The organism is Caballeronia sp. GAWG2-1, from assembly GCF_023631405.1.
Classification (GTDB): domain Bacteria; phylum Pseudomonadota; class Gammaproteobacteria; order Burkholderiales; family Burkholderiaceae; genus Caballeronia.
The window spans coordinates 169592-251642 of the sequence record NZ_JALQDD010000045.1; the positions used below are offsets into that span (position 1 = coordinate 169592).

At 58.0% G+C, this 82051-nt stretch carries 73 protein-coding genes and 5 pseudogenes (1 of these 78 only partly in view); 49 read left to right on the plus strand and 29 right to left on the minus strand.

Features of this window, described 5'->3' with window-relative positions; all coding sequences use genetic code 11:
• The 6 genes in view from NCR98_RS32185 to NCR98_RS32210 are tightly spaced (at most 58 nt apart) and all read right to left on the minus strand, a layout consistent with a single transcriptional unit that may run on beyond the window.
• Positions 1-529, minus strand: partial view of an ABC transporter permease gene (locus tag NCR98_RS32185; protein WP_250528438.1) — the 5' portion only. The gene continues 311 nt to the left of window position 1, outside the view; only the first 529 of its 840 coding nucleotides appear in the window; the start codon lies at positions 527-529; its stop codon lies beyond the left edge, outside the window.
• A 1-nt stretch (position 530) separates the two neighbouring features.
• A complete protein-coding gene (locus NCR98_RS32190; RefSeq protein ID WP_250528439.1) occupies positions 531-1787 on the minus strand; it encodes an ABC transporter permease in 1257 nt (418 codons plus the stop codon).
• Positions 1784-2878: an ABC transporter ATP-binding protein gene (locus tag NCR98_RS32195; protein ID WP_250528440.1), complete on the minus strand. Its 1095-nt coding sequence runs from the start codon at positions 2876-2878 to the stop codon at positions 1784-1786. The genes NCR98_RS32190 and NCR98_RS32195 overlap by 4 nt, the downstream gene beginning before the upstream one ends.
• A 58-nt stretch (positions 2879-2936) precedes the next feature.
• Positions 2937-3881: an electron transfer flavoprotein subunit alpha/FixB family protein gene (locus NCR98_RS32200; RefSeq protein ID WP_250528441.1), complete on the minus strand. Its 945-nt coding sequence runs from the start codon at positions 3879-3881 to the stop codon at positions 2937-2939.
• 1 nt (position 3882) lies between these two features.
• Positions 3883-4635, minus strand: coding sequence for an electron transfer flavoprotein subunit beta/FixA family protein (locus tag NCR98_RS32205; protein WP_250528442.1), 753 nt, complete (start codon positions 4633-4635; stop codon positions 3883-3885).
• A gap of 46 nt (positions 4636-4681) precedes the next feature.
• Entirely contained in the window at positions 4682-7129 is a 2448-nt protein-coding gene (locus NCR98_RS32210) for a GcvT family protein (RefSeq protein WP_250528443.1), read from the minus strand.
• A gap of 237 nt (positions 7130-7366) precedes the next feature.
• Between NCR98_RS32210 and purU the strand changes: the two genes are divergently transcribed.
• The 3 genes from purU (at position 7367) to NCR98_RS33595 (ending at position 9774) form a co-directional block, all read left to right on the plus strand.
• Positions 7367-8248, plus strand: a complete 882-nt coding sequence (gene purU / locus NCR98_RS32215) for a formyltetrahydrofolate deformylase (protein ID WP_250528444.1) — start codon at positions 7367-7369, stop codon at positions 8246-8248.
• Positions 8249-8272: 24 nt separating this feature from the next.
• Positions 8273-9121 carry a bifunctional 5,10-methylenetetrahydrofolate dehydrogenase/5,10-methenyltetrahydrofolate cyclohydrolase gene (locus tag NCR98_RS32220; RefSeq protein ID WP_250528445.1) on the plus strand — a complete coding sequence of 283 codons (849 nt, stop codon included), beginning with the start codon at positions 8273-8275 and terminating at the stop codon, positions 9119-9121.
• 227 nt (positions 9122-9348) lie between these two features.
• Entirely contained in the window at positions 9349-9774 is a 426-nt protein-coding gene (locus NCR98_RS33595) for a dimethylsulfonioproprionate lyase family protein (RefSeq protein ID WP_350029550.1), read from the plus strand.
• Positions 9775-10090: 316 nt separating this feature from the next.
• Here NCR98_RS33595 and NCR98_RS32225 read toward each other — a convergent pair whose 3' ends face one another.
• The 3 genes and pseudogenes from NCR98_RS32225 to NCR98_RS32235 form a co-directional block, all read right to left on the minus strand.
• Positions 10091-11044, minus strand: a complete 954-nt coding sequence (locus tag NCR98_RS32225; protein ID WP_250528446.1) for an IS5 family transposase — start codon at positions 11042-11044, stop codon at positions 10091-10093.
• Between the two features lie 293 nt (positions 11045-11337).
• Positions 11338-11634: pseudogene (locus NCR98_RS32230) on the minus strand (M20/M25/M40 family metallo-hydrolase); the annotation flags it as partial.
• Positions 11635-11742: 108 nt separating this feature from the next.
• The gene (locus tag NCR98_RS32235) at positions 11743-12642 is read right to left on the minus strand and encodes an amidohydrolase (protein ID WP_250528447.1); all 900 of its coding nucleotides are present in this window, start codon (positions 12640-12642) and stop codon (positions 11743-11745) included.
• Between the two features lie 261 nt (positions 12643-12903).
• Here NCR98_RS32235 and NCR98_RS32240 point away from each other — a divergent pair.
• A pseudogene (locus tag NCR98_RS32240) lies at positions 12904-13435 on the plus strand (AAA family ATPase); the annotation flags it as partial.
• A gap of 395 nt (positions 13436-13830) precedes the next feature.
• Here the strand turns inward: NCR98_RS32240 and NCR98_RS32245 are convergent.
• The 7 genes from NCR98_RS32245 to metC form a co-directional block, all read right to left on the minus strand.
• Positions 13831-15510, minus strand: coding sequence for a site-specific integrase (locus NCR98_RS32245; protein WP_250528448.1), 1680 nt, complete (start codon positions 15508-15510; stop codon positions 13831-13833).
• A 585-nt stretch (positions 15511-16095) separates the two neighbouring features.
• The gene (dmeF, locus tag NCR98_RS32250; RefSeq protein WP_250528449.1) at positions 16096-17025 is read right to left on the minus strand and encodes a CDF family Co(II)/Ni(II) efflux transporter DmeF; all 930 of its coding nucleotides are present in this window, start codon (positions 17023-17025) and stop codon (positions 16096-16098) included.
• Positions 17022-17408, minus strand: coding sequence for a metal/formaldehyde-sensitive transcriptional repressor (locus NCR98_RS32255; protein ID WP_502799829.1), 387 nt, complete (start codon positions 17406-17408; stop codon positions 17022-17024). Before NCR98_RS32255 ends, dmeF begins: the two co-directional genes overlap by 4 nt.
• A gap of 27 nt (positions 17409-17435) precedes the next feature.
• Positions 17436-18203 (minus strand): amino acid ABC transporter ATP-binding protein, encoded by a 768-nt coding sequence (locus NCR98_RS32260; protein WP_250528450.1) that lies wholly within the window; start codon positions 18201-18203, stop codon positions 17436-17438.
• A complete protein-coding gene (locus NCR98_RS32265) occupies positions 18200-18850 on the minus strand; it encodes an amino acid ABC transporter permease (protein ID WP_250528451.1) in 651 nt (216 codons plus the stop codon). Before NCR98_RS32265 ends, NCR98_RS32260 begins: the two co-directional genes overlap by 4 nt.
• Positions 18851-18853: 3 nt before the next feature.
• The gene (locus NCR98_RS32270) at positions 18854-19690 is read right to left on the minus strand and encodes an ABC transporter substrate-binding protein (protein WP_250528452.1); all 837 of its coding nucleotides are present in this window, start codon (positions 19688-19690) and stop codon (positions 18854-18856) included.
• Positions 19691-19735: 45 nt separating this feature from the next.
• A complete protein-coding gene (metC, locus tag NCR98_RS32275; RefSeq protein ID WP_250528453.1) occupies positions 19736-20899 on the minus strand; it encodes a cystathionine beta-lyase in 1164 nt (387 codons plus the stop codon).
• A gap of 102 nt (positions 20900-21001) precedes the next feature.
• On the opposite strand from metC, the gene NCR98_RS32280 reads away from it, so the two are divergent.
• The 5 genes from NCR98_RS32280 to NCR98_RS32300 all read left to right on the plus strand — a co-directional run bounded on the left by NCR98_RS32280 (position 21002) and on the right by NCR98_RS32300 (position 26235).
• Positions 21002-21982, plus strand: a complete 981-nt coding sequence (locus tag NCR98_RS32280) for a LysR substrate-binding domain-containing protein (protein ID WP_250528454.1) — start codon at positions 21002-21004, stop codon at positions 21980-21982.
• 332 nt (positions 21983-22314) lie between these two features.
• The gene (locus NCR98_RS32285) at positions 22315-22872 is read left to right on the plus strand and encodes a cytochrome b (RefSeq protein ID WP_250528455.1); all 558 of its coding nucleotides are present in this window, start codon (positions 22315-22317) and stop codon (positions 22870-22872) included.
• Between the two features lie 24 nt (positions 22873-22896).
• Positions 22897-23397: a hypothetical protein gene (locus NCR98_RS32290; RefSeq protein WP_250528456.1), complete on the plus strand. Its 501-nt coding sequence runs from the start codon at positions 22897-22899 to the stop codon at positions 23395-23397.
• Between the two features lie 75 nt (positions 23398-23472).
• On the plus strand, positions 23473-24630 hold the full coding sequence (locus NCR98_RS32295; protein ID WP_250528457.1) for a porin: 1158 nt from the start codon (positions 23473-23475) through the stop codon (positions 24628-24630).
• Positions 24631-25024: 394 nt separating this feature from the next.
• Positions 25025-26235 (plus strand): IS3 family transposase gene (locus NCR98_RS32300; RefSeq protein ID WP_250528514.1). Its coding sequence is split into 2 segments (ribosomal slippage): positions 25025-25343 and positions 25343-26235, totalling 1212 coding nucleotides; the frame shifts between segments, so codons are not numbered across the junction.
• A 40-nt stretch (positions 26236-26275) separates the two neighbouring features.
• On the opposite strand, the gene NCR98_RS33600 is transcribed toward NCR98_RS32300, so the two are convergent.
• The 4 genes from NCR98_RS33600 to NCR98_RS32315 form a co-directional block, all read right to left on the minus strand.
• Positions 26276-26470, minus strand: a complete 195-nt coding sequence (locus NCR98_RS33600) for an integrase core domain-containing protein (RefSeq protein WP_350029551.1) — start codon at positions 26468-26470, stop codon at positions 26276-26278.
• Between the two features lie 383 nt (positions 26471-26853).
• Positions 26854-28035 carry a porin gene (locus NCR98_RS32305; RefSeq protein WP_250528458.1) on the minus strand — a complete coding sequence of 394 codons (1182 nt, stop codon included), beginning with the start codon at positions 28033-28035 and terminating at the stop codon, positions 26854-26856.
• Positions 28036-28184: 149 nt separating this feature from the next.
• On the minus strand, positions 28185-29501 hold the full coding sequence (locus NCR98_RS32310) for an MFS transporter (RefSeq protein ID WP_250528459.1): 1317 nt from the start codon (positions 29499-29501) through the stop codon (positions 28185-28187).
• Between the two features lie 647 nt (positions 29502-30148).
• The gene (locus NCR98_RS32315; protein WP_250528460.1) at positions 30149-31630 is read right to left on the minus strand and encodes an NAD-dependent succinate-semialdehyde dehydrogenase; all 1482 of its coding nucleotides are present in this window, start codon (positions 31628-31630) and stop codon (positions 30149-30151) included.
• 349 nt (positions 31631-31979) lie between these two features.
• On the opposite strand from NCR98_RS32315, the gene NCR98_RS32320 reads away from it, so the two are divergent.
• The 3 genes from NCR98_RS32320 to NCR98_RS32330 all read left to right on the plus strand — a co-directional run bounded on the left by NCR98_RS32320 (position 31980) and on the right by NCR98_RS32330 (position 35038).
• On the plus strand, positions 31980-33017 hold the full coding sequence (locus NCR98_RS32320) for a zinc-binding dehydrogenase (protein WP_250528461.1): 1038 nt from the start codon (positions 31980-31982) through the stop codon (positions 33015-33017).
• A 63-nt stretch (positions 33018-33080) separates the two neighbouring features.
• Positions 33081-33695 carry a DUF2889 domain-containing protein gene (locus NCR98_RS32325; protein WP_250528462.1) on the plus strand — a complete coding sequence of 205 codons (615 nt, stop codon included), beginning with the start codon at positions 33081-33083 and terminating at the stop codon, positions 33693-33695.
• 95 nt (positions 33696-33790) lie between these two features.
• Positions 33791-35038, plus strand: coding sequence for a CaiB/BaiF CoA transferase family protein (locus NCR98_RS32330; protein ID WP_250528463.1), 1248 nt, complete (start codon positions 33791-33793; stop codon positions 35036-35038).
• 4 nt (positions 35039-35042) lie between these two features.
• Here NCR98_RS32330 and NCR98_RS32335 read toward each other — a convergent pair whose 3' ends face one another.
• From NCR98_RS32335 to NCR98_RS32360, 6 genes are read right to left on the minus strand one after another with little or no spacing between them, the layout of a single operon-like run.
• Positions 35043-36014: an electron transfer flavoprotein subunit alpha/FixB family protein gene (locus NCR98_RS32335; RefSeq protein ID WP_250528464.1), complete on the minus strand. Its 972-nt coding sequence runs from the start codon at positions 36012-36014 to the stop codon at positions 35043-35045.
• Between the two features lie 13 nt (positions 36015-36027).
• Positions 36028-36777 (minus strand): electron transfer flavoprotein subunit beta/FixA family protein, encoded by a 750-nt coding sequence (locus NCR98_RS32340; protein WP_250528465.1) that lies wholly within the window; start codon positions 36775-36777, stop codon positions 36028-36030.
• Positions 36778-36796: 19 nt separating this feature from the next.
• Entirely contained in the window at positions 36797-37708 is a 912-nt protein-coding gene (locus NCR98_RS32345; RefSeq protein ID WP_250528466.1) for an HpcH/HpaI aldolase/citrate lyase family protein, read from the minus strand.
• Between the two features lie 39 nt (positions 37709-37747).
• Positions 37748-38935: a CaiB/BaiF CoA transferase family protein gene (locus NCR98_RS32350; protein WP_250528467.1), complete on the minus strand. Its 1188-nt coding sequence runs from the start codon at positions 38933-38935 to the stop codon at positions 37748-37750.
• Positions 38932-39396, minus strand: a complete 465-nt coding sequence (locus NCR98_RS32355; protein ID WP_250528468.1) for a MaoC family dehydratase — start codon at positions 39394-39396, stop codon at positions 38932-38934. Before NCR98_RS32355 ends, NCR98_RS32350 begins: the two co-directional genes overlap by 4 nt.
• Positions 39397-39417: 21 nt before the next feature.
• Complete coding sequence (locus NCR98_RS32360; RefSeq protein WP_250528469.1) at positions 39418-40587, minus strand: acyl-CoA dehydrogenase family protein; 1170 nt, start codon at positions 40585-40587, stop codon at positions 39418-39420.
• Between the two features lie 216 nt (positions 40588-40803).
• Here NCR98_RS32360 and NCR98_RS32365 point away from each other — a divergent pair, with 216 nt between their 5' ends.
• The 5 genes from NCR98_RS32365 to NCR98_RS32385 all read left to right on the plus strand — a co-directional run bounded on the left by NCR98_RS32365 (position 40804) and on the right by NCR98_RS32385 (position 45882).
• Positions 40804-41808 (plus strand): NADP-dependent oxidoreductase, encoded by a 1005-nt coding sequence (locus NCR98_RS32365; protein WP_250528470.1) that lies wholly within the window; start codon positions 40804-40806, stop codon positions 41806-41808.
• 96 nt (positions 41809-41904) lie between these two features.
• Positions 41905-42771, plus strand: a complete 867-nt coding sequence (locus tag NCR98_RS32370) for an MBL fold metallo-hydrolase (RefSeq protein ID WP_250528471.1) — start codon at positions 41905-41907, stop codon at positions 42769-42771.
• 23 nt (positions 42772-42794) lie between these two features.
• On the plus strand, positions 42795-43847 hold the full coding sequence (locus NCR98_RS32375; RefSeq protein WP_250528472.1) for a zinc-binding dehydrogenase: 1053 nt from the start codon (positions 42795-42797) through the stop codon (positions 43845-43847).
• Positions 43848-43867: 20 nt separating this feature from the next.
• Positions 43868-44398, plus strand: a complete 531-nt coding sequence (locus NCR98_RS32380; RefSeq protein WP_250528473.1) for a carboxymuconolactone decarboxylase family protein — start codon at positions 43868-43870, stop codon at positions 44396-44398.
• A gap of 44 nt (positions 44399-44442) precedes the next feature.
• Positions 44443-45882 carry an NAD-dependent succinate-semialdehyde dehydrogenase gene (locus tag NCR98_RS32385; RefSeq protein ID WP_250528474.1) on the plus strand — a complete coding sequence of 480 codons (1440 nt, stop codon included), beginning with the start codon at positions 44443-44445 and terminating at the stop codon, positions 45880-45882.
• Positions 45883-46216: 334 nt separating this feature from the next.
• Here NCR98_RS32385 and NCR98_RS32390 read toward each other — a convergent pair whose 3' ends face one another.
• Complete coding sequence (locus NCR98_RS32390; protein ID WP_250528475.1) at positions 46217-47113, minus strand: FadR/GntR family transcriptional regulator; 897 nt, start codon at positions 47111-47113, stop codon at positions 46217-46219.
• Between the two features lie 199 nt (positions 47114-47312).
• On the minus strand, positions 47313-48233 hold the full coding sequence (locus NCR98_RS32395; protein ID WP_250528476.1) for a LysR family transcriptional regulator: 921 nt from the start codon (positions 48231-48233) through the stop codon (positions 47313-47315).
• A gap of 99 nt (positions 48234-48332) precedes the next feature.
• Here NCR98_RS32395 and NCR98_RS32400 point away from each other — a divergent pair, with 99 nt between their 5' ends.
• The 8 genes and pseudogenes from NCR98_RS32400 (at position 48333) to NCR98_RS32435 (ending at position 56185) form a co-directional block, all read left to right on the plus strand.
• Complete coding sequence (locus NCR98_RS32400; RefSeq protein WP_250528515.1) at positions 48333-48749, plus strand: (R)-mandelonitrile lyase; 417 nt, start codon at positions 48333-48335, stop codon at positions 48747-48749.
• Positions 48750-48761: 12 nt separating this feature from the next.
• Complete coding sequence (locus tag NCR98_RS32405) at positions 48762-49754, plus strand: aldo/keto reductase (protein ID WP_250528477.1); 993 nt, start codon at positions 48762-48764, stop codon at positions 49752-49754.
• A 16-nt stretch (positions 49755-49770) separates the two neighbouring features.
• Complete coding sequence (locus NCR98_RS32410; RefSeq protein WP_250528478.1) at positions 49771-50754, plus strand: aldo/keto reductase; 984 nt, start codon at positions 49771-49773, stop codon at positions 50752-50754.
• Between the two features lie 31 nt (positions 50755-50785).
• Entirely contained in the window at positions 50786-51769 is a 984-nt protein-coding gene (locus NCR98_RS32415) for an aldo/keto reductase (RefSeq protein ID WP_250528479.1), read from the plus strand.
• A 17-nt stretch (positions 51770-51786) separates the two neighbouring features.
• Entirely contained in the window at positions 51787-52860 is a 1074-nt protein-coding gene (locus NCR98_RS32420; protein WP_250528480.1) for an NAD(P)-dependent alcohol dehydrogenase, read from the plus strand.
• Complete coding sequence (locus NCR98_RS32425) at positions 52857-53438, plus strand: NAD(P)H-binding protein (protein ID WP_250528481.1); 582 nt, start codon at positions 52857-52859, stop codon at positions 53436-53438. The genes NCR98_RS32420 and NCR98_RS32425 overlap by 4 nt, the downstream gene beginning before the upstream one ends.
• A 22-nt stretch (positions 53439-53460) precedes the next feature.
• Positions 53461-54288, plus strand: coding sequence for an SDR family oxidoreductase (locus tag NCR98_RS32430; RefSeq protein ID WP_250528482.1), 828 nt, complete (start codon positions 53461-53463; stop codon positions 54286-54288).
• Between the two features lie 854 nt (positions 54289-55142).
• Positions 55143-56185 (plus strand): annotated as a pseudogene (locus NCR98_RS32435) (PDDEXK nuclease domain-containing protein).
• Between the two features lie 549 nt (positions 56186-56734).
• Here the strand turns inward: NCR98_RS32435 and NCR98_RS32440 are convergent.
• Positions 56735-56959: pseudogene (locus NCR98_RS32440) on the minus strand (transposase domain-containing protein); the annotation flags it as partial.
• A 692-nt stretch (positions 56960-57651) separates the two neighbouring features.
• Here NCR98_RS32440 and NCR98_RS32445 point away from each other — a divergent pair.
• From NCR98_RS32445 to NCR98_RS32555, 24 genes and pseudogenes are all read left to right on the plus strand, one after another.
• A complete protein-coding gene (locus tag NCR98_RS32445) occupies positions 57652-59007 on the plus strand; it encodes an MFS transporter (RefSeq protein WP_250528483.1) in 1356 nt (451 codons plus the stop codon).
• 346 nt (positions 59008-59353) lie between these two features.
• Positions 59354-59500: pseudogene (locus NCR98_RS33605) on the plus strand (Gfo/Idh/MocA family protein); the annotation flags it as partial.
• Between the two features lie 47 nt (positions 59501-59547).
• Positions 59548-59922 (plus strand): Gfo/Idh/MocA family oxidoreductase, encoded by a 375-nt coding sequence (locus NCR98_RS32450; protein WP_250528484.1) that lies wholly within the window; start codon positions 59548-59550, stop codon positions 59920-59922.
• Between the two features lie 582 nt (positions 59923-60504).
• Positions 60505-61407: a LysR family transcriptional regulator gene (locus tag NCR98_RS32455; protein ID WP_250528485.1), complete on the plus strand. Its 903-nt coding sequence runs from the start codon at positions 60505-60507 to the stop codon at positions 61405-61407.
• A gap of 190 nt (positions 61408-61597) precedes the next feature.
• Complete coding sequence (locus NCR98_RS32460) at positions 61598-62365, plus strand: enoyl-CoA hydratase/isomerase family protein (RefSeq protein ID WP_250528486.1); 768 nt, start codon at positions 61598-61600, stop codon at positions 62363-62365.
• A gap of 2 nt (positions 62366-62367) precedes the next feature.
• Positions 62368-63870, plus strand: a complete 1503-nt coding sequence (locus NCR98_RS32465) for a 3-hydroxyacyl-CoA dehydrogenase (RefSeq protein WP_250528487.1) — start codon at positions 62368-62370, stop codon at positions 63868-63870.
• A 17-nt stretch (positions 63871-63887) separates the two neighbouring features.
• Positions 63888-64739 carry an SDR family oxidoreductase gene (locus NCR98_RS32470; RefSeq protein ID WP_250528488.1) on the plus strand — a complete coding sequence of 284 codons (852 nt, stop codon included), beginning with the start codon at positions 63888-63890 and terminating at the stop codon, positions 64737-64739.
• Entirely contained in the window at positions 64714-65613 is a 900-nt protein-coding gene (locus NCR98_RS32475; protein WP_284504013.1) for a 3-hydroxyacyl-CoA dehydrogenase family protein, read from the plus strand. Before NCR98_RS32470 ends, NCR98_RS32475 begins: the two co-directional genes overlap by 26 nt.
• A gap of 4 nt (positions 65614-65617) precedes the next feature.
• Positions 65618-66277 (plus strand): 3-hydroxyacyl-CoA dehydrogenase family protein, encoded by a 660-nt coding sequence (locus NCR98_RS32480; protein WP_250528490.1) that lies wholly within the window; start codon positions 65618-65620, stop codon positions 66275-66277.
• Positions 66278-66288: 11 nt separating this feature from the next.
• Entirely contained in the window at positions 66289-67926 is a 1638-nt protein-coding gene (locus NCR98_RS32485) for an AMP-binding protein (RefSeq protein WP_250528491.1), read from the plus strand.
• Complete coding sequence (locus tag NCR98_RS32490; RefSeq protein ID WP_284504014.1) at positions 67923-69167, plus strand: CaiB/BaiF CoA transferase family protein; 1245 nt, start codon at positions 67923-67925, stop codon at positions 69165-69167. Before NCR98_RS32485 ends, NCR98_RS32490 begins: the two co-directional genes overlap by 4 nt.
• Entirely contained in the window at positions 69167-69958 is a 792-nt protein-coding gene (locus NCR98_RS32495) for an enoyl-CoA hydratase-related protein (protein WP_250528493.1), read from the plus strand. Before NCR98_RS32490 ends, NCR98_RS32495 begins: the two co-directional genes overlap by 1 nt.
• A 2-nt stretch (positions 69959-69960) precedes the next feature.
• Positions 69961-70704: an SDR family NAD(P)-dependent oxidoreductase gene (locus NCR98_RS32500; RefSeq protein WP_250528494.1), complete on the plus strand. Its 744-nt coding sequence runs from the start codon at positions 69961-69963 to the stop codon at positions 70702-70704.
• A 9-nt stretch (positions 70705-70713) separates the two neighbouring features.
• Positions 70714-71895 (plus strand): acyl-CoA dehydrogenase family protein, encoded by a 1182-nt coding sequence (locus tag NCR98_RS32505; protein WP_250528495.1) that lies wholly within the window; start codon positions 70714-70716, stop codon positions 71893-71895.
• A gap of 54 nt (positions 71896-71949) precedes the next feature.
• On the plus strand, positions 71950-72687 hold the full coding sequence (locus NCR98_RS32510) for a maleate cis-trans isomerase family protein (protein WP_250528496.1): 738 nt from the start codon (positions 71950-71952) through the stop codon (positions 72685-72687).
• A 76-nt stretch (positions 72688-72763) separates the two neighbouring features.
• Positions 72764-72988, plus strand: a complete 225-nt coding sequence (locus tag NCR98_RS32515) for a hypothetical protein (RefSeq protein ID WP_250528497.1) — start codon at positions 72764-72766, stop codon at positions 72986-72988.
• Between the two features lie 4 nt (positions 72989-72992).
• Positions 72993-74411 carry an FAD-dependent oxidoreductase gene (locus tag NCR98_RS32520; protein ID WP_250528498.1) on the plus strand — a complete coding sequence of 473 codons (1419 nt, stop codon included), beginning with the start codon at positions 72993-72995 and terminating at the stop codon, positions 74409-74411.
• Positions 74412-74431: 20 nt separating this feature from the next.
• On the plus strand, positions 74432-75820 hold the full coding sequence (locus tag NCR98_RS32525) for an MmgE/PrpD family protein (RefSeq protein ID WP_250528499.1): 1389 nt from the start codon (positions 74432-74434) through the stop codon (positions 75818-75820).
• A 169-nt stretch (positions 75821-75989) separates the two neighbouring features.
• On the plus strand, positions 75990-76673 hold the full coding sequence (locus NCR98_RS32530) for a hypothetical protein (protein WP_250528500.1): 684 nt from the start codon (positions 75990-75992) through the stop codon (positions 76671-76673).
• Between the two features lie 57 nt (positions 76674-76730).
• Positions 76731-77549 (plus strand): SDR family NAD(P)-dependent oxidoreductase, encoded by an 819-nt coding sequence (locus tag NCR98_RS32535; protein WP_250528501.1) that lies wholly within the window; start codon positions 76731-76733, stop codon positions 77547-77549.
• Positions 77550-77606: 57 nt separating this feature from the next.
• On the plus strand, positions 77607-78818 hold the full coding sequence (locus NCR98_RS32540) for an acetyl-CoA C-acetyltransferase (protein WP_250528502.1): 1212 nt from the start codon (positions 77607-77609) through the stop codon (positions 78816-78818).
• 16 nt (positions 78819-78834) lie between these two features.
• Entirely contained in the window at positions 78835-80046 is a 1212-nt protein-coding gene (locus NCR98_RS32545; protein WP_250528503.1) for a CoA transferase, read from the plus strand.
• 53 nt (positions 80047-80099) lie between these two features.
• Complete coding sequence (locus NCR98_RS32550) at positions 80100-81743, plus strand: acyl-CoA dehydrogenase family protein (RefSeq protein WP_250528504.1); 1644 nt, start codon at positions 80100-80102, stop codon at positions 81741-81743.
• A gap of 15 nt (positions 81744-81758) precedes the next feature.
• Positions 81759-82051: electron transfer flavoprotein subunit beta/FixA family protein (locus tag NCR98_RS32555; RefSeq protein ID WP_502799830.1), on the plus strand; the 293-nt coding region annotated here is incomplete at its 3' end.

The following is an 82051-nucleotide window of genomic DNA, read 5'->3' on the forward strand; positions in this document are numbered from 1 at the left end:
GAACGTAGTTGTAGTCAAAACCCGAGAGTGTCGCCGAGACGGTCACCACTACGAACGGCGCAGCAAGGGCCGTGTGTGACATTACAAGGCCGACGTACGTCCCCGATATACCCCACCGGGCGAACAACAAATACATTCCGACCGCCGTCACGATGACTGGCACAATCATCGGCGACACGAGCATACCCGTGAGAATGCCCTTGCCCTTGAAAGTTGCACGGTTTAGCCCCAAGGCCGCGAGCGTGCCGAGCAGCGTTGCAAAGAAAGTCGCAAATGGGGAAACAATGAAGCTGTTTTTTGCCGCACGAAGCCATTCGCTGGCCGTGAACAGATTGTGATACCAGCGCAGCGAAAACTCATGAATCGGATAGATTAGAAAAGTGTTCGCGTTAAACGAGAGCGGAATAATGACCACAATCGGGAGCACGAGAAACAGTAGTACCCCCACCCCGATGGCTCGATGAAGGTAGTGCCAGATAATTTCTGGTAATGACGTATGCGGAGCAAAGCGCGGCATCGAGGTCTTCATGTCAGTTCAACCTGAAGTTGGTGCCGACGATACGCCGATAAACGCCGAAGAGGATGAGCGTCACCAGAAGGAGCACCGCGCCGAGGGCGCACGCCATTCCCCAGTTCAACGCTACGTTGGTGAAGTACGCGATGTAGTAGCTCACCATTTGGTCGCCCGCACCGCCGAGAAGAGCTGGTGTTATGTAATACCCGAGGGCGGAAATGAAAACGAGCAACGCTCCCGCACCGACTCCAGGCAGCGTTTGGGGAAAATAGACCTTCCAGAAAGCGCCGAACGGGTGACTTCCCAGTGAGATTGCAGCTTTCACGTAGGTAGGCGATACGGCACGCATGACGCTGTAGAGCGGCAAGATTGCGAACGGCAACAGTATGTGCGTCATGGAAATCAGCACCCCGGGTCGATTGAACAGCAGCGCCAGCGGGTGGTTCGTCACTCCAAGCGCCATCAGCATTTGATTGACAAGGCCCGACCCTTGAAGTAGCACGACCCAAGACGAAATGCGTACCAAAATTGACGTCCAGAACGGCAAAAGCACAAGGACCATAACCAAATTGGCTCGGCTTGTGGGCATCTTCGAAATCCAATAAGCCAGCGGATAGCCGAGTACCAGAGTCGCGAGTGTTACGCACATAGCAATCAAGAAAGTCCGGCCGAACACATCTTGATACGCAGACGCTCTCCCGCTCACCGAGGCGATTGAGCCATCTGGTTGCCGTCGAAGGTCTGCCGTTGCGAGCAAGTATTGGCTTGTGTATCTGGAAGAATTGCGTGCAATGGCCGCCCAGTAAGTCGGGTCATCCCAACGAGCATCAATCTCGACGAATCTCGAACGGATGTCCTTCGGCAAAAGCTTGTCATCGTGCTCGTCGAAGGGAAGCTTGTCCGCAGTCTTTGATACCAGCGAACGGAATCCTTCAACCTGTGTATTGAGTCGACCAGCAGCCTTTCCCGAATCGTTGTCAGCGCCGTTGCGTTCGATATCGAGCATCATCGCTTTATATGCGTCATCCGGCACGGGTTCCTTCGGGCTCCAGTGGCGTAGCACTGCAGTCGTTGAAGGCAATGAATCTACGATTTCCGGACTTTCTACCGCACGCATGAGCATGGAGACGACGGGAAGAACAAAAATCGCAATATTAAACAGCGCGAGCGGTGCAACCAGCAGAAGCGCCATAAAGTGCCGACGAAGGTTGACACGCTTGAGTGAGCGTGCAATCTCCGTGCTCGATGGGGAAGTCTGAATCAATGTGCTCATTGCCCGAAAACCTGAAGGTGGTCTGCGTTAAGGTTCAACGTCACAGGTGAACCCGAGGGCAAACGACTCACACTGTCTTGCTCAAGCGGGAGCTTCACTACGCATTCCGAGCCACCGGCCATGCGACATCGAAGTCGAACGTGGTCCCCGAAGTAAATCGCTCCGAGCGTCGTGCCTTGGAGCGCGTTGGCTCCGACTGATGTCCCCGCGGAAATCGACACTCTTTCAGGCCGAATGATGGCGGTTCCGGCAGCGCCTGTGCGCAAGCCATCGATGTTCCGAGCACGAATAGCGGAGCCGTCGGCCACTTGCAACGTGCAGTAACCGTGCTCCACCTCGGTCACCGTGCCTCGCAACTGATTGCTATCGCCAACGAATCCCGCTACGAAAAGGTTGCGTGGCGTCTCGTAGAGCGCATCGACGCGGTCCAGCTGCTGGATAACCCCCTTGTCAAAAACCGCGACCCGGTCAGACATGGTCAGAGCTTCACTCTGGTCGTGCGTCACGTAGACGAAGGTAAGGCCAAGAGACTCATGAAGGGACTTAAGCTCGACCTGCATATGCTCGCGCAGTTGCTTATCAAGTGCGCCAAGCGGCTCGTCCATGAGCACAAGCTTCGGGTTGAACACCAGCGCTCGGGCGAGCGCGACTCGTTGTTGCTGGCCCCCGGATAACTGCGCAGGCATGCGCTTGGCGAAAGTCGACATGTTCACCATAGCCAGCGCGCGGTCGATTCGCTTTGTTCGCTCGGCCGGCTGCATCCTGCGAACCTTCAATGGATACTCCAGATTCTGTTCGACGCTCAGATGAGGAAACAGTGCATAGTTCTGGAACACCATCCCGATGTCGCGCTTATGCGGCGGAATTCGATTCAGCATCTGTCCGTCCAACCAGATTTCGCCGTCAGTCGGATACTCGAACCCCGCCAACATCATCAAGCAAGTTGTCTTTCCTGACCCTGACGGCCCCAAGAGGGTAAGGAACTCGCCTCGACGGATTTGCAAATCGAGTTGGTCCACGACCAGCGTCTGTCCGTCGTACGTCTTACTTACTCGGCGGAAGTCGACAAAAGCCGGATTTTGGCTTTCCATGGGTTGTCTCCTGAAGCGGTCGTCGATTCGGTTGATAACAAGCTATGCTGCGAGCACTCTAGGCGGGGCGGTCAGAAAATGTTTTCGTGAGAAAAGGAACGGCCTCGAAGAGGTCTCCAACGTAGCCAACGTCCGCGATTTGGAAGATAGGTGCGTCCGGGTCGCTATTGATTGCCACAATAGTACGAGAGTCTTTCATGCCGGCAAGATGCTGAATTGCTCCTGAGATGCCCGCGGCAATGTAGACGTCCGGCGCGACAACCTTCCCCGTCTGCCCGACCTGCGCATCGCCAGAAGCGTAGCCCGCGTCGACAGCGGCACGAGACGCGCCCACAGCGGCATGCAGTTCGCCAGCCAACGCCTCCACTAGCCGGAAGCTCTCCGCGGAACCTACCCCTCGTCCCCCAGAGACGACAATCTTTGCACTTGCGAGGTCGACTCTGTCTTGTGATACGGCGCTCACGCTCTTGCACTTTGTGAGCGCCTCCGAAAAGGGGCCTTCGAGTTGTCGAATTTCTCCTGTTGACCCACTGACCTGGACCGGGTCAAAACTCGTCGCACGTACCGTCACCACCACGCGTTCATCCGTGGACTGAACAGCCATCGTCGCCGCACCTGCGTAAATAGGGCGCTCGAAGGTCTTGGAATCCAATACTCCTGTAATCTCAGACACCTGACTCACGTCCAAAAGCGCCGAAGCACGAGGAAAAATACCTTTGCCATTACTGGTGGCAGCCGCCACCAAATGCGAGTAGTTCGTCATCAAGTCTTTTAGGAGCGGAGCCACGCTCTCGGGCGCTTGATGCTCAAAGACGGGCGAATCGGCAACGACCACCGAATCTACACCAGCAAGTCGCGCAGCTTGCTGTGCGGGCACCGCGCAATTGGAACCACAGATAACGATATCGACCGTCTTACTCATTTTCAACGCTGCTGCGACAGCGCTTGCCGTCGCAGCATTGAGACTCACGTTGTCATGTTCGGCGTAAACCAGCGCTTTCATCTCAGTTGGACTCCTGCAAAGCGGTTTCGATGGCAGAAGCAAGCTCAGGCAGCGAGGTGACTCGAGTGCCCGCCGAGCGTTGATGAGGGGCGAAAAAACTCACTTCAACAAGTCTGGCACGCGTGTCGATGCCAAGCTCCTCGGGTGTGCTCACGTGGATTGGCTTTTTCTTCGCCTTGATGATGTCTGGAAGGGAGGCATGACGCGGGTCATTCAGTCTCAGGTCAACCGTAACGACCGCTGGCAATCCTGATTCAAGCGTCTGAACTCCGGCATCGGTTTCCCTCTGCACCGAAAGGTTGCTCGCCTGTAGCTGCATGGCGGACACCGCACAAAGCTGCGGCCATCCAAGGAGCCCTGCAAGCATTTGTCCGGTCTGATGGCAGTCGCTATCAATAGCCTGCTTTCCGAGCAAGACCAGATGTGGCTGTTCCTGCTCCGCAATGGCCTTTAGGAGCTTCGCCACCGCGAGAGGTTCGAGCCGTGCATCTGTTTTAAGATGAATGCCCCGGTCTGCGCCCATTGCAAGCGCAACACGCACAGTCTCAGCAGCTTTGTCCGGCCCTATCGTAACGGCAACCACCTCAGTTGCTCGCCCTTGCTCTCTCATCCTAACCGCTTGCTCAACGGCAACTTCGTCGAACGGATTGATTGCCATCTTTGCGTTGGCAATATCGACGCCGCTGCCGTCGCTCTTGACGCGCACATGGACATTTGCGTCGACGACTCGCTTCACTGCAACCAAGACCTTCATATGTCGCTCCTTTTCATCTTTCGACTTACCCGACAGCCGTGCTATGTCAGCATTTGATTCGTTGATTGGTCGGGTCATAGAAAGACGTCAGGCTTGCGGTGGCTGGCACGCGCTCCCAAGCGACTTCAATCTCGAACTTCTGAGAATCAAGCCACTCTTTTGTAACGCCATCCGCAAAAGTAATGTAGCCCATGCCTAGTGATGCGTTGAGGCGGTGTCCATACATGCCGGAGGAAATCGAACCGACTATTTGATTGCCACTCCAGATGGGTTCTTCGTGATATAGAAGTTTGGACTTGTCCGCCATTCGGAACTGGACCATGCGCCGCTTGAGCGGAGAGACTGGCTTACCTTCAAGCGCCTCCTGGCCGATGAAGCCGCCAGCCTTGTTCCATGCGATGCAAAACCCTAGTCCGGCATCGAGCGGGTTGTCGTCGATGGTAAGGTCATGTCCCCAGTGACGATATCCCTTCTCCATTCGACAGCTATTGAGCGCATGGTATCCCGCGTGTGTAAGGTCGTATTTCGCGCCAGCTGCCAGCAGTCGGTCGTACACGTGTGCTGCAAACTCCGTTGGTATGTAAAGTTCCCAGCCTAGTTCGCCAACGAAGGTAATACGACTAGCGCGGACGCGAGCGTAGCCAAGTTGAATGTCCCGTGAGGTGGCGAACGGAAATGACGCGTTCGACAAATCTTCACCACTAACTTCCTGAAGCAGCGCTCGTGCGTTCGGTCCCATGACGCTCAGCACAACCATGCTCGAAGTTACATCGGTGGCGATGCATCGAGCAGTCTCAGGGATGTGCTCGACGAGCCAGGAGAAGTCCCTGATTTGAGTGGCGCCCGCGGTTACCACGAAAAAAGAGGTATCACCGGTGCGCGTGATAGTAAGGTCGGCCTCGATGCCCCCACGCTCGTTCAGCCATTGGGTATAGACCATCTTCCCAACAGGCACATCCACGTCCGACACCGAAATGCGGTTGAGCACAGAGCACGCGTCCGGACCTAGCACCAAAAATTTGGCAAACGACGTCTGGTCAAAGAGGCCTACGGAGTCCCGCACAGCCCTGCATTCCGACGCCGAATTTTCGAACCAGTTTTGAGTCCCCCAGGAGTATTCGTACTTTGCGTTCGTAGCGGGCGAAGCAAACCAGTTCGCGCGCTCCCAACCACTGACTTCACCCATCACCGCGCCTGCTGCAAGCAGGCGCTCATGCAACGGCGACCGACGCACACCGCGCGCAGTTTCGAACTGGCGAAAGGGCCAGTGCATGGCGTAGAGCAACCCAAGCGTTTCAGTTGTCCGGTCGTGCAAGTACTGACGGGTACCTTGGAACGGATGCATTCGGCGAACATCGACGTCCGACAGGTCCATTGGCGGTTTGCGGTCGTAAATCCACTGCGCAAGCGCCTTGCCCGCGCCGCCAGAGCTCTGGATGCCGATGGAGTTGAAGCCGCAGGCGACAAACAGGTCCTTCACTTCTGCTGTTTCGCCAAGCAAGTACCGGTCATCTGGCGTAAAGCTCTCTGGGCCGTTAAAGAAGGTCTGTATGCCGGTCGTCTCCAGCACCGGGACTCGATTCATGGCGCTGGACAGAATGGGCTCAAAGTGGTCAAAGTCGTCCGGTAGTGCATCAAAGCAAAAGTCCTCCGGAATACCTTGCATGCCCCACGGCTTCGCGACGGGCTCAAAGGCACCGAGAAGAATTTTTCCCGCGTCTTCCTTGTAGTAAGAGCATTCATCTGGGACGCGGAGCACTGGCAACTTGGAAGGCAGCCCGCTCACCGCTTCCGTGACGATGTAAAAATGTTCGGCGGCATGCAGAGGAATCGAGACGCCAATTTCCGCCGCAAGTTCGCGCGACCACATGCCCGCAGCTAGCACGACTGTATTCGCTTTGATGACGCCCTGCTCGGTCTGAACACCAACAGCTCTGCCGTTCTCAACAAGCAGTCGTTCAACTTTGAGATTCTCAACAATTTTGGCGCCGCGGCTGCGTGCTCCTTTCGCGAACGCTTGGGTAATGTCGGTTGGGTTGGCCTGCCCGTCTTTTGGCAGGAATACACCACCTTCAACACCATCCAGACTGAGCATGGGCCACATTGCCCGAATTTCGGCGGGGGTGATGACCTCAACCTCTAACCCAAAATTCTTAGCCATCGAGGCACCTCGCTTCAACTCCTCGAAGCGACCTGCGTTCAATGCCACACTAATCGACCCGTTCTGCTTGAATCCCGTCGCTTGACCCGTTTCTCGCTCGAGCTGATAGAGCAATTCGGAGGTGTATTTGGCCAGCTCCGTCATTTGCCGTGAGCTGCGAAGTTGACCAATGAGTCCCGCAGCGTGCCACGTGGTCCCGCACGTAAGTTGACGGCGTTCAAGCAACACTACGTCCGAAATGCCAAGTTTGGTGAGGTGGTAGGCAATCGAACATCCAACAATACCGCCACCAACGATAACAACCTCCGCTCTCGCAGGAATGCTGTCGGACATGTCGTGCATCCTCTCGTATTCACGTATAGATGGCCTGTCCGCGAAGTCGCAAAGCGCTCGAAGGCACTTCAGCGGCAGGTGATGGGCGCGACCCACGCGGTTTCCACGGGGTTTCGACTCGTTCAATCCAATATACGGAGCAGAAAAAATTTTCGCAAGAAAATTTTTGCGGGGAGAATATTTATATGGAAGAATGCATCGTCAGCAACAAACGCACCGAAAATCTCAGAGGAAACCATGAGTCCGACCGCATGTGAGGCACAGTCGTCAACGTATGTTTTGAAGGTGTCGTGTGCTGGGACGCGTGGCATCGTCGCCGCCATTGGAAACTTTTTGGCAGACCGCGGTTGTTACATCGTGGAGATGGCTCAGTACGATGACGAGGAGCAGGGACGTTACTTCTCACGGGTGCTTTTTCGAGCCGACACTCGACCGGCTCCGTCCTTAACCGACATGCGCGAGGCTTTTCGTGCCACGGCGACGCGCTTCGACATGGAATGGGAGATGCGCTCGACGCAGGAAAAGCTTCGCGTGCTCATCATGGTGTCGAAGTACGACCATTGCCTAGACGACCTTCTCTATAGGGTCCGGACTGGCGAGTTGCCTATGACTGTGGCCGCAATCGTTTCGAATCACGACGCGTTGCAATCGGTGGCGCAGCGACACGACATCCCTTACCACGTCCTCCCTGTGCGGCCGGAGACCAAGGCAGAACAGGAGGGAAAACTCCTCGAAATTGTCGAATCGACGCGCAGCGAACTTGTGGTTCTTGCTCGGTATATGCAGGTTCTGTCAGATGAGGTCTGTCGGAAACTCTCCGGACGAGCCATCAATATCCACCACTCGTTCTTACCCGGCTTTAAAGGAGCGAAACCGTACCACCAGGCTTTCGACCGAGGGGTGAAGCTCATTGGAGCAACCGCGCACTACGTGACAGGCGACCTCGATGAAGGGCCAATTATCGAGCAATCGGTGCAGCAAGTTGATCATACATATGGTCCGGAGAGACTGGTCGCAGCAGGCCGTGATTCCGAAAAGCTGGCGTTGGCTAATGCTGTGCGGTTCCACATCGAGAGTCGCGTGTTCCTGAATGGCAACAAGACCGTCGTGTTTCGGTGATTCTACGTCTCCAAGGAACCGGAAATGAAATGCATCGTGCTCGACGGCAAAGCTCTTGCCGCTCAGATTGCTTCAGACCTCGCTTCGCAAGTAGCGTCTTTGACAAACATGAGCAACGGGCGAGTTCCCACGCTCGCGACGATATTGGTCGGGAACGACCCGGCTTCGGCGACATATGTTCGAATGAAGCTTAACGCCTGCGCTGCAATCGGTATGGACTCACGGGCGATAGTGCTATCGTCCGATACCACAACGGTAGAACTCCTCGAGGCAATCGACGCACTCAATGGAGATGAGACGGTCGACGGGATTTTGCTGCAGCATCCGGTGCCAGACCCAATTGACGAAAGAGCTTGCTTTGACCGCATCGACATCCGAAAAGATGTCGACGGCGTCACATCCGCGGGCTTTGGAAAGATGGCATTGGGTATGAATGCCTTCGGGGCAGCAACGCCTGCCGGAATCATGCGGCTACTGGGCCACTACGGCATAAGCCTGCGAGGGAAACATGCCGTCGTACTCGGTAGAAGCCCCATCCTCGGCAAACCCATGGCGGCGATGCTGACGAACGCAGATGCGACGGTCACCTTGTGCCACTCGCATACACCAGATTTGGGACATGAAGTGCGTCGGGCCGACATCATCGTTGCGGCTGTTGGACGTCCGCATTTCGTCAAAGCGAATTGGATAAAGGATGGTGCTGTTGTGGTTGATGCCGGCTATCACCCAGGAGGCATTGGTGATGTTGAGCCAGATGGGCTTTTGTCCCGCTGCGCGGCAGTTACGCCGGTTCCAGGCGGTGTCGGCCCCATGACAATTTCTACTCTCATCTCTCAGACACTGGAAGCGGCAACCAGAGCGAACTCGAAGTAATCTCGGTATGAGCCGCAGCGTAAGGAGAAGTCTTGCAAAACTCCGAGAGCAAGGATGGCCAGAGGCTCGCCGTAGTGCGGTTCGTAGACGCAATCGCCGTACGGCTTGAAGGCTATGCGGAGGGCGCAGTTGATGGTTGGCACACTGCTGAGGAAATGGTGAACCAGCTTCGGTGCGAAGATTTATGTTACTCGCAGCCGACAATAACCTCAGGTCTTCATCCGCCCATGAAGGACCATTTTGCGGAAGCGATGTATGCATCTACATTGAATGTGGCAACTAGTTTGATTGGCTTGGCCGTACTGCCGCTCTGCGAAAGATTAAGCTGGTGGCGCCGAAGCGGCATCGCTCCATGCTCAAGATTATTCAACGCGCACGCCAATGCGCTTGTGATTGGCCCTGGCGGTCTAGCGACACTTCCGCAGCTACGCGTCGGGATGACTATCTTGGCTCCGCACGCGCGCTATCCAAGCCATCGTCATCCTTCGAGAGAATTGTACATCGTCATGTCAGAAGGAGAATGGCGGTGCGGTGACTCGGCGTGGTGGTCCCCAGGTATGGGTGGCGTGAGCTATACGCCATCGAACGCAATGCATTCCATGCGAGCGCTCCATGGTCCGCTCTTAGCGATATGGTGCGCTCTCGATAGCTAGGAGGCGCCTTTTGCAACAAGGATGTACCGTGGCTACGGCCAACGCTCGATGAGCAGAGCGCGACTTGTATTTTTTCAACACTCGTTCGACAAGGTCGCTTCAAAGGCCACCGAGCAACAGCTGCTGAGTTAGGGACCGTCTGCATAATTCGTTTCAGAAGCTTGCGACAGGCGTGACATGGACTCGACGGAAACATTCTGCATTGAGCCTGATCCCCTCATCACCGCGCACGAGCTGTCGATCCAGGCCGGTCGAGAAGTCGATGGGATGACTCGCGGCGAGTGAACAAAGGTCAAGTTGATTGTGTGTGGCCTCGCTACGATTTGTGCAGCGTTTTTCGCATCATCCAGAGATTGCCCAACGCAAATAACGTAGTGATTTGAGCGGTGTTCTTCGCCAGCCCGCGGTATCTCGTCTTCACGTAGCCAAATTGTCGCTTAAGGATGCGGAAAGGGTGCTCGACCTTCGCCCGAATGCCGGCCTTCAGTCGTTCAATCTCGGCGTATATCGCATCGACAGGGTCATTCAGGTTCAGCTTCCTTCGCTTGCTGGGCCGCATCGCGACGTGCCATCGAGTCGAGCCCGCTTGCTCACGTTTTTCGATGCCTTGGTAACCGGCGTCGGCATAAACATTTGTCTCCTCTCCGTGCAACAATGCATGTGCCATGTTGATGTCGTGCACGTTGGCTGCGGTGCCGATGACCGTATGAACCAAGCCTGACTCTGCGTCCACGCCCACGTGCGCTTTCATGCCGAAATACCAGTTGCGGCCTTTCTGGGTCGACTGCATCTCGGGATCGCGTGTGCCCGAGCCGTTCTTGGTCGAACTGGGCGCCGCAATCAACGTGGCGTTAACAGCCGATCCCGCCTTGAGCATTAATCCCTTGTCGCTCAATATCTCATTGACCACCACCAGGATTTGCGCAGCGATTCCATGAGCTTCAAGCAGGTGCCTAAACCGCAGGATGGTCGTTTCATCCGGGAGACGGGTCATTGCACCGTCGAGACCCGCGAATTCACGATACAGCGGCACGTCATAGAGGGCCTCTTCCATCGCTGGATCCGACAGACTGAACCATTGCTGGATGAAGTGAATGTGCAACATCGTCGCAACCGGAAATGGCGGACGGCCAGTCTTCCCTTTTGGATAATGCGGCTCGATCAACTCAATCAGCCGCGTCCACGGCACCACTCGTTTCATCTCCTCCAAAAACTCCCGCTTGCGCGTGCGCCTGGTTGACAGGTTCAAGCCGAGATGAAGTTGCGTCATTGATGTCCCCAGGTTGCCGTCAATATAGTAGCATTCCTAATGGACATTAGACGCGGGAGTTACGCAGAGTTTCCTTAGGAGATGCGGGCATAGCGCAAGCGCGAGAAGCTGATGTCACAGCGAATAGCAATCTCTCTGCGCATCATTGCAGGCGCTTATGAGGCCGGTGGGGCTTGGGCTGCGGTCTGTCTTTTCCGCCTTGTATGATTCCCGCTAACCGAGGAGGAGGCTTTGGTATGCTCCAACTCCGCGCGGAGCGCAGAGCTGGTCAAAGCAGATGATGTTGACGCGCGTTAGGCGAGATAAGTCTCGACCAAGCGGCTCCAGAACGCCGCGCCGACGCTTAGGTTTTCGTCGTTGAAGTCGTAGTTCGGGTTATGAAGCCCGCGGCCGCCGGACGCAGGTCCGTTGCCAATGCGAATGAGTGCGCCTGGCACTCTGCCCAACATGTACGCAAAGTCCTCACTGCCCATCAACTGAGGCATGTTGTTCACTACGTTCTCATCTCCGACAAGTTCGCGTGCAACCGACATGGCCAGTTGGGTTGGGCCCGGTGCATTCTTGACCACGGGGTAGCCGGGCACGTAGTCAATTTTGATATGGATCAGCGGAGATCAGCGTAGCATGGTGCGCCTCGTGACGAACTCCTGCCGAGCCGATCAATCGCCTTACTCTGACGGGCGTCGCTGGTGGACCGCTTACGAGTCAATTTCAACCGTAGCGTCGTAGGCGTCTGCCGTGGACCGACATATCTTCTCAATGCGCTGCTGTAGCAGGGCGCGCACGCCCGGGTCGAAGGAACGAACGGAGATGCCAATCTCGCCTTCGGCCGGAATCACGTTCAACGCATCCACGACTCGCAGACGCCCAACGGTGACGACAGCCGTGTCATTCGCCGCTACGTTCCGGGAGACGATGCTTTGCAGGGCCATCACTATTGCGGCGGACACAACCACTGTGTCGACTGTTTGATGTGGTCGTGCAGCGTGACCTCCCACTCCGAGCACTTTGAGAAGGACGCGGTCACCTGCCGCCATGAAGGCACCCTCTCGGCTCAGGAGCTGTCCTTGCGGCGCTCCTGGATGATTGTGGAAGGCAAAGACCATGTCGCAAGGGAACTGGTCGAACAGTCCCTCTTCGACCATGGCTTTCGCCCCGCTGTCGTATCCCGTTTCCTCGGCGGGCTGGAAAACCAGCGTGAGCTTGCCTGAGAACGACTTCGTTATGCTCAAGTGCTTCGCCGCACCGAGCAACATCGTCATGTGGCCGTCGTGACCACACGCGTGCATGCATCCTTCGTGCTTGCTCGCCCATGGTAAGCCCGAGGTTTCATGAATGGGAAGCGCGTCCATATCTGCCCGAAGGCCCAGCCGCTTTGCGCCGGTACCCACCTGCATTGTCGCCACGACTCCAGTGCCACCGAGCCCACGATGTACTTCATAGCCCCACTCGGTGAGTCGTTCAGCAACGAAGTCCGATGTAGCGTGCTCCTTGAAAGAAAGCTCGGGATTCGAATGCAGATGACGGCGGATTTCTCGCAGCTCATCATCCAGTGGTTGCAGTGAGTCGACGGTAGTCCGCTCTGTAACGTGTGTCATTAGATTGCCATCCCTTCAGATTTGGAGAAGTGGTATGAACCGGAGGCGCACTGATTTCCAGGCTCTCGACGTCGCGGCGTGGCCCGGCGTCGCCTATACCGAATTTGGCGACGAAGAGCGTCGCGCTTTCCAGCGTCGCGTGAGCTGGCGACAGGCGTGAACAGAAGACAGCTCTATCGCTTGCTTGACAGGGGATTGGCGCAGCAATGCCGTCGAGCGTTATGCGCGAGGAGAGTCCATCGGGGAGATCGGAGGCGCATCATGTCAGTTGACGTTCCGAGACCGATCGATCCATCGCTGCATCCGCTTGCTACCGGCAACTACCGCATCGCGACTCCGGCGATCCAGGCCTTCTATGATCTGGTGATCCGGTGTCTGCACTACAGGATCATGGGCGCGCTGATTTACGGACCGTCCCGCATCGGCAAGACGCGGGCGATCGAGTACGTAAGGCTGCTGCTGGCGCGCAACTATCCGAAGATGACCAGCTGCCACGCACAGTGTGAGCATAAACCCCGGCACGCCGAAGGCCCCTTCTTTGCGAACCTGCTTGAGGCCGTCGGAGACCCGGACCCCAACGCGGGTTCGAACCCATCGAAACGAATGCGACTCTCGTTAAGAATACGCGAGGCGGCCGCCCGCGCGGGCAGCGGAACCGTACTGCTTTTTTGCGACGAGGCGCAACGCTACAACGAGAACGAATATGAGTGGCTGCGCGACGTCCACGATGCACTGGATCGTCAGCAAGATCAAGCTTTTCACGTTACTGGTTGGTCAGCAGGAGCTTCTCGCACATCTTTTGGAAGTTCGCCAGGGCGAATTCGGCGGCGGCTCACATCACGGCGCGCTTGCTCGGCCCTGAGATCGATCCGTATGAGGGCGTCGCGCCGCGGGCCGACTGTCGATGTCCGCCGGCTTCGCCCTGCATTCGATCTTCCACGCAAGACGTTTCATGGATCACTGATACAGATTTCGGAGCGAAGCCGTTGCAGCGATCGCCTTCGCCGGTGCCGCCGGTGTATGGGGCGCGGTTACCACAGCGTCATCCACCACCACCGGCCCATGACGCGTAAGGAGCGCATTGCAATTTGCGGGAAGTTCTACAGGCTGCACTTTGGGTAGAGCATGCTTCGTGTGCAGTGCGGATCGCCTCGCCGGTGCTTTCCAGCGAGCCGCCCGGTTGCTTGCCTACCGCTTGATATTGCGTGCGGCAAACGCCTGATCGAACTGCCGGGCGCGCTGCACTTCATCGCTGTGCAGATAGGTCGACGTCGTCGAGATCGACGCATGGCGCAGATTGTCGCGCACCATGATCAGCTCGGCACCCTGGGCCAGCGCGTGTGACGCGTGCGTGTGCTGCATCCAGTGCGGGCTCGCGCGGCGCAGCTTCTCAGCCGTCGCGGGCCACTCGTCCTGGATCGCATCGGAGGCCAACACAAAGAACCGTCTCAGTACGCGCCAGAGTCGCGTGCTTTCGATGCCTGTGCCGTTCCCCTCGAGACTCGCAACAAGCGGCGTAGCTGGGTTCCAGCGAGTGGGCGTGACCGGCAGGCCGCGCTGCACAAGGTGCTGGTCGAGTGCCGTTCGCGCGAGTGGCGGCAACGCCACCTTACCGCGCTTGCCGCCCTTGCCGAGCACGTAAAGCCAGTGATCGCCGTGTTCGTCCCGGCGGACGTTGGCGAGCGTCGCGTCCACCAGCTCGCTGGCGCGTAAGCCGGTTGCGTAGGCGCAGTCTAAGAGGAACCGCAGCCGCTGAGCGGCTGGCACGCTCCAGCCATAGGACCATTCCAGGCCGTCGGCAAGGGTGCGGATCAACAGCCACTCGCCCTCGGAGAAGCCGCGCGACACGTCCAGTCCTGCGCGTGGCGCGTGGCTCTTAACCTTCACGCCGGCGAACGGATTCGCGAGCACGTAGCGCTGCTCGACCAGCCAGCGGAACAGCGCCGACAGGACATTTAGCGCGTACGCCGCCGATCGAGGCGAGAGCGCACCTATGAAGGGTCGCCACTCCACACTGTGCCGTGGCCGCGACGGTCCGACCCAACGCTCGCGCGGCGTGGGCCGGCGCAGGAATGCGCGATACGCGATCGCGTCATCTGTGGTGAGGGACGACAGCGCGCGGCCGCGCTCGATGATGGCCCACAGGATCAGACGTTCCGTTTCCTTGTGGTAAGCGCGCTGCGTGGCGGCCGATTCATGAAGCGACAGCCAGGATTGAATCGCCTCGTAATCGTTGGACGCATTCAGCAGGCAGGCGGCCTGCGGGGCGCGGAACTGTCCATGCGAGCCGTCGACTTCGTGCGGCACGCGCAACTGCTCCCACGGCACGACGTCCCCGGCCGGCGCCGCATCGATCAGCGCTCGGGCCCGTTCGGTCAGTGCCGGATGGGCGGCAAAAAACGCCTCCACGCGACGCGCGCCAGCGACGCCGAGTCCGTCGATCGAGATCCACCAGCGGCGCCGGCGCGGAATCCGCACGGTCAGATCGGCCAGCGTCCGAATGCCATGCGCCTGCAGGGCGGCCACCACCCGTGGCGGCAGCCACTGATCGATGGCGTCGGCGATGTGCAGCTCCGGTGCCGGCAGGTTGCGCAACGTCTCGATCGCGCGCGCAACCGTGTCGGCCGACGCGGCGCACCGCTCAACGAATGCCTCGACCAGGTCGACCCGATGGCGGCTTGCCGCGTATGTGGCCAGCGCACGCCGGATGCGCCCGAGCACGCCACGCGCAGACGTTCCCGGCACCTTGCGGTCGCCCAGATAGCGCGCGACGGCCGCGCGAGCGTCGAGCCCGGCGTACCAGGCGCGCAGCGCGGCCAGTTCGGCGTCGTCAGGAAAGGTGACGGGTCCGGTCTCACGCGTTTTCATGCACGCCAGTTTAGAGCGAAATCGGTGGCGGACTGATAAGGTTATTTATCAGGCTAGCCGCAATTCGCAAGACGGGTGGTTGCCACTTAACGGAGCCGGCGTCTTATCCAGGCGACCGCGTGGAGCGCTTAGCGGGCGGCGGCAGACGATCGTCCCCACTTCGGCCAAACTACTTGCTCCAAACCGGTTAGCGAATTTCATTCGCGGACTCCAATGCCAGTAAGCGGCCGTTGGTCACCACACCCAACCGGCCACAAACGGTCGTCGAAGCGAGCTGTCGAAATGACATTCGAACGTCTGCTGTGTTCCGTCAACGGTCCTAGCGCAGCGCTCATATCTTGGGTCGAGGTTTATGCCGTAAGTTTCTGGCCGAATGTGGCGATCGCCGCGATCCGACTGACGCGTATTACGAATGCGGTTTCGCTGAGAAGAAACAAGAAGGCCGCTTAGCGAAGTCGAGCACGGGAGCTAGCATGTTGAAGGTTGGTCCCTTTCGTACACCGGCGGCATTGGCAGCATGCCAATTCCTGCGCGAAGTTTTCTCGGTAACTCTGGTCGCGTGCGTCCGATGCGTGACACTCAGCCTCAATGCGCTGCTTCGACCGTCAGATGCAAGACCTCATGAACCGGGCGGAGACGATCTCGAATGGTCTGAACCGAAACATCACTGCGGGTGCGGACGCTCACGATTGCGGCCCGGGCCTCAGGTCCGATTTGCCAAACGTGTAGATCGGCAATCTCTGTATCGCGATAGGAGGACAAGATTTCTCGGATCTCGTCGGCTACATGTTCATCCGTCTTGTCAAGCAGCACAGCAGCCGTATCACGCATGAGCGTCCACGCCCATCGCGCGATGACGATGGACCCGACGATGCCCATCACGGGATCAAGCCAGACCCATCCGAGATAGCGTCCCGCGAGTAGCGCCGCGATTGCAAGTATCGACGTCAGGGCATCTGCGAGCACATGCACATATGCCGACCTGAGATTGTTGTCAGCACTATGGCCGTGTCCGTGATGGTCATGACCACGATGAGGGTGGTCGTGATGATGATGGCCGCCGCCATTGGAGAGCATGAACGCGCTGACGATATTAACCAGCAGCCCCACAGCAGCAATGACCGTTGCTTGGCCAAACTCAACGTTCGTAGGGCGGATGAGTCGCAATGCCGACTCGATTGCGATTCCCAGCGACACAAGCGCGAGAATCAGGGCAGAGGCGAAACCAGCGAGCTCACCGACCTTGCCCGTCCCAAAGCTATAGGCTCGATTGGCTGTGTTCCGTTTGGCGTAGCCGTAAGCGAGAACCGCGATGCCCAGTGCGCCCGCGTGGGTGGCCATATGAAAGCCGTCGGCGAGCAACGCCATTGAGCCGGTCACATATCCAGCGACAATCTCGCCGACCATCATGATGAAAGTCAGAGCGACCACCGACCTTGTGCGACGCGCATTCTCGTCGTGTGAGCTTCCAAGGAAGGAGTGCTCGTGCGTCAAACTGCTTTTCGAATCGTTCATTTTGTGTATCGCCGAATGGCCTCAAGAAGCGCATCCACGCCTTTTTCACGCTCCTTTGCGCTCAAATCTGGATGTGCGACGTGCTCGCGAGCGTGAGCCTCAATAATTTCGTCGAGCAATCCGTTCATCGCACCGCGCGTCGCGGCGACCAAATGTAGGACCTTTTCGCAGTCGGCTTCGGCCTCGAGCGAGCGCTCTATGGCTTGCACCTGACCCCCGATACGACGGACCCGCTTGAGGAGTTCGTCTTTACTTTGTGATAGATGAGACATACCCATACCCCCTATGGGTATACATGATATCACGCGTCTTTCTTTTCGGCCGATGGCCGCTTCTGTTATCGACCAAAAGAACATGGCGACGAGACTAACTTTCGTCGCCATGTTCTGGGCCAATTCCTGTTACGGCGCTCAGGTTTCAATCAGATTTAGAAACTGGCGCACCCGGGAGCTTGTTCCACTGAAGAACTCTTGGGGCGGAGCGTTTTCGACGACAACTCCGCCGTCCATAAAGACCACCCGGTCGGCTACATCTCGCGCGAATCGCACCTCGTGCGTGACAATCAACATGGTCATTCCACGCTTCGCCAAATCCCGCATGACTACGAGGACGTCTTCCCGAAGGGCGGGGTCCAGCGCCGAAGTTGGCTCGTCAAAGAGAATGACCTCAGGCTCCATCGCCAGTGCACGGGCTATCGCGACGCGCTGCTTTTGCCCGCCGGATAGGCGCCCCGGGTACTCATTTGATTTTGCCGCGAGGCCAACTTGGTCCAGCAACCGCGTGGCTCGTTCGGTGGCCTCCGCTCGCGCCACACCTTTCACGCTGATAGGGCCTTCCATGACGTTCTGCAACGCTGTCATGTGGGGGAAAAGGTTGAACGATTGAAACACCATGGCGGAGCGTTGGCGAATTTCTCGAATCCTCTTCTGCGTTTCTCGACTCGGCCGTTGCAAACCAGAACACTCGACTTCGATGCCGCAGACAGAGACCGTGCCGTCGTCCGGTGTTTCGAGGAAATTTAGCGACCGCAGCAAGGTCGTCTTCCCTGAGCCTGACGGACCCATGATGACCACAACCTCACCCTTGGACACGTCGAAGTCGACACCGCGCAATACCTGGTTTTGGCCGAATTGCTTCGACAGGCCCTTTACCCCGATGGTTTTGATGTTCAGATTCATACGAACCGCCTTGATACCCGACTTTCGAGAATCGTTTGAGCGATAGTCAGCAGTTGATTGATGACCCAGTAGATGAGCCCGACCATCAAGAACATCTCCATATATCGAAATGTCGACGCACCCACTTGGTCCGCAACGCGGGTCAGTTCGACGACCGTGATGGTGGAGGCCAAGGACGTATCTTTAATCAGCGCAATCATCCGGCTCCCCACAGGTGGAATCGCGATGCGCAGCCCCTGCGGCAAAATGATTCGCGACATCGCCTTCCAATACCCCATTCCCATAGACATCGCTGCTTCCCATTGGCCTTTATCAACTGCGTTGATACCAGACCGGAAGTTCTCGCTGAGGTACGCTGCGGAGAATAGCGTCAATGCGAGAAGGGCCGCAGGGACGGGGTCCAAGGTAATGCCGTACCGCGGTAGACCGAAGTAGATGAGAAGAATCTGCACAAGCAACGGCGTGCCGCGAAATATCGACACATAGGCGAACGCGAAACCACGTAGAGATTTGACGCTCGAGACCCGGCACAACGCAACCAGTAACCCGAGCGTTGAGCCCAGTACGAAGGACGACAATCCAAGGAAGATTGTCATCAGAACCGCACTTTTCAGTAACGGCAGCGAGCGCATGAATAGCTCGAGCATCGCTTACTCCTTCTGCGCCTTGGCCGTGGCGATGGTGCTAACCATGTTGAAGTCAGGACCGACCCACTTTTTCGAGAGCGCTTCGAGCGTACCGTCCGCGACCATGTCAGCAATTGCCTTGTTCACAGCGGCTCGCAATGCTGGCTGTCCTTTCACCATAGCGGGTGCCGAGAGTTGGTAGACGAGCGGCTCACCGACCTCCTTGACGGGCAGGTGGTTCACCTTCGCGTATTTCATCCCACCAAAATGCGAGATGATGACGGCATCGATTCGGCCGCTTCCGAGGTCATTGAAAACCAGACCACCGTTGTCATACGTGCGGATTTCCGAGTCCTTGAGGTGTGCCCGCGCCCAACTTTCGTTGCTTGAGCCTGTGGTCACGCCCACGCGCTTGCCCTTCAAATTCGCTCGCGCTTTGATATCGCTGTTGTCGGAGCGAACGAAGATGCGGAACTCTTCGACGCCGTAAGGGTCGCCGAAATCGACTTGCTTCTCGCGCTCGGGTGTCGGTGTGAGGTCGTTCATGACCAAGTCGTACTTATCCGACTTAAGCCCCTCTACGAAATTCTTGAAGGAGTCCGCCACGAACGTGACGTTAGGAACGCCGATGCGTTTGGCTATTTCTTTTGCAACTGCAACGTCGTAACCAGCCGGCTTGTTGCTCTCATCCAGCATGCTCCAAGGCGGGCTGCTTTGCGTGTTAGCGACGCGCAAAGTCTTTTTGGCCTTCGCTTGGGCGAGCAAGTCCTCTGCGTGCACCGAGGTAGCCGTACCGCATAAAAGGCCGACCGCTGCCACGACCGTCCCAAGTGCGTGTTTCCAAGTTGACTTCGTGTACATATTATTTTCACCGAAGGAAATGCAGGTTCGATAGACAGCGATCGTTCACGCCCTAGCGTTTCTCACCCGGCGAAACGCGTCGAGGGCGCCTTTGAGGTCGTCAAGCAGCAGATTCGTGTCTTCCAAACCAATGGACAGCCTGATGATAGGACGGTCAGTGAGCGGGAATGGGCGATTGGCCTGAAGGGGCGCCGGGTAGTAGGCAGCGAGACTGTGCACGCCGCCCCAGCTTGCGCCGATGGCGAAGTGCTTCAGGGAATCGAAGAACGCGGTGAAGGCATCCTCGCCGGCCTCTTGCAGAATCAATGAGAAAAGGCATCCGCTACCTGAGAAGTCGCGCTTCCAGATGGCATATCCAGCATCTGACGGCAGCGCGGGGAAGAGCACCTGTGCCACGTCCGGGGACTGTTCGAGCGCCTGAGCTATCTTCAACGTGGATGTGCTCTGCGCCTCGAACCTGACCTTCAACGTTTCAAGGCCACGCATGACCAGGAAGCAGTCGTCGGGGCTGGTCTGTTGTCCGAGGATGCTTTGAGTCTCACGCAGAACAGCGTAGTACTCGGCGTTATTCATGCTGATGCAGCCTGCGAGCAGGTCGGAATGGCCGCCGAAAAATTTGGTCGCCGCTTCGATGCAGAAATCGACACCGTGTTCGAGCGGCTTGAACGCAAGAGGGCTGGCCCACGTGTTGTCCATCATGGTCATGACGCCGTGTCGCTTGGCGACCTCGACGACAGCGGGAATGTCTGGCACTTCCATCGTCACCGTTCCCGGAGACTCCATGCAAATCATGCGGGTGTTGGGTTTCGCGTATTTTTCGATATCGGCGCCGATCGACGGTGGATACAGCTCGACTTCGACGTTGAAGTGAGCCAACCATTTCTGTGCGAAAGTTTTCAGCGCGCCATAGCAGGCTGCGGAGACGAGCAAATGGTCGCCGCCACGCACGAAGCCCATCACCGTGGTCATCAAAGCGGATTGACCGGACGGGGTCACGATGCAGTGTGCCCCGCCTTCAAGTTCGGCGATTCGATGTTCCAGCTCGCGTGCAGTCGGAGTGCCAGTGATGCCGTAGCTGTAGCCATCCGGCTGACGCTCCTTGCGGCGCGCAAAATCAGCAAGCGAATCAAATACGACTGTCGACGCTCGCATAACGGCTGGGGAAAGGCTGCGGAACGGCTGGGAGGCGTTGCTGGTAGTGCTTTTCATCGTTCTCTCAATCGATTATCAAGGTGGTGTTGTTGACGTTCAGTTTACTTTTGCACCGAATTCGAGCAACATCGGAAATAATTAGGTTAATAAGTTTTTGTTATGGGTATTCGAGATATCGAGGTGTTCCGTGCGGTGATGAACGCGGGAGCGACGAGCAAAGCATCTGCGCTTCTCGGTATCTCGCAACCGGCCGTGAGTCAGGCAATCCGCCGTTTGGAGGAGATGGCCAACTTCAAGTTGTTCGAGCGGGTGCGGAGCAGGCTTGTCCCGACTCAGGAGGCAATCGCGCTGATGAGGGACGTCGACCGCTACTTCGTCGGCTATGAAGTCATCGAGCACCGCATCCGAAGTCTGCGGTCCTACGGCTTGGGCCGGATGGCCATCGCTTGCTTTCCCGCACTCGGAACAGGGTTTTTGCCCCGAGTCATCGCGGCTTTCGACGCGCCATCAAAAGACCTCCAAATTTCGCTGCAAGTGATGAGCTCGCGCGAAGTCCACGAAAAGGTGTCAGCAGGTCAGGTTGACTTCGGGTTGATGTCAGATGAGATGTCGATGGCAGGCCTTGAGCATTCTGAGTTCGTCAGACTGCCAGGTGTTGCGGTCATGAACGCCTCTCATCCGCTGGCACGGCGCAGTTCCATCAACGTAAATGAGCTGCCGGAGCTCCCGTTTCTCGCCTTGAACCCCGAGGACAGCACCCGCCTTCGACTCGAGGCGCAACTCACCGCGCGCGCTATTCAGTTGAAGCCTGTCGTTGAAACTCCGTATTCCCATACTGTGTGCGAGCTGGCATTGGCGGGCGTCGGGATTGGCATTGCGCATCCCATCGTGGCGCTCGACTTTGTGAAGCGTGGTCTCGTGGTGAAGCCTATCGACGTAGAGGTGATGTTCACTGGCTTGCTTGTGTTTCGCGCCGGCACCCCGCTCGCCGAGAACGCAAAAAAGTTTCTGCGTCAGATGAGGATGCAGTTGCGCAGCGACCAGGACGAGCTCGACCGCGCGCTTGGTAACGATGGCCAGGATAAACACGCAGCGCAGCAAGCAGCAGCAAGAACAGTTCGACGCTCACACACAAAATAGTCCGGTGACTTAAGCACGGGCGCGCTGTGCCGGTGGTGCGGTGTGCCTGACGCGCCGCGAGTCGGGCGGTTAAGTCCGGTCAACCCCGGATATGTCTTTCGCTGAAGTCACTCTGGTGAGCTTACCTTTCGAAGTCTTCTGACGACTTCCCTACTGCGCTACCAGTGGCTCAGTCGCGTCGGTACCATCTTGCGTCCGTTCGCTGACGCTGCGAGTCTATAACAAAGACTTATAGACTTAATTTTGTCGGTCGCTTACAGCCAAATTCATCCTTCGTAATATTCCTTCCGTCGCGGTCCCCATCCACAAAGGCTTCTCCCGGCGGAGTCAGCATGTACACCACCTCGCATGAGCGCACGCAGGAGACTGCACGTGCGTCCTATGACCGGCTTTCCATCGCGATTCACTGGTTTTTGTTTGTTTGTGTAGTCGCGCTGTGCATCATCGGTTTCTTGTTCTACAAGCTCGACTTCAACTCCGAGAGCTACAACAACTATTACTACTGGCACCGGTCCGTCGGCGAAGTGGTCTTCGCAGTAATGGTCTTCAGTGTTTTTTGGCGCTCGCGTCGCCCGCGGCCGCCAGAACTGCGGGATGTCCAGTGGCGCGCCCGAGCAGCAAAGCTAACTCAGCGGACGCTGATTGGTTTCCTGATTGCAGTCCCAGCTATCAAGATTTGGCGCGGTGCATACGGAATCGGCTGGGAATTCTTCGGCATCAAAATTCCGGCTCCACTGCCTAAAAACGTCCCGATGGGTCACTTTCTTACGGACGCGCACTACTACACGGCGATTGCGCTGATTGCCCTCAGCTCGTTACATGCGCTTGCTGCGCTCTACCACCACTACTTCCTGAAAGATAAGCTCATCAACCGGATGAATCCGTTCTGACATTCTTCAAAAAAAGGTCTACTAATGAAAAGTCTCAAATTCTATAAGAGTACGATTGTTGGCACGGCGATCCTCGCGCTCAGCGCTGCCTCATTCGCAGCTGGGGCACCCACCCTTGCTTACGTCAACAAGCCGGACTCGCACACAGCTGCGTTCATCAAGGGCAAAGAGCCGGTGAAAATCGCCTCAGTCGACGTGGACCTCAAGACATCCTCGAAGGTGCTTTTCCAGTTCACCAGTGGTATCGCGGATGAAAACTCCAAGGGCTGCCCATGCTCCGTTCGCGCTTTCGTCACGATGGATGGCCAGGCGCCGCGTCCGGTAAAGCGAGTGAACGTTGCATCGCCCGCGGTGCAAGAGGTCGACAAGTACGAACACGACCGGCAAAACCTCGACGGCTCTACCGTGTTCGAAACGCCGAAGGGGAAGCACACCTTCACGCTGACTTTCCAAAAGATGGATGGCGACACGGATGAAATCGAAGTCTTCTATCCGAACGTCCAAGCCATCGCTTTTCCGAATTGAACTGCTGATTTCTAGCCCACCTGCATAACCTGACCGGACGTTTCGGCGCGCCGGCACTCGAAACCAAAACTTGAAATGAACAAACGCGGCTTACTCTTGGCCTTGTCGGGATGCGCCTTGTCCGGTCAGGTACTGGCACAATCGAGCGTCACGCTTTACGGCATTATCGATACGGGCGTTGGATATGTTTACAATTCACAATCCGCTGCAGGAAACCAAAATACTCAAATCAAATTCGGAGGGGCGCTAACGGGTTCACGCTGGGGGCTGAAAGGCGTTGAAGACCTGGGTGGTGGACTGAAAGCCATCATGCAGTTGGAAAATGGCTATAACCCTGGAACCGGAGCGCTGGGGCAGGGCGGCCGGATGTTCGGTCGACAAGCCGTAGTCGGGCTCAGTAATCAATACGGTACCGTCAAGCTTGGTCGCCAGCTTGACCCGGTCACCGATTTGGTACAGCCGCTGACCGAGGACAACTACTTCAGCGGACTTTTTGCGACGCCCGGGGACATCGACAACTACGACAACGATTTACGCGTGAGCAACGCGGTGAAGTACATCAGCCCGATGATGTCAGGCGTCCAAGTCGAGGGGTTGTACGGGGTGGGAGGCGTAGCAGGTAGCACGGGCGCCGGTCAGTCGTACTCGGCGGCAGTCAGCTACACCAGTGGTCCTCTTGGGGCTGCAGTCGGGTATTTTCATGCTGACGGTGGCAACACTTTCGCCAACGGCGTACGAACTTGGACGAGTAGCTCGGACTCGCTGTTCTTTAGTGCCGTAAGTCAAGGCTTCGCCTCGGCCAAATCAATTGACATCATTCACGCGGGCGTCCAGTATGTGACACGAGAGTTCACCCTCGGCGTGGGCTATAGCCATAGCCAATACAACCAGGATGCGAGTTCGCGCTTCAGTCGAGACGCAAAATTCGACAACGGGGCGGTGTACGTGAACTATGCTCCGCGGCCGGATTGGCTGATTGGTGCCGGATATAACTTCACGAGGCTCAATGGCCCGGCAAACGCTTCTTATCATCAGGCGGACTTTGGCGCGCAGTACTTGCTTTCGAAGCGCACAACGCTTTATTGGGTGGCTGGGTATCAGAAGGCGAACGGTACCAATCTGTCAACCAACGGAGCAGTCATCCCAGCACAAGCTTCGGTAGGATCGTACGGCGTAAATTCTGGAACGAGCAGCCAGTTGGTAACGGTGGCGGGTGTTAGGCACAAGTTCTAAGTCTCTTCACGCATTTTTGACTTCCATCCTCACGCGCGGCTAAGCGCCGGACGAGGCAGTTAATAATGGCCCTCGGCAGCCCAATCAACCGCGTCTGATTTTGGACGTTGAACAGAGCCATTCGGACGCGATGCCAGTAAAGCGCTGTTCCGACGTCACCGGACGGTTCGAATGACAGTTCATCTTGGGATAAGAGACATTGCGTGGTACGAGAAGCGAACGACTAATATGGCGATATCGGCCCATGGTGTTGCTTCCGACTATGGACCAGCTCATCATTTGTGGGCATGACCTGCCGCCTGGAACAGCCCCTTGAAAGACCGGACACAGTCTCCCACTTACAATAGCTGGTAGGCATAAGACTGTGTATATGACTAACAACAAGAACGAAGTAATGGAAGTGTTGACGGGACCTGAGCGCCGACGGCGCCGGTCGGCTGATGAGAAGCTGGCGATGGTTCGGGAGACGTTCGAGCCCGGCAAGACAGTTTCGATGGTGGCTCGGCTGCACGGCATCAATCCGAATCAGCTGTTTCAGTGGCGCAAGCTGCATCAGGACGGCAGCCTGTCGGCAGTGAGCGCTGGAGAAGAAGTTGTGCCGGCGTCCGAGTTGAGCGACGCGCTGAAGCAGATCAAGGAGCTCCAGCGCCTGCTGGGCAAGAAGACCATGGAGAACGAGATTCTCCGGGAAGCCGTGGAGGTGATGAAGTCGCGAAAATGGATTGCGCGCTCACCCTCATTACCGGGGGACGGCCAGTGAAGCAGGTCTGTGACGTTCTCGGTGTAGCGCGCGCAAATGTGTCGGTAAAGCTCGCCCGGACTGCTGACTGGCAGGATGGCCGGCGCGCACGCAAAACGGATGATGCTGGCATTGTCGACGAAATCCGTTTGCTCGTTGCTGACTTGCCCAGCTACGGCTATCGACGCGTCTGGGGCCTGCTGCGAAGCGAGCGGGAATTGCGGTGTGAGGTTCCAGTGAATGCGAAACGTGTTTATCGCGTGATGCGCCAGCACGATTTGTTGCTTCACAGGAGGCCTGCGAGGCCGAGCATCGAGCGTCGGCATGAAGGTACGGTGGCGGTGCCCAGAAGCAATCAGCGATGGTGCTCTGACGGCTTCGAGTTTCGTTGCGACAACGGCGCGCCGCTGCGCGTGACGTTCGCACTCGATTGCTGTGACCGCGAAGCGATCAGCTGGGCAGCGACGACAGGCGGTCATAGCGGCGACGTTGTGCGCGATGTCATGCTGGCGGCTGTCGAACATCGTTTCGGGAACGTTCGCAAAACGCCCGCGCAAATCGAATGGCTCAGCGACAACGGTTCGGGTTACATTGCCGAAAAGACCCGCGCGTTCGCTTCAGATATTGGTCTCAAGCCGTTGACCACGCCCGTATGCAGCCCGCAGAGCAATGGCATGGCAGAAAGCTTCGTCAAGACGATGAAGCGCGATTACGTTGCGTTCATGCCGAAGCCGGACGCGGCGACCGCCGTGCGCAATCTGGCCGTCGCATTCGAACACTACAACGACAAACACCCGCATAGCGCGCTGAAATACCGCTCGCCGCGCGAGTTCCGACGTAAAGCCGATTCATCAACCTTGGTGTGAGATGGTGTCCGGAACTACGGGGGCAAATCCACCGCCGGTTTTAGTACGAAGTGGAGTTAGAGTCCGAGGTTAATAATTCCTTCGCTTCGTGCGCCTGCGCGAATTGCATCGGCGCCAGATAACCGAGCGAGCTGTGGGGCCGCTCGGTGTTGTACTCGATACGCCATTTGCCGGCTTCGACAGGCGCATCGATCTGATATTCAAGGCCAGTGAGACCTGTCAGCGCATCGCGCAGATTGAAGGAGTCGGTCCCAAAACAGCGACACGTCTCCGAAGTTCCCGGTGCGCTTCACCTCTATCGATTTCTGCACTCCAGTTGAATACAAGGCTAGGATCATCGCTGCATGATTTGCTGTACGTGGGAACGAGGCATGGTAATCGTGAAGGTGGGGAGGTTATGACGCGCTTACTGGCCGTTTCCCGCGATGAAACATGACGTTTCAAAATCGGTCGTCGCGCGTTGTTTGAGTGCATGGTTGATCGAGTGAAGTGTTCGCCACCGGGGCAGTGGCAGCGAGCGCCTCAAATCGAAAACACAACCGGTCATGAGCGCGGTCGTGTACGCGCCTCTTTCCGCGGCGAGCGCAGCGGTTACGCAGATGCCGCCCGCATCCCGGACTAGAACTTGTGACGAATACCAACGACAGCGACGGTTTGCTTGCTCGTGCTCGACGGCGTCGTGCCCACAAGCGCGGCGACTGCGGGTTTGCCGGTTGAATCGAACCCGGCTACCTGCTCATAGGCGACCACCGCGTAGAGATCGGTACGCTTCGATACGAAGTAGTCGGCGCCGACATTGACCTGATGATAGTTCGCTCCCTCGATCCCGCCGGCGCCGCCACCACGGGTATAGATGTAAGCCAGGCCCAGCAGCAACGAGGGCGAAACCATATAGCGGCCATTCGCCTCGTAGCTGTTGAAGGAGGCTGTGCCGCGCAACGCGGCTTGTTGCGCGGTCAGGCCGCTGACTGCGACACTGCCCATATCGCGGAAGCGCGTATTCGAATAGATGAAGCCGAGGGTCGCAGGGCCGAGAGCGTAAGACAATCCGGCGCCGAGAATGTCTTGCTGTCCCGCTGCGGAATAGCCGACGAATACCGGGCTTCGCATGTTGCTCGCGGTCGAACTGTCGTTCGCCTTGTTGCCCCAGAAAGAATAGTTCGGATTATGAGTGGACTGATAGCCGGCGGCGACCGTGATCGGCCCCTGACTATACGATCCCGCCAACCCCCAGATGGCATTTCTCGACATGGTTCCCGCCACGTTCCCGAATGAATACATCGTGCCCATGGAAAAGCCATGGTAGACAGCAGTCTGATATTTGACGGTATTGTTGACACGGTTCGAACTGTCCAGATTGTCCAGGTCTGCCGGATGGGAGCCGTAGCCAGTGCCGACGGCAGCCCATGTATTGCCGGAGGTGAGTCCCGCGAAGAAATCGTAGAGCGTCGAATATTGCCGCCCGAGCGTCACCTGTCCGTACGATTTCGATATGATGCCGACATACGCCTGCCGGCCGAAGAGCGTCCCGTTCTGTCCCATCGCGCCTGTCGTCGTGCTGTATCCGGCTTCGATATTGAAAACGGTCGACAAACCGCCTCCCAGATCCTCTAGCCCTCTGAAACCGAGCCGGCTGCCTGACTGGTTTCCGCTCGTCATGGCGTACTGGCGCTCGCCATTCGCGTTCGAATTGAAGGTGAGGCCCGCGTCGATAATTCCGTACAGTGTCACGCTGCTCTGTGCCCAGGTAGGCGAAGCGAGAATGCCGAGCGTGGCACATATCATGAATTTGACTTTCACGTAGGTATCCTAATTTTATAAGAAATAATAGAAGGCATCCGACGAGTTGGTGGACTCGTCGAAACGAAAAGCGGACTTCAGGAGCTTGAATACGAACATGCGAGATGTCCGTATCGAAGAGAAATGGCGGGGCGGCGCCTTCTTGAAGACTACAAAGGCAACTCTCGGCCGGCACGCTCGGGCGCGAGCAGCGCGCCGATGATCGTCAGCGCCCCCGTGAAAACGACGATCAGCGGTACCGCATACACATTGGGCGCGCCGCCGGCGCTCGCGAGGATGGTGGACGCGATGAGCGGGCCCAGTCCGGAGATGGCGCCGGCGCCGATCTGATAGGCGATCGAGACACCGGTATATCGGGTACGCGTGTCGAAGAGCTCAGAGAGGAAGGCGCCCATCGGTCCATAGACCATCGAGTGGCCGATTTCGAGTAGAACGAGCGACACCAGCACGAGCGGGAGGTAAGCGTTGTTGAGGGACCAGAAGAGCAGGTACATGGCCGGCACGACAAGCACGCTTCCGACGATCGCGAGCACACGTCGTCCGGTCTTGTCGGAGAGCCAGCCGAAGAAAACGGTCAGTCCCATCGCAACGAAGCCGTTTACGAATTGAAAAAGCAAGATGGTGCTGATCGGAAGTTGCAGTGCTCTCGAATAGGCCGTGGCGAAGGTGCCGTATATCTGATACGAACACGCGCCGGTCGCAATGAAGATCGCGATGATTGTGGCCTTCTTGTGTTTTCCGAACAGTTCGGCGATAGGAAGCCGTTCACGCTTGACTTCGGCTGCTTTCTCCTCGGCCTTCAGGAAGATGGGCGTCTCCGACACGCCCATGCGCACCCACAAGCCGACGAACACCAGTGCCGCCGATGCGAGAAACGGCAGACGCCAGATCCAGTTCTGGGTCTCGTCCGGCAGGCGCGTGATGCCCGCAAAAATCAACGTGCCGATTGCGATGCCGAGCCAGATGCCGAAATTGGCGAAACTGCCCCAGTAACCTCGGCGATTCTTGCTCATGTGCTCGACGAGCATCAGCACTCCGCCGCCCCATTCGGCACCGGCGCCCAGTCCTTGAGCAAGCCGTGCAAGGATCAGCAGGACCGGCGCCCAGATGCCAATCACCGAGTACGTGGGGAGGACGCCGACCAGGAAAGTCGCCACGCCCATCGTGATCATGCTCGCGACGAGCACCTTCTTTCGCCCGTAGCGGTCGCCAAAATGTCCGCCGATGATGCCGCCGATCGGACGGATGAGAAAGCCGCTGGCCAGCGTACCGAACGACGCGATCACACCGATGGTGGGGCTCACGCTCGGGAAGAACTGATGAGCGAAGTAGAGTCCCGCAGCAAGGCCGTAAATATACACATCGAAAAACTCGATGGTCGTGCCGAGGATGGTGGAGAGTATCAAGCGTCGGTGAATACCCGGCCGGACAGCCGGTGTGTCGAGTACGGCGTTGGTCGAATACATGGTGTCTCCTCTGCGCTTCTGGCCAGTGTGCCAGGGAGCATGTTGAACATCTGAAGCGGAAATGGCCGGCGGTTGGTCACCCGTCGAATGGCGTCTTTGTGAAAGGTTAACCTTTGACGAATCATTGCGCGTAGCGAATTCCTAGACTATCCGGGAAAACACGCATCGGAGGTAATATCGTCGCTATTGGCAACGCTTTGGACGGGTTGATGGATCTTGAAGATCGTCGTAACGAGATTTTTATCATTGGTTAGCCAATGAGTTCGAACGGTGTGCGGCATTGTGCAAGTTTGGCGTGCAGCGCCCGGCCCGTCACCGACGAACGATCGGAAAACAACAGATTTCTGGAGGGTGATGGCGTACGCCGCTGGAATTCCAGTGCTGCGTGCGCGAAGCGAATGCGGGACGGAAGCCAACGCGCTCGACCGAGCGGGGCGGTCAGAGAGGTCTGGAAGTGATCTTGCACCCTAGCAATACGAGCTTGCGGAAGCGTGATTCCTGAATCTTTCTCCCAAGGGCGTGCGCGGAACGAGCCGTAGTCGTATTGCCCGCGGATCGTTTAGAGTCGCGGAAAGACCAGAGCGCTGTGGAAACAGCGTGACGATCCCGCGTCACGCCGACTGCATCTCCGGTGCGTTCGCGAAGGATCAGGTCACGTGATGCACGTAGCGCGGGTGCATGAAGGCTTCGATGCCTTCGTGTCCTCCCTCGACGCCATAACCGCTATCCTTTACTCCGCCGAACGGCGCTTCGATTTGCGAAACCGCGAACGTGTTGATGCCCACGCCGCCAACCTGCAATTCATCCGCCACGGTCACGGCAGTTGCCGCAGAACGCGTGAACGCGTAGCCGGCCAGTCCGTAGGAAAGGCGGTTGGCTTCGGCAAGACCGTCGTCGATAGTGGAGAACCGGGTGGCCAGCGCGAGAGGACCGAACGGTTCGACATTCATCGCTTGTGCGCTGTGGGATACACCCGCGATCAGAGTCGGCCGCCAGAACGTACCGCGTGAGCCGACGCGATCGCCGCCGGCGACGAGCCGGCCGCCCTGGTCGATGGCATCCGATACCATCGCTTCGACGGCGTCACGTCTGCGATGATTGGCCAGCGCCCCCATCTGGCTTGCGGAATCGAGGCCCGGACCCACGATCACGCGGTCCAGCGCTTCGCCGTATCGCTGAACGAAGGCGTCGTATATGCCGTCCTGCACAATGAATCTCGTCGGACACGTGCATACCTGACCTGCGTTGCGGGTCTTGCCTTGCACGCAGGTGACAACGGCCGTGTCGAGATCTGCGTCGTCGAATACGAGGACGGGCGCGTGGCCGCCCAATTCCAGCGTGCAGGGCTTGAGTCCTTCCGCGGCCAGCTTCGCGAGGTGCCGTCCGACTCCCGTCGATCCTGTGAAATGGACCTTGCGGATGATGTCGGAGCGCATCAGATGACTCGACACATCGGCCGGTACACCGAATACGACATTCAACGCACCGGCAGGCAACCCGGCGTCCTGAAGCGCCTGCGCGATGCCGATCGTCGAGGCAGGGGTTTCTTCGGCGGGCTTGATGACAACCGTGCAACCAGCGGCAAGCGCGGTCGCGATCTTCCGCGCAGGCAGCACACCCGGAAAGTTCCACGGAGTGAACGCGGCGACGGGCCCGAGCGGTTGCATGACCACCATCTGACGTGCGCCACGGGCGCGCGCCGGGATGATCCTGCCGTTGGCCCGCAACGCTTCCGCGGCATTCCAGTCGAGCGTCTCCGCGACGATTGAAAATTCGAGTGTCGACTCCGCCAACGTCTTGCCCTGTTCGAGCGTCATCAGGCGGGCCAGGTGAGCGCTGCGGTCGCGGATCAGATCAGCGGCGCGCCTAAGTATGGCCGCTCGTTCGATCGCGGATGTCTTTCGCCAGATTTCGAACGACGAGGAACTGGATGCCAGGGCGTCGTCGAGATCTTGTCTGCTTGCGCGTGGCACTTCGGCCAGTGTTTCGTCCGTCGCAGGGTTTCGAACAACCCCGCAATGACCGTCGCCTCCACGGCGCCATTCTCCGCCGATGAACTGTTTCGGAAGCGGGTAATCGCTGCTTTGCATGTCCATTGCTATCGCCTCGAGAGGTGCGGCGTCCTGCATGCGGAGCGCCGTCAGTGAATCGACGACCAGACATTAGACTTCGGCTTCCAAATAGTCAATGACTAACCAATGAAGTCGGATTTTTTCTGAAAAGCTTATTTTTGCCACTCAGTTAGCAAGAGGTGACTAGAATTAAGTCTTATGCGCTAAGACGAGAGAGGCATAACGAAATGCATAGGGAACTTCCCTGACTCAAATAATCAATGGTTGACATATGAAGTCGCTCCGTTACCATCGACCATTAGTGCTGGGAACGGCATCGCTCCAAAACATTCAAGCGACAGACGAGCCTTTCGGCTCGCGTCGCTATACGACGCAGCGGACATCGATCTCGATAAGGAACGGTTTTATGAAGGCACTTGTTCTGGAAGGAATTCAGCAGCTGGCAGTTCGCAGTGTGCCGGACCCCGAACCAGCCCCTCTGGGAGCGTTCATTCGCGTGCAGGCGAACGGCGTTTGCCGTAGCGACTGGCACGGTTGGATCGGCGACAGCAAGCGGGACTTTCCGACCATCATGGGGCACGAAATGACCGGGATCATCGAAGACGTGATGCCCGGCGTTACGCGGTTCAAAAAAGGCGACCGGGTCGTCGTGCCGTTCTCCGGCAGCGAAGGAACTTGCGAGTATTGCCAGAGCGGGCAGTCGCATCTCTGCGACGGCGGGATCATTCCCGGCCGAACCTACCCGGGCGGCTATGCCGAATACGTGAGCGTGCCGCACGCCGACCGGAATCTTATGGTGCTGCCCGAGGACATCAGCTTCACCGACGGCGCCGCGCTCGGTTGCCGGTTCATGACGTCCTTTCACGGACTCGTCGATCGCGCCGAGCTTCGGGCCGGCGAATGGGTGGTGGTCTACGGATGCGGAGGCGTCGGCCTGTCGGCGATCAATATCGCGGCTTCGCTGGGCGCCACCGTGATCGGCGTCGACATCAACGACGCCAACCTCGATCTCGCCAAGCGGATGGGCGCGCACTTCACGATCAACAGCCGCGAGTTGAAGGCAGTCGAGGCGGTGATGCAGATGACGCGAGGCGGAGCGCATGTGGCCGTCGACGCGCTCGGCATCGCGCAGACGTGCGTCGACGCGATCATGAGCCTGCGCAAGGGCGGCCGGCAACTGCAAATCGGGCTGACGACGAAGAAGGAAGCGGGCTACATCAGCGTGCCGATCGACACCATCGTGCTCAGGGAACTGAAGATCATTGGCTCGCTCGGCATGGCGCCGCACCGCTTCGCTTCGATGATTCCGATGGTCGCGAGCGGGCGCCTGACTCCGGGCATGATGGTGACGAAGGAGATTACCTTGTCCGATGTGGGCGAAGTGTTCGACAGCATGACCAGGTCGGCGAACACGGGTACTTTCATCGTCACCCGCTTCGAGTGACCCTTGCGTACGTCCGATTCGTTCGGCGAACTGTCGGGCGTCAGGACCGATCCGGAGCCAACCATGCCCCTCAGTGAAGCCAAGGCACGCACCCCGCTGCATGAGCGAGTCATCACGATCGGCGCTTTTCTTCGCGACGACGATCTGATCGACATCGAGGCGACCCTGGTCGACACCAAACCCGTTGAATTCGAGCTTGGCGTCGATCGTCCGCACGTGGCGCCTGGCGAGGCCATACACAGAATCTCGGTCCGTCTCTCGGTGGATGAAAACGCGAGGATTCGCGAGACCGAGGTCGCCATGGATGCGACTCCGTACCACTGCTGCAAGGAAGTGGAGAGCTCGTTTGCGCTAAATGGAATCCAGCTTGGCGCCGGCTTAATGAAAGCGGTGCGCGAGCGCATCGGCACGGCGGGCAATTGCTGGCACGCATCGCAGTTACTGCCGCAGATGGCGACCGTGCTCGTCCAGGCAAACTACCTCGCCATGCGCGCAAGAATCGATCGTTTGCCTCCGAAAGAACGCCCCGCGCCGAAAATGCTCAACACGTGTGTCGGCTGGCAGGATCATCGGTTGCATGTCCAGCAGGATTTTCCAAACTTCTATCGTGAGAAAAATCCGCCAGTCGACCGCTCGGACAATCGCTATATGGATCCCGAGGATGATATGCCGCCATGACGATGTCCCGTTTCTTGTAGCATAGGGGACAGGTCGGACTGATCTCGCACGCTCACGGCGCTGCGCGTCCGCGAATTCCACGTGACGAGAAAGACATGGAGACGACTGCCGGAGCAATGTCGGGGGTAAGGGTGGTGGACCTCACGTCGGTTTTCATGGGGCCATGGGCCACGCAGATGCTCGGAGACCTCGGGGCGGACGTCATCAAGGTGGAAGCGCCGGATGGTGATTGCACACGTAGCATCGGGCCTTGCGGGGAAGCGAACCTTGGGCCGCTCTTTCTCGGGCTGAACCGCAACAAGCGCAGTATTGTGCTGGACCTGAAGCGTCCGGCGGGGCGCGAGGCGCTGCTCCGTCTCGTCGAAGACGCCGACGTGCTCGCATACAATATCCGTCCCCAGTCGATGGAGCGTCTCGGCCTGGACTACGACACGCTTGCCCGCATCAATCCTAGACTGGTCTACGTCGGCATGTTCGGCTTTTCGCAGCGCGGGCGTTACGCGCCTCAAGGTGCCTACGACGACCTCATCCAGGCGGCCACCGCAGTACCCGAGGTCGTCGGAATGGCCGGTGAGGGCGCCCCGCGCTACGTACCGCTCACCATCGCGGACCGTTCGGTCGGAACGTATGCATTCGGTGTGATCTGCGCGGCCCTCTTTGCGCGGGAACGTTCAGGAGTCGGCCAACGTGTCGACGTTCCGATGTTCGAGACGATGGTGTCGCACGTGCTCGGCGATCATCTCTATGGAGAGACCTTCGTTCCGGCCAAGGGAAGTTTCGGCTACCCGCGGCTGCTGTCGGCGCAGCGTCGTCCGTATCGAACGAGCGACGGTTACGCGTGTTGTGTGATCTACACCGACCATCAGTGGCACGCCTTTCTCAGGGTCGTCGGCAAGGAGGACCTTTATCATTCGGACCCGCGTCTGAAGAGCATTGCGACGCGTACGGCTTACGTGAACGAACTCTACAGCATGGTCAGCGATGAAATCGCTTCGCGCACGACCCACGAATGGCGCGTCGTGCTGGGCGAAGCCGACATCCCGTTCTTCAAGTTGCACACGCTCGAATCCTTGCTCGACGATCCGCATCTGAAGGAGATCGGATTTTTCCGGGAGACGGATCATCCGGCTGTCGGCCGGATACGCGAAATAGCGATGCCGAGCGAGTGGCGTGGTGGCACGGAACGCAAGCATCGTCATGCGCCCGGCCTCGGGGAGAACAGCCGGGAAATACTTCGCGAGACGGGCTACGCGGAAGCCGAGATCGACTCGCTGATGTCGTCGGGCGCGTCTTGTGAACCGGCTTCCGTCCCGCCCGCAACGGCGGAGCACAACGTTTCATAGCACGTCATAGCGCGTCGATAAGGGCCGGCACGGCTTCGAACAGATCGCTGACCAGGCCGTAATCCGCGACGCCGAAGATGGGCGCTTCCGAGTCCTTGTTGATGGCGACGATGACCTTCGAGTCTTTCATTCCCGCCAGATGCTGAATCGCGCCGGAGATGCCCACCGCCAGATACAACTGCGGCGCGACGATCTTCCCCGTTTGCCCCACCTGGTAGTCGTTCGGCACGAAGCCCGCGTCCACTGCAGCCCGCGATGCGCCGAGCGCCGCACCGAGGCGATCCGCCAACGGCTCCAGCACTTTCGCATAGTTTTCGCCGTTTCCCAGCCCGCGCCCGCCCGATACGATGACATGCGCCGATGTCAGCTCCGGCCGTTCAAGCTTCGTGATCTCGCGACTCTGGAAGTTCGACAGTCCGTTGCTCGCGGGCACGGCGACAGGCTCGATCGCGGCGCAGCCGCCTTCCGTCGCAATCGCATCGAAAGCGGTGGGGCGCACGGTGATCACTTGAATCGGATCGACCGACTGGACGGTTGCGATCGCGTTGCCGGCGTAGATCGGACGCTCGAACGTATCTGCGCTATTCACAGCAACGATGTCGCTGATCTGCGCAACATCGAGTTTAGCCGCCACCCGAGGGGCGATGTTCTTGCCGTAGGCCGTAGCGGGAAAAAGGATGTGAGAGTAATTCCTTGCGACTGTCAGCACCGTCGCCTCGATATTCTCGGCGAGACCGGCTTCCAGATGCGGCGCGTCGGCCGACAGCACTTTCGACACGCCCGCTATTTTCGCCGCCGCAACCGCCACTTCCTCGACGTGATATCCGGCGACCAGCACGTGGATCTGGCGGTCGGTGTGGGTGGCGAGCAGGGCCGCCGCAGTGAGCGTGTTGAACGTCGCCGGCTTGAGCGATGCGCTTTCTTCCGAGCCGGATCGGCCCGCCGCGTCATGTTCCGCAACTACCAAAATCGTCATTTCGAGCCTCTCCTCACAGAACCTTGGCTTCGTTTCTCAGCTTTTCGACAAGCGATTTCACATCGGGCACGAGCACGCCGGCGGAGCGCTTCGCAGGCTCGGCGACGCTCAGCGTTTTTAGCCGCGGTGTCACGTCCACGCCAAGCTCCGCGGGGGTAGTCGTCGCGAGCGGCTTTTTCTTCGCCTTCATGATGTTGGGCAGCGTGACATAGCGCGGCTCGTTCAGCCGCAGATCGGTTGTCACGACAGCAGGCAGCGCAAGCGACAGCGTTTCCGCACCGCCATCGATTTCGCGCGAAACAATCGCCTTGCCGTCGGCGATGACGAGCTTCGATGCAAAGGTGGCTTGCGGAAGCCCCGACAAGGCGGCGACCATCTGGCCAGTCTGGTTCGAATCGTCGTCGATGGCCTGCTTGCCGAGTATCATCAACTGCGGCTCTTCCTTGTCCATCAAAACTTTCAGCATCTTCGCCACGGCGAGCGGCTGCAAGTCCTCGTTCGATTCGATCAGGATCGCGCGGTCCGCACCGATCGCGAGTGCGGTGCGCAGTGTTTCCTGACATTGCGCGCAGCCCGCCGATACGGCGATGACCTCCGTGGCCACGCCCGCTTCTTTCAGACGGACTGCTTCTTCGATCGCGATTTCATCGAAGGGATTCATCGACATCTTGACGTTCGAGAGATCCACACCCGTACCGTCCGTTTTCACGCGAACCTTCACGTTGTAGTCCACGACTCGCTTGACCGGCACCATGACTTTCATCGGGATTCCTTGGTACTTTTCAGATCGAGCTGCTTTGGCTTGACGCCCTTCGCTGATACTTCTCGTGCAGATCGAGCAGATTGCGAGCGCGCTTGAGGTGCGGAATATCGAACATCTTTCCGTCGATTCCCACCGTTCCGACTCCGCGCTCGTCCGCGAATGCGGCTGCGATCTTTCGCGCCAGCGCAACGTCGGCGGGAGACGGCGCGAACGCTTCGTTGATCGGTGCAACCTGATCGGGATGAATGGCCACGCGTCCGGTGAAGCCTTCCTGAGCCGCCGCCCGGCAGGATGCGCGCAGTCCGTCGAGATCGCGATAATCGACGTAGACCGTTTCGATGGCCTGCACGCCCGCGGATTTGGCGGCGAGCAAGACCGCCGAACGAACCCAGCGATAAGTCAGGGTCCAATGGCCGCTTTCATCGACGTTCGTGGATGCGCCGATTGCCGCGCTCAAATCCTCCGCACCCCAGTTGAGCCCCACGAGCCGTTCGAGCCTTGCCGACGAAAACTCGCCGAGGCGAAGCGGCGCCGTGGGTGTTTCCGTCGCCACCGGCGCAATCTTGATGTGCCCATGCGGAACGCCTTCGCGCGCCTCCAGCGCATCGAGGTAGTGACTCAGGCGCAATACATCGTCGGGCCCGTCGATTTTCGGCAGCATGATGCCGTCCGGCGCGCCTCCGGCGACCGCCGCGAGGTCGGTGAGCGCGGTGTCGTCGAGCGGATTCACGCGCACCCATAACTGGTAAGTACGCCGGGACGGTGGCCGCGCGTCGAGGAATGCGCGAATCTTCTGCCGCGCTATGTCACGGTTGGCGGCTGCCACCGAATCTTCGAGGTCGAGCACCACGGCATCGGCTCCCGCGCCATCCGCTTTCGCGAGCTTTCTGTCGTTGTCGCCCGGCACGAAGAGCCAGGATCGCAGATACATGAGTTGAACTCCGTCGAAATGGTTAATGGGTGCCGCTGTTCACGCGATGACTTTGCCGACCTTGAGCCTGTCGATGTCCGCGCGAGAGAAGCCGATCTCGTGAAGGATGGTCTCGGTATGTTCGCCGTGGACCGGCGGCGGCGAACCGGCGAACCGGCGCTCGCCGCCAAGCGTGAACGGCTGGCCGACCGACTGGATCGGGCCGCCGTGCGGATGGACATAGTCGACGATGGCGTCGCCGCCCCGCGTGTGAGGATGCTGCAGCATTTGCGCCAGCGTGTTGATCGGCGCACACGGCACGCCGACGTCGGTCAGCTTGTCGTTCCAGTAGGCGACCGGATGCCGCGCGAGCGCCGCCTGCACCACATCGAGCGTTTCCGTGCGATTGATCACGCGGTCGCTGTTGGTGCGGAACTTTGGATCGTCGGCGATGGATTGCAGTCCCGCGACAGCACACAGCTTGCGCCATTGGCTGTCGTTGGCGACGCCCAGCATGAGCGGTCCGTCAGCGGCTTCGAAGGCCTGATAAGGGCACAGGGACTCGTGACTCGAACCGCATTTGGGCGGCTGCGTGCCGCGCTCCCAGAAACTTTGCAGGTTGTAGCGCAGCAATCCGAGCGCCGTCTCGAACAGCGACACGCTGACGGTCGTTCCCGTACCGGTCTTGCCGCGTTCGAGCAGCGCGGCGAGGATGCCCGTCAGCGCGTGGGTGCCGGTCATCTGGTCGATCGGGGAGATGGGGCTGCGCACATAGCCGCCGCCCTCGTCGCCGGTGAGGGACATCATGCCGCTGAAGGCCTGCAGAATCACGTCGTATCCCGGCGACCGGGCGAGCGGACCTTCGCGGCCGAACCCGGAAATGCTGCAATGGACGAGCCGCTTGTTGAGCGGTTGAAGCGTGGCCGCATCGATGCCGAGCCGCTCGGCAACGCCGGTTCCGAAACTCTCGATTGCAACGTCGGCCTGCGCGGCCAGCTGATGGGCGACGGCGCGTCCTTCCGCCGTCTTCAGGTCCAGGGCGATGCTGCGCTTGTTGCGGTTCACGCTTAGGAACACGGCGCCCAGCCCTTCACTCCGAAACGGCGGCCAGCCGCGGGTTTCGTCGCCGAGTCCGAGCGGCTCGACCTTGATCACTTCGGCGCCCAGATCGCCGAGCGCCTGCGTGCACAAGGGGCCTGCCAGGACTTTGGAGAAATCGAGGACCTTGATCCCGTCGAGAGGTTTCATTGCGCGACCTTGTCCTTTTTCTTCATCAGGGCGGCACGCGTGCAGGTGGCCACCAATTCGTTGCGCTGGTTGAAGGCTTCATGCACGAAGGTCACGATGCCGGTCGCGGGCCGCGACTTGCTCTCGCGCATTTCCAGCACGATCGAACGGGCGTGGACCGTGTCGCCATGAAAGAGCGGCTGCGGAAAGCGGACCTCGTTCCAGCCGAGGTTCGCGACGGTGGTGCCGAGCGTCGTGTCCTGCACGGAAAGGCCGACCATCAGCCCGAGCGTGAATGCGCTGTTGACGATCCGCTGGCCGAACTCGGTCTCGGTCCGGCAGTATTCCTCGTCCAGATGCAGGGCCGCGGGGTTATGGGTGAGTGCCGAGAACAGGACGTTGTCCATCTCGGTGACGGTGCGGCGGACGGCGTGGTCGAACACTTGTCCGATCGCGAACTCTTCGTAGTACAGGCCGGGCATGCTTTTTCTCGCAACGAATGGTCAGTAGGACTTGGGAAGATCGAGCACTTTCTCGCCGATGAAGCAGAGGATCATCTGGTCGGTGATCGGGCCGATCCGCGTCACGAGCACCTCGCGCAACAGGCGTTCGACGTGATATTCCTTTGCGTAGCCCATGCCGCCGTGCGTCAGTACGGCCGTCTGACACGCCTGATAGCCGGCGCGCGAACCGAGCAGCTTGGCTCCGTTGGCTTCTGCGCCGCAGGGGAGCCCGGCGTCGTAGAGATCCGCAGCTCGCTCTGCCATCAGCAAGGCGGATTCGAGGTTCAGCCACGCTTCGGCCAGCGGATGCTGGATGCCCTGGTTCTGCCCGATCGGCCGCCCGAACACCACGCGCTCCCGGGCGTAACGCGCCGCACGCTGCAACGCGTCCTGACCGATGCCGATCGCCTCCACCGCGATGAGAACGCGCTCGGGATTGAGCCCATCAAGCAAATAGTGGAATCCGCGTCCTTCCTCGCCGATCCGGTCCGACTCGGGGATGAACAAGTCGTCGATGAATACCGCGTTGGAATCGACCGCAGCGCGTCCGTGTTTCGGAATCCGCTTCACTTCGATCTTCGTGCGGTCGAGATCCGTATAGAACAGCGTCATGCCGTCGGTCGCCTTGCCTTTTCCCTTCTCGTGTTTCGGCGCCGTGCGGGCCAGCAGGAGGATCTTGTGCGCCACTTGAGCGGTGGAAATCCACATCTTGCGCCCCGACACGATGTAGCCGCCGTCGACCTTCCTTGCGAAGGTCTTGATGCTGGTGGTGTCGAGGCCCGCGTCCGGTTCGGTGACGCCGAAGCAGACCTGGTCCTCGCCCGATACGAGCCGTGGTATCCAGCGATCCTTTTGTCCGGCGGTGCCGTGAACCAGCATCGGGTGAGGCCCGAACATGTTCATGTGGATCGAGGAAGTGGCGGCCATCCCGCCGCCGTGCAATGCAACGGTGTGCATCACGAGCGCCGCGTCCTTAATGCCGAGCCCCGCGCCGCCGTATTCCTCGGGCATGGTGACGCCGAGCCATCCCGCATCGGCCATGGCGCGATGAAATTCCCGCGGAAATCGCTCGTCCTTTTCGCACGCCGCCCAGTATTCGTCATCGAATTTTCGGCAAACGGCAGACACGCCGTCGACGATCGCCGACTGCTCACCGATGAGATTGAACATTCGTTCCTCTGCTAAGTTGAAGGTCTTAGCGGCAACTACTTACCGCCGTCATTCGTTTCAATGGTTAACCAAATGACTATTCAACGTCAAGTGCATTGCTAGATATCAGTAATAGGGGATTTCACTAGGACATTTACCGATACATTCATTGGTTGACAATTAAAAGAAGTGCTTTATCCTTGCTAGCTAATGTGGCAATAAAAGGAAGGGCGCGAGATGAGAAATCGTCGTTGGGCACTGGCCTCGCATGCGCAAGGCGCAGTGAGCGAATCGCTTTGGAAGCTGGAGGAGACCGACGCTTCACGACCGGCCGAAAGGCAAATTCTGGTCAAGACGCTTTGGCTCTCGGTGGACCCGTATATGCGTGGCAAGTTGAATGAGGGCGCCGGCATGCAAGCGGGCAGCCTGATGCAGGGTGGCGGCGTCGGTGAAGTGGTGGAATCGAATCATCCGGAATGGCGGGTTGGCGATATTGCCGAAAGCCCGGACGTTGGTTGGCAGGACTATGCGGTCCTCACGCCCGATCTTCCCGGCGCGTCCAAGGTCAACAAGGTCGATACGCGTTTTGCGCCGCCGCAAGCGGCTCTTTCATGGCTCGGAATGCCTGGCCTGACGGCCTACTTCGCCATGCTCGACGTCGGCCGACCGAAGCCCGGTGACACGGTCGTCGTGTCGGCGGCGGCAGGAGCCGTCGGACAGATCGCCGGCCAACTCGCACGGCTGGCCGGTTGCCGCGTGATCGGCATCGCCGGTTCGGATCGAAAGCTCGACTGGTGCAAGACGATCGGCTTTAACGAGACCATCAACTACAAGTCGGCGTCCGATCTCGCGGCAGAAGTCGCGCGATGCTGCCCGAACGGGGTGAATGTGTTCTTCGACGGCACCGGCGGTCCGATCCACGACGCGGTCCTCAAAAACCTCGCGATCGGCGCGCGCGTTGCCATTGTGGGCCGCGTGGCCGTCGCCAACAATTCGGGCGGCGAGGACACCGGACTGCGCGCGAGTTCCAGATTGATCGCAACGCGCGCCGTGGTGCAGGGTTTCGTCGTCTACGACTGGTGGCATCGTCGCGACGAAGCGTTGCAGCGGCTGGCGGCCTGGCACAAGTCGGGCGAACTCCAGTTTCGTGAAGATGTCCTGAGCGGACTCGAAAACGTGCCGCGCGCCTTCATGCGGATGATGGCGGGAGAGAACTTCGGCAAGCAACTCGTTCAGGTGTGACCTCGCGATACGGGGTCCATCCGAATCACGCGCGCGAACGATCGCGGACGATGTGATCGGTCTCCATTGGCAAACATCAAGCGTTCTGGATTCTTTATGAGCCTGACATTTCGGGTAGGTGACCTGACCGTGCACCGGATCGTCGAACTCGATGCGCCGTTTCTGCCCGCTCTTGAAATGCTGCCCGGCCTGACACCTGAACGACTCGCTGAGAATCGTGTGTGGCTGCAGCCCGATTCGCTGGATGCCAACGACACGTTCATCCTGTGTTACCAGTCGTACGTGATTCAGACGCCGCATCACACGATCCTCGTGGACAGTTGCCTGGGTAACGACAAGCCTCGTCCGCGCCCCGAGTGGGACATGAAGTCCGATGGCCGGTATTTGCGCGCGTTGTCTCACGCCGGCTTTTCCGTCGACGACATCGACTTCGTCATGTGCACGCATCTGCATGGCGACCATGTCGGCTGGAATACGCGGCTCGTCGGCGGCGAATGGATCCCCACGTTCCCGAACGCTCGCTATGTATTCGGCGAAAAGGAGCAGGCGACGGCTGCGGCGGCGCATCGCATCGAGCCGAACGCCGCTTATGTGGACAGCGTTCTGCCGGTTATGTCGGCGGGTCGCGCGGATATCGTGAAGCACGATCATCAGATCGGCGATCACCTGCGTATTCTGCCGACTCCCGGGCATACCGAAGGGCACTTGTCGTTTTGCTTCGGCAGGAAGGCGGACGATGTGGTCCTCACGGGTGACCTGATCCACGTGCCGCTTCAGACCCGCTATCCCGAACTCTCGTTTGCGAGAGACAAGGACCCGGTGCAGGCGGCCGTCACGCGGCGCGCGTTTCTCGAACGCTATTGCGATACACCCACGTTGTGTTGCACCGCGCATTTTCCGTCGCCGTCTGTTGGACGCGTCACGCGCTGGGGCGACGGTTACCGGCTGCAAGACATCGATTAAACGAAGTTTAAACGGAGGAAAACATGCGAGCGTACGCGGTCCAGTGTTTCTGCGAACCGGTCGTGCAAGTCGAGCGAGCCGAGCATCGGCCTGTGGATACGGAGGTGGTCGTCGAAGTCATGCGTTGCGGCGTGTGCCATACCGACCTTCACCTGCAGGATGGTTACTACGATCTCGGCGGCGGCAAGCGGCTGAATCTGGTGGATCGCGGCATCCATCCGCCGGTGATCTTGGGGCACGAGGTGTTGGGACGGCTCGTTTCGAAAGGCCCCGACGCCGCGCTCGAAGATGGCGCGATCGGTAAAGCGTTTCTGATCTACCCGTGGCTCGGCTGCGGGACGTGCGACATGTGTCTGCGCGGCGAGGAAAACTTGTGCGGCAAACCGCAATCGATCGGCGTGTTCCGTCCCGGCGGGTATGCCGAGCAATGCGTGGTGCAGCACCCAAAGTATTTGGTCGACGTGACGGGAATCGAGCCTACGCTGGCAGCTACGTACGCATGCTCGGGACTCACCGCGTATAGCGCACTGCGTAAGGCCGGCATCGACAAGGATCGTGATCTGCTGCTTTTAATGGGCCTGGGCGGCGTCGGTCTCAGCGGGCTGCAGATCGCAGTGGGACTCGGATTTCGCCGCGTCGCGGTGGCCGATATCGATTCGGACAAGCGCGAGCTCGCGCTGCGTCATGGAGCGGAGATGGCGCTAGACCCGCGCGATCCGGATGCGTCCGCCGCACTGGCGGCAGCGGGCGGTGTCGGAGCGGCTGTCGACTTCGTCGGCAACAAGGCGACGGCGGATTTCGCCGTGGCATCGCTGAGAAAGGGCGGCATCTGCATCGTCGTGGGTCTGTTCGGAGGAGATATCACAATCTCGCTGCCTCCGCTCGTTCAGCGCGCGATCACGGTTCGCGGTTCGTTCGTCGGCAGCCTCGACGAACTCAAAGAACTGATCGCGCTGGTCAAGGCGGGCAGCATTCAGCCTCTGCCGGTGGAAGAGGTGGCTTTTGATGAGGTGAACGATGCCCTCGCGCGCCTGCGTGCCGGCCACGTCAAGGGTCGCCTCGTGCTCGCAAGATGAACCAGACCAAGGAGATTGTGATGAGTGGAACCATTCGCGTGCCGCTGATCGAGCCCGGCTCGCATCCCGAACTCGCGGAAGTTGAGGCGACTATTCGCGCGGAGCGGGGCGGGGAAATCGCCGTGCTGTATCAGGCGCTGCTCAATAGCGCACCCATCGCCTCGGGATGGGAACGCATGCTGAGCGCGGTGCGCAATCGCACGCAGATCCCGGCTGACCTGCGCGAGCTGATCATCTTGCGCGTGGCGGTGCTCAACCGCGCGACGTTCGAGTTCGCGGCGCACGAACCGCACGCAAGGAAGGCCGGTGTATCGGTTGACAAGATCGCCGCGGTCAGGACCGTTCCCGCCAAAACCGCCGACTTCACCGATGTTGAACGACTGGTGCTTGAACTCACCGATCACATGACGCGTGAAATAGAAGTCCCGGATGCCGTGATGCAGCGCGTATGCGCGAGGTTCGACCCGCGCGGCGTCGTCGAGATCGTGGCGACCGTGGCGGCTTACAACATGGTGTCGCGATTTCTCGTGGCGCTGAACATTACCCACTAAGCACTGCGATGCTGATTGCATGCCATTTTACGGAGTCGCGACAAATGGGCTATCCCGATACCCAGCTCTTTATCCACGGCGAGTGGCAGGACGCCGCCGACGGCCGCACCCTGCCGGTCAAAAATCCGGCCAACGACCGGGAGATTGGCGGCGTCGCGCATGCCGGTCTCCCGGATCTGGATCGTGCGCTCGAATCATCGCAGCGGGGCTTCACGGTATGGCGCGATTTCACGCCCGCGCAGCGCGGCAAGATCATGCGCAAGGCCGCCGAACTCCTGCGGGCAAACGCGGATTCGATCGCTACGCGGCTCACGCTGGAACAAGGCAAGCCGCTCGGTGAAGCAAGGGGCGAGACGTTGGCCGCCGCCGAGATCGTCGAATGGTTCGCCGAGGAAGGATTTCGCGTGTACGGCCGCATCGTGCCGCACAGAAGCAGTGTGTCGACGCGGCAGATGGTGATCAAGGACCCGGTCGGCCCGGTTGCAGCTTTCACGCCGTGGAATTTCCCGATCAATCAGGTCGTGCGCAAGGTTGCCGCGGCGCTGACCGCGGGATGTTCGATCATCGTGAAGGCGCCGGAGGAAACGCCCGCCAGCCCGGCGGCGCTCGTCCGCGCCTTCCAGGAAGCCGGATTGCCTCCGGGTGTGCTGAATCTCGTCTATGGAGATCCGGGTGAAATATCCAGCTATCTGATCGCGCATCCGGTCATCCGGAAGGTGACGTTCACCGGTTCGACACCGGTCGGCAAGCAGCTTGCCGCGCTGGCCGGAGCGCATATGAAGCGGGTCTCCATGGAGCTCGGCGGTCATGCGCCGGTCATCGTGTGCGACGACGCCGACCTCGGGCTGGCAGTGAAATGCATGGGCGCGGCCAAGTTCCGCAATGCGGGGCAGGTCTGCATCTCGCCTACGCGATTCCTCGTTCATGAGAGCGTCCGGCAAGACTTCGCTCGCGCCATCGCGGAGTTCGCGCAAGATCTCGAGACCGGCGATGGTCTGGCCGAAGCAACGCAGATGGGTCCGCTTGCCAATTCGCGACGGCTCAAAGCCATGACCGAACTGTGCGACGACGCCGTGAGCAAAGGCGCACGAGTGATGGCGGGCGGGCACCGCATCGGCGATGTCGGAAACTTCTGGGCTCCGACGGTGCTGGACGATGTATCGCTAGACACGAAGATTTTCAACGAAGAGCCATTCGGTCCGATCGCGGCGATTCGCGGCTTCGAACGGCTGGAAGACGCGATCGCCGAGGCGAATCGACTTTCGTATGGTCTCGCCGGCTATGCATTCACGAGATCGCTCGTCAACGCGGACATTCTGACTCGCCGGGTCGATGTCGGCATGCTCTGGATGAACATGCCAGCCATGCCTTCGGCCGAATTGCCCTTCGGAGGCGTCAGGGACTCCGGCTACGGAACGGAGGGCGGTCCGGAGGCGCTGGATTCGTTTTTGAATGTCCGGGCTATCGCCATTGCGCATGCTTGAGACTGGACGTGCCGCTGACTCGACAAGGTCAACGATTCTTGGGAAGGCAAATATGGACACAATGCAACGAATGCGTTTCGAGGCTGCCGCAGCCGCAAATTTCGATGATGCTTCGCTATGGCGATGGTTCTCGGCGCTCCTCGAGGAACGCAGAATTCGCTGGCGCTTTTGCTTCAATCAATGGCTAATAAACGTCGATCGAAGGCATGTTGCGACGGACATCAGCTTCGACCGCGCGATCCGTGCCGCAAAGGAGCATGCGGAGAAGAAGGGGCTCGGACTACTGAATGCGAACCCGAGAAAAGCGGCGTGCGCGCCAGACGTCGTCGGTGGCTCAGTCGTGGGAGAGCGGTACGTGTAAAGTGTCCGGTGCGGTGGCTCGAACATGTGTCGCGCCGATGTGTTGACGCATGCGTTTCTCGGCTAGCTCCGGGTTACGCGCTTCGATGGCCGCGTTGATTTGCGAATGTATGCGAATGACCTGGTTACGGGTGTCCGTGGTGTCGTACTCCTCCGTCGTCGTAGACAACGCCACACCATAGGAAATCGCATACAGCACGCCCGCGAGCAGCTCGTTACCGCTCGCACGCGCGACGGCGTTGTGCCACCTGATATTGGCCTGCGAGAACTGCTGGAAATTATTCACGGAGCTGATTAGCTCTTCGTGCAGCGCCGCTAACATCTGCACGTCTTCGTTAGTACGATGAACCGCCGCCAGCCGCGCCAGCGCGGGCTCGAGTGTCTCGCGCGTCTCATGCAAGGTTCGCAAGGGAAGCTGCCGTCCACGGACGAATTGGGAAATGCTGTTAGCCATGGACTCTGTTCCGGGCAGCGTCACCACGTTGCCGCCGAAGCGCCCGGGTCTTGTCTGCACGAGCCCCTCGACTGCCAGAACTCGGAGTGCTTCGCGCACGGCGCCACGGCTCAGCCCGGTCTGCTCGACCAGCGCCCGCTCCGGCGGAAGGGTGTCCCCCTCCGCGATTTCTCCACGCAAGATTGCCTCACGCAGTTGACTGGCAAGCAAATCGTGCGGTTTCGGCGCTTGGATGCGATTAACGAGCAAAGCGCTCGGCTTACGGACGGGCCCCGCAGTCTCCTTGTCTTTTGGTGCGCCTCGCGATTTGCCAGTTTTCGCTTGCGTTTTGCCCTCCGAGACACCGCGCCCAGCCGGTACAAGCAACTCCTCTCCTGACAATTTGATTCGGGGCATATTGAATGTAAGTGGCAGCACGATAAATCCGTCGTGGTCTAAAATACATTGTTTCACGGTTAAATGTCAACCATTGACGACGATTGTGGACTCGCTCACGTCAACCTGCCTCGCCGCAAAGTGAAAATGCCCTAACCCGTTGCCAGGGCGGGGCGAAAGTAAGTGCGTCGCTAGGCGCAACTGCACACGATCGGCACGACACAGGAAGACCGAGGACCACCTATCCGGTCTGTTTGGTGCCGGAGACCTTCGCGCCTTGACGAAGCGCATTCGCAACCACGACGAAAGCAGGAGTGGGTTGCCGGCGGCTGGGATAGTACAGGTGGAAGCCGGAAAATGACGGGCACCAATCAGACAGCACTCGCAGGAGTTCTCCGCTTTCGAGCTGCGACAACACGCGCTGCTCCGGGACGAAGGCAAGACCGACGCCTGCAAGCGCGGCTTTCACTGCCATTGTCGCGGTGTTAAACACGAGTTGTCCTTCGACGCGCACGTTCAGTTCACGCCCGCCCTTTTCGAACTCCCAGGCATATATTCCGCCGGCCGTCGGCAACCGGATGTTGATGCAGTTGTGCGCCGTCAGGTCCTGCGGCGTCTTCGGCTTAGCGTGCCGCGCAAAATACGCCGGCGTGCCGACTACCGCCATGCGCACGTCTGGACTGATGCGAATGGCGACCATATCTTTGGCGACCTGCTCGCCAAGGCGAACGCCCGCGTCGAGCCTCTGTTCCACAATGTCCGTCAGTCCATTGTCAATGACGATTTCGATCGTGATATCCGGGTAGTCGGGCAGCAGCCGCTCGATCACCGGCCACAACAGCAGTTCTGCCGCGTGCTCTCCGGCGGCGATGCGCACAACACCCGCCGGCGTGTCGCGCAACGCGCTCAGCGCGCTCAGCTCGGCTTCGATCTCGTCCAGACGGGGACCGACCGATCGAACCAGCCGCTCGCCGGCCTCGGTCGGCGAGATCTTGCGTGTCGTCCTGGTCAGAAGTCGCAGCCCAAGCCGAGCCTCCAGGTTGCGCACCGTCTGACTGAGGGCCGACTGAGAGACGCCGAGCTTTGCGGCGGCCTTCGTGAAGCTGCCCTCCCGCACGACAGCCAAGAAAGCGGTGATATCGGATAAGTCAGAGCGCGCCATTAATAAGTCTGTCTTCTAGCATCATGCGGATTTTAGCTCTTAATCGCATGAACCCGTGCTGCTACATTGGAAGGCAAGCTAAATGGCAAAGGAACCCTCATGCAAATCAAGAGATGCGGATCGCAGCCGTCCGCAAAAGGCGCGGCTGAATATTTCACGGGAACGGTCAGGATCGACGCGCCATTCGCGGGCGACGAGCCGGCGCGGATCGGCGGGGCAACCGTCACGTTCGAACCGGGCGCGCGGACTGCATGGCATACACACCCATTCGGGCAGACGCTGATCGTGACTGCCGGCCTTGGATTGGTCCAGCGCGACGGCGGTGCGGTTGAAGCAATCCGGCCGGGCGATGTCGTCTGCATTGCGCCCGGTGAGAAGCACTGGCATGGCGCGACGATGAGCACGGCCATGACGCATATCGCCATTGCTGAGTCTCAAGACGGCAGCCCCGTTGCCTGGATGGAAAAGGTTTCTGACGAGCAGTACGAGGCTGGTGCGGCCGCCTCGGAAAGTTGAGGAGTTGAAGTCATGAAGACGCGTACTCTTGGAAAAAGCGGGCTGGAAGTGTCCGCCATTGGCCTCGGCTGCATGGGTCTGAGCTTCGGCTTGGGACCGGCGACCGAGCGCAAAGAAGCTCTGCAGGTCATCCGATCAGCCGTGGATCGAGGTGTGACGCTGTTTGACACCGCAGAAGGCTACGGTCCCTTCGTGAATGAAGAACTGGTGGGCGAGGCACTGGAAGGCGTTCGCGATCAGGCGCTGATTTGCACTAAATTCGGTTTCGCGATCAACGAAAAGAACGAGCTAGTCGGTCTCGACAGCCGCCCCGCGCATATCCGTGAGGTGGTCGAGGCGTCGCTGAAGCGGCTGCGCACGGATCGCATCGACCTTCTTTATCAGCACCGCGTTGATCCGGCCATTCCGATGGAAGACGTCGCCGGCGCTGTCAAAGACCTAATCGCCGAAGGCAAAGTTTTACATTTCGGCCTGTCCGAAGCAAGCGCCTCCAGCATCCGCAAGGCGCATGCAGTGCAGCCCGTCACGGCGATTCAGGACCACTATTCCCTGTGGATGCGCGAGCCGGAACAAACGAAGTTTGCACTGTGCGAAGAATTGGGCATCGGCCTGGTGGCGTGGGGGCCGCTCGGACAGGGGTTCCTGACGGGCAAGATCAAACGCGGTATGACGTTCGACGACGCGAACGATCTGCGCCGGGATTTTCCGCGCTTCGCGCCCGAAGCGATGGAAGCGAATTTCAAGGTGGTCGATTTCCTGAATGGTCTGGCCGCTCGCAAGAACAGCACGCCAGCGCAAATCGCACTGGCGTGGCTCCTCGCGCAGAAGCCGTGGGTCGCACCCATTCCAGGCGGCACGAAGATCGAGCACCTGGATGACAACCTGCCGGCCGCGGATCTCGTCCTAACGTCGGACGATCTGCGTGGGATCGACAACGCATTCGCCACGATCGATATCAAGGGTGCGCCGCTTTCTGCAGCCCTCGACGCCGCGATTGACCGCTGAAAGGAAGAATCGAACGATGCAAAGGCGCATTCTCGGAAAGAATGGACTGGAAGTTTCGGCGCTCGGACTCGGCTGCATGGGCATGAGCGCCAACTACGGCCTCGCGCCCGACAAGCAGGAGATGATTTCGTTGCTGCACGCTGCCGTCGATCGCGGCGTGACGTTCTTCGACACTGCGGAAGTGTATGGTCCTTTCGTCAACGAAGATTTGGTCGGGGAAGGCCTTGCGCCGCTGCGTGACAAAGTTGTGATCGCGACGAAATTCGGTTTCAACATCGATCCCCAGACGCGCGAACGCAAGGGCTTCAACAGTCGGCCGGAGCATATTCGCGAGGTGGTCGAGGCCTCGCTCAAGCGCCTGCGCACGGACCGCATTGATCTTTTGTATCAGCACCGCGTCGATTCGAACGTGCCGGCCGAAGACGTCGCCGGCACGGTGAAGGATTTGATCGGTGAAGGCAAAGTCCAGCATTTCGGACTTTCTGAAGTCGGCGCGGCTACGATCAGGCGGGCTCATGCGGTACAGCCTGTAGTCGCTGTTCAGAACGAGTATTCCCTGTGGGCGCGCGATGTCGAGGCTGAGGTGCTGCCGGCATGCGAGGAGCTGGGCATCGGCTTCGTACCCTGGAGCCCTTTAGGCCAGGGCTTTCTGACGGGCAAAGTCGATCCGAAGGCGGGCTTCGACAAGTCCGACGTCAGGTCATGGTTCCCGCGTTTCACCCCTGAAGCGATGCAGGCAAATCAGGCACTGGTTGATCTGTTGAATCAGATTGCCGGTAAAAAACAGGCGACCGCCGCCCAGATTGCGCTCGCATGGCTCCTTGCCAAGAAACCGTGGATTGTGCCGATTCCGGGAACGCGAAGGCTGCACCGCCTTGAGGAAAACTTAGCCTCGGCGAGCGTCGTGCTCACGGCAGACGACGTTCATGAAATCGAAGCGGCTGCGGCCGGGATCGAGGTGCAGGGCGCGCGGGGAACCGGCCATGAACAGCACGCCTAAGCTAGCGGCCATTACATGCAAGGAGATGATTATGCAAAAACGATTTCTCGGGCAAAGCGGGCTTGAAGTGTCCGCTCTCGGCCTCGGCTGCATGGGGTTGAGCTATGGCTATGGTCCGGCCGCCGACAAGACCGCGGCCATCAAACTGATCCGCACTGCATTCGAACGCGGCGTAACGTTCTTCGATACGGCTGAAGCCTATGCTCAGGGCGCGAATGAGGAATTGCTCGGCGAAGCGCTGGAGCCGTTTCGCGACCAGGTAGTGATAGCGACAAAGTTCGGCTTTCAGGATGGCGACGCCAGCAAAGGTCAGGACAGCCGGCCGGAGCGCATTCGCGAAGTGGCGGATGCGGCCCTGAAGCGGCTGCGGACCGATCGCATCGATCTCTTTTACCAGCACCGCGTGGACGCAAATGTGCCGCTGGAAGACGTTGCCGGCGCGGTCAAGGAGCTGATCCAGCAGGGCAAGGTGAAGCATTTCGGCATGTCCGAAGCGGGCGCGCAATCGATCCGCCGCGCCCATGCCGTGCAACCGGTCTCCGTGCTGCAAAGTGAATATTCGCTATGGTGGCGGGAGCCAGAAAAGGAGATCCTGCCGCTGCTCGAACAACTCGGCATTGGCTTTGTGCCGTTCAGCCCGCTCGGCAAGGGGTTCCTGACAGGCGCGATCGACGCGACTACCAGCTTCGATAAATCGGACTTCCGCAACGTCGTCCCGCGTTTCTCGGAAGAGAACCGCCAAGCCAATCAGGGTTTGATTGATGTGCTTAAACAGATTGCGGGCGGGCTGAATGCTACGCCGGCGCAAGTCGCGCTTGCCTGGTTGCTCGCCCAGAAGCCCTGGATTGCCCCGATCCCCGGCACGACGAAGCTGCACCGTCTGGAAGAAAACGTCGGCGCGGCCGATCTTGAACTAACCGCCGAGAACCTGCGCGACATCGACTCTGCGCTTTCGGCTATCGCCGTGCAGGGCGACCGTTATCCGGCTCACCTGCAGGCACGCGTTGGCAAATAACCAATAAGGAACATGTCATGAAAGCATTTGGGTTCGCCGCAGGGTCCGCCAAAGCCCAGCTCGCGCCTTTCAGCTTCGAACGCCGCACGCCTCGGCCGGAAGATGTCTCGATCGACATCCTCTATTGCGGCATCTGCCATTCCGATATCCACTCCGCCCGTAACGAATGGGGCGGGACGCGCTACCCCTATGTGCCAGGCCATGAGATTGTCGGCCGCGTGTCGACCGTCGGCGACAAGGTAACGAAATACAAGGCGGGCGACCTGGTCGGCGTTGGTTGCTTGGTCGACAGCTGCCGTCATTGCGCCTCGTGCTATGACGGGCTTGAACAATATTGCGAGAACGGCTTCACGGCGACCTATAACAGCGAAGACAAGATCGGCGGCACCCCGCACAAGTTCACCTTCGGCGGTTATGCCGACAAGGTCGTGGTCGATGAGCGTTTCGTGCTGTGCATTCCCGATAATCTGGATCCGGCCGCTGCGGCTCCGCTGCTCTGCGCCGGCGTGACGACCTATTCGCCGCTGAAGCACTGGAAAGTCGGGGAAGGGCAAAAGGTCGGCATTATCGGTCTGGGTGGCCTCGGCCACATGGGCGTCAAATTTGCCCATGCGATGGGCGCGCACGTCGTGATGATTACAACGTCGCCGGCTAAAGGTGAAGATGCGAAAAAGCTGGGCGCGGACGAAGTGTTGATCTCGAAAGACGCGGCCTCTATGGCCAAGGCGGCCGGCTCGTTCGATTTCCTGCTTAACACGATCCCGGTCGGCCACGACACCGATCCGTATATGAACCTGTTGAAACGCGACGGCACGATGGTCATCGTCGGCGCGGTCGAGACGCTGACCCATGCAAGCGGCGTCCCCTTCATCTTCAAACGCCGCTCGATGGCGGGTTCGCTGATTGGCGGCCTGCCTGAGACGCAGGAAATGCTCGATTTCTGCGGCCAACACAATATCGTCTGCGACATCGAGACGATCGCGATGAAGGACGTCAACACGGCTTATGACCGTACGGTCGCGGGCGACGTCAAATATCGCTTTGTGATCGACATGGCGACGCTCGGCGAAGCGGCGGAAAGCGCGCAATGAAAATCCTGATCTTGGGAGCCAATGGCGGGCTGGCGCGGAACACGACGCGCGTTCTGCTCAAACGCGCCGATGTCGAACTGACTTTGTATCTACGTCAGGCGAAACGGCTCAAAAATCCTGTTCCTGACCGCGTGACCATCATCGAGGGCGACGTTATCGATACGGCTGCGCTGCAAGACGCCATGCAGCGCCAGGATGTCGTATATGCAAACCTGTCGGGCGACATGGCCCGACAGGTGGAAAGCATCATCGACGCGATGCACGCGGTTGGTCTCAAGCGGCTGATCTTCATTAGCTCGATGGGGATTTACAGCGAGGTACCTGGCGAGAGATATCGCAGCATTCTCCACCCTTACCGGGATTCGGCCGCGCTGATTGAGGCCTCCGATCTCGACTATACGATCCTGCGGCCGGGCTGGTTCACGCGTGAGCCGGCAGGGCCGTACAAGCTCACGCAGAAGGGCGAGCCGTTCGCGGGCCACGACATTTCACTCGACAGCCTGTCAGGGTTGATTGCGAAGATTGCAACCACGCCAGGCCTTTACGTTCGCAACAGCATCGGCGTGAGCGACCGCTGACGCCAGAAGAAAGAAGGACATCATGCAGAAAGTCATCGTTGTAATCGGCCCTGGTTCGATCGGCCAGGCAATCGCGCGCCGGGTCGGCGCCGGCAAGCATCTTCTGCTCGCTGACCTGCGGCAGGAAAACGCCGATGCGGCGGCAAAGACATTGAGCGAAGCCGGGTTCGAGGTGACGACGACGGCCGTCGATATCTCGTCGCGCGCGTCGATCGAAGCCCTTGTCGCAAAGGCAACGTCGATCGGCGAAATCCACGGCCTTATCCATGCGGCGGGCGTCTCGCCGTCGCAGGCCTCGCCGGAGACGATCTTAAAAGTCGATCTCTACGGCACGGCGGTCATCCTCGAAGAATTCGGTAAGGTAGTCGCGGAAGGCGGTTCGGGGGTTGTCATCGCATCGCAGTCGGGACACCGCCTGCCGCCGCTATCGACCGACGACGATAAGGCGCTCGCGACGACACCCGTCGAGGACTTGTTGAAGCTGCCCCTGCTGCAGCTCGACCATGTGAAGGATTCCCTGCACGCCTATCAGCTGTCGAAGCGCGGCAATGCGCTTCGGGTGATGTTTGAAGCCGTTCGTTGGGGTAAGCGCGGCGCGCGCGTCAACACGATCAGTCCCGGCATCATCATCACGCCGCTGGCAAAGGACGAGCTTTCCGGCCCGCGTGGCGAAGGCTATCGCCGCATGATCGACGGCAGCCCGGCAAGGCGCGCCGGCACGCCCGACGAGGTTGGCAATGTCGCGGCGCTTCTCATGGGGCCGGATGGCGGCTTCATCACCGGTAGCGACTTCTTAATGGACGGAGGCGTTACATCGTCTTACTGGTTCGGACCACTGACTCCGGCGTAAGTTGCAAAGAGCTTGTTGCCGGCGGATTCCATCTTCTCGATATCGGCAATTGCTTGGGCACGGTACAAAGTCAAATCCCTCACGACTCGGCTGGGGCACGGAGCGACGGGTGCCGCTAGACCCGAGTCTGTAGGTTCAAAGCGGATGCGCAAACATTAACCGGATCTGTCACCGACGGGCGCCAGTCACAAACGGACCCGCATGGCAAATCTCAGCAGGATCCGTTCATGTTTGCAGGACGCCGCTTATTCGCTTGAATAGCAGGCGGCTGGCCGAATGCCTGAACTCTCGCGATTGCTTTCCGGCGCGATCACGCTCGATACGCTGTTTCGTCGGAGAGCGCTTATCCTGACTTCCAGGACGCTGCGCTTTGTCTTGCACTGTTACTAAGAGACGGCTCGGTTAAATTTGATATGCCGAGTTCGGCGCGCGCGGCCGCACTGGCAGACAAAGTGCGCTTCTTGGCCACTCATATGCTGAAAAGCTGCCTAAGACTGACGAGTCGGCGATTGTGCACGGTGGCAGCGGGTGATTGGCTTGAGTCAATCTCTCAGGGGCCTCCGACTTGCAGCTCTTTTGCCGACGCGGGATGTGTCGACTTTTTTCGTTGCGGTTCGCCAGTGCGAGCCGCTGCCGGCGATAGCAGTGAGAGACGGTCGAAAGGCCGTCGAAGCATCAAGCGATTGACTTCAAGCGAATTGTTCCTTTTAAAGCTACCGAAGCAGAGTGTGGTGTCGTACTTGGGCAGGACCGATGTCGCACCCATTGGATCTGTATGCCTCTCGAAGCCTGCGATTGCTTGAAGTTGACGATGCTTGGATAATGAAGCCCCATCAAGCAACCGCAAAGACTGCATGAGCGATAACCTGGCCAACGATTCGTGGGGCGACGACTACAGACGCTGGCTCGCTGAAATTAAAGAGAGGGTCGAGGAACCCGACTTCGCGCAGTCACCAGCGTGAACCGCGAACTCGTGATGCTGTACTGGCAGATCGGCCGGGAAATCTTAGATCGTCAACAGCGCCAAGGGTGGGGCGCCGCAGTAGTTGACCGGCTTGCCCGGAACCTGAAAGCAGTGTTTCCAGACATGCGCAGTTTTTCCCCGCAAAACCTGAAATATATGCGCTCGCTGGCGCAGGCGTGGCCCGACGCGGAATTTGTGCAGCAGCCTGCTGCACAATTGCCTTGGTTCCATCTTTGTACCTTGCTGGACAAGGTCAAGGATCCAGAGCGACGAAACTGGTATGCCGGCAAGACGCTTGAGCATGGCTGGTCGCGACAGGTGCTGACGATGCAGATCAAGGCAGCGGCTTATACGCGAGCCGGCAGCGCCGTGATCAATTTCGGGAAAACCTTACCCCCGCCACGGTCCGATCTTGCCCAAGACGCTCTAAAGGATCCATACATCTTCGACTTTCTTGTCTGACAGAGGATGCGCAAGAACGTGACATTGAGCAGGCGCTTACCTGGCATATTACCCGGTTTCTTAATTGAGTTAGGCGCAGGATTCGCGTTTGTCGGGCGGCAATACCGGCTGGAGGTCGGAGGTGATGAATTTTTAATTGATCTACTGTTCTACCATCTGAAACTGCGCTGCTATGTGGTCGTTGAACTGAAACCACCTCATTCCGTCCGGAGTATGCGGGCCAGCTCAACTTCTACCTTTCTACGATCGATGCGCAGGTGAAAGCGGGGGTGGTTCAACCCACGATCGGTTTGCTCCTGTGCAAGGAAAAGGACCGGCTCGTCCCGGAATATGCCCTGCGGGGGGGCGCCAAGCCAATGGGCGTGGCCGAGTATCAGTTGCTTCGGCAAGTGCCTGAATCACTGGGAGCAACGCTGCCGTCGAATCGACCAGATTGAAGCAGAGCTTCGGCCGAATTCGCCCAACCATTAACATGGGCGCACCAGCAGGTGTGCGGATACGTGAGCATTACAGACTGATCTGAAATCCATATTTTGCTAACTAACATGATCACTCGTCAATAAGGAATCCTTAGCGAATAAGTGCACATGCCGCCGCTTGGCAACTGATGTCGAGCAATGTACTGTGTTCCAGACATGGCCACGGATTTCTTGTTGGCGAGGGTGTTGTCAGCGATTGCTGCAGCTTGAGTGAATTGCAGATGCGACTAATGGTCAATGTTTTCGAAACTCTCTATTTGCTGCGCTATGGCGGCTCCTTGCTAGCCGCGCTCGTGGGTTGCGGGAGGAGGGCGATGGCGCCGGCGAGAGACAGCCTTCCGCGCGTCGTGGGCGCTACTGGCCTAGGAGGGCCGTGCCCCCGGCTACGGCGGCTCATTCATGGTAAGGGACGCAGTCGTCGGGCAACGCTGCGCGCTGTCGTTGCGTGGCCGGATCAGCGAAACGCAGGCTCGTGTTGATCGAATCCATTAAAAAGTCGTAAGCGCTAATTTGAGTGCACCGGCGCGCGCATGACTTTCGCCTAGCGCCGCAAATCTGTTGGCATGGAAGCGTGACGTTTGCGTGTGATTTTTTTACTGCCGGCGTCGATCGAAACCCGAGACTGCATGAACCGAAATGGCAATAGGTCGCTTATGTCAGCGTCTTGCGCTCGTTGAGGCAGTTGAGTCAGTACGTGAAGCAGGTACGCATATGGCTCGACGTCGCACGCGCGGCACGTAAGCACGAGACTGTAGATGCAAGCGGTCCTCGCACAAGACTAACAGCGACCTCTTCTCCATTTCCTGGCGCTGCGGATATGTTTTTAATGCAGTTCGGTGCCCGTCTCCGCGAACGGCTGAAGAGCTCCAGTGTGGTCATTGCGGTCGGCTCCCAGCATTACAGAAAGAGGCGATATCAGCGCCTCACCGCGATGGCTCCCAGCCTGTATTCCGGGGATCAGCTGCGCGAGCGAGGGAGTCGGCGACCCGAATACCAGCTGCGCCGACGCCAAAGTGCTGAAGTTTGTGCTGCTACGCAGCACGGGCCTTCACCAACAAACGACTCGCCGATGACAATTAGCCGGAAGTAGGGTTATCACGCGAGGCGACCGACTGACCGGCCGGCCGTGCCGCTTGACGCTGTGTAGCTTGCATTCAGACACCCGTGCAGGATCGTCGCAGATCGAGTCAGTCGACCGCGAGGCCGCCAACGGATCACCCGCGTACCTTGGAATCCGTACATTCGCCGGACCTGAAGCCACAGTTTGCCAAAACTTGATTGTGGAGGCTGACGCGCTTCAATAGATTCGAGCTTGCGCCGACGCGTGGCAGACATGTAAGGATGCAGCCTCAGATCTGTCAAAACATTCCAAAACTAGGAGACGCCTCTATGGCCGCCTGCATGATCGTCATTCGTGATCCGCTGCTATCCAACCTGATCATCGGGAGGAACTGATCCGTGGCCAACTTTCCTATGTACGGTGAAGTTGATCCGGACCACGTCGTCCGGAAATGTGGTTGGCGCATCCTACCAATTATTATGTTCGGCTTTTTGCTTTGCTTCTTAGATCGTATCAACGTCGGAATGGCGGCGCTGACCATGAACGCCGACCTCGGGCTCAGCCCTGCAGCATTCGGCTTCGGCGTCGGGTTGTTCTTCTGGGGTTACTGCTCCTCAGAGATCTTGAGTTCAATGGCACTGGGAAAATTTGGTGCGCGAAAGTGGCTCGCGCGCATCATGGTGGTTTGGGGCGCCGCGTCGCTGGCAATGGCCTGGGTGTCCACGCCGACTCAGTTTTACGTACTGCGCTTCCTACTCGGTATGGCAGAGGCAGGGTTCGTTCCTGGCACCTTGTATTTCTTCCGAGGCTGGTTTCCTAGACGTTACTACAATGGAATGGTTGGCCTGTTCCTCGTGTCAAATCCGCTCGCGAGCTTGATCGGCAACCCGCTTTCCGGCCTAATAATGGAACATCTCAATGGTGCACTTGCACTTAAGGGATGGCAATGGTTGTTCATCGTCGAGAGCATTCCAACCATCCTCCTAGGCATTGTCGTGTTTTTTGTTCTTCCGGACCGCCCAAGCGAAGTGTCTTGGCTCGAACCCGCGGAAAAGCAATGGCTGGTTACTACCATAGCGGAAGAGCGGACAGGTCTTAAGATCAGTGATAGTTCTGTTTTCCGGATCTTGACAAATTGGCGAATCTGGTTGGTCTCGCTCGTCAATCACGTGTTTGTTGTTGGCATCTACGGCGTTACCTTCTTCCTTCCTCAGATCGTCAAGGATTTTGGCCTTTCCACGACTCAGGTCGGCTTCGTTAGCGCGATCCCGTCACTTTTCGGCGCTGCCGCGATCGTGGTGCTGTCACGAAACTCAGATCGTACGGGTGAGCGCGCCTGGCACAACGTTTTTTGCGCTGTACTTGCGATAGTCGGTCTGTTGCTCACTGCCTACGCTCCAACTCCTTTGCTGAAGATGGTGGGACTGACGGTTGCCGCGATGGGCGTTCTTGCGGGCAATGTCGTGTTTTGGGGCATGCCGAACGCGTTGATCGGTGGCGCGCAGGCTGCCGCCGCATTCGGCCTAATCAATACCATTGGGTCATTCGGTGGTGTAGTTGGCCCGAACATTATGGGGCTGCTGCGCGAGGCAACGGGAAGTTTCCGCTCAGGCCTGATCGGGTTGGCGGTATGCCAGATTCTCGCGATAGTCATCGCCCTATATTTCCGCAAGGAAGTAAATGTTCGAGACGATTCGAGCCACTCGGAAGACACTCCCTCGACGAGAGCAAGGCGCATGACGGCGACACGATAGGCCAACGATGCCCATAGCCCCGCGTCGGTGAGTGTGCGCATTCGGAGCGAGATCGATTGGACATTGCCCGGTTGTTCCTGGCTTGCGGCGGTGGCTCGTCGATTTCAAGGAGGACCGGACGGGCCAATAGCTTTAGCTCCTGAGAGTGCCCCTCGTTTCGATGGGGTGCGAATGAGGAGTGCTAGGTCACAAACAGTGGCTTATACGTCGTCATGGCGATGGGAGTGTTGCTGGGGGAACCAAATGGCGGTGTCAAGGTTTCGCGTTGGAATTGTTGGCTTACAGGGCTGCCCGCGCACATGTACCGGCGTTACGCACTTTATCGGACGATTTTAAGATTGCGGGCATGGAGAACACAAGTTTCGCCAGTGCGCGAGGGGCGGCCGGCGCTTGCGCATTGGCGCGTGCGTACACGGATGTTGAGCAGTTGGTGAGCGACGCGGATATCGATATCGTCGCTGTTACCGTTAGGGTCCCTCACCACTTCTCAATCGTCGAAGCAGCGTTCGCACACGGCAAGCATGTCTATTGCGAGTGGCCTTGGGCAACGGCGTGCAAGAGGCCGAGATACTGGGCAAGCTGGTCGAAGGGAAGGGCGTGCTGGGCGTTGTCGGAATGCAGGCTCGTCTGGCGCCAGAGGTTGCCTATCTGCGCCAATTGATCTCGGACGGTTTCGTTGGCAACGTCTTATCAACGACGGTCATTGCAAGAGGTAGTGGCTGGGGTGGAATGGTCGAGAACAAATCGACGAGCAGCTACCTCTTGGATAGTCGTAATGGTGCCACTATGTTGACCATTCCTACAGGGCACATGCTCGCCTCACTCGGCTATGTATTTGGCGACATCGAGCAGGTATCGGCGATTGTCTGTAATCGCAGAAGCGAAGCGGTAGTAGGGAATACTGGGGAATCATAGCCGACTGACGCGCCTGAGCAAGTCCTTGTGCGCGGGACGCTTGAGGGGGCATCCCGCTGTCGCTCCACTACCGTGGCGGGCTATCGCGCGGGGTGCCGGGGCTGACCTGGGAGATTAATGGGACCGACGGCGATATCCGAATCACCGCGGCGACCGGGCACATCCAGATGGAGCCGCTCATCTTAGAGAGCGCCACAGGCGGCGAGTCTTCAATGAGGACATTGACGGTCCCGCCGTCGTATCTTAAGGGAGGCCCGGTCGCAGCCGTGCCCGGCAATGTTGCAAGGGTTTACGCGAGTATGGGTGCAGATCTGCGTCATGGCACACGCTGCGCACCGAGGTTCTTGGACGCCATCAAGGTTCTCCACTGGATTGCGGGACGAGCAGGCCGCAGTCGAGGGTCGACGCGTTCACATCTCAGGATCATCGCTAGACTAGGTCGACAGGAAGCGGTCGCACGAACTGCCACCAATCTCAAGTACGTGCTTTGGTGGTGGCTGCTTGAGCCGGGCCTTGGGCTCTGCGATACTAGTCGCGGAGCCCGCATGCATGAAGCGGATCGCACTGACCTAGGGCTAACCGATGAGCACAAATATAGCTCGCTTCGACCTGATTGACCTTCGCGTTTTCGCACGAGTTGCCGAAGAAGAAAGTCTAACGCGCGGTGCGGAGCGAGCGTTTTTGTCCTTGGCCGCTGCCAGCCTGCGCATCAAAAACCTAGAAGAGTCTTTGGGCACCCAACTTTTCTACAGAAACAAGCGCGGCATCTCGCTGACTCAGGCGGGCGAAGTCTTTCTCCTGCACGCGCACAAGGTTCTCGCAGAAGTTGATTTGATTCAGGAGCGAATGCAGCCTTTTTCTGCAGGCGTCAGAGGACATGTTCGGCTGTTTGCGAATGCAACGGCGATCTCAGAAATCCTACCGAACGTCCTGGCGAAATTTTTCGAGAACCACACCTCGATAACTATCGATCTTCATGAGCGGCTGAGCGCTGAGATCGTCCGGGCTGTACATGAAAAAATTGCAGACATCGGCGTTATCTCGGGGCATGTAAGGGCGGAGGGCTTGGAGACCTTACCCTACAAGAGAGATCGACTTGTTCTGGCGGTACCAGAGAACCATGAATTCGCCGATCAGCCATTCTTGCATTTTGCGGACGCACTTCAGCATTCATTTATCGGACTAGAGGCCCATAGTGCAACGACAGCTTTTCTTCAAAACGAGGTTGCTCAATCTACGGGAAGCATGCAGCAACGAGTACAGGTGTGCAGCTTCGATGCAATGTGCCAGATGATTGAAGCTGGCGTTGGTGTCGGCGTGCTGCCAGAAATGGTTGCACGTCGTCTCAAAAAGACGGCTCGCATAAAGACGATTCAGTTGCTGGATGAATGGGCGATGCGCGAGCTTAGAATATGCGTGCGTAGCCAAGATGAGCTACCCGTCTTTGCGCGTGAACTCATTGACTTCATCTTGAAAAGTGGCTAACAGGGCGCTGTGATTTGCGCTCGCTAGCAAAATAGTATTTCACCAAGCTAAAACCCACCCTTCGCAATTCCAAAATTGCCGTACACGGCGACGCAGCGCAGACTCTCTCTAAAGGGCCGAACGAACCTGATGGTCGACCTTCCAACGTGGAAGGCCCTGTCAGGGGCGTGGATGGCTGTCGGGAGAATGCATGTCGCTGGAGCTTTCAAGGCTTGATGAGTTTGCGATCGTAACCCTTGATCGACCGCAGGCGCTAAACGCACTTAACTACGAAATGCTGCGCAGGCTGGGAAACATCCTCGATGAAATCGAGCAATCCGATGCACGAGTCGTAATCTTCACTGGGGCGGGAGACAAGGCGTTTTGCGCCGGCGCGGACGTTCGCGAGCTTACCGATCGGAGTATTCCAGAGGACTACTCCGGTACTCGACTCGGGCAAGGTACCTTCTCGCGAATTGAAAACTTTCGGCTCCCATCTATTGCTGCAGTAAACGGCTACGCTCTCGGCGGTGGGTGTGAGCTTGCCATGGCGTGTACGTTTCGGGTCGGCACTGCAAACGCCAAGTTTGGGCTGCCGGAAGTAAAACTTGGCTTGGTGCCGGGCTACGGCGGTACTCAGCGACTGCCTCGCCTAGTGGGTTTCGGTATCGCTTTAGAGATCCTCATGACGGGCCGCACGGCGGACGCAAAGGAAGCAATTAGGATTGGCCTTCTTAATCGCATTGTCGAAGGAAACGTCGTCAACGGTGCAAAGGACTTCGCCCGTGGCTTTTCACGCCATGGTCTACTCGCGCTACGGCTTATCAGGGATGCCGCGCTTCGTGGGACAGATACCACGCTGCAGGACGGACTTCGTATCGAAGCGGATCTCTCGACTGTCTCGATGAGAAGTGAAGATGGCCGCGAAGGTCCTCGTGCTTTCCTAGAGAAGCGGGCACCACAAATTAAGGACATTTGAAGATGTCAGAGTTCATTGCAGTCGTCGGTGCCGGCGTCATGGGGCAAGGCATTGCACAGGTTTCAGCCGCAGCCGGAAATCGCGTGGTTATATTCGATGTAGACCAGACTCGCAGCCGAGATGCTATTGATTTCGTGCGCAGGATGTTACGGCGATCCGCAGAGAAAGGTCAGATACGCGAGGAAGAGGCTGAGCGCGCATGCAGCAATCTCAGCTCCTGTGAATCCATCGAGGAGATCAAAGAGGCGACTCTAATTATAGAAGCTGCGGCGGAGAATCTCGACATCAAACAAAAGATTTTCGCTGATTTGGAAGCTGTAGTTGCCGATGACACGATTATCGCAACCAACACCTCTTCACTGATCGTCACGCAGATTGCTTCTGCATGCGCTCGCCCGCAACGCGTCGCCGGACTGCATTTTTTCAATCCCGTTCCGCTAATGAAGCTGGTCGAGATCATTCCCGGTCAGCTTACGGACACCAGGACCATCGAGCGGTTAAGCACGTACGTGAACGGCGTCGGACACGCCTCGGTCCTCGCTACTGACACGCCAGGCTTCCTTGTGAATCATGCCGGGCGAGCGTTTTATACCGAGGGAGTTCGCATCGTAGGGGAGGGAGTTTGTCAAGTCATTGACGTCGATCGAGTTGCGCGAGACGCGTTGGGTTTCAGAATGGGTCCTTTCGAACTCTTCGATCATACGGGTCTTGACGTTTCATACCCTGTATTGAAGCAGATCTATCACCAGTATTTCGAGGAACCGAGGTTCCGTCCGCACCCGCTACTCGCCAGGCAACACGCCGCGGGGTTATTTGGAAAAAAGACAGGGCGCGGATTTTACCGGTACGAAGGCGCGCAAAGGATCGAACCGATCGAAGAAGTCGGACCCGATGAGCCGGCGAAGCCCGTCTGGGTCGCGCCGACCCATGCGGGCGCAAATACTTTGTACAAGTGGTTCCAAGAACTAGGAGTTCCGCTGGACGACAGAGTGTCGCCCAGTTCCGACAGCATCATTGTTACGTCCCCTGAAGGCGAGGACGCAACTACAAGTGCTCACCGGCTCGGCCTTGACATGACCAGATGCATCGCCATCGACACCATGATATGGCCGGTGAAGCGATTGACGCTCATGCCCACGGTGGTTACAAGGCGTGAGGTGCGCGACAGTCTCGCACATATGCTTCGCTCGCGAAGCGTCCAAGCGACGGTCATCCATGATAGTCCAGGCTTTATTGGACAGCGCGTGGTCGCGAGCATTGTAAACCTCGCATGCGACATAGCACAGCAACGCATTGGAAGTCCACGCGACATCGATCGAGCGGTGAAGCTGGGATTGGGATACCCGCTCGGACCGCTGGAGTGGGGCGATAAGCTTGGTTCCCAACGCATTCTCAACATCTTGCAGCAGCTCTTCGACTTCTACGGAGACCCTCGTTATCGACCGTCCCAATGGTTAAAACGGAGGGCTATGGCACAAGTCTCACTCCTTACCAACGAATCTTGATCAGAAGAGAACGAACGATGCAAACGGAAACGAAGTCGCAAAGCGTATTTCGAGACGGTATTTTCAAGGACAAGGTGATTCTAGTGTCGGGGGGCGGAACCGGGCTGGGTAAGGCTGCTGCTGAGCAGTTCGCCCGATTGGGGGCATCCTTAGTCATCTGTGGTCGCGACCCAGAGCGGATGGAGGTTGCCAAGTCTGAGCTTGAAGGACTGGGCGCTAAAGTGCTTACGCGATCGATGACCATTCGGGATCCAGACGCTGTCGCGTCTCTGATGGATGAAGCCTGGAACGAGTTCGGCCGCATCGACATCCTCGTGAACAATGCGGGCGGACAGTTCGCAAGTCCAGCGATTGACATTAAGCCTAAGGGCTGGCTTGCAGTCGTCGATACCAATCTGAACGGTACTTGGTACATGATGCAAGCGGCCGCGCAACGTTGGAAACAGCACAGCCAACCGGGCAACATTATCAACGTTGTCGCAGTAATTTGGCGAGGCTTGCCGCAGGTCTCGCACACGTGCGCCGCGCGAGCAGGGGTGGTGTATCTCTCGAAGTCGGTAGCGGTGGAATGGGCGGAATACGGCATCCGAGTTAATTGTCTCGCGCCCGGAACCATCGAAACTGACGCGTTCAACTACTACAACGAGCAGGGGCGGGCAAGCTTTTGGCAGGCAAACCCGATGAAACATGCCGGTGAAATCCCGGACATCAGTGAGGGGATCACCTATCTCGCTTCGGACGCCAGCAAGTTCATCACAGGCGAAGTCCTCACCATCGACGGAGGCCAGCAACTTTGGGGGGACCCATGGTTCGCCGGGCGCCCCAAGTATTACGAGCTCGACTATGAGGTGTCGCGCCGTGTCGAATAAGCCGTCGGAAAAGACTGTCGCAGTCGTAGGCACCGGGACGATGGGGACTGGAATTGCGATCGTCGCAGCGCGAGGCGGTGCCAAGACGATCGTCTTCGACGTAGACGGGTCGAGAGCTCATGCGGCTATCGAACAGATGGGTCGCTTTTTGCGGCGATCGGTGGAACTTGGACGGACCACTAACGAAGCGGGCGTTGAAACTTTGCGCCGCACCGCGGCGACCAGTTCGATACAAGATCTCGCAGAAGCGGATCTGATCATTGAGGCGGTCTTCGAGGACATACAAACAAAGGCAGACCTCTTTAAGAGTTTAGACGAAGTGATTCGACCGGATGCCATCATCGCGTCGAATACGTCGACCTTGTCAATCACACAATTGGCTAGCGCGAGTCGACACCCGAATCGAGTTGTTGGACTTCATTTTTGCCTGCCCGCTCAGCTGATGAAGCTGGTTGAGGTGACCCCTGGTCTACTGACCGACGATTCGGTTGTGCAACGGGCAGAGGATATTTGTACTGCTCTGGGTCAAATTCCGGTGAGAACGAAGGATACGCCCGGCTTCATTCTCAACCGGTTCGTTATACCTATCAACAATCACGCGATTCGGCTCGTTGAGAAAGGCGTCGCATTGCCTGACGACATTGACCGGGCGATTCGAGGAGCCCTTCGGTTTCCCATGGGACCGCTTCAGCTCGTTGATCTGGTCGGTCTGGATACACAGTTGCGACTCTGCGAAGCATTCTATAGCGTCACACATGATCCCCGTCACGACTGTCCGCCATTGCTCAGGCAAATGGTCGCAGCCGGTCACCTAGGAAAAAAGAGTGGACAGGGGTTCTACCGGTACACGTCCACGGGTACTTTTGGAGCCTGATCGTATGACTCTTCGTTTAATCGAATGCGGCGCAAGTCGGTCGTTGCCAGAGGGCGACCGGCTCCGCCAGCCAGCCGAACTTGACTGCAAGGTCTTGCTTATTGTAGGTGGAACTTCGGTTGATCGCGCTAAAGCGCTAGCTGAGGTCAATGCTGCGACAGAGTCAGTGGTGGCGGTCGAACTCGAGACGGAGTGCCTCGAGTTTCATCACGGGAAGCGAGATGGTCAAGTCGACAACATCGTCGGGTTTGCAAGGTTTCGGCTGGGAGTAGCGGAACCGTCGGACTTGATTGAGGTCGTTCGTACTAACGCCACCAGTGCTGCCGCAATTGATGCCATCAGAAATTGCTTCGAATCAGTAGGCCTGTCGGTCTCAATTTGCCGAGATTTTCACGGGCGCATCGTTGATACCCTTTTTAGGCCCTTCATCAATTCGGCTCTCGCCGCCGTTGATGAAGGACTGGCCGAGCCGGGCGAGATGGACAAGGCGCTTCGGCTCGGTCTCGGTTATCCAGAGGGGCCAATTGAAATAATGGACCGTACTGGCTATACCGAACATTTCGAGGTTAGTAACTCGCTATACGAATCAACAGGTAGCGAAGAATTCAAACCCGCGCGTAAATCGCGCGTCCTTGCCATGCGAAAGAAGGCCGGACTGGCCTAAGGGTGAACGGGATGAAAATCGAGACTGAAGTCGCCGATAACTTCGCTAGCCATTACAAGGCAGTTGGCCTGTGGGAAGGGCGCACATTGCTGGATGACTTCAATCAGGCCGTGGAACTCAGGCCCGACGCCCTTGCGGTAGTGTCTCCAAACGGCAGGCGCATGACCTATCGGGAACTGGACGCGGAATCGCGTGCGGTAGCGGCGTATTTCGCGTCCGTAGGCGTGGGAAAAGGTGACGTCATTTCGGTGCAGCTGCCGAACTGGGCGGAATTCGTAGCGGTGCACTTGGCGGCAACGAGACTCGGCGCCGTCACGAACCCGCTCTTGCCCATCTACCGGGAGAACGAACTCGGATACATTCTTGGATTCGCGCACTCCCGCATCGCCGTAATTCCGGGAAATTACCGAAATTGTGATTACCCCGCGATGTACGGCGAGATGTTGCCTTCCCTCCCAGACCTCAAAGAAATTGTCGTTGTTGGAGGTGAGGCACCCTCAGGGATGCGGAACTATGGGGATATTGCAGAGGCTGGATATGAAGCCGTACCTGAAGCGAAGGTGAGCGGCGATGACCTTACCGCACTCGTTTTCACATCGGGAACAGAGTCAAAGCCCAAGGGCGTCATGCATACCCATAACACGATGATGTATGCGACGCGGACTATGCCGAAGCTCTTAGGGCTGACGCATGAAGACGTAGTGTGGGCACCGTCACCGATTGGACACGGTACAGGCTTCACTTGGGGAATGCGGCAGGCCCTAACGCTCGGTTGCAAGCTTGTCTTGCAGGACATCTGGGACCCGGAAGAGGCGTTGCGACTCATTGAAGCAGAACGTTGCACTTTCACTCTCTCGGCTACGCCCTTCGTCAAAATGCTTTTGGACAGCCCAAACGCCGTGGAGCGAGATACTTCTTCGTTCCGGTATTTCGGATGCGCTGGTGCTCCCATTCCGCGTCATTTAGGCCTCGACGCCCGAGAGAAGCTTGGATGTTTGCTGGTCGGCATGTGGGGCATGTCCGAGTGCTTCGTCGGGAGCACGTCGTGGCCGGGTGATCCTGAGGACAAGATTTGGGGAACGGATGGAAAGGCAATGCCCGGCGGAGAGTTGGCCATCTTCGATGAGAGTCACACCCGGATCATGTCTCCTGGCGAGGTCGGCGAACTTGCAACGCGTGGCCCTCACGTCGCGCTTGGATACTTCAACGATCCACAACGTACTGCTCAAGCTTTCTCACCGGATGGATGGCTATTTACGAACGATCTCGCGACGCTCGATACTGAAGGCTATATGCGCATCGTCGGGCGAAAGAAGGACGTAATTAATCGAGGCGGCCTGAAGATCAGTGCGAGCGAGATTGAGGAATTTCTAATCCGTCATCCTCTTGTCCGGGAAGTAGCAGTCGTTGCCGTTCCCGACCCGCGTCTTGGCGAGAAGAGTTGCGTTTTCGTGGTGCCTCGGACTGATCATGAGCCAAAACTCACCGAGCTCCTTGACTATCTTGAGGAGAAAGGTGTTGCGAAGTACAAGTTGCCCGAGTTCATGGTGTTGTTGCCCAACTTTCCTATGACGCCAACGGGGAAGGTTCAGAAGTTTGCTTTGCGTGACGGGGTAACAGGGGGGCAGTTCGAGGTGCGGACGGTATGAGCGAAACGACAGTCTCTCCCAGTCAGTCTCTGCCCCGTGTCGCACCGGGGGGCCGTCTCGAGCTTCTCAAAGGAATTCGTGTTCTTGACCTTACGACTTCGATAGCGGGACCCTACGGGACGATGTTACTCGGTGACTTCGGAGCCGAGATTATTAAAGTCGAGCGGCCAAAGTACGGAGATGATTCGCGGCAATGGTCGCCGCCGTCACTTGCCGGACAGGCGCTCTGGTTTCTCAGTGTCAATCGAAACAAAAAGAGTGTGACGATCGATTTTTCGACGGCTAAAGGTCTAGATATTTTGCATAGTATCGTCAAGGAATGCGACGTAATCGTTACAAACCAGCTTCCTTCGGTTTTGACAAAGCTGAAAATCCGCTATGAGGACATTCGTGCGGTTAGGCCCGACATCGTCTACGTCTCACTCACTGGTTTCGGCATTGGGGGGGGGCGCCAGAACGATCCATGCTATGACCTAATAGCAGAAGGGTTCAGCGGAGTAATGGATTTGACCGGTGAGCTTGACAGCGATCCACAAAAAGTTGGAACGCCCGCCGCCGATCTGCTAAGCGGAACCGACGCTGCGATGGCATGTCTTGCGGCATTGATGGATCGAACACGCACGGGAAATGGGCATTTCGTCGAAGTCTCTCTCGTAGAGAGTATGACTCGATTTCTCACCCCAAGGGTTGTGAGTTATCTCGGTAGCGGGGAGGTTCCTAGACGCTCTGGTGCGAAAGATAGCGTTATCGCAATCTATCAGGTGTTCGCGACCGCTGACGAACCGATCACACTGGCACTGCCCAACGATGCTATTTGGTTGAGGTTCTGTTCCTTAATCGGGCGAGGCGACCTCGCTCAGGATCAGACGCTAGCAACCAACGCTGGTCGAGTCCTCCGACGGCGAGAGCTGGTCGAACAAATTCAACATCATCTCGTTCAGCATCCGCGATCGTACTGGTTAGCGATGTGCCGTGAGCATAAGGTACCTGCTGGTCCGATAAATCGTGTTGACCAGGTTGTGCAAGACGAGGAGCTGCTGGCTCGTCAATTGTTTTACACCATGGAACACCAAGAGTCACCGATCCCGCAGGTCGGACTTGGGATCCGTTTCAATAAGAAAGTCGCTGGTTACGACAGGGCACCGCCGAAACTCGGCGAAGACACGATTTCCGTTCTAAAAGGGATCGTTGGCGCGAGCCAGCAGGAAATTGATGCTTACAAAAACGCAGGAGTGATCTGATGTCTGATACCGGGAAATACGAAACTATCCTGTACCGCGAAGAGGGACCAGTTGGAATCTTGACGCTCAATCGACCGCACGACGGAAACATGTTCACGCCGACGACCTGCATCGAGGTTCGTGATTGCATCGAGGCTGTTAGGCGAGAAACGCGGACTCGTGTGTTGGTCATTACTGGAGCGGGGGATCGCTTCTTCTGCATCGGTGGACGCAAGGAGGAAATGGAGGACACCCGCCTCTACGCGGGTGCGATGCCGACACTCGAAATGTATGAAGCGATTGAGCGCCTGCAAAAGCCCGTAATAGCGTCGGTAAATGGCTATGCGGTGGGTGGCGGCCATGTTTTGCATGTGGTTTGTGACCTGACTATCGCTAAAGAAAGCGCCATATTTAGGCAAGTTGGCCCGATGATGGGGAGTTTTGATGGGGGCTACGGGACTTGGTACCTTGAAGACTTGATTGGAAAGAAGCGTGCTAAGGAGATGTGGTTTCGAAATCCGAAGATTCCCGCGCTGGAAGCATTTGATATGGGGCTCGTGAACAAGGTGGTTCCTGACGCGGACCTGGAACGCGAAACGATGGCCATGGCGATCGAGATTTCCGAGCGGGGATCTTTCGCGCTTGCAGGAATCAAGGCTGCGTTCGGTGCTCGACATCAAGGTGTAGGTGGGCTTTCGCGACTCTCACACGACCTGATGCTGCCAGCGTACTACGCATCGGAAGAAGCCCATGAACTTAGCCAGGCGTTCGAACAACGGCGCAAGCCGGACCCTTTGAAATTCGGACACTAATCATGTCAGACGAGAAAGCCATCATTGTCACAGGTGCGAGCCGCGGTATTGGCGCGGAAGTCGCGGCCGAGTTGGCGCGACGCGGTAGAAATGTTGCATGTCTTTCACGCTCGGGCGCTGAACCGGCAGTGCATGACATTGAAGTCCTTCGTGACAAGTTTTTTTGCATTCCATGTGATATTGGAGACGATGAAGCACTCCGCGGCGCCTTCCAGCAGGTAGCGGAGCGCTTTGGGGGCATCAATGGCCTGGTGAATAACGCTGGCATCCATAACGATGGTCCGTCGCGATCGTTCGCGACTGCCGACTTCGAAGAAATGATGCGGGTCAATGCCGTTGCCGTTTTCGCAGCATCGCGCGAAGCGTATCCGTATCTTGTTGATGCTGGAGACAGCCTTATCATCAATATCGGATCGTTCTTCGAACGTATGGGTGCAAAAGGTAATACCGCGTATTGTGCAGCCAAAGCGGCCGTTGCTGCAATCACGCGTTGCCTGGCTGCTGAATGGGGAAGGAAAGGGATCGCGGTACTGAACGTCGCCCCGGGCTACATCGAAACCGATATTAACAGAGCCTACCTGGAAGACCCGGTTCACGGCGCGAAGGTCCGTTCCCGTGTGTTCACGGAACGCCCGGGCCGTCCGGAAGAAGTCGCCCGCCTAATCGCTGCGCTTTTCGCAGAGCGTATTGCCTTCCTGACCGGAGAGAGCATCTACCTTGATGGCGGCCACTCAATCTCTATCTAAGCAATCAAGATGAATATTTTGGAAAGACTCGACCTCTCCGCAAAATTTGCAGATCATGAAATGCAACTGATTGAGAGTGTGCGACGTTTGGCAGAAGGGCGTATTGCACCGCGAGCGGCTGCATACGACGAATCTGGGGCTTTTCCTTGGGAGAATGTGAGAGATATCAATAACCTCGGGCTTAACTCTATGTTTGTCCCCGAGGAATATGGTGGTTCAGGGCTTTCCTATTCTGCGTATCTCGCATGCTTGAAGGAGATTTCAAAGGCCTGTGCTTCGACCGGAATCGTCTGGGCGACGAACTTCCATGGATCGAGCCCGATCGTGGACTTCGCCAGCGAAGAACAGAAGAAGCGCTGGTTGCCGAAGGTCGCTGATGGAGCGATGGTGGCCCTCGGCCTTACTGAGCCGTCTGCAGGCTCTGATGCGACCGGGATGCGGACCACGTTTCGACCGGATGGCGATGAGATCGTGGTTAATGGGGGGAAAGTATTCATCACAAACGGAGATGTTTGCGACTTCCTTGTCTTATTCGGTAAGTGGCAGCCGATCGGAAGCGGGAAGGACGCTATCTCAATTGTGGTGGTGGAAAAGGGTACGCCAGGTTTCAGCGTAATACGCACTGAGAACAAGATGGGAACGCGTGCGTCAAGCACGGCTGCACTAGCTTTCGACAACTGTCGCATTCCTCGAGCGAACCTCATGGGCGAACCGGGGCAGGGCCTCGCAATGTTGTTTCATTTTCTCAATAAGTCCCGACCAAGCGTGGCTGCTCACGCGCTCGGTATCGCGCGTGCCGCGTTTGATGATGCGGTGGCCTACACAAACGAGCGAGTGCAGTCTGGACGACGCATCCTTGAAAACCAGGGCGTTCAATTCATGATTGCCGATATGGCAACGGATCTCGCCATGTGTGAACGCTGGCTTTGGCATGTGGCGCAGTCCATTGAGGCAGGGCAGACGGAGATCGGGCAAGAGTCTTCAATGCTCAAACTGCGTGCATCCGACCTTGCGATGCGTATCACTACAGACGCCGTGCAGTTGCACGGAGGATATGGATATACAAAAGACTATCGTGTTGAGCGACTCATGCGTGATGCGAAGATCACTCAAATATGGGAAGGGGCGAACCAGGTTCATCGGCAGCTAATCGGCCGTAGTTTCTTGATAAAGAATCGAGCAAAAGCCTGACGCGCAACATCAATGATTATGAACCCCGCTTGAGCGGCGGTGAATGGAGATGCGATGAAATCGAACGAACGCAAACAGCGATTGGGCCTCTTGCTCCCATCGTCGAACTCGACGCAAGAGCCGGAATTCTCAGAGGTACTTCCGCCATCGATCTCGCTGCACACAGCACGACTGACTTTAACGTCCATCGATGCTGATTCGACTGTGAAAATTGTCGAAGAACTAGAGCACGAAGCGGGCAAACTTGCTCACGCAGATGTAGATGCAGTTTTGTTGGCTGCTACCGCCCCTACTTCGCGCAAAGGGTTGGGCTATGACCGTGAACTGATGGGACGGATCGCCTCCGCGAGCGGCAAGCCGGCGACGACGGCCTCGACTGCAATGCTGGAGGCTTTCAGCGTCGTTGGCGCAAAGCGGATCGCACTCGCGGCTCCATGGAGCGCTGAAGTTAACCAGACCGTCGCGAATTTTATTGAGGCGAACGGTTATCAAGTAGCGAATCAGAAGGCAATGGGCGTCGTCAAGAATAACGACGTTGGTCGACTGGACTCGTACTCTGCTTATGATTTGGCGCTCGAGGCCGATACGGCGGATGCGGACGTACTTTTCCTTGCGTGCGGAAACTGGTGGGTAATGGAGCAAGTTGAGCGTATCGAGCAACGGCTCGGTAAGCCGGTCCTGACGACGAATCAGGTGAGCATCTGGGCTGCACTCCGCCTTCTTGAGTTCCGCGAACCGCTTCGGGGTTGGGGTCGTCTTCTTGAAGAATTCCTGACGGCCGAAAAGGCGTAAAGCATCAAACTGAAGCTACGGAGAGCGGCTGCTAGCGGCCGCATATGAGCATTCTAACGAGCGATAACTGCATTTCATGGACGAGTTCCCTACTATAAGACTGATTGTTAATCATGGAGGTGCAATCGCCTGGATTGTGGCGATACTTCCATTCCTCGGATGTCTCGCGGCTTTTGCGCTGCTGCAGACTAGTTGGCTTATCCTTCTCGTCGGTCTCGTTGCCACCATGGTTCTTCTGTTCATCATGAAGAGCTATGTGGAGCTGGTGAAGGTTGTTGCCGACATGCTCCTACCACAGTAGCGCCATGGATAGCTTCTCCTTTGATGTGGTTGTAGTCGGTGGCGGCATCGCCGGACTGACAGCGGGCAACCGTGCGGCGGAGCTTGGCCTTCGCGTGGCTTTGTTCGAGCGAGGCAGTGCCGAGCGCTATTTATGCAACAGCAGAATGGCCGGCGGAGTGCTTCATATAGCGTTCAAGAATATCAAGGATCGTCCAGAAGCAATTGTCGAAGCTGTACAGGCAGCGACCAAAGGGCACGCTGACCCAGAACTTGTGAGCGTGTTGGCGAATACCAGTGCGAGAGCTGGCGACTGGATAAAGAAGGAGGGCGCAAAATTTGTGCGCATGAGCTTCGCGGTCGACTGGCAAAGCTGGGTGATGGCGCCGCCTCGGCGGATTCGGCCCGGTATGGATTGGGAATGGCGAGGCCCCGACTACACGCTGCGAACCTTGACAAAAAATCTGCTCGGCCGAAAAGGCACCATTTTTCGCGGCGCAGAAGCTCGGGGCCTCTTGGAAAGTCAAGGGCGGTGTGTCGGCGTTGAAATCGTGCACCATGGTCTCGTCAGGGAAGTTACCGCCAGGTCAGTGATCATTGCTGACGGCGGGTTCCAAGGCAATCTGGAGCTGCTTCGCAAGCATGTCTGCTCCAGTCCGGAAAAGCTGAAACAACGAGGCGCGTCGACGGGAATCGGCGACGGCCTGATGATGGCCGAAGCTTTCGGTGCAGAGATCTGCGACCTTAGCTACTTCTACGGTCACATGCTTTCCCGGGATGCTTTTACAAACGACCAGACGTGGCCGTACCCGCAGTTAGATGAATTAGGTGTAGCCGGTGTGGTTGTCGGGGGTGACGGTCGGCGATTCGCCGACGAAGGGCGCGGTGGCGTTGCACTAGCCAACGCGATAGCCAAGCTAGACGATCCGCAGTCGGCGTGGGTCATTTTCGACTCAGCGGTCTGGGAAGGACCAGGCCGGAACGCGCGAATTCCGGCAAACCCGCATCTGATCAAGGCCGGAGGCACCGTGCTCTCTGCACCAACGCTTAGTGAACTGGCCATGAAGGCAGGGCTACCACGAGGGCCGCTGGAACAAACGATCCTGGAACACCGAGAGGCTGTTTTATCGCGAAACTTAGATGGGCTGATGCCCGCTCGGAGTTCTGGCGCTGGCCAACTGTGGGCGCTGAATCAGCCGCCATACTACGCAGCGCCCCTTTGTGCGGGGGTCACCTATACCCTTGGCGGGATCGGCATTGACAGCCACGCCCGTGTGCGGAGCAAAGCCGGGAGTCCGATTCCAGGTCTATACGCCGCGGGGGCTACGACCGCCGGTTTAGAGGGAAGAGAAGGTCCCACGTACATCGGTGGCCTGATGAAGGGCATTGTTTTTGGTATGCGAGCGGCCGAACATGCGGCGTCAGCACTCGGACAACGAGGATAGAGTTAAAAATAGGGAATGTTATGAAAGATCAAGATAATCGGACATCCGAATTGTGCAAGTTCCTAATGGGATTAAAGTTCGATGATATTCCCGAGTCCACGTTAGAGCGAACGAAAGACCTGCTGCTCGATCACCTGGGCGTTGCTTTGCTTAGCTCACAGCTGCCGTGGACGCGCATTGTCCGGGAACAAATGCGGTTGAGCTCGGGGCGCGCCGAAAGTACGGTGTATGGTTGTAACCAGAAAATGGACCGACGAGCGGCTGCTCTTATTAATGGGACTGCGGCCCATGGCATCGAGCTTGACGATACCCACAACGCGTCCTTCTCTCATCCCGGGGCGGTGGTGATCGCTACTGCAATGTCGGTGGCCGAAGCCGAGGGTCGGAGCGGGAGGGAACTGCTCGCCTCAATCGTCGCGGGTTATGAAGCGCAGGGAAGAGCCGGAGCCGCAGCGTCGGGGGCATTGGGAAGAGGATTCCATCCTACTGCGGCTGCAGGTGTATTTGGCGCTACTGCGGCGTGCGCCCATCTTGGTGCGATGGAAAGCTCGTCGCTCGAATCGGCATTTGGCCTGGCCGCCTCCGCAGCATCCGGGGTGATGCAGTTCGCGGAGGATCCGGAAGGCAACATGATCAAACGCCTGCATGGTGGCCTCCCAGCCATGAATGGCATTTTGATGGCGGAGCTTGCTAAGGCTGGATTCAAGGGGCCGCGGGCAGCACTCGACGGCCGGTTTGGCTTCGTCAGCGTGTTCGGTGGCGGAGGAGATTGCATGCGAATCACGCGTGATCTTGGTCGCGTATGGGAGATAGACCAAATTAGCGTAAAGCTCTACGCATGCTGCCGTCACTTCCATTCGGCGATCGACGCGCTGAGGGCTTGCTTGAGAGAGGCACAAGTTTCATCGGATGACATCGAGTGGATCGACGTTTTCCTGACGCCCATTGCGCTTGACGGCCGTCTTCAATATCGCCCGAAATCGGTGATGGCGGCGCAATATTCTCTACCTTATGCAATGGCGGCGACTGTTCTGCTTGATCCTCAAAACCCATCCTCATTCAGCGAAGAGGCCGTTGCCCGCCCTGCTCTTGTCGGCCTAATGGATCGGGTGAGAGGGCATGCGGATCAATTATTGGAGAAATACTTGCCCGAGCAATTTCCTGCAAATGTTTGTGTGTCCCTGCGGGACGGAAGGAAATTCAGCAGAATGCTGCCGGATTCGATTGGAACACCGGGTTTCCCGCTAGACAGGGACGGCGTTGTTTCGAAGTTTGACTCACTCGTCGGAAAGTCGGCGGACCATGATTGGGGCACTCAACTTAAAGAGGAAGTTCTTTCAATTGACCGAGCGCCGGATCTATCAAGACTGACGAAGATTCTCAGACGGGCGTCGTTCGCTGATGTGTGATTGGAAGGGGGTTTGTCGGCGATGAAGCAGGTGTTCAGCAATGCTCGATTGCACAATTGAAGGGGCCTCTTCATTATTAACGCACGGAACGCTGTCAGACAGGTGTTCAGTTGGTGAAGGTAGCCAGCGCGGCTGATGAACACCACAACATTTTGAAATGGGAGTTCGCATGAGCGAAACCGGAGCGCTCGCTTACTGGTTTGATATTGCACCGTCGGTCACGGGAGAGTGGCTCGATTGGTATTTGCAGGATCATATGCCAAGTCGCGTAGGAACTACCTTTGTGGCCGGGCGCTGTTATGAGGCTCTGGGAGCAACGTCAAGTCATATGGTGCTCTTCGAGACCGCAACGCCCGAAGCACTGCTCGCACCATCTTATCTCGAGTTGCTGAAGCAGGTCAGCGACGAGGATCGGCAGCGTCGTTCGTGGTACTCGAATCCCATTCGCGTCATCTGCCGCGTCGTAGGGCGTTCAGGTCGGGGAACAGGGAGCGTACTAGGCGTTCTGCGCATCACCGACTCTCAGGGTGCGTCAGACGAGATGATTCGCGCCACTCTCAACGAACTCTTGGCGGCGGGCAGGAAGGTTAAGGGGATCGGATCCGCCTGGGTGCTGCAGAACGACAACTCCATGCGCATCCGGATGGACGAAGCGCGGGTCACCGGGCACCAAGACGGAAGTGCGGATTGGGCAATTTTGATTGAGGGTGGTCATCAAGGCGACGTTGAGAAGGCGCTAGACCTGTTCGAAGGGATTCAGGCCTGGAGAAGCCTCGAATTGGGGGACGCTGTTACGAGAGGTGTTTACAGACTCTTGTACACGATGAGCCAGTCCGATCAAGCTGGAATCTGATAAAGGCGAGGCGGCGGCTGCCGCGGTTTAGCGAACCTTTCAAGTGAGATGTTGACGATGTCTGAAAATCCGCAGTTCAAGGGAAAAGTCGTTCTGGTTACCGGGACGAGTGGCGGGATTGGAAGCGTCATGGCGAAGATGTTCGCACAGCGCGGAGCAACAGTCGTGCTGGCGGACTTGATACCTCATCGCAGCGGCGAGATTGTATCGGAAATCATTGAGCTCGGTGGCAAGGCAAGTTTCGTCGAATTGGATGTCAGTCAGCCAGGGAGCTGGAAGCTGGTTCTGGATCACGTGACTGACCAATACGGACAGTTGCACGTGCTAGTGAACAACGCCGGGATTGTGAGTCGAAACAATATCCAGACCATTTCGATGGAAGAATGGCATAGGGTCATTGCGATAAACCTTACCGGACCGTTGCTCGGAATTCAGACTCTTGCGCCGCTAATTCGAGACTCAGGCGGCGGAAGTATCGTGAACGTATCATCGACTGCGGGGTTAATTGGACATCCTGGGGTGGCTTACTCGGCGAGCAAGTGGGGTCTGCGAGGGGTAACGAAGAGCGCTGCTTTGTCGTTGTTGGACTGGAACATCCGTGTCAACTCCGTGCATCCGGCAGGTGTTACGGAGACACTGATTTCCACGGGTGCGACGCCATCGTGGCGTTACGCCAACGAGCGCGTGATGCCGGCGAAGCGGTCGGCGAAGCCCGACGAAGTATGCAACGCTGTTCTCTTCCTCGCCAGTAACGAAGCGAGTTACCTCAACGCCACTGAGTTGGTCGTCGACGGAGGTGCTGTCTCCATTGGGCTCGCAAATGTGCGCACCCAATTGCAACGCGACTACGAAGAAAAGAATGGAAGCGAGACCTGATGGTTCGCGCATATTCCCGACAGCACGAGTAATTCAATCAAATAAGGTGTGTCTGAAATGAGAGAAGCCGTAATTTGCGAGCCTGTCCGCACTCCAGTCGGCCGCTACGGGGGCGTTTTCAAAGACGTTCCGGCATCAACGCTCGCCGAGACTGTTCTGCGCGAGCTGGTCCGGCGGTGTGAACTTGATCCCTCGGCAGTTGATGACGTGATCTTCGGACAGTGCTATCCCAACGGGGAGGCTCCTGCGATCGGACGCGTCGCGAGTTTGGACGCCGGGCTGGGAGTGAATGTTCCGGGATTGCAGTTGGATAGGCGCTGCGGTTCCGGCCTACAGGCGGTGATCGATGCGGCGATGCGCGTTCAGACTGGTGTGACGGATCTGGTCATCGCAGGTGGGACCGAAAGTATGAGTCAGGCCGAGCACTACACAATCGGTGCTCGCTTCGGCGTACGGGGCGATTCAGCACCTTTCTGGGATCGAATTGCTCGTGGGCGGATCACTTCAGGTGGCCGTCACCATCCGGTGGCCGGCGGCATGTTGGAGACGGCGGAGAATTTGCGTCGCGAGTATTGCATTGGCCGAGAAGCGCAAGATCAACTCGCCTACAGATCGCATATTCAGGCCACGTCCGCGCAACGTGAAGGACGGTTTACCGACGAGATCGTACCGGTCGTAGTTAAGGGACGCCGCGGAGATGAGATCGTATCCGTCGATGAGCATCCGAGAGCGGACATTTCGATTGAAAGCCTTTCAACTTTGCGGCCGGCTAGATTATCAGTGGACCCCGAGTCTACGGTGACCGCGGGAAACGCGAGTGGGCAAAACGATGGCGCGGCTGCATGCATTGTGACCACGCGAGAAAAAGCCGAATCTCTTGGACTACGGGCATTTGGGAAGCTCGTAAGTTGGGGCGTCGCGGGGGTGGAGCCCGAGCGCATGGGCATTGGTCCCGTGCCAGCGGTTGCCAAGGTCCTCGGCCGCTGCGGATTGGGACTGAAAGACATGGATTTGATTGAACTCAATGAAGCTTTCGCTGCGCAGGTGCTCGCGTGCACAACAGCATTGGAATTCGGAGCAGGTGATTTTGAGCGGCTAAATGTAAACGGTTCCGGTATCTCCCTCGGTCACCCGGTCGGCGCGACGGGGGTAAGGATTCTCGCAACGATGTTGCGGGAGCTTGACCGTCGCGGTGGAAAATTCGCGTTAGAAACGATGTGTATTGGAGGTGGTCAGGGATTGGCAGCGGTATTTGAGCGCATTGTTTGAGTTCCTGATATTAGACATGTACCAGCTCATTAATGATTTGCGCATTGTCGAGTGTGCATCATTCATCGCCGGACCCTCATGTACGCTGCATCTTCAACAGCTCGGCGCAGAGGTCATTCGAATTGATCCAATTGGCGGTGGGCCGGATTTTCACCGCTGGCCTGTTTCAGACGAACACCACAGCTTCTATTGGGAAGGCCTGAATAAAGGGAAACGATCGATACAGATCGATCTTGCAGACCCGGAGGGAAGGGCACTAGCGCAAGCCATTATCACTGCGCCCGGTACGAATTCGGGAATTTTTGTGACCAATTTCCCACGCCGGAGCTTTCTCTCGCACGAAAGCCTTTGCGAGAAGCGCTCAGACTTAATCACCGTTCGAATTGCAGGTTGGTCTGACGGAGAACCCGCAGTTGACTATACGGTGAATGCTGCGACGGGGATTCCGTACATGACGGGTGAAGAAAGCGGCTCGGGAGATCCGGTTAATCACGTTTTGCCCGCGTGGGACCTTATGACGGGCGCTTATGCGGCATTTGCGGTGCTGGCGGCGGAAAGAAGCAGACGATCTACCAATCAAGGTGGCGAAGTCATCGTGCCATTGTCAGATGTGGCCATCGCTTCGCTCGGACACTTGGGCCAGATCGCTGAAGTCTTGACGCAAGGTGACAGACCGCGCTCTGGAAACGCATTGTTTGGAGCGTTCGGTCGCGACTTCGTTACAAATGACGGGAACAGGGTGATGGTTGTCGCCATTACGGCCCGACAGTGGTCGGCTTTGTTAAATTCGCTCGCGCTTTCCGAGCAAATTGCTACGTTGGAGAAGACACTAGATGTCTCGTTCGCGTTCGATGAGGGCGTGCGGTTTCGCTTTCGTGATCGCCTTTTTCCCCTCTTCGAACGGGCGATTGCTAGTCGAACTCTCGACGAGATTTCGAAGCGATTCCGTGCAGAGGGCGTTTGCTGGTCGGTCTATCGTACGCTTAAGGATGCGCTTGCGAGTGAGCCACGCTTTTCGCTGCAAGGTCCGTTATTCGGCGAACTTGAACACCCGAGCGGGCATCGATACCCCGCTCCCGGATCGGCCGCGACGTTCATTGGTCGGGAGAGATTGGCCCCGCATGCTGCCCCTCTGCTCGGCACGAACACTGATGAGATTCTTGGGGAAGTAATGCACCTGTCGCCGAGCGAAATTGGAAAGCTGCATGACAGGGGTATCGTGAAATAGGACAACGTACGTTTTTTTTATATACGAATTTTGGGATACTAAACGTGGACGATATGGGAATCATAAAACGATTCGATGGGATTCTTGAGTCGGTCCGGAGATATAACGACGCCGCGCTGGCTGCGGGGCGGAGTCTATTCATCCATGACGAAACCGCGGGAGCCGACCGACTGCGTGTGTACCAGCGTGAATTGCACGGCCTTGCGTGGATTGCGACGACCTCTAAAGCAGTGGAAGTCGCGATTAACTGGGCGTGGGATCTCAGCGCGACCGAGAGATGCAATAGGGCTGAGCTTCTTTCGCTCGGCATTGGCCTGGCTGAATACGTCTCCCAGTTGGCCACGGGAATTCCGATGTCTCAGAACGAAATTTTCCGGCCTCAGGAGTTGGGTCTTGAAGCGGCCGCAGAGCACCTGACGAATTCCGAGGACATCCGGTGGCTTCTGCAGTTTGGAGCGACTCCTGAGAGCCGTCGAGCGTTGATCGCTTGCTATTTGAACGGTGAACGGGTCTCCGATTCGGCGTTCGATGAGGATTTGGATCTCATCCGCGACCAGTTTCGCAGATTCTCGGACAACGAGATCGTGCCTCGTGCACAAGCATGGCACATCGCAGACGAGCTAATTCCTGATTCCTTAGTAAACAAGCTTGCCGAACTCGGGGTTTTCGGGGTGTGTATTCCGACTGAATACGGTGGCTTAGGTCTTGGTAAGCGGGCGATGTGCATTGTTACCGAAGAATTGAGTCGCGCCTGGATTGCCGCAGGGTCGCTCGGCACGCGTTCTGAAATTGCGGGCGAGCTCATCATTAACGGTGGCACGAGTGAACAGAAGAGTCATTGGTTGCCCAAATTGGCGACAGGTGAAGTGCTCCCGACCGCAGTGTTCACGGAGCCTGATACTGGATCGGATCTCGCGTCGCTCCGTACAAAGGCATCGCGTATTCCCGGCAGAGGCTGGAAGGTTGATGGTAACAAAACTTGGATCACTCATGGCGCCCGCAGTGACCTCATGACATTGCTGGCAAGGACGGAAGATGGCGTAAGCGGGTACGCCGGACTCAGTATGTTCCTTGCTGCCAAGCCCAGGGGTTCTGATGAGGACCCATTCCCGGCTCAGGGCATGAGTGGCGGAGACATTCCGGTGCTGGGTTACAGAGGAATGAAAGAGTACGAGATCGCATTCGATGGATTCGAGATGGACCAGGATGCTCTCCTCGGCGCGCAGGCTGGTCAAGGTTTTCGACAGCTAATGCAGACATTCGAGGGTGCACGCATCCAAACGGCAGCTCGCGCCGTCGGTGTGGCAAGGCGGGCGTTCGAGCTTGCCTTTCAATACTCACAGGACCGCCGTCAATTTGGGAAGCCGATCGTGGAATTTCCCAGGGTGGGTGACAAGCTCGCAATGATGTTGTCTGAGATCGTCATGGCGAGGCAACTCACTTATTTCGCGGCGACAGAGAAGGAAAAAGGCAGGCGCTGTGATATTGAGGCGGGTATGGCAAAGCTGCTTGCCGCACGCGTGGCGTGGAGCAACGCGGACGTCGCACTTCAAATACACGGCGGGAACGGTTACGCACAGGAATTCGAGATTAGCCGGATTCTTTGCGACGCTCGTATTTTGAGCATTTTTGAAGGGGCTGCGGAAATCCAGGCGCAGGTTGTCGGACGCGGTTTGTTAGCGGCAGAGCAATCGTAAATTCGCAAGGTTGATATGAAGATCTTGGTTCCAGTGAAGCGCGTAGTGGACTACAACGTGAAGGTTCGGGCGAAATCGGACAACACAGGAGTAGATATCGCGAACGTCAAGATGTCGATGAACCCATTCGACGAGATCGCCGTGGAAGAGGCGGTGCGTCTGAAGGAAGCGGGCGTGGCAACCGAAGTGATCGCCGTGTCGTGCGGCGTCACGCAATGCCAGGAAACGCTACGCACGGCGCTTGCAATCGGCGCGGATCGCGCCATTCTCGTCGAGTCCGCGGATGAGTTGCAGCCGCTTGCCGTCGC

Bases quoted from the DNA above. Each gene is read 5' to 3' on its own strand.
- NCR98_RS32270 (WP_250528452.1), bottom strand. From the start codon at position 19,690: ATGTACACGAAGTCAACTTGGAAACACGCACTTGGGACGGTCGTGGCA.
- NCR98_RS32235 (WP_250528447.1), bottom strand. From the start codon at position 12,642: ATGACACACGTTACAGAGCGGACTACCGTCGACTCACTGCAACCACTG.
- NCR98_RS32285 (WP_250528455.1), top strand. From the start codon at position 22,315: ATGTACACCACCTCGCATGAGCGCACGCAGGAGACTGCACGTGCGTCC.
- NCR98_RS32350 (WP_250528467.1), bottom strand. From the start codon at position 38,935: ATGAAACCTCTCGACGGGATCAAGGTCCTCGATTTCTCCAAAGTCCTG.
- NCR98_RS32345 (WP_250528466.1), bottom strand. From the start codon at position 37,708: ATGTATCTGCGATCCTGGCTCTTCGTGCCGGGCGACAACGACAGAAAG.
- NCR98_RS32490 (WP_284504014.1), top strand. From the start codon at position 67,923: ATGAGCGAAACGACAGTCTCTCCCAGTCAGTCTCTGCCCCGTGTCGCA.
- NCR98_RS32540 (WP_250528502.1), top strand. From the start codon at position 77,607: ATGAGAGAAGCCGTAATTTGCGAGCCTGTCCGCACTCCAGTCGGCCGC.
- NCR98_RS32420 (WP_250528480.1), top strand. From the start codon at position 51,787: ATGAAAGCATTTGGGTTCGCCGCAGGGTCCGCCAAAGCCCAGCTCGCG.
- NCR98_RS32430 (WP_250528482.1), top strand. From the start codon at position 53,461: ATGCAGAAAGTCATCGTTGTAATCGGCCCTGGTTCGATCGGCCAGGCA.
- NCR98_RS32365 (WP_250528470.1), top strand. From the start codon at position 40,804: ATGAGAAATCGTCGTTGGGCACTGGCCTCGCATGCGCAAGGCGCAGTG.
- NCR98_RS32535 (WP_250528501.1), top strand. From the start codon at position 76,731: ATGTCTGAAAATCCGCAGTTCAAGGGAAAAGTCGTTCTGGTTACCGGG.
- NCR98_RS32290 (WP_250528456.1), top strand. From the start codon at position 22,897: ATGAAAAGTCTCAAATTCTATAAGAGTACGATTGTTGGCACGGCGATC.
- NCR98_RS32340 (WP_250528465.1), bottom strand. From the start codon at position 36,777: ATGAAAGTCATGGTGCCGGTCAAGCGAGTCGTGGACTACAACGTGAAG.
- NCR98_RS32400 (WP_250528515.1), top strand. From the start codon at position 48,333: ATGCAAATCAAGAGATGCGGATCGCAGCCGTCCGCAAAAGGCGCGGCT.
- NCR98_RS32315 (WP_250528460.1), bottom strand. From the start codon at position 31,630: ATGCAGGACGCCGCACCTCTCGAGGCGATAGCAATGGACATGCAAAGC.
- NCR98_RS32335 (WP_250528464.1), bottom strand. From the start codon at position 36,014: ATGACGATTTTGGTAGTTGCGGAACATGACGCGGCGGGCCGATCCGGC.
- NCR98_RS32190 (WP_250528439.1), bottom strand. From the start codon at position 1,787: ATGAGCACATTGATTCAGACTTCCCCATCGAGCACGGAGATTGCACGC.
- NCR98_RS32530 (WP_250528500.1), top strand. From the start codon at position 75,990: ATGAGCGAAACCGGAGCGCTCGCTTACTGGTTTGATATTGCACCGTCG.
- NCR98_RS32195 (WP_250528440.1), bottom strand. From the start codon at position 2,878: ATGGAAAGCCAAAATCCGGCTTTTGTCGACTTCCGCCGAGTAAGTAAG.
- NCR98_RS32375 (WP_250528472.1), top strand. From the start codon at position 42,795: ATGCGAGCGTACGCGGTCCAGTGTTTCTGCGAACCGGTCGTGCAAGTC.
- NCR98_RS32520 (WP_250528498.1), top strand. From the start codon at position 72,993: ATGGATAGCTTCTCCTTTGATGTGGTTGTAGTCGGTGGCGGCATCGCC.
- NCR98_RS32360 (WP_250528469.1), bottom strand. From the start codon at position 40,587: ATGTTCAATCTCATCGGTGAGCAGTCGGCGATCGTCGACGGCGTGTCT.
- NCR98_RS32355 (WP_250528468.1), bottom strand. From the start codon at position 39,396: ATGCCCGGCCTGTACTACGAAGAGTTCGCGATCGGACAAGTGTTCGAC.
- NCR98_RS32550 (WP_250528504.1), top strand. From the start codon at position 80,100: ATGGGAATCATAAAACGATTCGATGGGATTCTTGAGTCGGTCCGGAGA.
- NCR98_RS32260 (WP_250528450.1), bottom strand. From the start codon at position 18,203: ATGAATCTGAACATCAAAACCATCGGGGTAAAGGGCCTGTCGAAGCAA.
- dmeF (WP_250528449.1), bottom strand. From the start codon at position 17,025: ATGAACGATTCGAAAAGCAGTTTGACGCACGAGCACTCCTTCCTTGGA.
- NCR98_RS32200 (WP_250528441.1), bottom strand. From the start codon at position 3,881: ATGAAAGCGCTGGTTTACGCCGAACATGACAACGTGAGTCTCAATGCT.
- NCR98_RS32220 (WP_250528445.1), top strand. From the start codon at position 8,273: ATGAAATGCATCGTGCTCGACGGCAAAGCTCTTGCCGCTCAGATTGCT.
- NCR98_RS32395 (WP_250528476.1), bottom strand. From the start codon at position 48,233: ATGGCGCGCTCTGACTTATCCGATATCACCGCTTTCTTGGCTGTCGTG.
- NCR98_RS32205 (WP_250528442.1), bottom strand. From the start codon at position 4,635: ATGAAGGTCTTGGTTGCAGTGAAGCGAGTCGTCGACGCAAATGTCCAT.
- NCR98_RS32505 (WP_250528495.1), top strand. From the start codon at position 70,714: ATGAATATTTTGGAAAGACTCGACCTCTCCGCAAAATTTGCAGATCAT.
- NCR98_RS32405 (WP_250528477.1), top strand. From the start codon at position 48,762: ATGAAGACGCGTACTCTTGGAAAAAGCGGGCTGGAAGTGTCCGCCATT.
- NCR98_RS33595 (WP_350029550.1), top strand. From the start codon at position 9,349: ATGAAGGACCATTTTGCGGAAGCGATGTATGCATCTACATTGAATGTG.
- purU (WP_250528444.1), top strand. From the start codon at position 7,367: ATGAGTCCGACCGCATGTGAGGCACAGTCGTCAACGTATGTTTTGAAG.
- NCR98_RS32385 (WP_250528474.1), top strand. From the start codon at position 44,443: ATGGGCTATCCCGATACCCAGCTCTTTATCCACGGCGAGTGGCAGGAC.
- NCR98_RS32225 (WP_250528446.1), bottom strand. From the start codon at position 11,044: ATGACGCAACTTCATCTCGGCTTGAACCTGTCAACCAGGCGCACGCGC.
- NCR98_RS32475 (WP_284504013.1), top strand. From the start codon at position 64,714: ATGAGGTGTCGCGCCGTGTCGAATAAGCCGTCGGAAAAGACTGTCGCA.
- NCR98_RS32265 (WP_250528451.1), bottom strand. From the start codon at position 18,850: ATGCTCGAGCTATTCATGCGCTCGCTGCCGTTACTGAAAAGTGCGGTT.
- NCR98_RS32410 (WP_250528478.1), top strand. From the start codon at position 49,771: ATGCAAAGGCGCATTCTCGGAAAGAATGGACTGGAAGTTTCGGCGCTC.
- NCR98_RS32525 (WP_250528499.1), top strand. From the start codon at position 74,432: ATGAAAGATCAAGATAATCGGACATCCGAATTGTGCAAGTTCCTAATG.
- NCR98_RS32455 (WP_250528485.1), top strand. From the start codon at position 60,505: ATGAGCACAAATATAGCTCGCTTCGACCTGATTGACCTTCGCGTTTTC.
- NCR98_RS32255 (WP_502799829.1), bottom strand. From the start codon at position 17,408: ATGGCGACGAAAGTTAGTCTCGTCGCCATGTTCTTTTGGTCGATAACA.
- NCR98_RS32380 (WP_250528473.1), top strand. From the start codon at position 43,868: ATGAGTGGAACCATTCGCGTGCCGCTGATCGAGCCCGGCTCGCATCCC.
- NCR98_RS32310 (WP_250528459.1), bottom strand. From the start codon at position 29,501: ATGTATTCGACCAACGCCGTACTCGACACACCGGCTGTCCGGCCGGGT.
- NCR98_RS32500 (WP_250528494.1), top strand. From the start codon at position 69,961: ATGTCAGACGAGAAAGCCATCATTGTCACAGGTGCGAGCCGCGGTATT.
- NCR98_RS32425 (WP_250528481.1), top strand. From the start codon at position 52,857: ATGAAAATCCTGATCTTGGGAGCCAATGGCGGGCTGGCGCGGAACACG.
- NCR98_RS32325 (WP_250528462.1), top strand. From the start codon at position 33,081: ATGCCCCTCAGTGAAGCCAAGGCACGCACCCCGCTGCATGAGCGAGTC.
- NCR98_RS32210 (WP_250528443.1), bottom strand. From the start codon at position 7,129: ATGTCCGACAGCATTCCTGCGAGAGCGGAGGTTGTTATCGTTGGTGGC.
- NCR98_RS32415 (WP_250528479.1), top strand. From the start codon at position 50,786: ATGCAAAAACGATTTCTCGGGCAAAGCGGGCTTGAAGTGTCCGCTCTC.
- NCR98_RS32245 (WP_250528448.1), bottom strand. From the start codon at position 15,510: ATGAAAACGCGTGAGACCGGACCCGTCACCTTTCCTGACGACGCCGAA.
- NCR98_RS32330 (WP_250528463.1), top strand. From the start codon at position 33,791: ATGGAGACGACTGCCGGAGCAATGTCGGGGGTAAGGGTGGTGGACCTC.
- NCR98_RS32460 (WP_250528486.1), top strand. From the start codon at position 61,598: ATGTCGCTGGAGCTTTCAAGGCTTGATGAGTTTGCGATCGTAACCCTT.
- NCR98_RS32470 (WP_250528488.1), top strand. From the start codon at position 63,888: ATGCAAACGGAAACGAAGTCGCAAAGCGTATTTCGAGACGGTATTTTC.
- NCR98_RS32485 (WP_250528491.1), top strand. From the start codon at position 66,289: ATGAAAATCGAGACTGAAGTCGCCGATAACTTCGCTAGCCATTACAAG.
- NCR98_RS32515 (WP_250528497.1), top strand. From the start codon at position 72,764: ATGGACGAGTTCCCTACTATAAGACTGATTGTTAATCATGGAGGTGCA.
- NCR98_RS32545 (WP_250528503.1), top strand. From the start codon at position 78,835: ATGTACCAGCTCATTAATGATTTGCGCATTGTCGAGTGTGCATCATTC.
- NCR98_RS32280 (WP_250528454.1), top strand. From the start codon at position 21,002: ATGGGTATTCGAGATATCGAGGTGTTCCGTGCGGTGATGAACGCGGGA.
- NCR98_RS32495 (WP_250528493.1), top strand. From the start codon at position 69,167: ATGTCTGATACCGGGAAATACGAAACTATCCTGTACCGCGAAGAGGGA.
- NCR98_RS32320 (WP_250528461.1), top strand. From the start codon at position 31,980: ATGAAGGCACTTGTTCTGGAAGGAATTCAGCAGCTGGCAGTTCGCAGT.
- NCR98_RS32465 (WP_250528487.1), top strand. From the start codon at position 62,368: ATGTCAGAGTTCATTGCAGTCGTCGGTGCCGGCGTCATGGGGCAAGGC.
- NCR98_RS32480 (WP_250528490.1), top strand. From the start codon at position 65,618: ATGACTCTTCGTTTAATCGAATGCGGCGCAAGTCGGTCGTTGCCAGAG.
- metC (WP_250528453.1), bottom strand. From the start codon at position 20,899: ATGAAAAGCACTACCAGCAACGCCTCCCAGCCGTTCCGCAGCCTTTCC.
- NCR98_RS32510 (WP_250528496.1), top strand. From the start codon at position 71,950: ATGAAATCGAACGAACGCAAACAGCGATTGGGCCTCTTGCTCCCATCG.
- NCR98_RS32370 (WP_250528471.1), top strand. From the start codon at position 41,905: ATGAGCCTGACATTTCGGGTAGGTGACCTGACCGTGCACCGGATCGTC.
- NCR98_RS32295 (WP_250528457.1), top strand. From the start codon at position 23,473: ATGAACAAACGCGGCTTACTCTTGGCCTTGTCGGGATGCGCCTTGTCC.